We start from the raw sequence: 115343 nt of genomic DNA, 5'->3' as shown, positions 1-115343 counted from the left end.
GCCGAAGGTGGCCGAAGCCCCGACGACTCCTCAGCCGATGCGGAACCTCGCCCTCGGCGGCCTGGCCGGCCTGCTGGTCGGGGCCGGTGCGGCGATCGGCCGCGAGCGGCTCGACAACACGGTGAAGACCGCCGACGACGTGAGCCGGCTCGCCGGGGCGGGGCTCGTCGGTGCCCTGGTCGAGGACCCCGCGCTCAGCGAGCGGCACGTCGCCGAGGACGAGGACGGTTACTCGGAGACGGGAGAGGCATACCGGCAGATCCGGACAAACCTGCAGTTCCTCGACGTCGACGACCCGGCCCGCACCATCGTCATCACCAGCTCACTCCCAGGCGAGGGCAAGACGACCGTCGCAGTCAACCTCGCGGTCGTCCTCGCTCAGTCCGGCGCACGGGTAGCCCTCATCGAGGGCGACCTGCGTCGGCCGCGGGTCACCCGGTACCTCGGCATGATCAGTGGTGCTGGCCTGTCCAACGTGCTCGCCGGTAATGCGGATTACCACGAGCTCACCCAGCCCTTCCGGGACGGAAAGCTGACCGTCCTCGCGGCCGGTCCGATGCCACCCAATCCCAGTGAGATGCTGGGGTCGAAGCAGATGCGCATGCTGCTGGCGCAGGCGCGGCAGGAGAACGACTACGTCCTCGTCGACGCCCCTCCGCTGCTGCCGGTCACCGACGCCGCCGTGCTCTCCGTCGCCGCGGACGGGGCGATCATCGTCGCCCGGCACGGCGTCACCACCAAGGCGCAGCTGGAGCAGGCTGCGGCCAACCTGCACCGGATCGACGCCAAGCTGCTCGGCGTGGTGCTCAACCGGATTCCGCCGAAGGTGGCCGGGGGGTACGGGTATGGGTACGGCTACAGCTACGACGCCCGCCCCGAGCTGGGCGCCGAGGCGCGCGACAAGGACGGGCGGCAGAAACTCACCACCCACACCACCTCGATGCCGGCCGTCCGGGACGCCACGGCACCGCCGATGCGGGAGCGCCCAAAGCCTCCCGCGCCCAAGCACAGCCGCTGAAAGTTTCCGCCTGCGGGCACCTGCGCAACGGCCCACCGCCCTCTCGGCGGTGGGCCGTTCGGCTTGTGGGGCCGGTCTCGGCCCCAGGCGACCGCAGGTGACTCCGGCCGGACGGGCAGCGGATCAGGTCGTCGCCTCGAGGGCCTGCTCGACGGCCGGTGCGATGCGCTCAGCGAGGTACCGGTGGCCGGCGTCCGTGGGGGAGATGCCGTCGGCCGCGATGAGGCCGGACGGCGCGGCGAACCAGTCATCGGCCAACGGGTCGACGAACGTGGCGCCGGCAGCGATCGCGGCATCCTCCACGGCGTCGCGCAGCAGATAGAGGTCCGCCGGAACGGCAGCGCTGCTCCACGCCGGCCCGACGACCACCAGCTCCGTGTCCGCTGCGGCCGTGCGGATCGAGGCGAAGGCTTCGGCTGCACCGGCCCCGACGGCGGCCGAGGAGCTGCCCAGGTCGTTGCGGCTGCCGAAGACGACCGTCACGTCCGCCTCCGGCACCGGGCTGGCGGCCGCGATGTCGGCGAAATCCTGTCCCGTGACGCCGGCTCGTGCGAAGCCGGCCATCGACACGGCGTTGAGCTGCAGGTCCGCGCCGGACCGCTCGGCCACCAGTGCCGGCCAGCCGGCGGCACCCCGGCCACCCAGGTCGGACCCGGTGGAGTAGCCGTCGCCGTAGACGGCCAGAACCGGGGGCTCCTCGGTCGACGCAGGAGCAGGGGATGCCGCGCCATCCGACGGCGTGTCCGGTGAGACCTCGGACGCCTGCCCCGCAGGCGCCGACCGGCCGGCGAACGGGTCCTCGGGCGCCGGCCGCAGCGCCAGGTAGGTGAGCAGCGCCGCGTTCACCACGACGAGCGCTACGAGGGTGATGATGCCCCAGCGAGGGGGGCGCTCCAGACCCAGCACGTTCCGACTTTACGGTGCCGGAGCGACGCGCCCCGGTCAGCGACGAACCGGCCGGCGCATTCCGTGACCGGCTCGTTGCTCCCGGAGCCTTCGGGCTGCTCAGCGAGTGCGTGGGCGAGCCAGCTCTCGAAGGTCGGGGAGCTGCCGCATGGCGGGACGGGGCGACCACTGCTGACCGGCAGCGCCCTCGGCGAAGAGGATGTCGGCCAGCGGCCGGAGCTTGCGGGCGATGCGCGCGCCGACCTCCTTGTGCACGGAACCCGAGTGGCCGATCGGGTCGTTCACGTCGTCGGCCTCGATGCTCATGCGGTGCGCCCGGCCAGCGTTGAGTCGCACGGCCAGCTCCCGCGCCCGCGTGTGCAGCGGCAGCTCCGTCAGGCCGCGCAGGTCGGCCGTCTGGAGCAGATCGGCCGCCTCGGGCAGGGTGAAGGTGTGCCGGAGCGCGCGCGGTGCGTCGGCGAGCACCAGGCGACGCTGCCGACGCGTCATGGTGAGCACCAGGTCGGCGTGGGTGGCCATCTCCGGCACGAGCGTTCGCGCGGCGAAGCCGCTCGGGTCGCCACCGAGACCGGTGAGGGCTGCGGCGCTCCGCTTGTCCATGGCACGGCCGTCGAGCGCGTCGGTACCGGCGCTGGCGATGTAGACATTTGCCGCAACGGACCCGAGTCGCTGGTCAGCCCAGGCGGTGGCCAGCCGCTCCGCCAGCGGCGAACGGCAGATGTTGCCCGTGCAGACGAAGAGGAGGCGCATATCGCGACTGTATGGAGACAGAACGTGACAGTGGCGCAGGCGCGCGTCGACGCGCTTCTGGTGAGAAGGATGTGACGCCCGGAAGAGGTGAGGTCGTCGGTGTCGCCGCAGACTGGGCGGGTGCCCTCGGAGCATCCGCCGCCCCGCCCCTTCACCGTCCTCTTCGTCTGCACGGGGAACGTGTGCCGCTCTGCGCTGGCCGAGCAGCTGGGTCGCGCCTACCTGGACGACGCCCTGGGCGCGGAGGGTGTCACGGTCCGGCTGGTCAGCGCCGGCACGCAGGCCGTGGTGGGTGCGGGTATGCACCCCGACACCGGCCTGGTGCTGCGCGGCCTCGGTGGCGACCCGGCCGGCTTCCGGGCGCAGCAGTTGCACGGCGGGTTGGTCGCCGAGGCGGATCTCGTGCTGGTCATGACCCGCCGGCACCGGGACGCCGTCCTCGGGCTGGAGCCCCGGGTGCTGACCCGCACCTTCCTCCTCCGCGAGGCGGCCGGCCTGGTCGGCGGGCGCGACCCCGGAGAGGTGGCGTCGGGAGATGCGGTCGAGCGGCTCCGGACGTGGGTGGCGGCCATGGCGGCCGCGCGCGGCCGCCGGGCGACGCGCCGAGCTGACGACATCCCCGACCCGATCGGCCGATCGATCGAGGTGCACCAGGAGGTGGGGGAGCAGATCAGCGGAGCGCTGGTGCCGGTGCTGGCGCGCATCGCGGAGCTGGTCGCGACGGAGGCCGTCGGGGCGTCCGGAGCGTAAGACCTGCCCTCAGCGGGGGACGTCCGGCAGCGCCTGCTCGGCGAACTCGTCGGCGTTCGGCGCCAGGGAGTCCGTGCGGAGGTAGCCCCACAGGCGGTCGGCCGACGTGTGGTCGAGGTAGACGACGCTCGCCGCGCCCTCCTGCCCGGTCCCCAGCACGGGAACGGTGAAGAAGTCCACTGCCTCCGGGGTGATGCCCCGCAGGGAGTACGCCAGGTTCAGCAGCTCGGTGTTGCCGAGGCCGTCGTCGACGGCCACGGCGTCCGTGACGGTCAGCAGGGCGCTGTCGAGCTTGGCGGGATCGCCGAACGTGTTCGAGCTGAACAGTTGGCCGAACATCGACTTCAGGTACTGCTGCTGCCGGCGCACGCGGTCGAAGTCGCCGCCGGTCAGGCCGTAGCGCTGCCCGAGATACCAGCGCGCCTGGTCCCCGTCGAGGTGGTTGACGCCCGCCGTGAAGGTGTACGGGCCGTTCGTCGTCGTCTCGGCCACGACGACGTCCACCCCGCCCAGGTCGTCGGTGACCTGGATGAGGCCTTCGAAGTCGATCGCGGCGTAGTGGTCGATGCGCACGCCGGTCAACTGCTCGACGGTCTGGATCAGGAGCGTGGGGCCGCCGAAGGCATACGCGGCATTGATCTTGTTCATCCCGTGGTCGGGGATCTCCACCCAGCTGTCCCGGGGGATCGAGATGACCTGGGCGTGCGTCCGGTCACCGGTGAAGCGGGCGATCATGATCGCGTCGGCCCGGCCGCCCTCGGCGATGCCCTCGTCCGACGTCGCCCGGGTGTCCGAACCCATGAGCAGGAAGGTGACCGGCGTTCCCGCGGCGGTCTGAGCCGGCGCGGGGCGAGTTACCTCCTCGAGGTCGGCGAACACGTCGCCGACCCGGTCGATGTTGCCGCCGTACCGGCTGGTCAGGTACCAGAAGCCACCACCGATGAGGAGCGCGAGAACCAGGCCGAGCACGCCCAGGGAGATCAGCAGCCGGCGCAGTCGGCGGCGTGGGCGCTCGGGCCCCGACGGCGTCTCGTCACGGTCCGGACCCTCCTCGTCGACCTGGTCCCGGAGGAGCAACCGCTCGGCGCGGGCACGCGCCAGCTCGGCGTCGGTGCGCCCGTCGCCGATGCGGCGTGTGTCGTCGTCCACAAGGTCCCCCGTTGTCGTGCCCGGCCGAGGTTACGACCATCCGTGTCGACCACGGGCGGTGCAGGCGCCACGCCGGGCGGGCAGGCACATCGGGGCGCATGGGGCGGACGAGCAGACTTCCCCGCCCGGCGGGCCGGCCAGCGCCCCGCTCCCGGGCGGGAACACCACGTCGGCTCGCGCTCTGTCTGTGACCGGCTCCTGGGTGGTGGCTCTCCCGGCGGTGGCTGCAGCCGCCCCGGACCACGTAGCGTGCTCCCCCGGACAGCAGCGTTCGGCCGGCTGACCGACCTCGCACCTCTCGGGCTGGAGCACTGCATGAAGATCTCGGTCGTCGGTTGCGGCTATCTCGGTGCCGTCCACGCGGCCTCGATGGCCGAGCTGGGTCACGAGGTCGTCGGCATCGACGTCGACGAGCGCAAGATCGCCTCGCTGTCGGACGCGAAGGCGCCGTTCTACGAACCCGGCTTCGAGGAGTTGCTCGAGCGCACCCTCGCGACCGGACGGCTCCGCTTCAGCACGGACGTCGGTGATGCAGCCGGTGCCGTGGTGCACTTCCTGTGCGTGGGCACGCCGCAGAAGCGCGGCGAGTACGCCGCTGACCTGCGCTACGTCGAAGCGGCCACCGAGTCGCTGATCGGTGTGCTGGGCGTCGGGGAGCTGGTGGCGGGCAAGTCGACGGTTCCGGTGGGCACCGCCGCGCGGCTGGCCGAGCTGGTGGCGGGCAAGGTGCCGGGGGCGCTGCTGGCGTGGAACCCGGAGTTCCTCCGCGAGGGGTTCGCGGTGCAGGACACCCTGCACCCGGACCGGCTGGTCTACGGGCTGCCGGCCGGGCAGGACGGCGAGACGGCGCGGAGGCTGCTCGATGAGGTGTACGCGCCGATCGTGGCCCGGGGGACCCCGCAGGTGGTCAGCGACTACGCGACCGCGGAGATGGTGAAGACGGCGGCGAACTCGTTCCTGGCCACGAAGATCTCCTTCATCAACGCGATGGCCGAGCTGTGCGAGGCCACCGGTGCCGACGTCAAGCAGCTGGCCGACGCGATCGGCTACGACGACCGGATCGGCCGCAAGTTCCTCAACGCCGGCCTCGGCTTCGGCGGGGGGTGCCTGCCCAAGGACATCCGCGCGTTCATGGCCCGGGCCGGCGAGCTGGGCGCGGATCAGGCGCTGACGTTCCTCCGCGAGGTCGACAACATCAACATGCGGCGGCGGATCCGCATGGTGGAGCTGGCCCGGGAGGTCTGCGACGGGTCGCTGCTGGGCAAGCGGGTGGCGGTGCTGGGGGCGGCGTTCAAGCCCGACAGCGATGACATCCGCGATTCCCCGGCGCTGAACGTGGCCGCCCAGCTGCAGCTGCAGGGCGCCGTCGTGCGGGTTACCGATCCGGCCGCGGTGGAGAACAGCCGTCGGCTGTGGCCGCAGCTGGAGTACGCGGACACCGCCGAAGAGGCGGCGGAGCGGGCCGACGCCGTGCTGGTGCTGACCGAGTGGGCGCAGTACCGGGAGCTCGACCCGGTCGCCTTCGGCACGGTTGTCCGACAGAAGCGGGTGCTCGACGGGCGCAACGCGCTGGACCGGGAGCGGTGGACCGCCGCCGGCTGGACCTACCGCGCCCTCGGCCGCCGCGCCGGCTGAGTCCGCCGCCGAGCGGCGTGGCAGCTTCGCCGGGAGCGCGTCGCGGTCGAGGACGATCCGGCGGCGAGGTGAGCGCGGCCGTGACGCACCTTCCCTGAGCGCCTCGTGCGTCACTCCGCCACCACGGTCAACCCTGACCACACCCGTCCCCGTGGTCGCCTGGACCTGACGAGATCGGCCGCCGTGATTGTGGAGTCCTGTGGTCGAGACTCGTCGGTCCGCAAACCTAGGGTCGGGGCGTGCTCACCCACGTCGTCTGCCCGGGCACCGCGCGCCCCTCGCTGTCGCTGCCCGGCCGGCCGTGGTCCGCCCGATGAGCCGACCGGTGCAGGAGGAGGCAACGCCCGTCGTTCCCGCGCCTCGGGGGGCTCGCCAGCAGGGTCGTCCCCCGATCGGGCGACGGACGTCACATTCCGTGCCGGCATCCGCGTCGGTAACGTCCGGTACCGCAAGAGGATGGCGGAGCGGCGACGGCACCGAGCAGGGCGCCGCCGAGATCCATCTGGTCGGCGCCCGGCAGGCGGGTGTTCGTGGAGGGCGCCGACAGCGGGGGCTGGGGAACATGGTCTCGACGACCGAGGACGTCGTCCGCTCTCCGCGGAGTGACGGACGGGTCCGCCCCGCCCCGTCCCCGCTGCGGCCGGTCCGCGAGCACCACGGTGCGGACCGCCGCAGGTGGCGTTCCCGGTATGTCGTCTCGGTGGTCCTGGGCGACGCCGGCTGCGCCCTGGTGGGTGGCCTCATGGGTCTGTTCGCCCGCTTCGGCGGGGACGCGGTGGCGATCTCGAGCGCCGGCCCGGAGCAGGCGGTGGCCGTCGTCGCCGCCATGCCGTTCGTGTGGGTGCTGGCCATGTTCCTGGGCCGGGCCTACGAGCAGCGCTACCTGTGGGTGGGTGCGGACGAGTTCCGCCGGGTGGCGATGGCCGGCGTGGGCGTCATGGCCGCGTTCGGCACCACCAGCTGGGCGCTGAAGTGGGACGTCGCCCGCGGGTTCGTGGTGGTGGCCCTCCCGATGGCCGCGCTCCTCACCCTGCTCCAGCGCTACGCCCGCCGGCAGGCCCTGCACCGGCAGCGCGGCCGGGGCCGCTGCCAGCAGACGACGCTGGTCGTGGGGCACCGCAGTGGCGTGGCGGCCCTGCACGAGCTCGTCGACGCCAGCCGCTACCACGGCCTCCGCATCGTCGGGTGCTGCCTGCCCGCCGCGGCCGGGTCCCGGGAGCAGGACTTCGACGGACTGCCGGTGCTCGGCTCGCTGGACGACGTCATCGACGTCGTCCACCGGTACGGGATCGACACCGTGGCCGTGCTGCCCAGCCCCGAGCTGGAGGGGCCGGCGCTGCGGCGCCTGGGCTGGGACCTCGAGCAGACGGAGGCGGAGCTCCTGCTCGCCCCGGCCGTCACCGAGTTCGCCGGACCCCGGGTGGCGATCCGGCCCGTGGCGGGCCTGCCGCTCCTGCACGTCGAACGCCCCGAGCTCACCGGCCCCCGGCGGATGGCCAAGGCCACCTTCGACGTCACGGCGGCGGCGATCGGCCTGGTGCTGCTGCTCCCCGTTCTCCTGGGCATCGCCGCGGCGGTCGGCCTGACCAGCCGGGGGCCGGTCCTCTACAAGCAGGAGCGGGTGGGCCGGGACGGTCGGATTTTCCGGATGCTGAAGTTCCGATCCATGGTGGTCGATGCCGAGCAGCGCCTCGCCGAGCTGCAGGCGAACAGCGACGGCAACGGGGTGCTGTTCAAGATGAGGGACGATCCGCGGGTGACCCGGGTGGGACGCGTCCTCCGTCGCTACTCCCTGGACGAGTTGCCGCAGCTGGTCAACGTCCTGTGCGGGCAGATGTCCCTCGTCGGCCCGCGGCCCCCCCTGTCGCACGAGACCGACCGCTACGGCTTCGACATGCACCGCCGGTTCCTGGTGAAGCCGGGGATGACCGGGCTCTGGCAGATCAGCGGCCGGTCCGATCTCAGCTGGGACGACTCCGTGCGGATGGACGTCCGCTACGTGGAGAACTGGTCGTTCGGGATGGACCTGTTCATCCTCTGGAAGACCCTGGGTGCGGTCCGCGGCGGTTCCGGGGCGTACTGACCCGCACGGGAGCCCGACGGCGAGGCGGCGACAGCCGTCGGCCGGACGCGCGTTTCAGACAACCGCGCATCGGGGCAGTGTCCATCGGTGGTGTGGGTGCTCGGTGGACTGGTGGTCTGGGTGACGGTGGCGGCCGTGTTGGCGCTGACCATCGGCCGGGCCGTGGACCTCGCGGACCAGCGGTCGGTGCGCACCCACGTCTGGCTGGACGCCCCGGGCGAGGATCCGGCTGTGCTCCGGGTACCGGTATCCGCCGCTCCTCCGGCCCGCCCTGACTGGCCGGTGCGGATGCCGCAGCCACGGTCGGGCTGACGGCGTCGGTTCCTTCCGCACCCTGAGCCCCTGCCGCCACGAGCGACGCAGTGGATCGTGCTCGGTCGTAGGACGGGGTGCGACGTCGCCAGCATTCCCGAGCCAGGAAATCGCCGCTCCACCGCTCAAGACTCGGCACGGCCGTCCCGATGAACAGAAGGTGTGGTGGCTCTCGGTGCTGGCCGGACTGGTCGCGTGGCTGGTCCTCGCGTCGGTGCTGGCGGTGCTGATCGGCCGCGGGATCCGGTTGGCCGATGTGTCCGCCGCCCGGTCGCGGCACCGCACGGACGCGACGCCGGAGACCGCTGCGGCGCGGGCCGCCGGGCCTGAGCAGGCCCCGCCAGTACACCGGGTGGACAGGCGGCTGCGTCGCCGGCCGGTTCCGTTGCCGCGACTGGGCATCGCCCTGATGGCCGTCGCGGTGCTCCTGGAGACCACCGGCTACGTGCTGGAACTCGCCGGCGACGCCGGCGCCGTGGCGCAGCTGTTCTCCATGGACGATCGCTACTCGCTGCCGCGCCTCTACATCGCCGGGTTGTTCGCCGTTGCCGCCGTCGTGGCTTGGGTGGGGGCCGGTCGCATCCCCGGCCGGCGCACCTGGTGGCTGGCGGTCGGGCTGGTCGCTGCCGGGATGGCCACGGTCAAGGCCGGCAGCAACGTGCACAAGCGGGTGGTCGTCGGCCTCACCGACGCCGACGCCGTCGGCGTCGGCCTGGCCACGGCGATGAGCGCGGTCGCGGCCGGAGCCGTCGTCGGCGGCCTCTGGTGGCTCAGCCGCGACGAACGTCGCGACCGGCGCCGGATCCTGACCGTGCTGGCCTGCTACGCGGGGGCGTCCGTCGGCCTCTCGGCCGTCTCGAACGTGACGGCCGGCGCGTTCGGCGTCGCCAGCCGGTGGACCTACGCCGCCACCTTCGTCGAGGAATCAGGCGAGGCGCTGGCCGGGGTGGCGTTCCTCGTCGCCGTGCTCATTGGTGTGGCGCCGCGCCTGGCGCTGCCGGCCGAGTGGACCCTCCGCCGGGCCGCGGACGCGCACACCCTCGACCTCCCCGAGCAGCTGCCCGGCACGGTCCCGGAGCCCGGCGCTGCACGGAGCTGACGGCGCTGGGCGAGCCCACTCCGCGGTGCACGCGATCCTCGACCGCGGCCCCTCGGGGGAGACCTACCTCATCGGCGCGGACGGGGAGAGGAGCAACCGCGAGGTGCTCGGGCTCATCCTCGAGCTGACCGGCCAGCCGGCCGACGCCTTCGACTCGGTGACCGACCGGGCCGGGCACGACCTGCGCTACGCCATCGACGCCACCAAGCTGCGCACGGAGCTCGGGTGGACGCCGAAGTACACCGACTTCCGCGACGGCCTGGCCGCCACCGTCGAGTGGTACCGCACGAACGAGGCCTGGTGGCGCCCGCTCAAGGACGGCGTCGAGGCCGGCTACGCCGCCCGCGGGCAGTGAACACGGTCATCGTCGGCGCCGGCGGGCATCTCGGCCAGGCGTTGCGCCGCGAGTTCCCGGACGCCGTCGCCCTCGACCGGGCCGCGCCCGAAGTCACCGACGCCGCCGCCGTGGAGGCGTTCGACTGGACCGGCATCGACGTCGTCCTGAATGCCGCCGCGTGGACGGCGGTCGACGCGGCGGAGGACCCGGCGAACCCGCGGTCCTCCCGGGGCCGTCGGGGAGCGGGCGTACCGCGGTGCCGGCGAGGCGCCGGTGGGATCGACGAGGTGGTCGTGGCCTCGGGCGGTGGCAACGGCCGATCGGCACGCCGCTCGGCTTCCCGGTGGTCGGCGGTGCGGATCGTCCGACCCAGGGCCACCGCGAGGACCACGGCGAGCAGCGACCATCCCGCGAGTACCCGAACCCACGGCATGCCGCCTCCGAGAGGGGTGGTGCCACCTCCCCATTACCGGCGGCCCGGCGGACTGTGCAGGCCTTACCACCCCCGGACAAGCGGACTGCGCACGGAGGTGACCGGCAGCGGCCCGACGTCTCAGGTCCGGCCGTGGCAGTCGCGCACGGTGCCGGGGCGAGTGCCGGGCGGCACCGCTCCGGCCGGCTCCGGCGGGAAGCCGGTGGTCGGCCCCCGCACCGGTGGTCGATACTCGGGCCCGTGGATTGGGATCGGGCGGTGCTCGAGGCGCTGGCGGGCCACCGGGCCGACTGGGCCAACGCGTTCACCCGGGGCCTGATGGCGGCCGGGCAGCCGACGGCCACGTACCTCGCGGCGGTGGGGCTGGCCGTGGTGTTCGCCTGGGCCTTCCGGGCCTGGCGGGCGGTGGCAGCCGCCGCGCTCGCCTCGGTGGTCGCCACGGCGCTCGCGGAGTACGGCAAGGAGTTCATCGGACGGCCCCGTCCGCCTGCCCACCTCGCGCTGGTGCCCGCCGACGGGTTCGCCATGCCGTCGTCCATCGCCGCGCTGACCGCGGGCGCGGCCGTTCCGCTGACCCTGTGGGGGCTGCGCCGGGCCGACGTCATCGGGCGGCTGGTGGTCGCCGTCCTCGTCGGCGGCACGGTGCTGGTCGGCGTCAGCATGGTCTACCTGGGGGCGCACTGGGTCAGCGACGTCCTCGCCGGCTGGGCGCTCGGCGCGCTGCTCGGCATCGCGGCGTTCCGCCTGCTCCACCTGCTGCCGACCCGGCCGGCCAGGGTGGTCGGCTGACCGGACGGCGGCTACAGGTGCCGGTGCAGCGGTGACCGGCGCCGCGAGCCCGCCGGCGTGCGCGGCGTCCCGCCGCCCGGCTCCCCGGGTGCGGACGGAGGCTGCTGGTCCGGCGCCGGCGGCGCTCCGGGCGGGGCGCCGCCGGGCCCAGGCCCGCGTCGATTGCGGTCCGGACCCGCTGGGTGGATCGACTGCACGAGAATCCTGGACGGACCGGACCCGGTCCGGCGGCCGGTGGGTTGGGGGGGCGCCGAGGAGGTCAGCTGGGGTGGGTCCGCCGCACGCGGCTCGCCGACGCCGTCGGTGCACCAGAGGTGCGGGTCGTGGCGCCGGTCGGACCGACGAAGGTAGAGGCCGGTCAGCAGGGCGAGGGGAAGGGCGAGCGCCGTCCAGGCCAGGGCTGCGATCCACACCCAGTCCATAGGCCGCCCGTTTCTCCAGGGGCGTCCCGCGCCAGCGGCCAGAACGCCCTGCTTGAGGTCCCCGAGTCTGGTCCGCTCCGGTACCTGGCGCATGTCGTTGCGACACTCCGCCGGGCGCCGGGCGACCGGTGCGGAGCGTCGCGGGCACATCGTCGTCGGCCGGTCGCCCTCCGCCAGCACCGCAGGCCGATCTGGCCCGTCACCTGCCATGCGGGGCCGGCGCCCGCCGGGACCCGGTGCACAGGAACGGCAGGTCGCCCCGCACCGAGTCGAGCAGGCTGGGCAGCTCGTCGAGGGAGAGGGAGCGCAGCAGCCCTCCGACCCGGGTGGGACGGTCCTCGGGCGCCGAGGCCGTGCGCGCAATCCGGAACCGCAGCGCCGGGTACTGCGGGTCGCCGTCCGGGCGTGCCTGGCGGACCAGGATCGGCCCCGGGCCGGAGAACCGGACGGCCAGGGCGATCACCAGCAGCGCCGGGAGCAGGACCGTGCCGACCACCGCGGCCAGGACCCGGTCGGCCACCTGCCTCCGTTGCAGGAGGACGCCGGCCAGTGCCAGCCCCCCGCCGAGGAGGACGAAGCCGTGGGGCGTGGCCGACCCGGTGAGCAGGGAGACCGCCCCGGCTGCCTCGAGGACTCCGCCCGTGACGAGCACGACGGCACCCACGTCCGACAGCACGTCGCGGACGGCATCCGTCGCGCCGGCGGACACGGGTTCCCGGCGGGGCGCGGGCGGCCCGGCAACCGGGCCGGCCACGGGGGCGGCAGCGGTCGGGTGCGCGGGGGCGGCGACCCGTCTCCGGATCGTGTCCCCGGACGGGTGCGACAGCGCGCGGGAGAAAGACTTGGAACGCCTCATCGTGAACAGTCCTCGAACGTATGCGCCCGGAAGGGCGGAAGGAGGAGTCTCGGCGAGCGGCGTCGTCACTGTTGACGCGCCGCCGAAGTCGCGCGGACGGCTGACGTGGGCTGTGCGGCGGCCTGGGCGTGCGAGGTCGCCGGCAGGAGCCGTCGGCTAGTCGGGGCGGGCGCCGGGCTGGTCGGTGCTGCCGAGTGCCCGCGCGGGGAGGCGCGAGGTCAGCCGCGTCCAGGCGCGGCTCAGGGTGGCGGTCAAGGATTCCTCGACGATCGCCAACTGGTCGAGGGTGCTGCCGCCGCCGGAGCCGGTACCGGCCACCGACACCGTGGTGCAGGCCTGACCGGCGGGCGCCGGTCCGGGGTTGTGTGCGGGCGGCGAGGCGGGCGCGACCGGGGCCGGCTGGGGGGCCGGGGGCGGTACGGGCTTCGTCGGAGCGGGGGAGGTGTCCGGCGCCGGGCTGGCGGCAGCAGTGGGGGCCATGGTCGGGGCCGGCACCACCAGGGGTGACCGGGTCCCGGGGCCGGTCGCCGCGGGCCGGGCACCGCCGACGTCGCTCTTCCGCGTCGAGATGGCGCGTTGCCGATCAGCGGAGTCGACCCTCTGCGAGGAGGCGGTAGCGCCGCCAGGCGGACGGCAGGAGGCGTCGCCGTCGGTAGCAGGACGCTGGACGACGGTTGCGGTGGAGAGCTCCTGGGCCGCCTGGGGGGCGGCGGTCCCCGGCGCAGCGACGGCCGACGGCGGCACCGGGTCCTCCGTGGGCGGCGCCGGGCCCTCCGTGGGCGGCGCCGGCGCTTCCGTGGGCAACGCCGCGACCTCGGTGAGCGGCGGCACGGCAGGCTGCGCGACGGTCGCTGCCTCGGCGGGCGCGGTCGTCCCCGGCGCGCTGCCGGGATCAACCGGGACGGTGGCCTCGCCGTTCGTGGGGTCCAGGATCAACTCGGGCGTCGGGACCACCCCGGGCATCGGGAGCACCGTGCTCGTCGAGCCACCGGTGAGCGTCTCGTCCGCAACGGGGGCCGGAGGCTCGGACGGCGGTGCGGCGGTGTGCCCCGTGGCCGGGGGCGCGGGGGAGGGCGGCACGGGGAGCGGTGACGGAGCCGCCGGGGGCTCGGTCACGACGACGACCAGGTCGGGCGGTACGTCAACGGTGGGCGCGGGTGGCACCGGGTCGGGCTCCGGCACCGCAGCCGACTTGGGCTCCGGTTCCGGCTCAGGCTCCGCGACGAGCGTGGTGACCGGATCCGGGGCCTGCTGGGGGCGCGGCCCGCGCGCAGGCCGGTCGTGGCCGTGCGGCGTCCGGCCGGCGTGGTGGTCCGCACGGGGGGACGGGCCCCGGTCCTCCGTGGGGGCCACGGCGGGACCACCGGCCGGTTCCCCGGCCCCCGGGTGTCCGCCTGCCTCGTCCCCGAGCGCAGCATCCTCCGGCGCTGCGGAGGAGGGCGCCTCCTGGGACTCGTCATGGGCGCGCGCGGAGCCAGCGGCGACGACCAGCAGACCCCACCCGCAAACGAGGAACAGCAGGACCAACAGGGCGGCGCGGCCCAGCGGCCGCTTGCGCGGCTGCCCGTGCTCCGGGCTGGGGGAACCGAGAGCAGGCGCGGGCACGAGATCCGGGGACCCCGCGCCGCCACCGCCGATGACCGGAACCCCTCTCGTCGCGGGCGGCGCTGTCGCGCGCCCGGATCCGCCGTCCCCAGACGAGTCAACCTCCCGCCGGACGGGGAAGGGCGCAACCCGTCCGGCCCTGGTGAGCGGAACGCGCGGTCGAATCTCACCGTGCGTGAGGGGGCACAACCGATCACGTCTCGTCAGACGGAACAGCCGCGCGGGCCATGCCCAGGCTCCAGGGTCCGCTGGGCCACCCGATCCGCTCGTCGGTGAAGCGGTGCAACGGCCGGGGGTGCCCCCTGCGGGAGCGCCATGCCGAGCCAAACCTCCGCACATGCGGATTGTCACAGCCGTCGCGGTAGGCGACGGAGCGCATCGTTGCGGTCGTTGTCGGTTCGGACGGCAGAAGCGCGCGGAACCGCCGACGGGGATGTCCGGTGTCCTCCGTCACGCGACGTCACGTCGGGTGCTCCGCGTCGGTCAACAGCCTGTGGATGTGGGCCGCGCTGATCGCCTGCGCGATCTCGCCTGGCTGCAGGAGATCACCGGGATCGACCGCGACAACGGCCGCGGCCGGCGCACCGTGGCCCGGCCGCGCCGGGAACTGATCAACATCCCCACACGGGTGGTCCGCCGCGCCGGGGCCATCTGGCTGCGCCTCCCGTTACCTTCTTCCCGCCTCCGGCGAGGAGGTTCCTGGTCGCCAGGTCCGGCATGACTATTGCCCCTGTCGTTGACGATCCGGGGGGGTGTTGTCACCGGGCCTGGTGGCACTGGTGGACCGCTGATAGGGACATGACCGCCTGCGGGCTGGTCTCTTCGTAACGTGGCTGCCGGCATCTGCAGTGCTCGACCGACCAGGACGAGAACTGCAGATGCCGGGGAGCGCATGGATGAGTAAGAGGGGCTACGCGGTCTTCTGCGGCCTGGCCGTCGGCAAGATCGCCCACCACGCGAGCGCTGGACCCGGCCGGGCCCGACTGCATGATGCGGCGCTGCCTCAGGACGACGCTCGGCTGCGCCAGCTGTTCACCGACCTGCAGGCGCACGGGCCGGTGCTGGTGGTCGTGGACCAGCCGGCCACTATCGGGGCGCTGCCGGTCGCGGTCGCCCGCGCGGTCGGCTGCCAGGTGGCCTACCTGCCCGGGCTGGCGATGCGCCGGATCGCCGACCTGCACCCGGGATCGGCCAAGACCGACGCCCGCGACGCCTACGTCATCGCCGAGGCCGCCCGCACCATGCCGCACACGCTGCGCCGGGTCGATGTCGGCGAGGAGGTGCTCGCCGAGCTGGAGGTGCTGATCGGCTTCGACGACGACCAGGCCGCCGAGGCCACCCGGATCAGCAACCGCATCCGCGGCCTGCTCACCCAGATCCACCCCGCCGCCGAGCGAGTGCTCGGCCCGAGAGTGGCCACCACGGTGGTGCTGGAACTGCTCAAGCGGTTCGGTGGGCCGGCCGGGCTGCGCGCCGCAGGCCGCAAGAAGCTGCTCACCGTGGCCGGCAAGGCCGCCCCGCGGGCCGGCGAGCAGCTGGTCACCGACCTGCTGGCCGCCCTGGCCAAGCAGACCGTGGTGGTGCCCGGCTCCGCTGCGGCGGAGAAGGTGCTGCCCCGGCTGGCCACCGCCCTGGCCCAGGTCCTGGCGCAGCGGCGGGCCATCGCCGCCGAGGTGGAGGGGATCCTCGATGCCCACCCTCTTGCCAAGGTCCTGACCTCGATGCCCGGTGTTGGGGTAAGGACAGCAGCCCGCATCCTGCTCGAAATCGGCGACGGCAGCGCCTTCCCCACCGCCGGGCACCTGGCCGCCTACGCCGGCCTGGCATCCGAGACCCGCAGATCCGGGCTCTCCATCCGCGGCGAACGACCACCCCGCGGTGGCAACAAACAGCTCAAGCGGGCGCTGCTCCTCTCCGCCTTCGCCGCCCTGGCCGACCCCACCTCCCGGGCTACACGGCCTAGGGCCATCGCGGCCTCGGCCAGCTCGCGGATCGGGCTGCCGCCGTCGGACGAGTCCGAGTGCATCTGACTACGGACCAGAAGGTTGGGGGTCCGAAATCCTTCGGGTGCACGTCTGGTTGAGACGGCGCCGCAGCCCCGTTCCTCATCTTGAGGAGCGGGGCCGTGGTATGTCCTCGGCCGCGCAGTACGGGCAGGACGGTGTGCAGCCGGAGCTCGTCCGGGCAGCAGGTGGCTTGCGCGCCGCCGTGCACGGCTGTATATGTGTGTGGTTCTCACACGGCGGGCCGCGGTTCCGGCGCCTGCTAGCGGGCGCGACGCGTCAGTGCGCGCACAGGAAGGACTGGTTTGAGCGGGCACACCGTGGCACATCGTTGGTCGGCCCTCGGCGCCGGGCCTCTTCTCGCCGCCGTTCTGGCGGGATGCGGAGGTAGTGCCGAAGCAGCGCCCGAGGCGCAGGTGCCCAGTGGCGCCCTCGCCATCGTCGTGGGGGGACATGCCAACATGACTCCGCCCGAGCTGGCCGGAGCAGCGGCCAGCGCTGTGGACATGGCCGTCACCCAGGAGTCCTACTACTCCGTGGTGGTCGCCGACGGCGCGCCGTACGTCGCTGCTTCGGGAGTGCTGGAAGTGACTGGCGAGACCGTGTCCGCGCAGGAGGACCAGCGGGCCGCCAACCGGGAACGCATCGAGACCGCGACCGCGAACGCCAAGGCCAGGACGCCGGAGACGGACCTGCTCGCTGCCCTCAGGGTGGCCGCCGACAGCATCGCGGATCAGCCTGGGCACCACACCATCGTCGTCCTCGACTCGGGACTGTCGACCACGGGCGCGCTGGCCTTCACCCAGCCGGACATGCTCGACGCCGTTCCGGAGGAGGTCGCGGACACGCTCGGGGACGTCCAGCAGCTGCCGGCACTCACCGGCACTTCCGTGATCTTCGCGGGCCTCGGGGACACGGCCGCGCCGCAGGTCCCGCTGCACCGGACGCAGGAGGCCCGGCTGGCGGCCATCTGGGCCGCGGTCGCTAGCGAGGCCGGCGCGTCGGACGTCCAGGTCCAGGCTGCAGCCGAGCCGGCTGGCACGAGTCCGCCGGCGGATCTGCCCGCGGTCACCCCGGTGGCGGTTCCGCCGGGATACCAGTGCAGCGGCAACACGATGACCATCACGGGTGGCCCCTTCATCTACTGGCCCGACACCCCCGTCTTCGTCGATCCCGGCGCGGCCGAGGACGTGCTGCGGCCCGTGGCCGAGCAGATCAAGGACCGTGAGCTGGAGGTCATCCTCTTCGGCACCGCTGCCAACCTCGGGACCCCCGAGGGGCAGAAGCAGTTGAGCAACGACCAGGCGCAGGCGGTGGCCAATGTCTTCCTCCGCTTCGGTGTACCGGTGGAGCAGTTGGCCGTCGAAGGGCTCGGCACCGAGTTCCCGGGCTACCAGCCGGACCGGGACGCCCAGGGGTACCTCATCCCCGCCGCGGCAGCGGCCAACCGTTCGCTCCAGCTCCAGTTCTCGGGCCCGGTGACGTGCGACTGAGCCCCGGCGGCCGATCGGTACGGCGCCGTCCGGGGGGGGCGAAGGGTCGCATCCAGGAGTGGGCCGGCTACCCCCGTTTTAGTGATTTTCTGTAGTTGCTCGTGTTCATGGGGTAGTTTAGTGGTGGCCGCAGCGTGAGCCCACAGCTCCGGGCCCAGCTGTCCCCCATGACAAGGAGTCACCGATGAGCGGGGTTCTGATCGCCGCGGTCGTATGGTCGGTCCTCGTCCTCCCGGTGGCCCTCGTCATCGGGCGCGTGCTCTGCTGGGCGGATCGGCTCGACGCCACTCCGGCGAGGGTCCGGCCGGCGGCGGGTGCAGCGCTGCTGCGGACCGCGCGGCGGATCGGCGATCGGGTACGGCGGAGGCAAGCTCGACTGATCGGTGCTCGCGGCGCCTGACGGTCCCCTGTGGCACCAGGCCGGGTGAATCGACCCGGCCGGGGCTCGTGGGCCTCGTGCGCGCTTATACAGTGAGCGACGTGTCAGCTCGAGGATCCGTGACAGGGGGCGGCGCGCAGCTGGTCGTTGCTTCCTCCTACGGACCGGGAGGCGCCAGTAGCCGGGTGAGGGTCCTCGACTGGCTGCGCTTCCTCCATCTGGAGGCCGAGGTCTGGAACTACCTCGGCACGTCGAACGTCCGGCCCCGCACCCTTGCCCGCAACCCGCTGGCGGTCCTCCGTGCCGAAGCGCGCCTCCGGCGGATGGCGCGCCGGCCGCCGCCTGAGCGCCTGCTCGTCTCCCGCTCGATCGGTCCGCTCAGCGGAGGCCGCCTGGAGGCAGATCTGCTGCAGCGGGCAGGCTGGGGCGTCTACGACTTCGATGACGCCATCTACGCCGGGAACCGCACCGGCATCCACAGGTTCGTCGGCCAGTCCGCCGGATGGGCGCGGGCGGTCCGGAGTGCCGACCTCGTCATCGCAGGCAACTCTCACCTCGCCGAGGCAGCGGCAGCCCTCAATCCGAACGTGCAGGTCATCCCCAGTTGTGTGGATCCGACGAGCTACCCGCAGAAATCGGACTACACGGTGGGAGAGGTGCCACGGCTGATCTGGATGGGATCTCCGTCGACCGAGCCGTACCTGGAGACCATCGCCCCAGCGCTGCGGGAGGTCCACCGGCTCACCGGCGCGCGACTCACCGTGGTCAGCGCGGGGGAGCGCCCGCTGGGCGAGCTGACACCCATGACCGACCGGGTGGCGTGGGACGGTCCTCGGACCGACGTGCTGCTGGCGGACGCCGACTGCGGCATCATGCCGCTGCCTGACACTCCCTTCACCCGCGGCAAGTGCGCCTACAAGTTGCTGCAGTACGGTGCCGCCGGGCTGCCTGCCGTCGCCTCCCCGGTGGGCGTCAACGCGACCGTCCTCGCCCAGCTGGACGGGCACGCGGCGTCGGACACCGACTCCTGGGTGGACGCCGTCGTGGCTCTGCTGCAGGAACCCGAGCCGGCCCGCCGAGCGCGTGGCCGCACCGCCCGGCGGGCCGTGGAGGACCACTACAGCTTCGCCGCCTGGCGCCCCGCCTTCCTGGCCGCTCTGAAGTTGCCGGACGGGGCGGCCGGGCCGTCGGTGGCTCAGACCGACCCGGACGACCCGCGGACGTAGACAGCCTCCAGACCCGACCAGATGGTGGCCGGCTGGAAGTCCCGCAGTACGCGCTCACGGGCCGCGCGACCCGCGGACAGGACCTGGTCACGGTTCGTCGCGCATGTGCGGATCGCGTCCGCCAGCTGCCGGACGTCACCGGCGGTCACGAGCCAGCCCGTCACTCCGGGGACCACGGAGTCCCGGGCGCCGGTGGCCGTGGTGGTGATCGCCGGGACCCCGGCCAGGGCAGCCTCGAGGACGACGTTGGGAAAGCCCTCCTTCCGGGTGGGCAGGCACAGGACGTCGATCCCCGCGTAGATCTGGTCCAGGTCGGAGGTCCAGCCGTCCCGGCAGACCACCCGCTCGCCCAGCGCGGCGATCGCCGGACGGAGCGCTTCGTCCTCGACCGGGCCCACCAGCAGTCCGCGCACGGGCAGGTCGTCGAGCTCGCCCAGTGCCCCGAGAAGATCCTGCACACCCTTGGCGAATGCGATCCGTCCGACGAAGCCCACCACCAGTTCGTCCGGAGTCACTCCCCACTCGGCCCGCGCGGCGGCCGGATCGGCCTCCTCGAAGTGCCACCTCGCGGGGTTGACGCCATTGCTGCTGCCGTGACCGATCACGACCGGCTGGTCGGACGGCCGGAACAGCCTCAGCGCCCGGGCCTCGTCCCGCAGGCTGTGGCTGACGCAGACGACGTCGGTGGCGAGGAGGATGGTCAGCCGCTCGGCCAGCCACAGGATCCTGCGCTGCAGGCCGTGGGTCTCTTCCAGGCGCAGCCCCCGCAGGATGTAGACCCGGCGGGGAACCCGGGTCAGCCACCCGGCGACCGCCCCGAGCAGGCCGGCCTTCGGCGTCCCGACGTTGATGACGTCGGGACGCACCCGGAGCAGCAGGACGACCCACCGGAGGAGCGCGACGAGATCGCGCACCGGACTGACCTCGCGCTGCATCGGCAAGGAGTGGGCGACGACCTTCTCCCGCTCGACCACCACGTCCAGCAGGGGCCCCGGCGAGGTCGCCAGGTGCACTTCCCAGCCTTGCTCCCGGAACCAGCCGAGCTGGCCACGCAGCAGTGTCGCCGCCGACTCGGGGACCGTGATGCCGTACAGGATGCGCCCGGGGCCCCCGGCCGCGGACCGTGGACCGGACTTGAGTCGATTTCTCATGGCACCTTCCATCGCTGTGCGCGGGCCGTGTGGGGAGCGCCGTCGGGTCCGGAGCGCGCAGGCCGGCCCCTTCTCCGGCAGGCCGACAGCCGGGGCGGGCGACGTGAAACCCGAATCGGCAGCCTCGACCCGCTCATCCTGCCGCGGCCGGGTGCCCGGGCAGCTCCCGGTGGCTCGGTCTCCTCATCGGACAGCCCTAGGAGGTCGGGAAGCCGACCAGCTCGTTGTCGTGCACGTGGACGTCGTCGACCCCCGTCATCCGCACGCCTACCGGGTCCCCGCACGTTGGCTCGACGAGCTCCGCCTCGTTGTCACGGACGATCACTGAGGAGGCGCGTTTGACCGCCACCGCATCCGTGTGGGAGAGCAGGCTGTTGTTCTCGATCGTCACGTCCCGGGCGTGGATCTTGCTGGACACGAAGCTGATGGCCGGCAGGCATTTGTCCCCGATCTCGCCGGCGTCGGTCATGGTGTTCCCGGCGATGTAGAGGTCGGAGATGTCGTTGTCGAAGGTCTGGTAAGGCGTTCCGACGGAGAAGAAGGCCCAGCCGTGCTCACCGATGGTGTTGTTGGTGTACCGGATGTTCCGACCGGGCCAGTCGTCCCCTTGGACCTCCAGATCGAAGACGTGGTAGGCGATGTTGTTGAAGACGCTGTTGTCGACCGACACGCCGTCACAGGCCACGCAGGAGATGCCCATGCGCCCGACGGTATCCGCGGAGACGTCGCGGATGGTGATGTCACGAGGGATGGTGACCTGGTCCGGCGCCTGCGCGATGGCGATGAAATCCCCGTACGTGTTCCTGCCGTGAACGTTCTCTATGGTCACGGTGTCCGTTCCCCGGATGAACACGTTGTGATCCCACTCGTTCGCCTCGTCGAACTGCGCCACCGGGTTCACCCCGGTCAACCTCATGTCCCTGAGGGTGATGTTGCTGCCGTACTGCAGCCACCACTGGGCCCGGTTGGGGTCGTCCTCGGGCATCTTGTTCTTGGCCCTGAAGGTCGTGCCGTTCCCGGCGATGACCAGGTCGTGGCGACCTTCGAGCATGAGAGAGCCGTCGATCCAGTAGCAGGCGTCACGGGGGAAGTCGATGTGGCTGCCGTCCGGGACCGTGTCCAGCCAGCCCTGCAGGTCCTCCGTGACCTCGTCGGAGCAGTCCGCCGTGATGGCGGCGGGGACCTCGTGCCGGGGGAGTGCCTGGTCGCTCGGCTCAGGCTCTCCGTCGGTCTGCGGGCCCGTGGTCGGGACGATCAGCAGGGAGTCGTCCTCCGCTCGGTCCGCACCGGTGCCCCCGTCCTCCGTGTTGTCGGCCCTGACGTCGAGCATCGACTGGCTGCTGACCGCATCGGACTCGGCGGTCACCCGGACGTTGCCGGTGAAGCCTGCAGGCGGGCGGAAGGCCACGACGAAGTCCCCCGCGTCATCCGCCCGCAGGGCAGCGGAACCACTGCCGCCGTCGAAGTCGGCCGACACCTGCACGAGGGCTGACTGCGGGAAGTCGCTACCGGCGGCGATGACCAGACCGTCGTCATGCTCCAGCTCGAGAGAGGGCTCCGCCGCCGGCGCACCCGGGTCCGGTAGCCAGGCGAACGCCAGGACGAGCCCGACGACGAGGACGAGAACGGCCCCCAGGGCGGTCATCAGGCGGCGACGGGAGCGAGGCCGACGCCGGGCGTCAGAGTGCTTCACGGCGCCTCGCTTCCGGATGTCGGGACACGGCGGTCCATGCGTTCACTGACCGTCGCCGGCTCTCCCGTCCGTGGTGGTACCGCTCCGCGCGAGCCGGGAGTCCCCGGGTGCGGTCCCGTCGCCCCGGTGTCCTCAGGTCGGCTTCGCCGTCGCTGCCGGCCAACGTACAACGTAGTGATCCTGCGCCGTCCGCGCCCGGTGGGCCCTCGCCGTGCCGTCGTCGCCGAGGGCCCGTGCTGCCGGCCACGCTGGCACACTTCGGCCCCGTGTGGAGATGGGTCGTGGTGGGGCTCGCCGCACTGGGGCTCGCCGTCATCCTGGCAGTCCGTCTCATCGTCCATCCGTCGACCGGGCCCACGGTGCCGTCCGATGCAGTCGTCCTGCTCGCCGGCGACGCGCACTCGCGACTCCCGGTTGCGCTCCGCCTGGCCGAGAGCGGGCCGGAGGTTCTCGTCGTCTCGGCGGCCGAGGGGGAGGACAACGCGCCGGCACGGGCCCTGTGCCGCGACCCCGGGGACCTGACCGTGCACTGCTTCGTCCCTGAGCGCTCGGACACCCGGGCCGAGGCCCGGGAGCTGGGCCGGCTCGTCGCCGACCACGGCTGGGACCGGATCACCGTGGTGACGAGCGCGTACCACCTCCCCCGGGCGGGGATGCTGGTCCGCCGGTGTACCGATGCCTCCGTGGAACTGGCCGCGCCTGGAGAGCGCATGCCGGTACGGCGGTGGATCAACGCGATCGCCCACGAGTCCGCCGGCCTGACGGTGGCAGTGATCGACCGGTCGTGCTGATCTGCCCCGCGCCGGCCTTCGGAACCGGGATCCGCTGCGGTCCGGCCGTGCCCGCTCCGGGGGTCATGCGCTGCGGCGCCACGGCGGGAAGAATCCGCTCGTCGATGCGGTGCCGGCGAGCGTGCGGTAGCGATCAGGGTCGTGGACCAGTTTCGCGATGTGGAAGGGCAGCGGCCTGCTCGCGAGGTCGTAGCGGTGCTTGAAGACGAACAGCGACGAGTCTGCGCTGCCGCCGAGCCCTCCGCCGAGATGGAAGGTGGACATCTGCCGGGACTGGGCCCACTGCGCCGCGGCCAGGAAGCATCGGTTGGAGGCGCCGATGTTCCGCGCGAGGTCGTCGGAGCCGCCCAGGTGGTAGTGCAACCACGGCCCCTTCGCGAAACACAGGAGTGCGGCCACGAGCCGGCCGTCGAGCCGACCTTCGACGAGCACGGGCTCGAGTGTGGCGCTGTGGGTCAGCAGCTCGTCCCAGTACTCGTCGGGGAAGTAGAAGAACGATTCGGCCTCCAGCCGGCGCATGGTGACCTCGTACAACCTGCGGAATTCGTCCAGCGAGGTGGGGGCGGCCAGGACCGAGACCTCCAGGCCCGCGCGGTCGGCTCGTCGCGCTGCCCGGCGGTGGTGCTGGTGCATGTGGCTCACCAGATCGCGGCCGGGGGTGACGTCCCACGCCACGGTCGCTCCTACGTCCACGACATCAGCGGTCGGCGGTACCAGCCCGGCATTGCCGAACAGGGGATGCAGTCGCAGGAATGTCGACACCACCCCGTTCTCCTGGCCCCACCGGTCGAGGGCCCGGCCGAACGCGGCGATGCCACGGTCCGTGCGTGCCACCGGGCCGCCGTAGCCGTAGGCACTGATCGCGTCCCAGCCGTCCCCGTCCGGAAGCGGACGCAGCAGCAGGGGCAGCGCCACGTCACCGTCCGGGGAGAGGAAGTGCAGCAGCACCGGCCTGGAGCCGGGCGGTTCCAGCAGCGCCGACACGGCGTGGTAGGCGGCCGAGGTGTAGGTGTCCAGCGCTCCCAGGCCGGCCAGGACGCTGTCCCACTGCGCCGGGGGGACCACGCGCACATCCCCCACCGACACCACCGGGGCGGCGGGCGGTGGATCGGGGTGCGGCTGGAGATCGGAGGCCATGATCGTTCTACGCTTCACGTGGGCGGGAGGTGCCGGTCATGCTCCGCGCCATGCGCAGCCGCGCTGTCCCGGCCATCACGACGTAGGTGACGACGACCCCGCTGGCGATCCCCACGGTGCCGATGACGTGGTACCCCGCCGCCGCGGCCAGCACCAGAGCGACACAACCCACGAGTGCGCCGATGGCACCCGTGCGCAGGTCGCGGAGCCCGGCGCAGGCTGCCGAGTCGACGTGGTAGCTGGCGTAGGGCAGGGCCGCGACGCAGAGGATCGGCAGTACCTCGCGCGCCGGCAGGAACTCCTCGCCGAGGAGGATCGGGATGGCGAACCAGCCCAGGAAGGCGACGGCCAGGGCGAGGGCACCGGTGAGAGCGAGCATCCTCAGGCGCATGCGTCGCCACGCCTCGAGGTCTCCTGCCGCCGCGACCCGCCGCGTCAGCAGGGGGGTCAGGGCCACGGGTGCGACCCAGGCGATCTGGGCGAGGGACGACGCGACGGCGTAGATCCCCACCTGTGCCGATGATCCGGTGGCGCCGAGGACGAGCCGGTCGCCGTTGACGACGAACGACTGCCCGAGTGCGGCGACCATCGCGAACCTGCTGATGCTCACGAAGCCCTTGGCTTCCCGCAACCACTCCCTGGTCGTCACCGACCGCTGTTCCTTGGCCCAGGTGTCCGCGCGCCGTCCCACGGCGATACGGGCAGCGATCGCGCCGAAGTAGCAGAACGCCCCGATGTACAGGGCCGTCACCGGGGTGAGCACTCCCAGCCCGAATGCTGCCGTGATGAGCAGCAGCTGGAAACCCGCGCTGCCCACGTCGACGGCGATGGTCGTCCGGTGCCGACCGAGCCCGTGCAGGCCTTCGCGCAGCAGGTGGGCACTGAGCGCAGTGGCCGAGTAGACGACGAAGGCGATCGCGAGGTCGGCGCCGCCCGAGGTGAGGGCGAAGAGAACGGCCAGGCCGACCGTCGCGCTGAGGAGGAGGTGTGGCCCGGTCAGCAGCGCTGACAACGCCAGGAAACGTGGCCAGGTCCACCATCGGCCGACCTCGGCCAGGATCACCCGGGATGCCTGACCGGCACCGAGACTGCTGACGAGCAGCATCAGCGTGGCGATGGTCGTGGCCAGTACGAGGTCGCCCCGGTCCTCGGGGCCCAGGAGGCGGGCCGAGAGCAGGGCCACGCTCATCTGCACGGCCATCTGCGCGACCGACCAGAGCGGCAGTTGGAGGCCCCGCACCAACGGCCGCAGCCGGCCGCCACGCGGCGGCCCGGGCTGCGCTGCCACCTCCGCCCGAGTGCCGGCGGACACCGTCGTCACGGCGTCATCCGTCTGATGCGCTGAGGTCATGCAGCATCGTTCCGGTCGGCGCCGACTGATCGCCGGTCGGCGTCCGCCCGGTGCCCGGCGGGGTCGCGACCATGCCGGCCCTCGCTCGCAGTGCCCTCGCTCCCGGTGAACAGTTGCATGGTGGCCAGACCCGGCGCGGAGATGCCCTGGCGGCGGAGCACCGTGACGAGCGTGGCCATCAGGATGCGGGCGTCGAGCCGCGGCCCGAGGTTGTCGACGTACTCGACGTCGGCGGCGAACTTTTCGTCCCAGCTCAGCGCGTTGCGTCCTCGGACCTGGGCCAGCCCGGTGACACCAGGTCGTACCTCGTGCCGGCGAAACTGCTCGGGGCTGTACCTGTCGAGGTATTCCATGAGCAAGGGCCTGGGCCCGACGAGGCTCATGTCCCCCCGGAGCACGTTCCACAACGTGGGCAACTCGTCGAGGCTGGTGCTCCGGAGCCAGCGGCCGAAGCGGGTGAGGCGCTGAGCGTCGGTGTCGACCGTGTCGGAATCGCCGAGGGACCGCATGGTCCGGAACTTGACCAGTTCGAACGGTCGGCCGTCCCGGCCGGGGCGCATCTGACGGAAGAGGACGGGGGACCCGACGTCGCACCGCACGGCGACGGCGACGACTGCCATCACCGGCGCCGAGACCACGAGCCCGGCGCCCGATACGACCAGGTCGATGCCCCGCTTGACGCCGAGGTAGGCGCGACGGCGCGCGGTCACCGCTGGCGCCCGAGGAACGAGCGCGTGCTGGACAGGACGTGGTCGACCTGCTCGGTGGTCAGCGCAGACCCGCTCGGCAGCGTGAGCCCGCTGCCGAACAGGAGGTCGGCCGAGCCGTTGAGATAGGAGCGGGCACCGGTGAACACGGGCTGGCGGTGCATCGGCTTCCACAGCGGACGGGATTCGATGTCGGCGACATCCAGCGCGACCCTCAGATCGTCCGCCGACCAGCCGGCCTCCCGGGGATCGACCAGGATCGCGGTCAGCCAGCAGTTGTCCGCCCGGTCGCCCGCACGCTGGAAGATCCGGACCCCGGGAACGCCGGTGAACAGCCGGGTGTACTCCTCACGCAGTCGCCGGCGGCGTCCGATCATCTGGTCCAGCCGCTCGAGCTGGGCCAGGCCCAGGGCGGCCAGGACGTTGCTGAGCCGGTAGTTGTAACCGATCTCCGTGTGCTCGTAGTGCACAGCCGGCTGCCGTGCCTGCGTGCTCAGATAACGCGCTCGGGCCGCGACCGAGGCGTCGTCGGACAGCAGCATGCCCCCGCCACTGGTCGTCATGATCTTGTTGCCGTTGAACGACAGGGCCGCCATGAGGCCGAAGGACCCCGCCGGCCGGCCGTCGTGGCTCGCCCCGAGCGCCTCCGCCGCGTCGGACACGATCGGCACACCGAAGTGCTCGCAGACAGGGATCAACCGGGTGTAGTCGGCACATCGGCCCAGGAGGTCCACCGGGACGACCGCGGCGACCCGGACGCCGTCGGCCCGGAGCGACGTCAACGCCTGCTCGAGCAGCACCGGATCCAGGGTTCCCGACTCGGCATCGCAGTCGACGAAGACCGGTTCGGCACCGGTGTACACAGCGGCGTTGGCCGTGGCGGCGAACGTCAACGTCGGCACGATCACCGCGGTCCCACGACCTGCCCCCAGCTGGAGCAGAGCCAGATGGAGGGCGGCAGTGCCGGAGGACAGGGCGACCGCGTACCGCCGCCCGCACCTGGCGGCGACCTGTTCCTCGAAGGCGTCGACCATGGGGCCCAGCGGGGCGATCCAGCCGGACCGGATCGCCGCTGCGACCCGTTCCTCCTCCAGGTCGCCCACGTCCGGGGTGGAGAGGAGGACGCGCTCTCGCGCCTGCGTGCTCGGTGCGGTCATCGTGCGACCGTCCGGACCGGCTGCCACCGGTCGTGGGCCAGCGGCTGTCCCGTCGTCCCGTGACGAGGCACCAGGGCTCCGTCGAGGAAGTGCGCCGCCTCGAGGTCGGTCACGGCATCGGGGTCCAGCGGGGGAACCGGGACATGGCTGATCATCGGGTGGACGGGGCGGTCACCATGTTCACCGGCGCCGAGGAGATCTTCGTGCAGCTTCTCCCCCGGACGCAGTCCGGTGAAGAGGATGTTGATCGGCCGAGCCTCCCTGTTGATGAGCTGCGCGGCCACATCGGCGATCCGCACCGGCGTCCCCATGTCGAGGACGAGTGCTTCACCGGCGTTGCCGATGGCCCCCGCCTGGATCACCAGCTGCACGGCCTCGGGGATGGTCATGAAGTAGCGCGTGACGTCCGGATGGGTGACCGTCACCGGCCCGCCCCGTGCGATCTGTGCGGCGAAGGTCTCCAGGACCGACCCGCGGCTGCCGAGCACGTTCCCGAACCGGACGGACAGGTACCGTCCGCTGCTGGTCTGGGCATACGTGGCCGTCAGTCTCTCGGCCATGCGCTTCGTCCGGCCGAGGACGTTCACCGGGTCGGCAGCCTTGTCGGTGGAGACGTTGATGAAGTGGCTGACCTCGACTGAGGTCGCTGCTGCGAGGACGTTCCGCGTGCCGAGCACGTTCGTCTTCCACCCCTCGGCCGGGTACTGCTCGAGCATGTTGACGTGCTTGAGCGCGGCCGCGTGGAAGACGACGTCGGGGCGCCGCTGCCCGAAGAGCTCTCGCAGGGCTTCGGCGTCCCGGATGTCGGCCAGGATCGCCTGCGGGAGGTCGAGCCTGGCCTCCCCGAACATGGTGAGCTGGAGGGCGTGCAGAGCGGACTCGTCCCGGTCGAGCATCATGAGCTCCTCGGGACCGAACGTGGCGATCTGGCGGCACAGCTCCGACCCGATCGAGCCGCCGGCTCCGGTCACCAGCACCCGCTTCCCCGTCAGGTAACCGGCGATCTCGTCGACGTTCGTGTCGATCTGACGGCGGCCCAGCAGGTCGGCGACGTCGATGTCCCGCACGTCCCGGATGCCGACCCGGCCGTCGAGGAGGTCGGCGAATCGCGGCAGCACCTTGATCGTCAGCCCGGCCTCGGTGGCCGGCTTGGACAGCTCCCGGACGAGTGCGGAATCGGCCGAGGGCAGGGCGATGATCAGGACCTCCGCTCCGGTGGCCGCCACTGCCGCGGCGATCCGCTCGCGGCCGCCGAGCATGCGGACCCCGCGGATGCGCACGTGCCGCTTGTCCGGGTCGTCATCCAGCAGCCCGACCGGCAGGTACGGGCTCTGCGGGTCGCTGAGCATCGACCGGATGAGTTGGTCACCTGCGTCGCCCGCGCCGAAGACGAGGGTGGGGAGGCCTGTCCGCGGCCGGACGGCCCCCTCCCGCTGGCTCCGGATCACCAGCCGCACCGCCATCATGAGGACGAACGAGAGCGCGGCACCGATGGGGGGGACGCTCAGCGGCAGCAGCCGGGGTGTTCCGGCGGCGGCGTCGAGCACCAGGACGACGAACGCGGTCACCGCGATGGCCGCCGCCAGGGCCTTGAGCTCTTCGGCCCTGCCCACGCCGTAGCGCCCCTGGTGCAGGCGCAGCAGCACAGAGGCGGTGCAGAAGACGACGGTCGACACGATCATCCCGGCCAACAGCCCCTGGGCGTTCGCATTCCCCAGCGACCCCTCGTACCGGGCTGCCGTGGCGAGCACGAGGCCCGCCTGCAGCGAGAGCACGTCCACCACCAGGATCAGGTAGCGGATGACCTTCCACCGGGACGGCCAACTCTGCGTCGTCACGCCGACATCCCTTCATCCGAGGGTCCATGGCTCTCGTACGGGCAGCTGCATCGATCGGGGCGGGGCCACACGTCGGCGGCGGACAGCGGGGAGCACCTCCGAGTCCCGGCGGGCATCGCCGGCCGGGTCATTCCTGGACCCGCGACGGCACGGGGACGGGTGGGTGGGCCTGGCGACTGCCCGCACGCTCCTCATCGGACGTGCTGAGGGGCGAGGGGGCACGCCGGCGCCCGGAGTCCGCCGCGTACCTGCGCCTGCCGCCCGGCGCCGCGATCGCCTTCTTGGGCACCCGATTGAGCACCACCCCCAGCAGGTCCGCGCGGACGCGGGTGACCGCGGATGCGGCTTCGACCAGGTGCTCCCGCTTGGTCGAGGCGAACTCGGCGACGAGCACGCAACCGTCGGCCAGCACGCTGAGGGCGGCCGCGTCGACCACCGGCAGGAGGGGAGGAGCGTCGATGATCACGAAGTCGTAGGCCTCACGCAGTTGCGAGAGCAGGCGGCGCATCTGCGGGGAGCCGAGGATCTCGTCGCTGTCGACGGACAGGGGGCCGGCGTCGAGGACGCTGAGCCGGCTGTCCGTCCACCGCTGCGTCGCCTGGTGCAGGTCGGCCGTGTCCGCCAGGACGTCGGTGAGTCCCGCCCCGTCCTCGGTCAGCCCGAGATAACGGGCGACTCGCGGTCGCCGGAGGTTCGCGTCCACCAGCATCACACGACTGCCCGACCGGGCCAGCGAGACCGACAGGTTGACGGCGACCGTCGAGGTGCCCTCGCCGCTGTTCGAAGCAGTGACCACGACCACGCGCGGCGGAACGGTGGGATCGCCGTGCTGCAGCTTCAGCCGCAACGCACGGAAAGCCTCCGCTGCCGGTGAGTGGTCCCCGGCACCGTAGGCCACGTGGTGCTTGGCCAGGCTCCGGTCCGCGGCCACTCTCCCGAGGACCTCGGTGCCCGCGGCGGCACGGATCTCCTCGTCGGTGCGGACGGACCGGTCCAGCCGGCCGCGGAGAAGGGCGAGAGCTAGTCCCAGGACGAGGCCCAGGGCCGCGCCCACCGCAAGATTCCGGACGATGTCGGGGCTGACCGGCTCGGGGTTGAAGTCCGCAGCCTGGATCGTGCGCACGTCGACGGCCGGGATCGCCGCCCCGGCTCTGGTCTCCAGATCGGTCACCTGCTGGACGAACTCGCGGGCCACGGCGGCGGCGATCTGCTGGGCCCGCTCGGGGGACGTGTCGGTGACCCGCACCTCCAGGACCACCGTGCCGGGCAGGGGAACGACCTCGATCTGCTGGAGCAGGTCCTCGGCACCCGTTTCGAGCCCGAGCTCGTCCACCACCGCGCCGGCCAGTTCCTCGCCGGTCAGGATCTGGACGTACGAGACGGCGCGCTGCTGCGAGAAGAGATCGTTGTTGTACGGGTTCGTCGTCGTTCCTGGGGTGTCGACCGCAGAGACGAACAGCTGTGTCTCGGACGCGTACGTGCGTGGAGTGAGCGCGCTGATCAGGCCGGCTGCGGCGAGTCCCACGAGCAGTCCGGCGACGATCAGGCCGACTCCCTTGCGGATGGCTCCGAGCGCGTCGTTCAGTTCCAAGTGCTCCCCGTTTCGACACCTGGGAGCCCTGGCCGGGCCCCGTTGCTCCATCGTCCTGCCGCTCCTTGATCGGCGAATACGCACCGTAGTGCCAGTCCGGTCGAACTTGGCGGGTGCGCTGCGCGCCGCGTCGAAAAGCATGCCACGCCGGCTGGGGGTCGAAGCCGAAAAGCGCTGGTCATCAGGGCATCCCCCGGCGGTCCGGGGGATCTCACTGAGCGTAACTGCGGCTTGTCGTTTCGGAAACGACCCGGTGTAGTTGCAGAGCGTGATAACTCCTCGTCACCCGTCCGGGGGACAGCCGCCCACCGTGATCGCGTCCACCGGGTCCCCGTCACCTCTGCGGACCCGCGAGGGGGGACCCGCGGCGCGCGCCGCGGAGTCGCCGCGCACGAGCCGGGGGTTCCCGGCGGGGCGGAGCGTCGGGGGTCAACCGATCCGGTGGTGCCGATTCCGGCCGTACTGCAAGCGGGGCGATGTCGTTAGTGTGACCCGTCGTGAGGCGAGGCGGTGTGGATGCGTGGCGCTGGGTGGCGCTGCTGCTCTTCGGGTATGTCCTGGCCCGGCCGGTCTCGACGAACTACATCCTCGTCCCTGTCCTGGCGGGGCTGGGCGCCCTGGCCTTCGGTGCGATGCTCATCGCTCGTCGCCGGCTGGCCGGACCGTTGGTTCCGGCTGTCCTGACGACATTCGTGTTCGCCCTGGTGGGGCTCGCCGTGGGCACCACGAATCCGGGCTTCATGGGCGGACTCCTCGTCTTCGTCGCGGCGCCGTTGCTCTACTGGATGATCGTTGCAGCCGTCGACGAGCGGATGCTGCGGATGGCCTTCTCGGTGGCAGCCGTCGTCACCGTCTTCATCGGGGCGACGATCACCATCTACGTCGCCCAGCAGACGGGCAGCTTCCCGGCCGTGGTGCCGGACTGGATCCTCGAGCAGTACGGCGCCGGCTTCGGCGACGGCGATTACACCCAGGTCCGCTTCTACGGTCTCTCCACGCTCATCGCGACGGGACCCATGTGGATCGCCTCCCTGCTCGTCCACCGGGATCGTCTCCTTCCGCCGTGGTGGCTCCGGACAGCGGCCGCGGCGGCTGCGACCGCCGGCACGCTGGCCGGTGGGCGCAGGGCTCTCGCCGTCGTCCTCGTCCTGGCCCCGGCGCTCGCATGGCTGCTCAAGTTTCTCCTCACGCCGCGGGGGACCCCACGGTCACGGGCGGAGAGGGCCGGAGTCCTCGTGGTGGGTGGCCCAGCCGTGGCCTTGCTGGCGCTCGCCCCCGGCAGTCCGTTCAGCGGGATCCTCGGTGCCGCCTGGGGAAGTCTGCTGAGCTATGTGACCGGCGACTCCGTCGCCGGCTACAGCGCGTCCGAGGACCGGCTGCGGACGTTGCAGGCGGACAAGCTCCTGGACGCGTGGGCGCAGTCCCCGGTGTTCGGCCATGGCTTCGGTGCCACCATCCAGGGGTTCTGGCGAAGTCAAGAGGAACCGTGGCGGTGGGAGCTGCAGTACCACGCACTGCTCTTCCAGACGGGGGTCGTCGGGGCGCTGCTCGTCGTCGCGGGCGCCCTCTTCACGCTCAATGCGGTGGTCCGCGCGGCACGGGCCCGACCCGACCTCCTGCCGAGCCTGGTCGTGGCGTGCATCGCCGCGGCGGGCATGCTGCTCGCCAACGCCTCCAACCCCTATCTGCAGGCGCCGGGCTACGTGTGGGCGATCTTCCTGCCCGTCGCGGTCGCCAACGTGATGCTGATCAGGGGTGGGCACCAGCAGGCTCCGGCGCCCTCCGGGCACCCGTCGCAGGTCCGGCCGGCCGGGCGCAGCCGTGGAGCCGGCAGCTCGGTGAGCGAGCCGCGCAGTGGCCAGCTCGGGTCGACCCTGGTCACGGAAGCGCCGGCAGAGTCAATCGCAGACACGAGGAGGAACCCGACGTGAGCACGCTCATCACCGGAGTAGCCGGGTTCGTGGGCAGCGCCCTCGCCCGGCGCCTCCTGGCCGCAGGGGAACAGGTGATCGGGGTGGACTCCCTCACCGACTACTACGACCCTGCCTTGAAGAAGGAGAACCTCGCCACGATCCCGTCGGAGGGCTTCTCGTTCGTCGGCGAGGATCTGAACGCGGCGGACCTGGACTCCCTCCTCGAGGGGGTCAGGTTCGTGTTCCACGAGGCCGGCCAGCCGGGGGTGCGCAAGTCGTGGGGTGACGACTTCGGGACGTACGTCGACGCCAACGTCCTCGCCACGCAGCGTCTGCTCGAGGCCGCCCGCCGGTCCCCGGATCTCCAGCGGCTGGTCTACGCCTCCTCGTCGTCCGTGTACGGCAACGCGCTGGCGTACCCGACGACGGAGGACGACGTCCCGCGACCGCACAGTCCCTACGGCGTGACCAAGCTGGCGGCTGAGCACCTGTGCAGCCTCTACGCCGGCAACTTCGACGTGCCGACCGTCTCGCTCAGGTACTTCACCGTCTACGGCCCCGGCCAACGACCGGACATGGCGTTCAACCGGTTCATCCGGGCGGCCCTCGCCGGGGACCGGATCGAGGTCTTCGGTACCGGTGAACAGGTCCGTGATTTCACGTTCGTCGACGATGTCGTGGAAGCCAACCTCAGGGCTGCCCGGCAGGACGTCCGCCCCGGATCGGTGTTCAACGTCTCGGGCGGGACCAGCATCAGCGTCAACGAGGTGCTCGAGGTCCTGTCCGGCATGGCCGGGGGGCGGCTGCACGTGGACCGCAAGGAGGCCGTGGCCGGGGACGTCCGCCGGACCGGTGGCTCGGCCGACAGGATCCGGGAGCAGCTGGGCTGGGAGCCCAGCGTGGACATCGTCTCAGGGCTCCGTGCTCAGTGGCGGTCCCTGGGCGGCGACGCCTGAGCCTGCGGGCAGCCAGCCCTTCAGCCGGCGCTGGTGACCAGCGTGCGCGCGAGGTCGGCGCCGAGAGCAGCACCGAACGCACTGATCCGGCCACAGTGCTCCATGTGCCACACCGGCGCGCCGTTGACCACGTTCCCTGCGACGAGGGGACCCATGACGAACAGGCCCGGCGCCGCGGCCAGGGACGTGTCCACCGCGACACCACCGCCCGACGGGGTCAGGCGGCAGAGCCCGTTGATGATGAGCTGCGTCAGCAGCGGCGGCGCGGTCTGCTGGAGGCTCCGCCCCGGGCCGCCGCAGTTGACGACCGCATCGGCGGGCGGCTCGAGCCGGTGGAGGACACCGTCCACGTGGTACCGGGCGCGCACCTGGTGTGGCTCGTCGGCGACCACGTCCACGAACGAGCCCGCCACCACCCGGAGTCGACCTTCCGCGGCGAGGTGATCCACGACCTCGCAGTACTCCCAGCCGGCCCGGCGTTGACGCTTGCCGAGTTCCACCCCCCAGCGGTCGGCGAACTCACCCGTCTGGGCATCGGACAACCGGGGCAGGAGGTGCACTACGGCCTGTGAGATCGGCGCGAGCGTGTCGGTCACCGACAGGCCCGCGGCCTGGCCTCGCTCGATGTCGTCGACAGCGGCCAGGTAGATGGACTGCGCGTCGACGACGTCGGCGTCCTGCAAGGCCTCGAGTCGTTGGGCGGTGAACGGTCGCGGGGTGGCGAGGTCGTCGATCCGCTCGGGCAGCTGGCCGCTGGGTGCGATGACTGTGAACGTCACCGGTTCCGCCACGCCGTCGGCCATGTTGTTCAACTGGTAGAGCATGTCCATCGTGCCGGCGTTGGCGCCGATCATGACCACGTGCGGCGGGCGGTCCTCAGGTCGCCGTGCCACCGCCGCACGGACCCGCTCGACCGCCGTGCTCATGCTGCTGAACGGGTCGTCCACCAGCACGGCACCCAGCCGTCCGACGAGGTCGGACTCCAGCCGCGGGAGTACCGGGGCGGAACCCGTTGCCAGGACGACGCGCCGGGCGCGGAGAGTCCGCCCGCGACAGCTGATCAGGTAACCGCCCTCCGCCGGATCGATCGAGACGACCTCGTCGTGCACCACCTCGGTACTCGCCACGCCGACTGTCTCTGCCCGGGCGACCGACTCCCGGGTGCGCCGCGCCAGGTACTCGCCGAACACGTACCGGGGTAGGAAGAGGGCGTCGAACCGGTCGTTGCGGATCTCGTCTTCGTGGCGCTCCCACCACCGGGCCGAGAAGGGGCCGGCCGCCGAGAGGAACTCGTCGAAGGCCCAGTCCTTGTTCGCGCTCAGCCATTCGGTGAACCGGGCCCGCTCCGCAGCCGGAAGGAAGTCCCGGAGTGCCGTGATGAGCAGCGAGGTGCGCGCGGCGCGGGATCCGTAGGGCACTCCGGTGAACGGGTCCGGGGCCCGTTCCACGACGCCGATGCGGAGCGGCGGGGCGGTGGGGACGTCGAGAAGCGTGTCCAGGAGGGACATCAGGACGTACGACGTCGAGGCACCGGCGCCGACGAACACCAGGTCGTGCTCGCGCGGCTCCATGGTCTCGCTCTCACCCACTGCACTTCTCCTTTGCCGTTCGGCCATGACGACTCACGTGATCGACCAGGCGACTGCTCTCCGGCGATCCCGAACGGAACAGGGCCCAGTCCGGGACGGGCTCTCCGGTTCGGTCGGGCAGGATGCGAGCCGGGTTGCCGACCGCCGTGCAGTGGTCGGGGAGGTCGCGGACCACCACGGTCCCGGCCCCGACCCGGCACCAGCGACCCACTCTGATCTTGGGGATCAGCACCGCGCCGGCCCCGATGTGGGTGCCCTCGCCGATGTGCACGTGCCCGCTCAAGGTGGCGTGCGGGCTGATGTGTGCGTAATCCTCGACGACGCAGTCGTGGTCGATGCTGGCCGCCGTGTTGACGAGGACGTGCCGCCCCACACGGGCATTGGGCTGGATGATGGCGCCGTGCAGCACCACGGTGCCCTCACCGATCTCCGCCGTGGGCGCCACGATCGCCGACGGGTGCACGGCTTGCCCGAAGTGGGCGTCGAGCATCCCGGCGAGCTCGGCGCGCTCCCCGTTGATGCCGACGGCCAGGACGACAGGCAGGTCCATCGCCGGGAACTGGTCGGGGCCGACCCTTCGGATGCCCGGGGTGGCGTTGATCGTCGCCGGGTGCTGGTTGTGCGGCCTGTCGTTGTACTGCCGCCTGACGCGGACCCCCTGAGCCCGTAGGACGTCGATCACGACCTGCGCGTGTCCGCCGGCGCCGTAGACGTCGTACACCGGTCTCTGGCCGAAGGTCATCACTGCCTCATTCTGCTCGCCGGCCGGTGGGGGCCACTCAGCCGCGCATCGTGGGGGCGCGGCCAGGACATCGGTGCGGACCCTATTCGATCGTCGGCCCTGGGCGATCGCCCCGACCACGGGACTTCGGATCGCCTGCCGCGGAATGGGGTCGACTCGGCCGGGTCCTACGGTGGGTCATTTCTTGATCACGAAGAGAAGTCCCTGTCCGTGCCGACCGTCACGAACGAGTGACCGTCTTCGCCAGGGGTGACCGTCCTTCCACACTCCGGTCAGGATCCCTTACCGTGCCGGGTGGCAGTTGTCGCTCGGTCTCCTCCGATGCGGGCGGCCCTGAGCGGAGGAAACGATGCGGATCTCGGTCATCGGCTGCGGTTATCTGGGTGCGGTGCACGCCGCCTCGATGGCCGAGCTCGGCCATGACGTCGTCGGTCTGGACGTGGACCGGGATAAGGTCCGCTCGCTGTCCGAGGCGAAGGCTCCCTTCTACGAGCCTGGGTTCGAGGAACTGCTGGGACGGTCGCTCAGCTCCGGTCGTCTTCGGTTCAGCTCGGAGTTTGACGACGCCGCCGGCTCGCAGGTGCACTTCCTGTGCGTGGGAACGCCGCAGAAGCGCGGGGAGTACGCCGCCGACATGCGGTACGTGGAAGCGGCGACCGAGTCTCTTCTCGACGTCCTCGCTCCGGGGGAGCTGGTGGCCGGGAAGTCGACGGTTCCGGTGGGGACGGCGGCGCGGCTGGCCGAGCTGGTGGAGGGCAAGGTGCCGGGGGCGCTGCTGGCGTGGAACCCGGAGTTCCTCCGCGAGGGGTTCGCGGTGCAGGACACCCTGCACCCGGACCGGCTGGTCTACGGGCTGCCGGCAGGGGAGGACGGCGAGACGGCGCGGAGGCTGCTCGATGAGGTGTACGCGCCGATCGTCGAGCGGGGCACGCCGCAGGTGGTCACCGACTACGCCACGGCGGAGATGGTGAAGACGGCGGCGAACTCGTTCCTGGCCACGAAGATCTCGTTCATCAACGCGATGGCCGAGCTGTGCGAGGCCACCGGTGCCGACGTCAAGCAGTTGGCCGACGCGATCGGCTACGACGACCGGATCGGCCGGAAGTTCCTGAACGCCGGGCTGGGGTTCGGTGGCGGCTGCCTGCCCAAGGACATCCGCGCGTTCATGTCCCGGGCGGGGGAGCTGGGTGCGGACCAGGCGCTGACGTTCCTGCGCGAGGTCGACAACATCAACATGCGGCGGCGGATCCGCATGGTGGAGCTGGCCCGCGAGGTCTGCGACGGGTCGCTGCTGGGCAAGCGGGTCGCGGTGCTGGGGGCGGCGTTCAAGCCCGACAGCGATGACATCCGTGATTCCCCGGCGCTGAACGTCGCCGCCCAGCTGCAGCTGCAGGGCGCCGTCGTGCGGGTGACCGATCCGGCCGCGGTGGAGAACAGCCGCCGGTTGTGGCCGCAGCTGGACTACGCCGACACCGCCGAAGAGGCGGCCGACCGCGCCGACGCCGTCCTGGTGCTCACTGAGTGGAAGCAGTACCGGCAGCTGGACCCGGTCGCCTTCGGCAAGGTCGTCAAGCAGAAGCGGGTGCTCGACGGGCGCAACGCCCTCGATCGCGACGCGTGGACCGCTGCGGGCTGGACCTACCGGGCACTCGGGCGACGGGCGGGGTAGGCGCCAGGCCACCCTCTGTCGATGGTGGAGGCCCGAGGGATGCAGCGTCCCGCCGACTACCGTCCATACCTGCATGGAGACCCGTCTCACGGCGGGCTGAGCGGAGCTCCGCTCCGGGTATCGAGCGGCACTGGCTGGTGCGCACCACCTGGGTGGTGGGAGAGGGGCGCAACTTCGTGCGCACCATGGCCGGGCTCGCCGACCGGGGGATCTCCCCGTCCGTGGTCGACGACCAGACCGGCCGGCTCGCGCTCGCCGCCGATCTGGCCGCCGGCATCGGGCACGTGGTCGGGACCGGCGCCCCCTACGGCACCTACAACCTGACCAACGACGGCGACCCCGCATCCTGGGCCGACGTCGCGGCACTGGTCTTCACCGCCCGCGGCCGCTCCGCCGAGGACGTCACCCAGGTGAGCACCGCCGACTACTTCGCCGGGAGGACCGGCATCGCCCCCGGACCGCTCAACAGCGTCCTCGACCTGAGCAAGAGCGCGGCGGCCGGCGTCCGGATCGGGGACTGGCGCACGCGGCTCACCGAGTACCTGCAGACGCGGGACTGAGCAGGTCACACCCGGTCGGGTGACGTCACCTCGGTAGCGGTCAAGTGCCGGGCCGGTGGGGTCGATGGTCCCGGCGTGACGTGGCTGTGGATTCTCGTCGGGCTGGCTCTGTGGCTGGTGCTCGCGACCCTGCTCGCGCTGGTCATCGGCCGCGGCGTCGGGCTGGCCGATCGCAGCACCGCCGCCGGCTCCCCCACGCTGACCACCGCGGAGGTGCCCAGTTCCTTCGTCGCCGCCACCACGCCGGCTCGCCGCACCCGGCGGCGCGCCGTACCGCTCCCCCCGGTCGGCATGGCCCTCGCCGGGCTCGCCGTCGCGCTCATGACCACCGGCTACGCACTCCGGCTGGCCGGCGCCACCGGTCCCGTCGCTCAGCTGTTCTCGATGGACGCCCCGTCGTCGCTGCCGCGTCTGTACGTGACCGCGCTCTTCGGCGCCGCGGCGCTCGTCGCCATCGCCGGAGCGGCCACCACCCGCCGCAGCTGGTGGCTGGCTGTCGGCCTGGTGGCCGCCGGGATCGCCGCGGTGAAGGCCGGCAGCGCCGTGCACGTCGACGCCGGCACCGCGTTGACCGACGCTGTCGGGGCCACCGGCGCGCTGGTCATCAGTGCCGCGATCGCCACCGCCGTCGTCTCGGCCCTCTGGTTTCTCAGCCGTACCGACCGCCGTGACCGCCGCCGCGTGCTGGGTTCACTCACCGGCTACGCGGTCGCCGCCGTCGGGCTGTCCGCCCTCGCCTCGGTCGTCCCCGGCAGCTGGGTGGTGACCGCCACCTTCGTCGAGGAGGCCGGCGAGGCGCTGGCCGGGGTCGCTTTCCTCATGGCCGCGCTCATCGGGGTCGCTCCGCGGCTGGTGCTGCCGGCCGACTGGGCGCTGCGCCGTACGGCGGATGCCCACAGCCTCGAGGTGGCCGACGTCCTGCCCGGCCGCCCAGCGGCCGGCGGTACCGCGCGGGGCTGACCGCCCGTCGCGATCAGATGCCGGGCCGCACCACGCCGCAGCGGCAGGCGTACGGGCTCGATCCGCCGAACGCGTCAGGGCCGGCCCAGCGGTACCAGCGCACGTGCCAGGCAGTGGTGGAGGGGCGATGTCGCCGATCCGCGTCGGGCACGGTGACCGCCTCCGGACGGGGGTGCATGCAGGGGGGTGTGCCACCCCGTCGCCGTACGGCATGAGCCGTGCCAGCGCGTTTCAGGGGAGAACCTCCAGGGGTGCGATGCAGCACCCGTCGCAGGGGTGGGCCGCGGAGACCCCACCGACCGACTGGAGGTGGACGACGTCGTCCGGGTCGGGGTGCCCGACGCCGTGCGAGCACATCCGGTCGTGGAAGCCGTAATACTCGCGCCAAACCTTCGGCCAGGCCCGCATGTGGTGGTTGCTCGGATGGTGCCGGGAGCAGCTCCGTCCGGCGCACAGGGCGGGGTCGTGCGTGGTGGTGAGGTTCACGACTCCGGCGCCTGCCGCACGCATCGGGACGGACGCCTTCTCCGCGTAGGTGGCCGCCAGGCGCAATCTGTCCGCGACGCCGGGGCGCGGGTGCTGCGGCGGAGCTGCGGTGACGGACGTCGGCTCATCAAGACTCACCGTCGTGATGTTCATGCTGAACAGCGTGGACAGGGCGCCTGCGCTTCCCTGGTGACCTGCCTGTGTACTCCCTGTGCACGGTCGGCTTGCTGGACACCAGTGTGACGCCGACGGTTGCGGTGCTACTAGGACGAGGTGGGCGATGACCTCCGGCGGGAGAGCAGGTGCGCGGCGAGGAGGACGACCGCGACCCCGGCGACGAGCAGAACGGTGGTGGTGGCCGACCACGGAGCGGCTTCGGCTGCGGCTTCCTCTTCGGCCTGGGTGTCCGCTGCCGCCTCGGTCTCCGCCAGGCGCTGCAGCTCGGAGGCCAGGGTGACGACGGCGGCGGACCGGTCGCCTTCTCCCAGGCGCGGCTCCACCTCGCTGGTCATGATCTCCTCGACGCCGCCCTCCGTCAGCGGAAAGGCCTCGTCGACCCACCAGCTGTACTCGTAGGAGGCCTCGCCCTCGGCGACGGCGAGCAGGAGGTCTCTCTCGTCGAGCTCGGACATCTCCGCAGTCCTCTCCGCCCACGCGCTGGGCTCCGCGGAGTCGAACGATGACACGAACACGACGTAGAGGCCGAGGTCATCCTCCGCCGCCAGCTCCCTCACGGCCTCCTCGGCTGCCGCCGTTCCGTCGCCGAGCACGCCGGCCGCGTCGGTGATCTGACCGGTCACTTCCACGGGCGGTTCGGCCGCTGCCGACCCGGTGGCGGACAAGAGGAACGCGAGTGCGCCGAGGACGACGACGGGCCTGCTCAATACAACCTCCGAGGGAACCGGGCGGATCTCACCCGGGGGAGAACTTTACGCACCGGACTGCGTCAATCCAGTGCCGATGGCCGGAACGCATCGCCGACCGGCGGCGGGGGGTCACTCGATCGGTCACCCGTCGAGTGATGTGCTTCTCCCGTTCTCGGAATTGTCCCACTCGCTCTCCCGGCCATTGCGTCCACCGTTGCCGATGAGATGGCGAAATGGGCCGGCTCGGCGGGGATGTGCGGGATGTGACAGCGACGTGCCGATGAGCGGCTCCCACCGATCGCGGCCCCTCCCGGGCCTGCCGCCATTCCTGCGCCGATCGCTCCCGCGGGGCCGGGGTGGACGCCGGCTGTCACGGCCTCCCCCGACGGCCGGTGACGGGGAAGGCGGCCACGGCCGGCGGTTCTGCGGCGGCTGCCGCGATCGCCACGCCCAGTGACCGGTCGAACCAGTCCAGCAGGTGCAGGGAGCCGAAGCGGCTCGACGTGCGTCCCCCGCCGGCGTTCCGCTCGGTGGCGGGGTCGAGCTCCACGCGGGTCAGCCCGTCCAGGCTGACGACCCCGACCTTCACGAGGCACTCCTTGCGCACCCAGTGGCGAAGGAACGCGGTCGGCGGGTCCTCCGCCGACCGGACCCGCGCCAGCTCGGCGGAGGTGAGCGCGTAGTCCATGGCGGCCGGGGTGGCGTCGTAGGTGTTCGCGCCCTCCACGTCGACGCCGATGGGCCGCCGGTCGGCACCGGCGGCCACCGCCCCGCGGGTGTGCGCGAGACTGACGTGCAGGTCGGGCAGGCCGGCGATGGACGGCCGGCCGTGCTCCGTCGACCCGCAGTCCGGACACCGCTGCACGAGCTCCAGCGTGGCCACGGGCCGCCCCGTCAGCGCCGCGGCGCAGTATCGGGCGAGCAGATGTGCGGCGGCATGGGCCTCGCGGTCGGCCGGAAGCCGCAGTGCGGCGCCACGCCGTCGCTCGCTCTCCGCGAGGAGGTGTTGATCCCCCGCCTCCAGCACCGCGGCGGGCCGGGCGACGAAGACCAGTGGTCGGCGAAGTGGTGCCCCCGCTACGCCTGTGCGGTCCATGCGCTCCTCCGGTCCTCGTCGTCGACAGCCGTGTGCACCCGGGCTCATGAGCAATGCGTGAGCATTCAAAAATAAAAGGTGGTATTGCGCTGAACTCCCGTCCAGCCATATGACCGACAGCAATGATGCGGTGATTCTAAGTGACGAAACGGCCGATTGGTGGCGCAAAGCAGTTGGCGATCTCGCGCCGTGTGGAGACATTGTGCAAATGATCGGATCGGGTCGTAATCTCGGGTGGTTCGGTGATCAAGAGGGCTGCAGAGAGTGAATGAATGACGACGCGTAGCGACGAGTGGGACTTTTTCTCGACATTCCCGGGAGATGTTGAGCAGGACACCAGGACTACCGCTCCCTCCGACACCGCCGTCTCGTACCGGCTGCACGACAACTTCGCGGCCGAGATGTCCGGCCAGCGCTCCGGTTGCACCCGGTTGAGCCGGTACTTCGAGCGCGCCTGCGACAACCATCCGTCGGCCACCGCGCTCGAGGTCGAGGGCGAGCGCCTCTCCTACGCCGAGCTCGACCAGCGCGCGAACCGGCTGGCGAACCTCCTGATGGCCCGGGGTGCGCACGTCGGTGTCCGGGTGGGCATCCTCCTCCACCGCTCGGTGGACACCTACGTCGCCCTGCTCGCGGTCACGAAGACCGAGGCGACGTTCGTCCCCATCGACCCCGAGACGCCCGCCGACCGGCTGCAGTACATCACCGAGGACTCCTCGGTGAGCCTGCTGGTGACGCACACGTCGTTCGCCGCGTCCTGTGCCGCGCTGCCCAGCGAGAGTCTCTACCTCGACGAGCTGGGGCCCGAGCTCGCGGTCCAGTCGAGCTCCCGGCCCGGCGTCGAGTCCGACGGCGACCCGGTCTGCTACATCATCTACACGTCGGGCTCGAGCGGTCGCCCCAAGGGTGTGGAGATCACCCAGTCGAGCATCTGCAACTTCATCGGCATCGTCCCGGTCCTGTACGGGGTCGAGTCCACCGACCGGGTCTACCAGGGCATGACCATCGCCTTCGACTTCTCCATCGAGGAGATCTGGCCCACCTGGGCCGTCGGGGCGACGCTCGTGGCCGGCCCCACGGACGGCCGGCGGATCGGGTCGGGGCTGGCCGACTTCCTCGAGGACAACGAGATCACGATGATCTACTGCGTCCCCACCGTGCTCGCGACACTCGACCGCGTCCTCCCGCTGATCCGCACGGTCAACGTCGGCGGCGAGGCCTGCCCCCGTGAGCTGGTCGACCGCTGGGGCCCCGGCCGCCGGATCCTGAACACCTACGGGCCCACCGAGACGACCGTGACGTGCACGATGGCCGAACTCCGGCCGGGCAAGCCGGTCACCATCGGCCGCCCGCTACCGACCTACCGGGTCACCCTGCTCGACGACGACCGCCAGCCGGTCCCTGCGGGAGCCGTCGGCGAGATCTGCGTCGGCGGTCCTGGCGTGGCGCGCGGCTACGTCAACCGCCCTGATCTCACCGCGGACCGTTTCATCCCCGACCCGCGGGGGATCCCGGGCGAGCGCATCTACCGCACCGGCGACCTGGGCCGCTTCCTCCCCGACGGGGAGCTGGAGTACCTGGGCCGCGCGGACAGCGAGGTCAAGGTGCGGGGCCACCGTGTGGACCTGCAGGAGATCGAGAGCGTCCTGCTGGAGCACCCCCAGGTGACCGGTGCCGTCGTCACCCTGCTGGCCTCGGCGGACACCGGCGGGGATCTCGCCGGGTACGTCATCCTGCGGGATGCGGGGGTGGCCGACGAGCTCCTCCCCGAGCTGCACGAGCAGCTGGCGGCCCAGATGCCGCCCTACATGGTGCCGTCGTACCTCGACGCGGTCGCCTCGATCCCGATGCTGCCCAGCGGCAAGGCAGACCGCGGCCGGCTGCCGGCGCCCACCCGGCCCCGGCTCATCCGCACCGCCGGCGAGCACCAGTCCCCGGAGACGCCGGCGGAGGCCTGGATCGCCGGTCTGTGGGAGGAGACGTTGGGCCTGCCGGCCGGTGCGGTCTCCGTGGAGGCCAACTTCTTCGAGGCGCTGGGCGGGCACTCGCTCGTCGCGGCGAACGTCGTCTCCGCCATGCGGGAGAGCGACCTGGGCTCGGGGTTGTCCATCCTCGACTTCTACCGCCACCCCACCGTCCGCGCCCTGGCCACCTTCCTCGAGGACGGTGACCGGGACCAGGCCGGCGGGACCGTGACCCTCGAGCCGCGGGAGCCCCGGCCGGAGCCGCCCTCCCGGCAGCGGGTTCTCGGTTTCGGGACGGCGCAGTTCTCGGTCCTCTACGCGATCATCCTGCTGTTCCTGCTCCCCGTCGGCGTCCTGTACGGCCTCAGCGACGGGCAGCCCTCACTCGGCCTGATCATCCAGCTGGCGATCGCTCTGCCGGTGTTCTACCTGCTGTTCCGCTGGGTCCTCCCGGTCGTCGGCTCGCGGGTGCTCTCCCGTGGCCTGCGCGCCGGTGACCACCCGCTCTGGAGCGGCATGCACCTGAGGGTGTGGACCGTGCAGAAGCTGATGTCGATCTCTCCGCTCACCATCCTGAGCGGATCTCCGTGGGCGGTGACCTACCTGCGGCTGGCCGGCGCGCAGATCGACGACGAGAGCCACATCGGGACGGCGAACATCTCGCTCCCGTCGTTCCTTCGGGTGGGCCGCGGCGCGACGATCGGGTACGGGGCGCAGCTGCACGCGCACCGCGTCGCCGAGGGCATCGTGACCATCGGCCCGGTCACCGTCGGTGCCGGCGCCGTCATCGGGTCCGAGAGCGTGCTGGAGTGCGACTCGGAGGTCGGCGAGAACGCCATCCTCAGCGACCAGTCGCTGCTGACGTCCCGGCGGAGCGTTCCCGCGGGCGAGACCTGGGCCGGGTCTCCGGCGAAGCCGGCGCCCGACACCATGGACCCGGTGGTCGAGCTGATGGCCGGCTGTGCGGACGCACCCCGGACGTGGTCCAGCCGGCTGCTGGCCGGCTTCGCCGGAGGCGTCCTGTTCCTCGAGGCGATGCCGTTCCTCATCATGCTGCCGATCGTGGCGGTCGTGTGGTGGACCCTGCTCTCCTTCGGCACGCTGGCAGCTCTCCTGGTCACCGCGCTCTCCGGCCCGCTGTTCGTGGCCGCCTCCTGCGCCCTGATCCTGGGCAGCCGCCGCCTCGTGCAGCCGGAGACCCCGGAGGGTGTGCACCACCTGCGGTCCCAGCTGGGCCTGGAGAAGTGGCTGGGCGACAAGCTGCTCGAGCAGAGCCTGCTGTTCAACAACACGATGTACGCGACGCTCTACACGCCGCTGTGGCTGCGGGCGATGGGGACGAAGGTCGGCAAGGGCGCCGAGGTGTCCACGATCGCCAACATCGACCCGGACCTGCTCACCCTCGGCGAGGGCAGCTTCGTGGCCGACATGGCCAGTGTCGGGAGCGCGACCTACGCCAACGGTCACGTCGCCTTCCGTCGGACCGAGATCGGGTCCCGCGCCTTCGTCGGGAACGCCGCCTTCATCCCGTCGGGCTCGCACCTGGGCGACGACTCACTGGTGGGGGTCCGCACCGTTCCCCCGACCGGCCGGACCGAGCCCGGCACGGCCTGGCTGGGATCGCCGGCGTTCTACCTGCCCCGTCGGGAGATGTTCGACGAGTTCACCGAGGCCGAGACCTTCGCGCCGCCGAAGGGGAAGGTCCGGGCCCGGTACGCGATCGAGGGTCTGCGGATCGTGCTGCCGAGCTCCCTGCTCGCCGTCGCGATGTTCGCGACCCTGTACGGGCTCTCCTCGCTGGCGGCCTCATGGAGCACGGTGGCCACGGTCCTGCTCGCGCCGCTGGTGGCCCTGGCCTCCAGCGTCCTGGTCGTGTTCCTGGTGGCTGCCCTCAAGTGGGCTCTCGTCGGCCGCTACCGGCCGCGGGTGCGGCCGCTGTGGAGCGGCTTCGTCCGCCGGACGGAGTTCGTGACCGGCATCTACGAGGCCGCGGCGGTGCCGGCGCTGCTCACCTTCCTGACCGGAACCCCGCTGCTCGGCCCCGCACTCCGGCTGTTCGGTTGCCGGGTCGGCCGGCGGACGTTGATCGACACGACGTACGTCACCGAGTTCGACCTCGTGACCATCGGGGACGACGTCTCGGTGGGCACGAACGCGTCGCTGCAGACCCACCTGTTCGAGGACCGCGTCATGAAGATGGACCACGTGATCCTGCGTGACCGCGCCACGGTCGGTGACAAGGCCGTCGTCCTGTACGGCTCCGTCGTGGAGGAGGACGCCACGCTGGCCGCCCTGTCGCTCGCGATGAAGGGGGAGGTGCTGCCGAGGGAGACCACCTGGTGCGGCATCCCGGCGCAGAAGGTCGGTCGGGCGCCGACGGTTCCGCCGGCGCGCCAGCGGCGCCGCGCGTCGGCCGGGGCGACGGCGGCCCGGCGATGACGTCGAGCACGCAGTCCTCGCTGCCGCACGCCTGTGAGCCGGCCCCGTCCGGCGACGTCTCCGGGACCCCGTCGAGCACCGCGCCGGCCCAGCGGTCGAGCGCCCGCCTGGTCGGCATCGACGCCGCCCGCGGTATCGCGCTGTTCGGCATGATGGCCGTGCACAACATCGTGGCCGTCGAGGACGACGGGGAGGCCTCGCTGGCCTGGACGCTGGCCGCGGGCAAGTCCGCGGCGCTGTTCGCGCTGCTGGCCGGCGTCGGCGTGGCGTTCGCCACCGGCCGGCGGCGGCGGCCGACCGCGCGGACCTGGCCCGGCTACGCGGCCGCGCTCCTGGTCCGGGGGCTCCTCATCGGTGCCGTCGGGCTGCTCCTGGGCTCCGTGGTGCCCGCTGACTTCGCCGCGGTGATCCTGCCGTACTACGCGCTGCTCTTCCTGCTCGCGATCCCGCTGCTCGCTCTGTCCGGCCGCGCACTCGTGGCGCTGGCCGTCGCGATCGCAGTGGTCATGCCGGTCCTCAGCCACCTGCTGCGGGCGGGGACGGAAGTGCGGCGCACCGTGCCGAACCTGACGTTCGGCGATCTGGTCGGTGACCCGGGCCAGGTGCTGCGGGAGCTCGCGCTGACCGGCGTGTACCCGGCGCTGCCCTGGATGGCCTACCTCTGCGCCGGGCTGGCCGTCGGGCGTGCACTGCTGTCCTCGCGGCGCACGGTCGCGCTCATCACGCTGACCGGGGCCGGGCTCGTCGTGGCTGCCCAGACGATCTCGTGGTTCTTCCTCGACGTCCTCGGCGGCCGTGCCGACCTCGAGGCGGTCGCGAGCCGGTCGATGACTCCTGACGATCTGGCCGTGGTCATGGCGGTCGGGTGGACCGGGACGACGCCGACGGACACCGGCTGGTGGCTGGCGACAACGCTGCCGCACTCCACCACACCGCTGGATCTGGCCTTCACCATCGGTCTGGGGCTGGTCGTCCTCGGCTGCGCCATCCTCGTCGGCCGCGCCACCAGCGCCCTCCTGCGACCGCTGGCCGCGGCGGGCAGCATGACGCTCACGCTCTACTCCCTGCACCTGCTGCTGCTCAGCTGGTCGGGGATGCCGGGTGGGCCGGAGGGGCTGCTCATCCAGACGGCCCTCGTGCTGGCGTTCGCGCTGCTGTGGAGCCGGTCCCACGCGCGGGGGCCACTGGAGGAGATCGTGGCCCAGGCCACCGGTGCCGTGCGTCGGAGGGTGCAGTCGCGCACGGACTGGAAGCGGGCGGCGATGGCCGGCACCCCGCACGGCGGCGTCGGTGGGCCCTGACCTCCGTGGACCCGCGTCCAGCGGCAGGAGCCTGGCGCTGGTCTACCGCGGTCCGGCGACGACACCGGGCTGTCCCGAGGCCGTCGCCGCCGCACTGCGCCGGAGCCGGTGGGACCTCGACGTCCGGTTCGTCGGGCCTCGGGAGGAGCTGCCGCTGGAGCCGGGCGTGCTCGCCACCGCCCGGCTCTACGCCCAGCCCGGCGGGGGCGAACTGCGGCGGGCGTACCGGAAGATGCGGGGCTCGGCGGAGGCCATCCGGGAGTTCGTCCGCTCCGGCGGTGGCTACCTCGGGTTCTGCCTGGGCGGGTACCTCGCGGGCGAGACCCCGGGCTTCGGGCTGCTTCCTGGGGACACCGACCAGTTCATCTCCTCGCCCGGGGCCCGGCCGGACCACGACGGCGACAGCGTGGTCTCCCTGACCTGGGAAGGACGCCGTCGCCACGTCTACTTCCAGGACGGGCCCTGGTTCGACCTGGACCCCGCACGAGGACCGGCGGAGGTGCTGGCGACCTACGACAACGGGTTGCCCGCGGCGGTCGTCGCACCGTTCGGCCGGGGCGCGGTGGGCGTTGTGGGTCCGCATCCCGAGGCCTCGCCCGACTGGTACGCCGACAGCGGACTCCCGGTGCCGGACGACGTCCGTGCCGACCTCACCCAGGACCTGGTCGACCGGGTGCTGCAGGCCGGCCGGATCGCGCGGCGCGTGGACTGACCGGGGGTGGGGGAGCGGTATCCCCCCGAGATGACGGTGGGCGCTCCCCCGCGGGGAAGCGCCCACCGTCGTAGTCCCTAGGAGGCGTCCATCAGCTGGCCCACCGTCCGGCCGAGCCGGCCGTCGAGCGCGTGGCCGACACCGTTCGGGTAGTCGCCCGACGTGACGACGCCGCGGCCGGCGTAGAACCGCTCCCCGGCCTGCGCCCCCCAGGAGGCGGTCAGCGGGACGGCGGTGTCGGCGGTGCCGGTGAACCAGTGGCCGCGGACGCCGGTCATGCTGGCGGCGGTCAGGCCGGACGCGTTGCCGGCCGGTGGGCCACCGCCGCCGAACACCACCCAGCCCCCGCCGAGGCGCATCAGCTCCGGGTGCTGCGGCACCAGGAACCTGGTGATCTCCTGCGCACCGGAGGAGAAGCCGCTCAGCCACACCTCGGTGACCGGGTAGCCGGCGAGCTGCCTCTCGATCAGCTCGGCGAGGAAGTCGGCGTAGCCGCTGGTGTCACCGGTGTGCCAGCACTTGCAGGACTGGTTGGGGCTCTGCACCGCGAGCGTGATCGCGTTGCGCGCCTTGGCGTTCGCGACCAGCCCGGACGAGCCGCCCAGCGCGTAGGAGGAGCTCGGGTTGTTGATGCCGTACTCGCCGGTGCCGTCGAGGTAGACGACCAGGCTGACGGGCTTCGCGGGGTCGATGCCGCCGGCGTAGAGCAGGTAGCGCCCGGTGTGCCCGTTGCGGGCGGTGAACGACTGCCGCGGCTGGTCGGCGAACGAACCGCCCGCGCCGCCGGAGGAGCTGCCCGCGGCGGCCGGTGCGGCGGCGGCCGGTGCCACAGCGGGGGCGGGGGCGGGGGCCGGGGCCGGCCGGCCCGACGAGCTCCGCTTCCGGCGCACCGGCTCGGCGGTCGCGACCGCCTGCGACGTTGCGGGCGCCACCTCGGCGGGGGCGGCTACCGCCGCCTGCTCACCGGCGTCCTCGGCCTGCTCACCGGCGTCCTCGGCCTGCGGCTCGGTGGTCTCGGCTACCTGGGCCTCGGGCTGTTCCTGTGCCGGAATCTGGACCGGCGCCGTGGCCGACTGCACCTCCGAGGGGACGGCATCGCTCGGAGCGGTCGCCGCGTCCCCGAGTGAGAGCGCTTGGCCGACCTCCGGCCGGCTGGTCACATCGGTGCTCCCAGCCGTACCAGCGGCATCGAGACCGAAGTCGGCCGGGCCGCAGGCCGTGGTCAGGGAGACGAGGGCGGCGGCCGCGAGCAAGCGGGCACGGCGGCCGACCACGGAATGGGAAGTGCGCACGAGTGATTCCTCCGGACGTCCGATCGCCTGTAGCAACGGACTGTGATTGCGCTGTGACTCATCGAGGCTGACACATACCGTCCGCATCTGCTAGGTAACAGCGAGGTCACATTCGTCCCATCTGCGCCATCCGTCCCGCGTGCATCACAACCCCTGCCGATAACCGATGGCCGAACTGTCGTCACCTGCCGACCGTGCACCGGCCGGGCAGGCAGAATGGAAGTTCCGGCCGGAGCCCCCGGCCGCCCAGTACTCGAGGACAGGGATGCGCACAGGTCGACGGTGGTCCACGGCTGCCCTGGCGTCTCTGGTGCTGGCGCTCAGTGGCTGCACCACCGGGGCGCGGGACGACGCCGGGCCAGGACGCGGCGAGTCGGTGCCGGACGACGACGGCCCGAGACCCGGAGAGGCGGCGGTGGACGTCGCCGAGCCGTGGCCCGACCGGCCCGTGGTGGACCTGCGCTTCGAGGTCGCCGCGGACCTCGAGTCAGTGGCCGGTCGTGAGGTCGTCGAGTTCACACCGGACCTGGACACCTGCGAACTGGTGTTCCGGTCCTGGCCGAACAAGCCGGCCACCGCGAGTGCAGGTAGCTCTCTGACCGTGTCGCGGGTGCAGGTCGACGGCCGCGATGCGGCGTTCCTCGACATCGTCGCCGGCGCGCCGGAGGACGCACCGGCCGGGACCCTGGTGGAGGTCCCGCTGGCCGACTGTCTGCGAGCGGGGGAGGCCGTCACCGTCGACATCACCTTCGACCTCGAGCTGGGGGAGGAGGTCAACGAGCGGGTCGGGATGTCCTCCGACGCGGAGATCGCCTGGTTCGCCACGGCCTTCCCCCTCCTGGCGTGGGAGCGGGGCCGCGGCTGGGAGCGCGGCCCCGCGGTCCCGGTCAACGGCGAGACGGCCGTGAGCGAGGACTTCCTGCTCGACTCCCTCGAGGTGGTCGCATCCTCCGGCTACGAGGTCCTCGGCACCGGGGAGGCGCTCGGCACGGACGAGGGGCCGGACGGGACGACCGTCCACCGCTTCGCCGCCCCGGCGGTCCGGGACGTGGCCGTCGCGGTCGGGGACCTCGACGTGGCCGAGCGGACGATCGACGGGCTTCGCGTGCACGTGGGGCTGGACCAGGAAGTCGGCGAGGCGGACGCCGACGACTGGCTGGATCAGATCGAGGAGTCCACCGGCGACCTCGTCGACCTGCTCGGCCCCTTCCCCTACGACGACCTGTGGGTCGTGGTGCTCTCCAGCCAGACGAGCGGCATCGAGTTCCCCGGCGCGATCCAGTTCGGCGACGTCGACCCGGACGAGCGACGTGGTCTCGTGACGCACGAGCTCGCGCACATGTGGTTCTACGGCTTGGTGGGCAACGACCAGGGCGAGCATCCGTGGCTGGACGAGTCGTTCGCGACGTTCGCCCAGTCGGTGGCCGACGGCGACGACACGCCCTTCGCCCACGGGTCGGGGGAGGACGCCCCGCCGGTGGGCGGGTCCATGACGTACTGGGCGGCAGAGTTCCGATGGCCCAGCAGGGCTTACTACGACACCGTCTACACCCTCGGCGGGGCCGCGCTCGTGCAGGCGCGGGAGCAGGCCGGTGACGACGTGTTCGACGCCGCATTGGCCGACTACCTGGCGGCGAACGCCTACTCCATCGCCACCCCGGACGACGTCCGCGAGGCGTTCGCCGACCTGCCGGAGGTTCTCCGGGTGCTGCGCGAGGTCGGGGCCCTGTCATGACATCCCCGGCCTGACCCCGGCCGACCGAGCGGGGAGGAGGCGCTCGCACCCGGGGCGACCCGGGTGGGGCGCGGATCCCCAGCGGCGGGCAGGCACCACGAAATTACTCACGGTAACCGCGCGTAGGGAATGGTGAAATTCACCCGTTCGGGTGTTCGACGCCGCACACGATGAGCGCGATCCGTGTGGACGGCGCGCTCACCAGCAGAAAGGGTCATTGCGTGCGGAATTCCCGAATGAAGACCTTCAGGATCGGCAGTTTCCTGTTCGAACCCGCACATGGACAGCGTACATCCGAGTACTGTGACTCAGCGTGAGCGCAGGGCGGACGGTCGGGGTCTTCACCACCAACCGTTGTCCGGCTGCGCCCGTGCTGTGGAGCCGGCCGGTGCTGGCCGGGCAGCGGGCTCGCGCGCTCGTGCTCAACTCCGGCGGCGCGAAGCCTGCACCGGGCCGGAGGGTTTCGCCGACACCGGGATGCTCGCGCCGGCCCCGGCGACGATGCTCCTCCTCACCACCGACGCGATCGGCGACCCCCGTGCGGGTGTCGACCTCACTGGCCCGGAGAACACCATCGACGTCGGCCTGAGGGCCGGCGGCGAGCAGGCCACGATCTGGACCGACGACCTGTCCATCGCCTACGTGCACGAGAACTCGGCCTCCTCCACATGAGCATCCATCACGCGCAGGACCCGACCCTGTCCGACGTCCGGGCCGACCAAGCCCTGCCCGGGGCGCCGTCCGGCTTCCGCGCGGACGTGCCGCCGTCCGACGCCGGTCCCGACGAGCAACCGACCCGGCCGGTGCGCCGCCGGGTCGGTAGCACCCGCGTCATGCGCACCCACGATCCCGAAGGGGATCGGCTCAAGGCCGCCGTCCTCACCGGGGCGCTGCCGTGGCTCAGGGAGTTCCACGGCCGTGTGATCGTCGTCAAGTACGGCGGCCATGCCATGGTCGACGAGGAGTGCCGCCGGGCCTTCACCGAGGACATGGTGTTCCTGCGGACCTGCGGCATCCTCCCGGTCGTCGTGCACGGCGGCGGTCCGCAGATCACCGAGATGCTCGGCCGGCTGGGCATCCTCAGCGAGTTCCGTGGCGGTCTGCGGGTCACCACCCCGGAGACGATCGACGTCGTCCGCATGGTGCTCACCGGCCAGGTCGGCCCCGACATCGTCGGCCTGATCAACCAGCACGGCCCGATGGCCGTGCACCTCTCCGGCGAGGACGGCCGTCTGTTCACCGCGCAGCGGACGGCAGTGGTCGTGGACGGCGAGCCGGTCGACGTCGGGCTGGTCGGCGACGTGGTCGCGGTCGACACCACCCCGGTCACCGCGCTCCTCCAGGCCGGCCACATCCCCGTCGTCGCCAGCGTCGCCCCGGACGCCGACGGCGTCGTGCACAACGTCAACGCCGACACCGCAGCAGCCGCGCTGGCCGCGGCGCTGGGCGCGGCGAAGCTCGTGGTGCTCACCGACGTCGAAGGCCTCTACGCGAACTGGCCGGACCGGGAGTCCCTGGTGCAGAAGATCGACACCCGCGAGCTCGCCGAGATCATTCCGGACCTGCACTCGGGGATGATCCCGAAGATGGCTGCCTGCCTGCGGGCGGTCGAGGGCGGGGTCTCCCGGGCGACCGTCATCGACGGGCGGGTGCCGCACGCGCTCCTGCTGGAGACCTTCACGACCGAAGGAACCGGCACGATGGTCCTCCCGAGGGTCGACTCCGCGAGCCCGGCCCCGGCCGGCAACGGGGAGGTCGTGCGGTGAGCCGCACGGAGGTGCTGGCCGGCCGCTGGTCGGCGGTCCGCGTGAACGACTGCTTGGTGATGGCCTCGACGCCCCCCGGGGTGCGCGTGTCTCCTACGGGCCCTACGGGGACACCGGGGCAGACGCCCAGGTCGACGCTGTCCTCCTGGCCGCCCTCGACGCCCGCGCGGTAGCAACCGGCCGTCCGGTCGAGAAGCTCGCCGGCGGTCCGGGTGTGCGTGGCGGGCGGACGTCCGTGCTCCACGCCGAGATCGTCGCCGACGACGTCCGGGTCGGCTGACCAGCTGGTGGAAGCCGGGAACGGGGTGGCGGTGACCTCCGGAACGAGGTGATCGTCGTGGAGCTGCTGTCCATCGGTGTGTCAGGACGGCCGCCCCCGGGGTAGGTGCCCGCCAGCCGAGTCCGGGCCGCCCCCCGGGAGAGGCGGACGGCGCCGGACTTCTTCCCAGATGAGGCACTGATGCATGACGACCGCGGCATCGCATCGCCGGCGCGCGACCGCGCCGCCCGACGTTTCGTCGTGACCGACAACCGTGTCACTGGCCCCGGGGAGAACACCGCCGCCGTCGAGCGCGTCCCCGCCGCGTTCGACACCACGGTCATCGTCCCGACGTACAACGAGGGCGCCAACATCGGCCCGCTCGTCGATCGGCTGGCCGCGGCCCTCCGCGGGCGCAGTGCCGAGGTCCTGATCGTCGATGACAGCACGGACGACACCCCGATCCAGGTCGCCCGGGTCGCTGCCGACGCCGACCTGCCGGTGCGCCTGATCCACCGGGAGGGCGAGGACCGGGTCGGTGGGCTGGCCGGTGCGGTGACGGCCGGCATCCTCGCCTCGGACAGCGACTTCGTCCTGGTCATGGACGGCGACCTCCAGCACCCGCCGGAGATGGTGCCCGACCTGCGCGACGCGGCCGACGACGTGGACCTCTCCGTCGCGTCCCGCTACGGCGGCGACGGCGACTCCTCCGGCCTGAGCAGCAGCTACCGCCGCCTGGTCTCCAGCGGCAGCACCGTCATCGCCCAGGCGTGCTTCCCCCGCCGCGTCGGCCGGGTCTGCTCCGACCCCATGACCGGGTTCTTCTGCTTCCGTCGGGCCGCGGTCGACATGGGCCGCCTCCGGCCGCGCGGATTCAAGATCCTCTTGGAAATCCTGGCCCGGCACGACCTGCGGGTGCGCGAGCTGCCCTTCACCTTCGGCGACCGGCTGGCCGGCGACAGCAAGGCGTCGTGGCGCAACGGCGCCCAGTTCGCCTACCAGATGGCGAGCCTGCGGATGGGCCGGCTGAGCCGGTTCGCCGCCGTCGGTGCCCTCGGGACGCTGGTGAACCTCGCCGTCATGGCGCTGCTGGTCCGCGGGCCGGTGGAACTCAACTACGTCGTGGCCGCCGTTCTCGCTGCCGAGGTGTCGATGCTGCACAACTTCGTCCTGCAGGAGCGGTTCGTGTTCCGGGATCTGCGCGACGGCGTGCGCCGCCGGGGACGCCGGCTGGCCCAGCACTTCGCGTTCAACAACGCCGAGGCCTTGCTGCGGCTGCCGTTGCTCGTCCTGCTGGTCGAGACGATGCACCTCTACGCGCTGCTGGCGCAGGCGGTCACGCTCGCCGTGGCCTTCGTCGCCCGGTTCCTGTTCGTCAGCCGGGTGATCTACCGGCCGCACCGGTCGGTCCTCGGGTCGGTGCGCGCCCGGGAGACGGTCGGGGCCTGACCCGTTCCGGCGGTCCAGGCCAGCAGCTCGTCGGCGGGCCGGGTGTTGATGACCCGGTGCAGTGCCCGAGGACGTCGGTGTGCGGGTTGGCGACGGCGGCGAGCATGCGGGCCGTCATGGCCGTGGCGTCCGCCCGCAGGTCGGAGTGCACGCTGGCCAGACCACGTCGAGCGTTCGCGACCGTCAGCCGGGGGGAGCGATCGGTCAGCGCCAGGTACTCATGGCCCAGGGCCATGGCGGCCTGGCCATCTCCCGGATCGGGCTGCCACCGTCGGACCAGTCGGAGTGCGCGTGCAGGTCGCCCCGGAGCGCGGCGCGGAAGGCGGCGACCTCCTCGGCGGCCGGGAGCTCACCGGCACAGGCCTCCTCGAGCTCGGCCAGGTACTCGGGCACCTCGCCCGCGTGCGCTGCACGGTGGCGGTCAACCCGCCAGCCGTCATCGTCTCGGTCCTGTGCCGCACGCGCTGGGCGCAGTGGTCGCAGATGCGCCCGCGCCGGCTACCGCGTCGGTGACTGCCGCAGCGTCGCGGCAGTGGTTGATACTGCCCAGATCGACCGCCGCGACCGCACGAATACCCTTGAAGACCTCAAGGGAGTCGGCTACGAGTCGCCGTCCGCCTGACACATCCTGCTGGCCAATGGTGGGTCGACGAGTGATCCAACCACCCGTGGTCGAGCCGCCGGGCATGGTCGACCCTCGTCGTGCCGCTGGGTGAAGTGCTGGGCCTGAGTCCCGTGGCTGCGACCTCGGTGGCTGGGGGAAGGCGGTCCAGCCCGCCAGTCCGATGATGACAGGACACGCCGGCCAGTGAGAGAGAGATCATACTTCGATCATGTGGCGACTTGCCGCACCCGCCCGGCTACGTCGCGTTCCAACGCGCGCGACACGCCGGACCGCGCCGGCGCGAAGCCCGCGGTCCCCGTGACTGTCCGTCACGTCCCTCATCGGCGTCACCCATTCCCGGGCGCCGCCATGTGGCATGTCCGTCTGGGGACGACGAGTGTGTGGCACGACCGCAACGGAGCGGCGTGTGCTCGAACAACTCCACCGCCTGCCGCCTGTCGCCTGTGTCACCGATCCGGATCCCTTCTCGCGCCGCCACGGCGGGCGTGTGGGCGGTGAGTCCGACCGCCCTGCTCTGAATGAGGATCCCCATGCGTCCGCTGCTTCCCCCGCACGTGCCCGATGGGCTCCAGCGACCGGATCGAACGGTCGTCATGGTCGGCAACGTCGTCGCCGACCACCGAGAGCGTGTGGGGCAGCCCTGCCGGTACCGGTCCGCCCGGGCCGGCTTCGACACGACCGTCGTCGTTCCCACGGTCAACGAGGGCGCGAACGCCGCACCGCTGGTCGAGCGCCTCGCGGCGGCCATGCGCGGGCGCAGGGCCGAGATCCTGTTCGTCGACGACAGCACCGACGACACGCCCCAGCAGATCGCCCGCCTCGCCGCGCACGCCGATCTGCCCGTGCGGATGATCCACCGGGACGCCGAGGAGCGGGTCGGTGGCCTGGCCGGTGCGGTCGTCGCCGGCATCTCCGCGTCGCGCAGCGACTTCGTCGTCGTCATGGACGGCGACCTGCAGCACCCGCCGGAGATGGTGCCCGCGCTGCGCGACGCCGCCGAGGACGTGGATCTGTCCGTCGCGTCCCGCTACGGCGGCGGGGATTCCTCCGGGCTGGGCAGTACCTACCGCCGCTGGGTGTCCACCGGCAGCACGGCCATCGCCCAGGCATGCTTCCCGCGCCGGGTCGGCCGGGTCTGCAGCGACCCGATGACCGGCTTCTTCTGCGTTCGCCGCTCGGCGATCGACCCGTCGGCTCTCCGGCCGCGCGGCTTCAAGATCCTGCTCGAGATCCTCGCGCGCCACGACCTGCGGGTCCGGGAACTGCCGTTCACGTTCGGCGAGCGCGCGGCAGGGGAGAGCAAGGCGTCCTGGCGCACCGGTCTCCGGTTCCTCCGCCAGCTGGCGAGCCTGCGGCTGGGCCGGCTGAGCCGCTTCGCAGCCGTGGGGGCGCTCGGCACGATCGTGAACCTCGCGGTGATGGCGCTGCTGCTCGCCGGCCCCCTGTCGGTGAACTACGTCGTCGCCGCGATCGTCGCCGCCGAGGTCTCGATCCTGCACAACTTCGTGCTCCAGGAGCGGTTCGTCTTCCCGGACCTGCGCGACGGCGCACACCGCCGGACGCGCCGGCTGGCCCAGCACCTGGTGTTCAACAGCGTCGAGGCCGGGATCCGTCTCCCGTTGCTCGTCCTGCTCGTGGAGACCGTGGGCGTCTGGCCGCTCCTGGCGCAGGCGGCCACCCTCGCCGCCGCCTTCGTCATCCGGTTCCTCTTCGTGTCCCGCGTGGTCTACCGCCCGCGTCGGCGGCGTTCGGCCCCGGCCCCCCTTCGAGAGACCGTGGAGGTCTGACCATGGCGATCCTCTCCGGACTCCTCGTCCTCATCGCCCTTGCCCTGCTCGTCATCGCCAGCACGACCCTGTGGTGGCAGATGCACGCCTGGATGTCCCCGCGGTCCTTCGAGTCCGTCGGCTTCCGCGTGCCCGGGCGCGCGAAGTACTCCTTCAGCCTGATCGTGCCCTGCCGCGAGGAGAGCGAGGAGGTCATGCGGTCCACGGTCGAGCGCCTGCTGGCCCAGGATCACCCCGACTTCGAGGTCATCTTCTCGGTCGGGCACGACGACGCCAAGCCGATGAGCGATGGCCTGAACACCGTCCAGATCGCGGAGAAGCTGGCCCGGCGGTGGCCGACCCGGGTTCGGGTCTCGATCAACTACGACACGGTCAAGAACAAGCCGCGGCAGCTCAACACGTCGCTGCTGGACTGCACCAAGGACGTCGTCGGCATCATCGACGCCGAGTCGCTCACCCAGCCGGGCCTGCTCCGGCACGTCGACGCGACCTTCCAGGACACCGACGCCGACGTCGTCCAGGGCGCGGTGCACCTGATGAACTACCGGGACTCCTGGTTCAGTCTCCGCAACTGCATGGAGTACCGGATCTGGTTCCGCTCCCGGCTGCACGGCCACGCCCTCTCCGGCTTCATCCCGCTGGGTGGCAACACCGTCTTCGTGAAGCGCGAACTGATCGAGCAGGTCGGTGGCTGGGACGGCGACTGCCTCGCCGAGGACTGCGAGATCGGCGTCCGGCTCTCGGCCCTGGGCAAGAAGATCGTGGTCGGCTACGACCCGGCGCTGGCCACCCAGGAGGAGACGCCGGAGCGCATCCCGCAGCTGATCAAGCAGCGGACCCGGTGGGCGCTGGGCTTCATGCAGGTCCTGGCCAAGGGGGAGTGGAAGCGGCTGCCCACCCGGTCGCAGCGGTTCCACGCCTGGTGGACGCTGGTCCAGCAGCACGCGGTGGCCTTCTCGGGCGTCGTCCTGCCGCTGGCCATCCTGACCGGGGTCCTCGCCAGCGTTCCCCCGCTGGTGGTGCTGATCACCCTCCTGCCCTTGGCGCCGACGGTGACCATGCTCGGCTTCGAGATGCTCATCCTGCGCGAGTGGAGCCAGGAGATGGGGCTCGAGGTCCGGTTCCGCGACTATCTCCGGCTGCTCGTCTCGCTGCCCTTCTACCAGCTGCTGCTGGCCATCGCGGTCCTCCGGGCGATCTGGAAGTACGTGACCGGCGACTTCGCCTGGGAGAAGACCGCCCACGCGGGCTCCCACATCACCCCCCAGCTGTCCGTCGTCCCGAACGAGGAGCGCGCCGCATGACCACCGTCCTCGAACGCCCCGACGTCGTCGAGACCGACCGGACCCCGGCGCCGCCACGCCCGCGCGGCGCGCTGGGGCTCCGTTCGGAGCGCCTGCTGGTCGCCCTCGGGCTCCTGGTCGTGGGGGTGGCCCACTCGCTGAACCTGGCCGGCTGGCCGCGCTACTGGGACGACGAGGGGACGTACTACTCCCAGGCGTGGTCGGTCGCCAACCTCGGCGCGCTGTCGCCCTACACCTACTGGTACGACCACCCGCCGGCGGGTTGGCTCCAGATGGCGCTGTTCACCTGGATCCCCGACGCGATCCTCGACGGCACCAACTCCTCGGTGCTGGCCGGCCGGATCGTCATGGTCGGCTACACGCTGGCGACGGCGCTGCTCACCTATCTGCTGGCCAAGCGCGTCGGCATGGCCCGGGGCTGGGCGCTGGCCGCGATGCTGCTCTGGGCGGTCAACCCGCTGGTCCTCTACGAGGGCCGCCAGGTGTTCCTGGACAACGTCGCCCTGCCGTGGCTGATCGGTGCCTTCCTGCTGGTGCTGAGCAAGGACCGACACCTGGGCCACCACATGGCCGCCGGCCTCTGCTTCGGCGTCGCGGTGCTCAGCAAGGAGACCACCCTGGTGTTCCTGCCGGCGCTGCTGGTCGGCCTCTGGCAGTCCGCGTACCGCCCGACGCGGCCGTTCGCGGTCATGGGGTTCTCCGCCATCACGGTGATCTCGGGCTCGATGTACCTGCTGTTCGCGCTCATCCGCAACGAGCTCTTCCCGGGCCCGGACCACGTCTCGGTCTGGGACGCGCTGGCCTTCCAGCTCGGCGGCCGGGAGGGCTCCGGCTGGCTCCTGGACCCGAACGGCCCGAGCGACGGCGCCTACGACTCCTTCACCGGCTGGCTCCAGCTCGACAGCGGTGTGCTGGTGGTGGGTGGCGTCGCGGCGTCGCTGGCCGCCCTCGCCGTCCGCCGGCTCCGGCCGCTGGCCATCGGGGTGCTGGTCGCCGCGCTCGTGGCCCTGCGCCCGGCCGGCTACCTCCCGCAGATGTACGTCGTCGCGGTCCTGCCCTTCGCCGCTCTCGTCCTCGTCGGCCTCCTCGACGTGACCTGGAAGTGGCTCATGCGGGCCCGGAGTGTGCCGGCGCGGGCCGTCTCGGGCGCGGCACTGCTGCTCGTGCTGGCGGCGGCCGCGCTGCCGCTCGCGAACTGGCGGTACAACTACGAGGCGGCCTGGACGGCAGACACCAACGACGTCCGCGCCGACGCCCTCGAGTTCGCCGAGGCGAACCTGCCGCGCGAGTCGACGGTCGTCACGGACAACGCGTTCTGGAACGATCTGGTGGACGCCGGCTGGGACTCCGAGGACGTCCTGTGGTTCTACAAGGTGGACTCCGACGGCGCGGTCACCGAGCAGGTGGGCGGCGACTACACCGGCATCGACTACCTCGTGTGGTCTGCGGCCGCCGCCAAGAACGCGGGCCCGATCGTGGTGGAGGCCTACGAGCACAGCGAACTGCTCTGGACCGACGGCACGGGCGAGGCCCAGGTAGAGGTCCGCCGCGTCCGCTCACTCGCCGAGCAGGCAAAGATCCAGGCTGCGGAGGCCGAGGCCGAGCGTCAGCAGCTCGAGGCCTTCATGGCCGCACCCAGCGCGGAGTTCCCCGAGCTGACCAATGGTCAGATCGAGGGTATTCGCGTCGATCGCGCCACCATGTCCGTGGCGCAACTGGCGGACAAGTACGCCACCGCCGAGGAGACGATCACGTCGATCCTGGCGACGGACGACTGACCAGTTCCGGCCCGGCGCGATCCTGCGCCCGGCCGGCGTCCCGCCCCGTGCCCCCGTCCGCGTCCAGCGGACGGGGGCACGGTGCTGTCCGGCGGCCGACCGATGGGTGGGGAGGGACGGTGCCAGCGCTCGTCGGAGGTAAGAGTTCGACCCGCCCGGTGACATTGCGGATTTGTTCCGTTACGGTTCGCAGGTGCCCTCGCCACTACGCCACGTAGTCGAATCGTCGCTCGAACAGGCTGACCCGCCGACTGGCGACCTGTCCGTCCGGACGTCCTCGTCAGGGGTCCCGGCGACGTCGCACCGGGCCGCTTCCGCACGGGCCCCGATCCCCCGGCGGCCGTGGCGGTCACTGCTGGCCGCCGCCGTCGTCGTTCCCGGGCTGGTCGCCTGCACCCCCCTGGTGGGTCCGACCCAGCAGGCGGCCGACGACGCGCCGGTGGCACAGGCTGCGGCGGCGGACGCCCCACCTGCGGGCACGGGCGCACCCGGGCCCGCAGCGCCGCTGGAGCCGGAAGGGCCGGTCGTCGGCGAGAAGGCGCCGACCGAGACCTACGTGGCCGATCCGGCACTGCCCTCCTCCGGAGTGGGAACTGACACCGGGCTCGGCGCCGGAGCGGACGTCCAGATCCTGCCGGCGCGCGACGCCGGGACGCCCGGCTCCGCCGCGGGCGGTCCGGAGGTCAATCCGCTCGCCGGGGACACGTTCTACGGCCCGAACGGCGAAGCGGCCGCGGCTGCGGCGAAGCTGCAGACCAGCGATCCCGCGGGCGCGGCCCTGCTCGCGGAGCTCGCCGGCGTATCGAGCGCGACCTGGCTGGGAGCCTGGAGCGGGGACGTCGCCTCCGCGGTCCGGCAGCGGGTCGAGGCTGCCCGGGCGGCCGGCGCGGTGCCGGTCTTCGTCGCCTACAACGCGCCCGGCCGCGACTGCGGCGGGCACTCGGCCGGGGGTGTGTCGTCCCCGGCGGCGTACGCCGCCTGGGTGCAGGGAATCGCGGACGGGATCGGCTCCGCGGAGGCCGTGGTCATCGTGGAGCCGGACACCCTGGCGCTGCTCTGCGGCGACCCGGCGGAGCGGTACCGGATGCTCGCGTCGGCGGTCGACGTGCTCGAGGGCAACTCCGGCACCCGCACCTATCTCGACGCCGGGCACTCCAACTGGATCGGCCCGCAGGAGATGTCCCAGCGGCTGCGCGCCGCGGGTGTGGACCGGGCGGACGGCTTCGCCCTCAACGTCTCCAACTTCGAGACCACCGCGGACAACGTGGCCTACGGCAACGCGCTCTCCACCGAGCTCGGGGGCGCCCGCTTCGTCGTCGACACCAGCCGCAACGGCAACGGTCCCGGGACGGACTGGTGCAACCCGTCCGGACGTGCGATGGGGGAGCGCCCGACCAGTTCCACCGGCCACCCCCTCGTCGACGCCTACCTGTGGGTCAAGACCCCCGGCGAGTCCGACGGCACCTGCAACGGTGGCCCGCAGGCCGGCGTCTTCTGGCCGCAGTACGCCCTCGCGCTCGCGCGCGGGTGACGTTCGCGCGCCGGGGCGGGTGACGAGCCGCCGGCCCGGCGCTCAGGATCCCAGGGGCGGGCAGCCGCCGAGCGTGTCGTCGGTCAGCACCAGCCGGCCCAGTGCATTCCAGGCGGCGCCGTAGTAGGTGTCGGTGACCTCGTCGATCTGCGCGGCGTCGGCCAGCTCCCGCGCGGCGCGGTCCTGGTCGCCCTGAACCGCGGCGACCGCGGCCTGGGCCATGGCTGAGACGACCGAGTCGTAGTCGACGATCGGCTGCCCACCCAGGTCCAGCCGCGCCGTGTCGCCACCCCGGCTCAGCGGATCGGCCAGCGCGGCGACCAGGGCTCGGTCGCCCGGTCGGCAGGACTCGGCGAACCGCACGGGCATGCGCGCGGCGTCGTAGCCGTACAGGACCCGCTCGCCGCGGCCCAGGGGCCCGGGGGTGGCCTCGACGCTGCCGTCCTCCCACACCTGCGCCCAGTCGGGCGGCAGCGCCCCCAGCTGCAGCAACGACGCGGTCACCGTCCGGGTGCCGGCGTCCAGCTCGGCCCAGCGCGGGTCGCCCGACGCCGCGGCCAGCACGGCGCTCGCCGCAGGGGACGGGTAGCTGGGGTTGTAGGCGTACGGCGCACTGGTCGCCCAGTTGCCGGCCACCATAACCCGGCCCGCACCGGTCTCCACCGTCTCCAGATCGAGCACGGCCTCTCCGAGCGCGACCCCCTCGGCAGTGAGCTGCGGGTCGTCGAAGGTGGCACCCGCGATCACCAGGGCCCGGGCGGCGTCCAGGTCGGAGTCCGACGCCGAGGACGGATCGGCGACGGTGCCATCGGCCCACCGCCAGCTGAGCAGCCCGTCGGGGCGGCGGAGGTTGTCCTCGGTCCACGACCACACCGCGTCGAAGGTCTCGCGGTCACCGATCGCCGCGGCGACGAGCATGGCGTAAGCCTGGCCCTCGCTCACGGTGTCCCCGCCCTCGTCCCGGCGGACGACCCGACCTTCTCCGGTGACGTAGTCGGCGAGGAACGCCTGGCCGGCGTCCTCGGCGCTCAGTGCGGAGGGGACGGCCGGCGCGCTCCTCACGACGGCCGCGCCATCGCCCGAAGGGGAGGACGTGCAAGCCGCGACGGATGACACGGACAGCAGGACGGCGGCGGCCACGGTCCGCGCGGACGACATCACGAATGGTCCCTCACTTCCGTGCCCCGGCCCGGACGGGACCATGACTGCTCCAGGTGATGCGCCGCTCGGACGAGCGGTCGAGGCTGCTCACATCATCGTCCCGCCCGTGCCCGGCATGGCTCAGCGCAGTAACCATGGCCCCGAGGTGCGTGACTCCGGAGGGTGAGGATCGCAGTGGTCCTGGTTGCCCTCGTCGGTGTGTTGCGCGGAATGGCGGCGCACGGGAGCGCGAACTGCAACCGCTCCTGCCATCCGGCGTGGCGCATATCTCCCTGTGGCCGGACCAGGGCCCGTCGAGTTGGCTCGTCAGGTCCAGGCCAGCAGGTCGTCGGCGCTCCGCGTGTTGATGACCCGCTCGACCGGCACGCCGCACTCGATCGCCCGTTCGCAGCCGTTGTACTGCCAGTCGAGCTGGCCGGGCGCGTGGGCGTCGGTGTCGATGGCGAACTCGCAGCCCAGTTCCACGGCGAGGGTGAGCAGCCGGCGGGGCGGGTCCAGCCGCTCGGGACGGGAGTTGATCTCGACCGCGGTGCCGTGCTCGACGCAGGCGGAGAAGACGGCCTCGGCGTCGAACTGGCTCTCCGGGCGCGGTTTCTGCGTGCCGTTGCGCTGCTTGCGGCCGATCACCAGCCGGCCGGTGCAGTGCCCGAGGACGTCGGTGTGCGGGTTGGCGACGGCGGCGAGCATCCGCTCGGTCATCTGCGCCGCGGGTGCCCGCAGGTCGGAGTGCACGCTGGCCACGACCACGTCGAGCCGGCCGAGCAGCTCGTCGGTCTGGTCCAGCGTGCCGTCGACGTTGATGTCGCACTCGATGCCGGTGAGGATCCGGAACGGGGCGAGCTCGGCGTTCAGCTCGGCGACGACGTCGAGCTGCCGCTCCAGGCGCTCGGAACTGAGCCCGTTGGCGACCGTCAGCCGGGGGGAGTGGTCGGTCAGCGCGAGGTAGTCATGGCCCAGGGCCATCGCGGCCTCGGCCATCTCCCGGATCGGGCTGCCGCCGTCGGACCAGTCGGAGTGCGCGTGCAGGTCACCGCGCAGCGCGGCCCGGAACGCGGCGACGTCGTCGGCCGCGGGCAGCTCGGCGGCGTACGCCTCCTCCAGCGTCGTCAGGTACTCGGGCACCTGGCCCTCGTGCGCCTGCACGATCGCGGTCGCCGTCTTGGGGCCGATGCCCTTGAGGTCGGTCAGCGTCTTGGTGCGGATACGGCGGTCGAGTTCGGCGTCGTCGAGGCCGTCGACCACCGCCGCGGCGCTGCGGTAGGCCGCGACGCGGTAGCTGGCCTCGCGGGCGCGCTCCAGGAGGAAGGCGATCCTCCGGAGCGCGGCCGCGGGCGGCAGCATGGTGCTCAGCTGAACACCTTCAGGGCTCCCTTGCCAGTCCTCTTGCCGGCCTTGCGGGAAGTCTTCTTCTGGGCCTTCAGCGCGCGCTTCTGGGCCTTCTCGTAGTTCTTCTCCGTGGCATCGGCGGCCCGCTTCGCCGCCCGGCGCGTGCGGTAGCCCACCGACGGCTTGCCCTCGGTGTCGACGGCGGCGAGCAGCAGCCCGCCCAGCAGACCGGTGTTCTTCAGGAAGTTCGAAATCTGCCCGAACTGCTCCGTCGGGTCGTCGTGCTCCCAGAACCGGTGGCCGGCCAGGGTGGTGGGCACGATCGATGCTGACAGCACGATGGCGGTCAGCCGCGGGAACTTGTTCAACGCGAACAGCGAGCCGGCGGCGACCTTGATCGCGGCGTCGACCTTCACCCACTGCTCGACGTCGCGGGGCACCTCCACGGGGAGCTGCTTGTCGGCGGTGTCGGCGATCTTCTCCACCACGGGGGCGGCACCCGGCACGCGGTCCTGCGGCTTGCGCAGCGTGCTGACCCCTCCGTAGACGAAGGGAGCGGCGAGCAGGGGCCGGGCGATCCGGCGAACGAGCATGGTGACCTCTTTCCTCGATGCCACTGGGCAGTCGCGTCGTGCACTGCCCCGAAGATCGATTCCGCAATCACCGAGGTCGCGAGCCGTCGTCCCGGGCCGTTCGCCAGCGGTGCCGGCCGGCCGCGGCCACCGCGCCGCCCACCGCGAACCCGGCCAGCACGTCACCGGGGTAGTGGACGCCGACGTGCACCCGCGAGTAGCCGACGCCCAGGGCGACCGGCGCGAGCACGGCCCCGGCCACGGGGCTCTCCAGCGCCAGGCCGGTGACGAAGGCCGCGGCCGAGCCGGCGTGCCCGCTCGGAAAGGAGAGGCTGCCCGGTTCGCGCCGCAGCCGGCGCTCGGTGCGCAGGTTGGCCAGGTCCGGCCGCACCCGTCCGAACGCCCGCTTGAGGGCGGCGTTGACCACCGCGCTGGTCAGCGCCATCGAGCCGACCCCGCGCAGGGCGCCCCGCCGCAGCGGCCCCGGCCGGGCGCTCAGGACGAGGGCGATCAGGATCCAGAGCGTGCCGTGGTCGGCGGCGGTGGACAGCCGGCGCAGCCAGCGGTCGGCAGGGCTGGTGGGCAGCGACCCGACGAAGGAGTGCAGGCGCGCGTCGAGGTTCCGGGCGGAGCGCACGCAGTCGGACGCTAGCCCTGTCAGCCGGGGTTCGCGCACAGGGCGCCCCGGTCCGCACCGTGGTCCGGCCACCCTCGCCGTCGACCGCGTGTCCCGCCGCCGCACCGCGAGATTGGGGTCCCTAGGACTTCCGGCGCGCGCGGTAGGCGGCCACCGTCGAGCGGCTGGCGCAGGTGTTGGAGCAGTAGCGGCGGCTGGCGTTGCGCGAGGTGTCCACGTAGACGTCGTCGCAGCCCTCGGCCGAGCAGACGCCGAGGCGCTGCCAGCCGTGCTGCACGACCACCTGCGACAGGCCCATCGCGACCGTCGTCGTCAGCTGCTCGAGGGCGGGAGCGTCGGGGCGGGCGTAGTGCAGGTGCAGCTCGCCGTCGTGGTCGGTGGCGTAGGGGCGCGGCCGGGCGAGCGCCAGCAGCTCGTTGAGCCGGGCGAGGACGTCGGGCTGCGACTCGGCCAGCGCGACGGCGCGCACCAGCGTCGCCGTGGCGGTCGCCTTCGCGGCGTCCGTGGGGGCCAGGTCCAGCGACGTCCCGTGCGTGAACCACTCGTCGTGCGCCGCCAGGAAGCGCGCCACGGCGTCGTCGGCTCCGAGGTCGGCGTTGGCCAGGGCGATGGCCAGCTCGACCGCGGTCGACCCGTAGGTGTCGTAGTCCAATTGACTCCCTACTTCCGAGCCCCTACTCTCGGGACTGCGTAGGCGGTCAACGGTCTTTGACCGCCTACTGTTCCTTCCCCTGCCGTGCGAAACGAGTGCAAGCGTGCGTGCCTACCTCACCGTCTGGCGACTCCCCTCCGCCAAGACGCTCCTCCTCGCCGGCTTCGCCGGCCGGCTGCCGTCGGCCATGGTGCCGCTCGCGCTGCTGCTCATGGTGCAGCGACAGACCGGTTCCTACGCGGTCGCGGGCCTCGCCGCGGCCACGCTCGGGATCGCTTCGGCCGGAATGGCGCCGGTCCTCGGCCGCCTCGCCGACCGGAAGGGCCCCCGCCGCATCCTGCTCGCGCAGTCGGCGCTCTACCCGCTGCTGCTCGGCCTGCTGGTCGCCGTCACCCTCGGCGGCGCCCCGGAGCCGGCGGTCATCGCCGCCTCGGCCCTCGCCGGCGCCAGCACGCCGCTGGTCTCCGGCACCGTCCGAGCCCTGTGGTCCCGCACCGACCCGCGCTCCCGCTCCACCGCCTACGCGCTGGACGCCACCGCCACCGAGCTGGTCTTCGTCGTCGGCCCCACGCTGGTCGCCACCCTCGCCGTGCTCGCCGCGCCGGCGTGGGCGATGGCCGTCGCGGGTGCGCTGGCCGTCACGGGTGCGCTCGGGATCGCCCGGGCCGCCCGTTCGTGGGTGCCCGAGCCGGCCCCTTCTGCGGGCCTGTTCAGCACCGTGCTGGCGCCGGGCATCCCCCGCGTCCTGATCAGCGGCTCGGCCGTGATGCTCGGCTTCGGGGCGCTCGAGGTGGCCATTCCGGCCTTTGCCGACTCCAGCGGCTCGCCGGGCCTCTCCGGCCTGCTGCTGGCGGTGTGGTCGCTGGGCTCGGTGGCCGGCGGCCTGTGGTTCGGCGCCCGCGTGATGAGCGCATCGCTGCCCCGCCAGTACCGGTGGCTGCTGTTCGGCGTCACCATCGGCCTCGCGCCGCTGGCCTGGGTGTCCAGCCCGTGGGCGCTGGGCGTGCTGCTCTTCCTGGGCGGCACCGTGATCGCCCCGACCCTCACCGTGCAGAGCTCGCTGGTCGGCTCGCTCGCCCCGGTGCACGCCACCACCGAGGCGTTCACCTGGCTGTCCACCATCACCGTCGGCGCCTCGGCCGTCGGTGCCGCCCTCGGTGGTGCGCTGATCGAGACCTCCGCGGGGGTGCCCGGCGCGCTGGTGCTGGCCTGTGCCGGTGCGGCGGCGGCCGTCGTCGTCACCCTGGTGCCCGGCCGCCGTCCGGCGACGCGGCCGGCCGGCGCCCGCGAGCCCGTCGCCGCGTGAGCCGCCTCCCCGGACCCGGGCTGGGGAGGCCGGGGGAGCGCTGGTAGTCTCTCTCCTCGGTGGTTACGAGGCGACTCGGACCCCGGGAGGCTTCGCCTAGTCCGGTCTATGGCGCCGCACTGCTAATGCGGTTTGGGTTAATCCCCATCCCGGGTTCAAATCCCGGAGCCTCCGCGCACGACAACTGAACACACGCACCCGTAGCTCAACGGATAGAGCATCTGACTACGGATCAGAAGGTTAGGGGTTCGAATCCCTTCGGGTGCACGTCTGGTTGAGACACCGAGCGGCCCCGCACTTCGACGGAAGTGCGGGGCCGCTTCGTCGTTTCTGGAGCCGTGGCCCGCTCTGCACCTTCGCCCGCTCTGGGGGCGTCGTTCCCGCCCGGGGAGCCCTGCGGGGCCCACCGAGCGCGAGGACGACTCCCAGAGGGCCCCCGCACCACCCGGCGACCACGACCAGCGACGACCTCAGGGGCTGCCCCCAGAGCCGTTCCGGAGGTCGCGGTAACTTTGCGATCGCGTGACGAAACCCGGCATCCGGCAGCGGGATCGCGGCACGGGGGGTAACGAGGAGCCGGGTCCGCCGCGTGTGGGCGCCGCCGTTGCCGCCTGCGCCGAGGAGTTCCGTGTCGTCCCGTCCCACCGCCGAGGGACTGCTGCTGCCCGGGGTCGAGGAGGCACCCGTCTCCCGGCCCCGCAGGCGCGGGGTGGTGCTCCAGCTGGCGCTGGCACTGGTCCTGGCAGGGGCGCTGCTCGCCGCACTGGCGCTGCCGGTGGTCGGTGGGGTCTCGGTCGCCACCCGCTCCGGCGCCGGGCTCCTGCAGCCGGTCTCCGACGAGCTGCTCCACCGCACCCCACCCGGCAACACCCGCGTGCTGGCCGACGACGGCTCGCTGATAGCGGAGTTCTACCGGCGCAACCGCACCGTGGTGCCCAGCGAGGCGATCGCCCCGGTGATGAAGGACGCGCTGGTCGCCATCGAGGACAGCCGCTTCTTCTCACACGGCGGCGTCGACGGCAGGGGCCTGGCGCGGGCGCTGCTGCGCAACCTCTCGGCCGGTGAGGTGGTCGAGGGCGGCTCCACGCTCACCCAGCAGCTGGTCAAGCAGATCCGGCTGCAGTCGGCCGCCGATCCCGACGCCCGCGAGGCCGCCACCGACGAGAGCATCGGCCGCAAGCTCCGCGAGGCGCAGCTGGCGCTCGCGATGGAGCAGCAGTACAGCAAGGACGAGATCCTCACCCGCTACCTGAACCGGGTCTACTTCGGGGCCGGCGCCTACGGCGTGGCAGCGGCCGCGGAGACCTACTTCGGGGTGACACCGGACGCGCTCACGCTCGCGCAGGCCGCCACCCTCGCCGGGCTGGTGCAGAGCCCCACCCAGTACGACCCCTTCACGGCCCCCGAACGCGCCACCGAGCGGCGCGACGTCGTCCTCGCCCGGATGGCCGAGCTCGGCCTGGCCGACCCCGCCGCCGTGGTGGAGGCCCGCAGCGCGCCGGTGACCCTCACGCCCGGCGAGGGCCCGCCGCGCGGCTGCCGCGAGGCCCGGATCGGCGGCTTCTTCTGCGACTACGCGCTGAGCTACCTGACCGACACCCTCGGCGTCGCCCGCGAGCGGATCGAGACCGGGGGCCTCACCGTCGAGACGACGCTCGACCCGGCGATGCAGCAGGCCGGGGACGCCGCCGTCCGGCAGACGCTGGCGCTGGAGGACCCCCGCGCCGGCATCTACACCGCCGTGGAGCCGGGCACCGGCCGGGTGCTCGCCATGTCGGTCAACCGCATCTTCGGTGCGGCGCAGGGTGACCGGACGAGGACGACGGTGAACCTCCCCGTCGTCGCCGGCCAGGGAGCCGGCTCGACGTACAAGGTGTTCACCGCGGCCGCCGCGCTCGAGCAGGGCTTCGGGCTCGGCCACGTGATCAGCACGCCGGATCCGTACGTCTCCACGGTCTACCGGGACGGTGACGGGCCCTACGACGTCGAGAACGCCGGCCGCTATCGCCAGCGGCTGGACATGGAGCAGGCGCTCTACATGTCCTCGAACACCTACTTCCTCGCGCTGGAGGACCAACTCGGCAGCGTCGAGGCGCCGGTGCGCATGGCCCAGCGGCTGGGGCTGGCCTCCCTGGATCCCGTCGCCGACCAGATCGTCGCCGAGAACCGCGGCTCGTTCACCTTCGGCGCCGAGGCCACCAGCCCGCTGCACCTGGCGAACGCCTACGCCACGCTCGCCGCCGGCGGTACCCGGTGCGCGCCGAACCCGATCGCCCGCGTCCTCGACCGCGACGGCCAGCCGCTGCTCGGTGAGGACGGCCAGCCGCTCGGCGGGCCGCGGTGCGAGGGCGAGGTGGTGCCCCCGGGGCTGGCGCACACCCTCAACCAGGCGCTGCGCAAGGACGTCGAGCCCGGCCACCCCGGGCAGACCGGCCGCCGCGCGTACATCCCGGGGCACCAGATCGCCGGGAAGACCGGGACCACCCAGAACAACTACTCGATCGCGTTCGTCGGCTACACCCCCCAGATCGCGGCCAGCGTCATGGTCTACGACCCCGTGGAGAACCGGGACGTCGGTGGCTTCGGTGGTGGCAAGGGTGCGCAGATCTGGCACGACGCCCTCCAGCCGATCCTCGTCGCACGCCAGCCGGTTCCCTTTCCGCCGGCCGACCCGTTCTTCGTGCAGGGCACCCGGGCGACCGTGCCCCAAGGCTGCATCGGCCGGTCGGCCGACCGGTGCCGCGGGCTGCTGGGCTCCCGGAACCTGGGCGCCGTCCTCATCGCGGTCGACAGCGCCCGCCCGCCGGGCGTCGTGGTAGGCATCGACCCAGGCCCGGGGACGGTCGTCGACCAGAGCCGCGCTGTGTCGGTGCTGGTCAGCAACGGCGCGCGGTGGGTCCCCCCGCCGCCGCCCCCGCCGACGCCCGAGCCGACGCCCGAGCCGACGCCCGAGCCGACGCCCGAGTCGACGCCCGAGTCGACGCCCGAGTCGACGCCCGAGTCGACGCCCGAGCCGACGCCCGAGCCGACGCCTACGCCGCCGCCCTCTCCGGCACCGACGGAGCCGGCGCCGACCGAGCCGACGCCACCCCCTCCGGCACCGACGGTTCCGGCGCCGACCGAGCGGACGCCACTTCCGGCGCCGGCTGAACCGACGACTCCGCCGCCGCCGCCGACGGAGCCGCCGACCGAACCGACGCCACCTCCGGCGCCGACTGAACCGACGCCTCCGCCGCCGGCCGAACCGACAGCGGGCACGCCTGAGCCGCCCCCGGAGACGACCGCGCCATCGCCGAGTGCGGCGGAGGAGTAGTGGGGGCGGGGGGCCGGTTCTGACGGTCTGGCCGCGTTGGTCGGTCTACCCAGCAGTGGGTAGCCACTCGGTCCCGGCTACCCCCACCCACCCCCTACTGTGAGGCCGATCACACCCCGGGTCAAGCCGGGGCGGGATGTGCGGCGGACGCCGGATCAGGGGACGCGGCGGAGGATCTCCGGGTTCAGCTGGTCGACGGCGGTGTGCCCGGTCAGCCCGAGGGTGAGGTCGAACTCGCCCAGCACGTCGGAGACGACCTGCCGGACGCCCTCCTCGCCGGCGAGCGCGAGGCCCCAGGCGAACGGCCGGCCCAGCAGCACGGCGCGGGCGCCCAGCGCCACGGCGGTGAACACGTCGGCGCCGGTGCGGATGCCGCTGTCGAGCAGCACCGGCGCCCGGTCGCCGATCGCCGCGACGACGTCGGGCAGTGCGTCCAGCGCCGGGATCGAGCGGTCCACCTGCCGCCCGCCGTGGGTGCTGACGACGACGCCGTCCATGCCCTCGTCCAGCGCGCGCCGGGCGTCGTCCGGGTGCAGCACGCCCTTGAGCAGGATCGGCAGCTTCGTGCGGGAGCGCAGCCAGGCCAGGTCCGTCCAGCTGATCGACGGGCGGGAGTAGAGGGAGAGGAACGTGTCGACGGCGGCGCGGGGAAGCGGCGAGCGCAGGTTCTCGCGGAAGGAGCCCGGCCACGCCCGCGCCATGCTCACCAGCGCCTTGATCGCGGCCGGCGTCGGGCGCGGCTGGGGCTCGTTCGGCCCGCCGGCGGCCGCGCGCTCCTCGACCAGCCGGCGGAAGACCGGGTCGGAAGTGTACTGCGCGATCCCCTTGCCGAGCGCGAACGGCAGGTGCCCGAGGTCGAGGTCGCGCGGCCGCCAGCCGAGCATCGTGGTGTCGAGGGTGACCACGAGGGCCTCCCAGCCGGCGGCCTCGGCCCGCCCGATGAGGCTCTCCACCAGCTCGTCGGAGCTGGACCAGTACAGCTGGAACCAGCGCGGCGCGTCGCCCATCGCCTCCGCGCACACCTCCATCGCCACCGAGCCCTGGTTGGAGAACACCATCGGCACCCCGGTGGCGGCGGCCGCCCGGGCCACGGCCAGGTCGGCCTCGTCGTGCACCAGCTCCAGAGCGCCGACCGGACCCAGCAGCAGGGGGGCCGGCAGCCGGCGACCGAAGAGCTCCACCGACGTGTCGCGGACGCTGGCGTCGCGCAGGACGCGCGGCACGACCGCCCACCGGTCGAAGGCGGCCCGATTGGCGCGCTGGGTGACCTCGTCACCGGCGCCGCCGGCGACATAGGCGTAGGCGCGCGCGTCGAGGACCCGCTCGGCGCGTTCTTGCAGCCGGCGGAGGCCGATCGGCACGCGCGGGGAGTGGCCGAAGACCCCGGCCCGGTACACCTCGTTCTGTCGCCGCCGCCCCACACCCGCTGTGTCCACCCGGCCACCGTAGTGACTCGCCTCTCATCGGCGGTGCGAGGCCGGTCGGGTGGGTTGCCCGGTGGCGCTCCGGGGAACGAATCGTCGACACGCCGCACGACACGCGCGGCAGGCGCGTAACGGGCTAGCAACGAAGCGTCACGTCAGGCATGATCTGAAACTCGAGTGCACCGGAACAGGGAGGACGGCCTGATCAGCAGGTTCGCGCGAGCTGCCGAGCCGACGCGGACGACGTCGCCCCGGGTGGCCCGCACCGCCCTCTCCACCGGTGTCGTGACCGGTCTGCTCGTCCTCCTGCTCGGCGCGGCCGTCTCCGGTGCCGCCCCGGCGCTCGCCATCGACGACCCCACCCGCCCCGACGCCCGGGTCACCCACGGCCCCAGCTGCCGGCCGGGCGGAATCGTGGTCGAGGTGGTCGCGGGCACCGCTCCCTACACCGTCCGGCTGGCCACCGCCCGGCGGCCCGGCGGCGAGGACGAGGCCGTGCTGGTCGCCCAGGGCAGCGCGGTGCTGCGCACCGGCGACGTCGCCTCCGGCGAGACGATCGACCCGCGGCTGGAGTTCACCGCCCGGGACGGCTCCGGTCTCACCTACGTCGACGAGCTCGACGAGTACACCCTCACCCGTCCCACGGTGGAGGACTGCGAGGCGGCCCTCTCCCCGCCACCGCCCCCACCGGCGCCGCCGATCGCCACGGTCGAGCCGACCAGCCCCAGCCCCTCGCCGACGGGCGGCACGACGACCGGAACCCGGCCCAGCCCGTCCCGCACTCCCAACGGGACGACGACGCCGGCCACCCCGCCGGGCACGACCACCAGCAGCAGGACGACGACCACCGGCGGGGCCACCCCGGTGGGCAGCGCGTCGCCCTCCGACACCGACGCCGCCGTGGCACCGGGCGCGGGCGGGTCGGGCACGGGCAGCGCCGCGCAGGTCCGGCCCGGGGGCACGGTGACCCTACGGGGGGCCGGCTTCCTGCCCGGCGAGCAGGTCCGCATCGTGCTCCACGGCACCGACACCGTCCTCGCCACCGCGACCGCGGGCCCCGACGGTGCGGTGCGCCTCGACCTGCGCATCCCGGAGGAGGCGCCGGCGGGCCCGGCGACCCTCGACCTCGTCGGCGCCGACTCCGCCGTGAGCGCCGGCGTCGACCTCCAGGTGGCCTCGGCCGCCGAGCCGGTCGGCCCTCCCCGCGGTGTCCTCTCGCTGGCTTCGCTCGTCGCCGCAGCGGTGGCCCTCGTGGCCGCGGCCGGCGGGCTGGTGACGGTCGCCGGGCGGCAGTACGCCGACCGGCGCGCCCACGGTCCGATCCGCACCACCTGATCGGTTTCACCGGTCCCCGATGCGGGGACCCAGAGCGGGTGCCACGGTCCGAGGACGCGATCGCGCGCGGTGTCCCCCGGGATGCCGCCGCTCTCCCCGGAGCAGCTCCCCGCCCCGCCGAGACGTGGTTGCGCATCGTGCAGGTGCACGACCGCATCACCCGGCGGGTCGACTCGGCGCTCCACCGCCACCACGACCTCTCCCTCACCGGTTTCGAGGCCCTCCGCCGGGTCGCCGAGTCGCCGGGGGAGCGGGCCTCGATGGGGGAGGTCGCCGACGCCGTCGGCCTGTCCCGGCCCGGGGTCACCAGCACGATCAACCGGCTGGTGGCGCAGGGGCTCGTGATCAGGGAGCGCGGGGCGGGTGACAGGCGGCTGCTGCACGCCCGGCTCACGCCGGCCGGGCGGGAGCGGGTGGAGGCGGCGCGCGTCACGCACGACGACCTGGTCGCGCACCTGCTGGGCCTGCTCGGTGACGACGCCGCCGTCGTCACCGACGCCCTGGCCCGCGTCTCGGCCGCCACCAAGACCCGTTGCTGACCTCGGCGCCCGCGCGGTGGCGGGTGGCTCGCGCCATGTCCTGCGGCCCCGCGTACGGTGCCCCCATGGGTGCGCAGCGTGATCCCGACCACGTCCGGTCCGGGCGGTCGGGGGTGGCGGCGTGAACGGGGCGCAGGCCCTCATCCGGACGATGGTCGACGGCGGCGTCGACGTCTGCTTCAGCAACCCGGGCACCTCGGAGATGCACTTCGTCGCCGCGCTCGACGCCGTTCCGGAGATGCGGGGCGTGCTGTGCCTGTTCGAGGGCGTGGCGACCGGTGCGGCGGACGGCTACGGCCGGATGACCGACCGGCCGGCCGGCGTCCTGCTCCACCTGGGGCCGGGTCTGGCCAACGGCCTGGCCAACCTGCACAACGCGCGCCGCGCCGCGACGCCGATGGTCACCGTCGTCGGTGACCACGCCGGCTACCACAAGGAGTACGACTCCCCGCTGGAGTCCGACATCGACGCCCTCGCCGGCACGGTGTCGGGCTGGGTGCGCCGCTCCGGCCGCGCCGCCGACGTCGCCGGCGACGCGGCAGAGGCGATCGCCGCGGCCCGCACGGCCCCCGGGCGGATCGCCACGCTCATCCTGCCCGCCGACGTCTCGTGGTCCGAGGGTGCCGAACCCGCGGCGCCGCTGGCGCCCGGAGCGGCGAGGACCGTGCCGGACGACGTCGTCGCCCGGGTCGCCGGGCTCCTGACCTCCGGCGAGCCCTGCGCGATCCTCGTGGGCGGGGCGGCGACGCGGGCGCCGGGGCTGCAGGCGGCCAGCCGGGTGGCGCGGGCGGCCGGCGCACGGCTGCACTGCGAGACCTTCCCGGCGCGGCTGGAGCGCGGCGAGGGCCTGCCGCCCGTCGAGCGCCTGCCGCGGGCCGGCCAGCAGGTCGCCCAGCGGCTGGCCGGGGTCCGCCACCTCGTCCTCGCCGGAGCGCGGCCACCGGTGGAGTTCTTCGCCTACCCCGACCGGCCCAGCAGCCTGGTTCCCGACGGGTGCGAGGTGCACGTGCTCGCCGGCGCAGGGGAGGACGTGGTGGGTGCGCTCGACTCCTTGGCCGACCTCGTCGGCCCGGCCGATCCCGAACGGCAGCCCCTGCTGCGGCCCGACCTCCCCACCGGCGCGCTCACCCCCGACACGGTGGGCGCGGCGCTCGGCGCCCTGCTGCCGGAGGGGGCGGTCGTGGTCGACGAGGGGGTCACGTCCAGCCGGCAGATGCCCGTCCCGACCGCCGGTGCGCCGCGCCACGACTGGCTGACGCTCACCGGCGGGGCGATCGGCCAGGGGCTCCCGGTCGCCACCGGGGCGGCCGTCGCCCGCCCCGGGCAGCGCGTCGTCTGCCTGGAGGGCGACGGCAGCGCCATGTACACCATCTCGGCGCTGTGGACCCAGGCGCGCGAGTCGCTCGACGTCACCACCGTCGTGTTCAGCAACCGGTCCTACCGCATCCTCGAGGGCGAGCTCCGCAACGTCGGGGCGGAGGCGTCCGGGCCGCGGTCGAGGGACCTGCTGGAGCTGGCCCGGCCGGACCTCGACTTCGTCTCGCTGGCCGCCGGGATGGGCGTCCCGGGCAGTCGGGCGACGACCGCGGAGGAGTTCGCCGAGCAGTTCCGCCGGGCGAACGCGGAGCCGGGACCGCACGTGATCGACGTCGTGTTGTCGGTGCCCTGACCGAGTCCGGATCGTTGCCTTCCCCGGTGAGCCGCAGTCCCACCCCTGTGCTTGTATCCAGGCATCCACAGCACCGACCGGAGGCATCCGGCGGCGGCGACCGGTCAACGGTGACCGACGGAGGGGGAAGCATGCGCATCTCGTCAGGCCTCGCGGGTGTGGCCCTGATCAGCCTGCTCGCCGCGTGCGGCGGGGACGGCGGCGGCACCACGGACGCCGGCGGCGGTGGCGGTGACGCGGCGTCCTACCCGACCGAGTCGATCCGGATGCTGGTGCCCTACGGCGCCGGCGGGCCCACCGACCTGACCACCCGCACCGTGGGCGCCTGCGTCGAGGAGGAGCTGGGGCAGACCGTGGTGGTCGAGAACATGCCGGGCGGTTCCGGTGCACTCGCGACGACGGAGCTGATCGGCGCCGAGCCCGACGGGCACACGCTGTCGCTGGTCACCGCGGGCACCATGGTGCTGACCCCGCTGGCCAACGAGGTGGGCTACACCAAGGACGACATCACGCCGGTCGGCGTCATGACCGAGGTGCCCTCCGTCCTCGCGGTCGGCGAGAACTCGCCGTACGCCTCCGCGGAGGACTTCTTCGCGGCGGTCGAGGCCCAGCCGGGAATCGTCACCGTGGGCACGCCCGGTGCCTCCACCCCCCAGGCCATCGAGCTGCAGCGGCTGGCCGAGGAGCACGGTGTGCAGGTCACCGCCGTCCCGTTCAACGGCAACGCCGAGATGACGACCGCCCTCCTCGGCGGCAACGTGGACGCCGTGCTGATCAACGCCTCGAGCGACGTGGTCCAGAACATCGAGTCGGGCGCCTTCGTCCCGCTCGTCGCGTCGCCCGAGGAGCGGCTGTCCTGGCTGCCCGACACGCCCACCTTCACCGAGCTCGGCTACGACGGCCTGACCCTCTCCGGCTCGACCTTCGGCCTCGCCGGACCGGCCGGGCTGCCCGACGACGTCGTCTCGACGCTGGAGGACACGCTGCAGACCTGCCTGGACAAGCCGGAGGTGCAGGAGCAGCTCGGCGAGGAGTACGTCCTGGAGGAGTTCGCCGGTAGCGAGGAGCTCGCCGAGATCCTCGACCGGACGCAGGAGGTCTACGAACCGATCCTCGGCTGACCCGGTCCCCGCACACACCCCGCCCCCGACCTCCGGAGGAACCCATGCGCCGTACCCGCTCCACCTGGCCCGCGCTCATCGCCGCGTCCGTGCTCACCCTCGCCGCCTGCGGCGGTGCGGAGGACGCCGGCGAGCCGGCCTCGGGCGACGACGCCGCCGCTGCCGGCTACCCGACCGAGAGCATCAACCTGATCGTCCCCTACGCCCCCGGTGGCCCGACCGACCTGGCGGCGCGCACCATCGGCAGCTGCATCGAGGACGAGCTGGGCCAGACCGTCGTCGTGGAGAACCGCGAGGGCGCCTCGGGGTCGGTCGGCATGCAGGCCATGCTCGCCGGGGGGAACGACGGGTACTCCCTGTCGCTGATCGCGGTGCCGGCCTCGGCCACCAACCCGCTGCAGGACGACGTCGGCTACACCAACGAGGACTACGTCCCGATCGCCGCGGTCACCGAGATCCCGTCGGCGCTCATCGTCGGGGCGGACTCGCAGTTCACCACCGCGGAGGAATTCTTCTCCTACGCCGAGGAGAACCCCGGCGAGCTCAACGTCGGCGTCCCCGGCACCACGACGTCGCAGGCCATGGAGCTGCGCCGGCTGGCCGAGGAGTACGGCGTCGAGGTCACGGCGGTGCCGTTCACCGGCAACGCCGAGATGACCACGGCGATCCTCGGTGGCAACGTCGACGCGATCTTCATCAACTCCTCGCAGGACGTGCTGGAGAACATCGACGCCGGCAGCTTCGTCCCGCTGGCGATCAGCCCGGCCGAGCCGGTGGACTACATCGATGCGCCGACCCTGGCGGAGTCCGGCTTCCCCGAGCTCACCAACAGCGTGTCGGTCTTCGGTCTCGCCGCCCCGGCGGGCGTCCCCGACGAGGTCGTCTCCACGCTGGAGGAGACGGTGGACACGTGCCTGCAGAAGGACGAGGTCCGCGAGCAGCTGGGCGAGCAGTACGTGCCCGACGAGTTCATCGACAGCGAGGCCCTCTCGACCCGGATCGACGAGATCGTCGAGGCCTACGGGCCGATCCTGCAGGAGTGAGTCGTCCTGCAACGCGGGGGCCGGTGCCGCACCGGCCCCCCGCGACGCAGGACCCAGCCCCGTCCGCGCGTTCCCCGGAGACCTGGATGTCGAAGCAGCTGCACCGGATCGGCCCGTTGGTCCTGGTGCTCCTCGGCGTGGCCGCTCTGCTGAGCGCCCGCGGTCTGGGGCTCGGGGAACTGAGCACCCCGGGCCCGGGCCTGTGGCCGTTCATCGTGTCGATCCTGCTGACCGGAACCGGCTTGGTCCTGCTGTTCGTCGACGACCCCGAGGACTACGAGCCGTGGACCCGCGGCACCCTCGGGATCGCCATGGGCCTGGTCAGCCTCGGGGTGTTCATCGTGCTCTTCCAGACGATCGGGTTCCTGGTGTCGGCCGTGCTCATGCTGCTGTTCTGGCTGCGGATCTTCGCCCGGGAGCCGTGGCGCTGGGCCGTTCCCCTCGCGGTGATCGGGGCGCTGGTCTTCCACCTGCTGTTCGTGGAGGCGCTGGCCGTACCCTTCCCCGACGGCATCGTCTTCGCACCGTTCGGGGGCTGACGTGGGAATCCTCGAGGGCATCGGCCAGGGCTTCTCGGTCGCCCTGGACCCGACCAACCTGCTCTACGTCTTCATCGGCGTCCTGATCGGCACGGTCATCGGTGTGCTGCCGGGCCTCGGCCCGACGGCGACCATCGCGCTGCTGCTGCCGCTGACCTACGAGATCGAGCCCGTCACCGCGGTCATCCTGCTGGCGGGCATCTACTACGGGTCGATGTACGGCGGCACGATCACCTCGGTGCTGCTGCAGCTGCCCGGTGAGGCCGCGTCGGTGGTCACCACCTTCGACGGCTACCAGATGGCCAAGCAGGGGCGGGCCGGCCCGGCGCTGGGTATCGCCGCGATCGGCTCCTGGGTCGGCGGCACGGTCGCCGTCATCGGGCTGACGCTGCTCGCGCCGCCGCTGGCCGACCTCGCCGTCTCCTTCGGCCCGCCCGAGTACGTGGCCCTCACCGCGCTCGGCATCCTGCTGGTCACCTACCTGGGCACCCGGCACCCGATCAAGAGCCTGTCGATGGCCGCTCTCGGCCTGCTGCTGGCGACGATCGGGCAGGACGCGATCACCGGCACCACCCGCTTCACCTTCGGCCAGATCTCGCTCTTCGACGGGCTGGACTTCGTCGCCGTGGCGATGGGCCTCTTCGGCGTCGGCGAGATCCTCTACAACGTCGAGCAGACCGAGAAGGCGCAGGCGGTCATCGGCAAGGTCAAGAACATCTGGCCCAGCCGCAAGGACCTGAAGGACTCCTCCGGTGCGATCGCCCGCGGCTCGGTGGTCGGTTTCTTCATCGGGGTGCTGCCCGGCGGTGGTGGCGTCATCTCCTCGCTGGCCTCGTACGCGATGGAGAAGCGGCGGGCCAAGGACCCGACCCGGTTCGGAAAGGGCGCCATCGAGGGGGTCGCCGGGCCGGAGACGGCGAACAACGCGTCGTCCACGTCGGCGTTCATCCCGCTGCTGACCCTGGGCATCCCGGCCAACGTCGTGCTCGCCCTGATCTTCGGAGCCCTGCTCATCCAGGGCGTCACGCCCGGCCCGCAGCTCATCTCGCAGAACCCGGAGATCTTCTGGGGCGTCATCGCCTCGATGTACATCGGGAACCTGATGCTGCTGATCCTGAACGTCCCGCTGGTCGGGTTCTTCGTGCAGCTGCTGCGGGTCCGCTCCGGCATCCTCGCCTCGTTCGCCCTGCTCGTCACGATGGCCGGGGTGTTCTCGGTGAACAACGACCCGTTCGACATGTGGGTCGTGCTCGTCTTCGGGATCGTCGGCTGGCTGATGAAGAAGACCGGCTTCGAACCCGGTCCGCTGGTGCTCGCCTTCGTCCTCGGCGCGATCCTCGAGCGGGCGTTCCGCCAGTCGATGCTGCTCTCCGGCGGCGAGTTCTCGATCTTCGTCACCCGGCCGATGTCGGGCACCCTCTTCGCCGCGATGGCCCTGGTCGTCGTCGTCAGCACGGTGGCCGGCATCCGTCGCCGGCGGCGCAGCCGCCCGGCCACGCCGGGCGAGGACGACCTCGCGGCGACCGGGATGACCGCCGAACCCGAGGGCACGCCCGGTGCGGAGAACACCGATGAGACCGCGCCCCCCACAGGGCGCGGTGTGGGGAGCGACCGACCCTGAGCGAGCGGACCGGATCCCGACCGGGTCTGCGGGGCGCGCCTGCGCGCCCCGCAGACCCCAGGTGGCAGCGATGATCGACAAGCGGGTGGCGTCCCTGACCGACGCCGTCGAGGGCATCGCGGACGGCGCGACCGTCCTGGTGGGCGGGTTCGGCGCCGCCGGTGTACCCGTGGAGCTCGTGCACGCGCTCCTCGACCAGGGGGCGACGGACCTGACGATCGTCACCAACAACGCGGGCAGCGGGGAGACCGACGTCGCCGCGCTCATCCGGGAGGGGCGGGTGCGGAAGATCATCTGCTCGTACCCGCGGTCGGTCGGCTCGATCTGGTTCGAGGAGTTCTATCGGGCCGGGAACATCGAGCTGGAGCTGGTCCCGCAGGGAACGCTCAGCGAGCGCATGCGCGCGGCGGGCGCCGGCCTGGGCGGGTTCTTCACCCCGGCCGGCGCGGACTCGCTGCTGTCCCGGGGCAAGGAGGTACGCATGATCGCCGGACGGCGGCACGTCTTCGAGGAGCCCCTCCGGGGCGACGTCGCCCTGGTCCAGGCCTCGCGGGCGGACCGCTGGGGCAACCTCGTCTACAACAAGGCCGCCCGGAACTTCGGGCCGACCATGGCCACCGCGGCCGATCTCACCGTCGTCCAGGTGCGCGAGTTCGTGGAGCTCGGCGACCTGGACCCCGAGGCCGTGGTCACCCCGGGGATCTTCGTCGACCGGGTCGTGGAGGTGGCGGCGTGACCGTCTCCCCGCTGTCCCACACCGACATGGCCGCCCGGGTGGCCCGCGACATCCCCGACGGCTCCTACGTCAACCTGGGCATCGGCATGCCCACCCTCGTCGGCGACATCGTCTCCGCCGGCAAGGAGGTCATCTTCCACAGCGAGAACGGCATCCTCGGCATGGGCCCCGCGCCGGCGCCCGGCGAGGAGGACTGGGAGCTGATCAACGCCGGCAAGTCCCCGGTCACCCTGCTGCCCGGCGGCTCGTTCTTCCACCACACCGACTCGTTCATGATGATGCGCGGCGGGCACATCGACGTGACGGTGCTGGGCGCCTTCCAGGTCTCCGAGCAGGGGGACCTCGCCAACTGGGCGACCGACGACGCGCACCTGCCGCCGGCGGTCGGCGGGGCCATGGACCTCGCGGTCGGTGCCAAACGGGTGCTCGTGCTGATGATGCACAACACGCCCGACGGCCGGCCCAAGCTGCTCCCCGAGTGCACCTACCCGCTGACGGCCGCCCAGGTCGTGCACCGCGTCTACACCGAACTGGCGGTCATCGACGTCGGCCCGGGTGGGTTCGTCGTCCGCGAGATGGTCGCCGGCCTCTCCCGGGACGAGCTCCAGGAGCGCACCGCCGCCCGGCTCGAGTTCGCCGACGACGTGCTGGTCCTGGCGCCCCCCGGCCGCTGATCTCCCTCGCCGTCACGTGGGTCTCTGCCAGTGGAGCGGGCAGAGACCGACGTCCCCCCCGAGCACCCTCGACCGGCTTCGGTCCGGCACGGGCCGCAGCGGCCTCCCGACCGCCCGGCGCGGTCACCCGATCGGCGGGTCCGCAGAACACTTCAAGCCCGTAGTGTTTCGCCCGATGGAGAAGGGGCACGACGTGATCATGCTCGCGCAGTGCACCGTCGTCGTGCCGACGATCGGGCGCCCCTCGCTCGACGTCCTGCTCGACGCGCTCGCCACGGCGCCGGGCCCGCGACCGGCGGAGCTGATCGTCGTCGACGACCGGCCCACCGGCGAGCCGCTGCTCCCCGAGCGCCCCGGTCTTCCGCCGGTCCGCGTCGTCCGCACCGGGGGCGGCGGGCCCGCGCGCGCCCGCAACCTGGGCTGGCGCACCGCCCGCACCGAGTGGATCGCCTTCCTCGACGACGACGTGGTGACCGGCCCGGACTGGTACCAGCGCCTGGACGCCGACCTCAGCGGACTGCCGTCCGACGTCGCCGGCAGCCAGGGGCGCGTGCGCGTCCCGTTGCCGGAGCACCGCCGGCCCACCGACTGGGAGCGGGGCACCGCCGGGCTGGCCACCTCCAGCTGGATCACCGCCGACCTCGCCTACCGCCGCAGCGCCCTGGCCGCGGTCGGCGGCTTCGACGAGCGCTTCCCGCGCGCCTTCCGCGAGGACTCCGACCTCGCGCTGCGGATCATGGACACCGGCGCCCGGCTGGTGCGCGGCGAACGCTGGATCACCCACCCCGTCCGGCCGGCCGACCGCTGGGTGAGCGTCCGGGTGCAGGCCGGCAACGCCGACGACGTGCTCATGCGCCGCCTGCACGGGCCGGACTGGCGCGCTCCGCACCGCGCCGACGCCCCGCTGGGCCGCCGTCCGCAGCACACGGCGGTCGCCGTCGCCGCGCTCGCCGCCGTGGGGCTCGCCGCCGTCCGGCGGCCTCGCGCCGCGCTGGTCGCGGCGGCGGCCTGGGCCGCCGGTACCGCCGAGTTCGCCTGGCTGCGGATCGCGCCCGGCCCCCGCGACCGCGCCGAGGTGACGACGATGCTCGCCACCAGCGTGCTCATCCCGCCACTGGCCACGTGGCACTGGCTCAAGGGCATCGTGGGCCACCGGCGGGTGCAGAGGTGGCGCGGCCTGCCCGACCTGGTGCTGTTCGACCGCGACGGCACGCTCGTCCACGACTTCCCCTACAACGGCGACCCGGAGTGGGTGCGTCCGGTCGAGGGGGCGAAGGAGGCCCTCGACCGGCTGCGCGCCCGCGGCGTGCGGGTGGGCGTGGTCAGCAACCAGTCCGGTGTCGCCCGTGGGCTCATCACCCGCGAGCAGGTCGACGCCTGCATGGCGCGGCTCGACGAGCTGCTCGGCCCGTTCGAGACGGTGCAGGTGTGCCAGCACGGCCCCGAGGACGGGTGCAGCTGCCGCAAGCCCGCTCCCGGCATGGTGAAGGCCGCCTGCGCCGAGCTGGGCGTGGAGCCGGCCCGCTGCGTCGTCATCGGTGACATCGGCGCCGACGTCGAGGCCGCGGCCGCCGCCGGCGCCACGGGGATCATGGTGCCCACGCCGGTCACGCGCTCCGCCGAGGTCGACGCCGCGCCGCACGTGGCGGCGACCCTGACCGGAGCGGTGGACGACGTGCTGGCGGGTGCGTGGTGACGCGCACCGTCCTGGTCGCCCGCCTCGACAACGCCGGCGACGTCCTCCTGCAGGGCCCGCTGGTGCGCGCCGTCGCCGCGGGCGCCGACCGGGTCGTGTTCCTCGCCGGGCCGGCGGGCGCCGCGGCCGCCGAGCTGCTGCCCGGGGTCGACGAGGTCTGGACCTGGTCGTGCCCGTGGATCCTCGGCGATCCGCCGGCGGTCGACCCCGCCGATCTCGCCGCGCTCAGCGACCGCGTCCGGGCGCTGGCGCCGGACGAGGCGGTCCTCTCGACGTCGTTCCACCAGTCGCCCCTGCCCCTGGCGCTGGTGCTGCGCACGGCGGGCGTGCCGCGCATCTCCGCGATCAGCGTCGACTACCCCGGCACGCTGCTCGACGTCCGCCACCGCGTCGACGACGACCTCCCCGAGCCCGAGCGGGCGCTCTCGCTCGCCCGGGCGGCGGGGTTCGGCCTGCCGGCCGGCGACGACGGCCGGCTCTCCGTGCGGCGGCCCCTGCCCCCGGTCGCGCACGAACCCGGTTATGTCGTCGTGCACCCCGGCGCCTCGGTGCCGGCCCGTGCCTGGCCGGCGCAGCGGTGCGCCGAGGCCGTCGAGGCGCTGGCCGACGCCGGGCACCGCGTGCTGGTGACCGGCGGGCCGGGCGAGCGGGATCTGACCGCGGCCGTCGCAGGCACCCGTGGCGTCGACCTCGGCGGGGAGACGTCGCTGGCCGAGATGGCCGCGCTGCTCGACGGTGCCGCCGCGGTGGTCGTCGGCAACACCGGCCCGGCGCACCTGGCCGCCGCCGTCGGCACGCCGGTGGTCTCGCTGTTCGCGCCGGTCGTCCCGGCCGAGCGGTGGGCGCCCTACGGCGTGCCCACGGTGCTCCTGGGCGACCAGACCGCACCGTGCCGGGGCACGCGGGCCCGCGAGTGCCCCGTCCCCGGCCACCCCTGCCTGACCTCGGTGACGGCGCAGGACGTCGTGGCCGCCGTCGAGAAGTTGGGAAGCGCGTGAACATCCTGCTCTGGCACGTGCACGGCTCCTGGACGACCGCGTTCGTCCAGGGCCGGCACCGGTACCTGCTGCCGGTGACCCCCGATCGGGGCCGCGACGGCCTTGGTCGCGCCCGCACCTGGGACTGGCCGGCGTCGGCCCGCGAGGTGACGCCCGCGCAGCTGCGCGACGAGCAGGTCGACGTCGTGGTCCTCCAGCGCATGCGCGACCTGGAGCTGGTGCGGGAGTGGCTCGGCCGGAAGCCCGGCCGCGACCTGCCCGCCGTCTTCCTGGAGCACAACGCGCCCGGGCTGGAGCCCGGTGACGGGCCGGTCCCGCACACCCGGCACCCGATGGCCGACCAGGCGGAGATCCCGATCGCGCACGTCACCTTCTTCAACGAGCTCTTTTACGACAACGGCCGGGCGCCGACGACGGTGATCGAGCACGGCATCGTCGACCCCGGGGAGCGGTACACCGGCGAGCTGGCCCGCGCGGCCGTCGTGACCAACGAGCCGGTGCGCCGCGGCCGCACCGTGGGCGCGGACCTGCTGCCCGGCCTGGCCGAGGTCGCCCCGGTCGACGTCTTCGGCATGGGGCTGGCCGGCCTGCACGAGCGGTACGGCCTGGATCCCGACCGGGTGGCGCTGCACGACGACCCACCGCAGGCCGCCATGCACGCCGAGCTGGCCCGCCGCCGGGTCTACGTCCACCCGGTGCGCTGGACATCGCTCGGGCTCTCCCTGCTGGAGGCCATGCACCTGGGGCTGCCCGTGGTGGGCCTGGCCACCACCGAGGCGACGGAGGCCGTTCCGGCCGAGGCCGGCGTGCTCTCGACCCGCCCCGACCGGCTGTGGGCCGCCGTCCGCGAGTTCGTGCACGACGAGGACGCCGCCCGGCTCGCCGGGAAGGCCGCTCGCGCGGCGGCCCTGGAACGCTACGGGCTGGACCGCTTCCTGCGGAACTGGGACGCGCTCCTGGAGGAGGTGACCAGGTGATGTGCCTGGTAGTACGGCGCAGCCGTTCCGCGGCGACACCGGAGGTGGGTCGATGAGGATCGATCTGGTCAGCGAGCACGCCAGCCCGCTCGCCGCGATCGGCGGCGTCGACGCCGGCGGGCAGAACGTGCACGTCGCCGCGCTGGCCGCCGGGCTCGCCCGGCGCGGCCACGAGGTCACCGTGCACACCCGCCGGGACAACGCCGCGCTGCCCGACCGGGTGACCACCGACGACGGCTACGACGTCGTCCACGTCACCGCGGGCCCGGCCGAGGCGCTGCCCAAGGACGAGCTCCTGCCGCACATGCCGGCCTTCGCCCGGGTGCTCCGGCACGGCTGGGCGGCGCAGGCCCCCGATGTCGTGCACGCGCACTTCTGGATGAGCGGCCTGGCGTCGGTGGAGGCCTCGGCCAGTCTGTTCACCCCGGTCCCGGTGCTGCAGACCTTCCACGCCCTGGGCTCGGTCAAGCGCCGCCACCAGGGCGACGCGGACACCTCGCCGGCCGAGCGGGTCGACCTCGAGCGCGGGCTGTGCCGCGACGTCAGCCACGTCGTGGCCACCTGCTCCGACGAGGTCTTCGAGCTGCGCCGCCTGGGCCTGCCCAGCGACCGGGTCTCGATCGTGCCCTGCGGGGTCGACACCTCGGTGTTCACGCCCCGCGGCCCGGTGGCGCCGCGCGGCGATCGGAAACGGCTGCTCGTCCTGGGCCGGATCGTCGAGCGCAAGGGCCAGGACGACGCCGTCCGGGCGCTGCGCGCGGTGCCCGACGCCGAGCTGGTCGTCGTCGGCGGGCCCCCGGCCGGCGAGCTGGCCGCCGATCCGGAGGTGCAGCGGCTGCGCGCCGTCGCCGCCGACGCCGGGGTCGCCGACCGGCTGGTGTTCACCGGCGCCGTCGCGCGGACCGACGTCCCCGCGTGGGTGCGCTCGGCCGACGTCGTCCTCGCCGTCCCCTGGTACGAGCCGTTCGGCATCACGCCGCTGGAGGCCATGGCCTGTGGGCGGCCGGTCGTCGCCACCGCCGTCGGCGGGCTCCAGGACACCGTCGTCGACGGCGTCACCGGGGACCTCGTCCCCGCGCGCGACCCGGAGCGGCTCGGTGAGGTCATCGCCGCGCTGCTCGCCGACGACGAACGCCGCGCCGCCTACGGCGCCGCAGGGGTGAAGCGGGCGCGGGCCCGCTACCGCTGGGCCCGCGTCGTCGCCGACACCGAAACCGTCTACCGCCAGGTGCTCACCCGGCGCCGTCCCGTGGAGGTCGCCCGATGAGCGTCTCACCGCACTCGTTCTTCGAGAACGTCGCCACCCAGGTGCCGCAGCCGGAGACCTGCACCCACCTGACCGGGGCCGACCACGTCGCCTCGCTCATGGGCGCGCTGCGCTCGGTCGACGCCCAGGTGGACGTGCTCGACCGCTGGGGCCGGCTGCTCGCCGACGTGCTGTGCGGCGAGTCCCGCGGACGCCTGCTGGCCGCGGGCAACGGGGGGAGCGCCGCCCAGGCCCAGCACCTCACCGCCGAGCTGGTGGGCCGCTACCGCGCCGACCGGCCGCCCTTCTCGGCCATCTGCCTCACGGCGGAGACGTCGTCGCTGACCGCCATCGCCAACGACTACCCGGCCGACGAGCTGTTCGCCCGCCAGGTGGAGGCGCACGGGCGCGCCGGCGACGTCCTCGTCCTGCTGTCCACGTCGGGTCGTTCGCCCAACGCCGTCGCCGCCGCCCGCCGGGCCCGCGAGTGCGGCATCACCACGCTGGCGATCACCGGCCCGGCGCCCAACCCGCTGGCCGCCGCCGCCGACGAGGCCGTCTGCATCGACTCGCCGTGGACGGCGACCGTGCAGGAGTGCCACCTGGTCGCCCTGCACCTGGTCTGCGCGGCGTTCGACGCCGCGGTGCTCGCCGAGCCGCCGCGGGTGCCCTCCGGCCCGTCCTTCGAGGCCGCGCAGTGAGCCGGCCGCTCGTCGTCGTCGGTGACGCGCTGCTCGACGTCGACCTGGTCGGCACCGCCTCGCGGCTGACCCCCGATGCGCCGGTGCCGGTGGTCGAGGACATCGAGCGCCGCGAGCGCCCGGGCGGGGCGGCGCTGGCCGCCGTCATCGCCGCCGCCGCGGGCCCGCGCGAGGTCGTGCTGGTCGCGCCGATGGACACCGACGAGGGCGCGGCCCGGTTGCGGACGCTGCTCGAGGGCCGAGTCCGGCTGGTCGCGATCCCGGCCGGCGGCGGCACCGCTGTCAAGCAGCGGGTGCGCGTGGGCGATCACTCGGTCGCCCGGCTCGACAGCGGCGCACCGGTGGCCGAACTCGGCGAGCTCCCGGCCGAGGCCGCCGCGCTCATCCGCGACGCCGCCGCCGTGCTCGTCGCCGACTACGGCCGGGGGACGACGGCGGACCCGGCCGTCCGGGCCGCGCTGGGCGCCGCTCGGGGCCCGGTGGTCTGGGACCCGCACCCCCGCGGCGCCGACCCCGTGCGGAACGCCCGGCTGGTCACCCCCAACGGAGCCGAGGCCGCCCGCGTCGCGGCCTCGGCCGGCCTCGCAGCCGACGGCACCGGCCTGGCCGCCGTGGGAGCACGCGCCGAGGCCCTCATCCGGCACTGGGGCGTCGGGGCGGTCGCCGTCACCCTCGGCGCCCGCGGCGCCCTCCTCTCGTACGGCTCCGGAGCGCCCATGGTCGTGCCCGCGGCGGCCGTCACCGGCGGCGACCCCTGCGGCGCCGGTGACTCCTTCGCCGCCGCTGCCGCGCTGGCACTGGCCGACGGCGCGGTGACCGGGGAGGCAGTGGCCACCGCGGTCGCCTCCGCGTCGGCGTTCGTGGCGCGGGGCGGGGCCTCCGCCTGGGACGCCGCGGACCGGCCCGGGCCCGGCGTCGTCGCCGAGCCCGGCGCCGAGTCGGTCATCGCCCGGGTGCGCGCGGCGGGGGGCACCGTCGTCGCCACCGGCGGCTGCTTCGACCTGCTGCACCCCGGCCACGTCGCCACGCTGCGGGCCGCCCGAGGCCTGGGCGACTGCCTCGTCGTGTGCATCAACTCCGACGACTCGGTCCGCCGGCTCAAGGGCCCCTCCCGGCCGCTCGTGACGGCGGAGGACCGGGCCCGGGTGCTGGAGGCGCTGGAGTTCGTCGACGCGGTCGTGGTCTTCGGCGAGGACACCCCGGCGCAGGTGCTCGACCGGCTGCGGCCGGACGTGTGGGCGAAGGGTGGCGACTACGCCGGGGCGGACCTGCCCGAGGCCGCGGTGCTGCGCAGCTGGGGCGGCCAGGCCGTCGTGCTGCCCTACCTCGACGGCCACTCGACCACGGCCCTGGTCGAGCGCTCGAGAGTGTGAGGCCCGTCGCGGTCGTCCTCCGGCCGCTCGGGCTGGGGGACCTGCTCACCGGCGTGCCGGCCATCCGGGCGGTGCGGGCCGCCGTTCCCGGCCACCGGCTGGTCCTGGCGACGACGACGGCGCTGGAACCCCTCGCCCGGCTGATCGACGCGGTCGACGAGGTGCTGCCCGCCCGTGAGCTGGAGCCGCTGGACTGGGCCGGCTCGCGGCCGGAGCTCGCCGTCGACCTGCACGGAAAGGGCCCGGCCTCGCACGTGGTCGTCGCGGACCTCCGGCCGGATCGGCTGCTCACCTTCGACAGCCCCGGCTATCCCGGGCCCACCTGGTACCCCGACGAGCACGAGGTCCGGCGCTGGTGCCGGCTGGTCTCCGAGGGGCTGGGCGTCGCCGCCGACCCCGATGCCCTCGACATCGCGGTCCCGGCCGTCGCCCCGCCGGTGCGCGGCGCCACGGTGATCCACCCGGGCGCGGCGTTCCCCGGGCGGCGCTGGCCGCCGGACCGGTTCGCCGCCGTCGCAAGCCACCTCGCCGGCGCCGGTCACGACGTGCGGATCACCGGCGGCCCGGCCGAGGTCGAGCTGGCCCGCTCGGTGGCCGAGCAGGCCGGGCTGGGGGAGTCCGCGGTCCTCGCCGGGCGGACCACGTCGATGGAGCTCGCGGCCGTGGTCGCCGCAGCCCGCCTGGTCGTCTGCGGTGACACGGGCGTCGCACACCTGGCCACCGCCTACCGGCGGCCCTCGGTGGTGCTGTTCGGCCCGGTGTCCCCGGCGCTGTGGGGCCCGCCGCCGCGCCCGCAGCACATCGTCCTGTGGCACGGCGACGGCACCGGCGACCCCTGGGGCGCCGACCTCGACCCCGCCCTGGAGAAGATCACGGTCACCGAGGTGCTCGATGCCCTCGACCGCCTCCTCGAGGTGGCCTCGCCCGGAGGCTCCCCCCGAGAGGGGTGAGGGAACGGGGTCCTCCTACCGGCCGCGGTGCCATCGGCGAGGACCGCGGTGTCATCGCGTCAGGCGCGCTGGCGGAGCGCGTCGAAGAGGACGGTCTGGAGGTCGTTCTCGTCGACGGCCGAGTACGCCGCTCCACCGGTCGCGTCGGCGATCCGCTCGAGGGCGCTGATGTCGGCGTCCGGCCCCAGGGCGACACCGATCACCTTGATCGGCCGCTGGGGGTCGGCCTCCTCGGCCAGGGTGCTCAGCAGGGCGTCCAGGGTGAGCCCGGCGGCGTCGTCCTCGTTGGTGCCGTCGGTGACCATCAGCACGCTGTTGACGGCGGTGGGGTCGTAGTTCTCCCGCGCCGCCCGCACCGCGGCCAGCGTGGTGTCGTACAGGCCGGTGCCGCCGGGGGCCAGCCGCTCGGGGATCGTGTCGAGCTGGTCGTCGAGGACCTCGCGCTGCGTGCGGCCGTCGACGGCCGCGTCGACCTCCCGGGTGGGCACCAGCTCGGTCCAGTCGCGCTCGCCGTCGAGCTCGTAGGCGAACGCCCAGAGCCCCAGCGCGAAGTCGCCGGGTACGAGGGAGAGCGTGCTCTTGGCGGCGTCGCGGGCGAGGGTGGCGCGGGTGCCGTCGCCGACCGGTGCCTCCATGGACGTCGAGACGTCGAAGACGGTCAGCACCCGGGACGGCGTGGCCAGGCTGGACAGCCGGGTCAGGAGGGCCTGGAGCTGCGCGGCCTCGAACGGCACCACCGCGGGGCTCGCCTCCGCGATGCCGGTCGCGTCGCCGGCGCCCTCGGGCGCGGCGCCCTCGGGGCCGCGGAAGCCGGCGTCGCGCACGGCGGCCTGCGCGTCCTCGGAGAGCAGCCGGCGGACCACGACGTAGACGGCCTGCTGCTGGGCCCCGCTGGGAGCGCCGACCCGGAGCACCGGGTAGTCGAGCACGGGCGACCCCTCGGCGGGGTAGACGGCGACGAGGTTGGCCTCCGCGGCCTCGGTGTTGAGCGCGTAGACCTCCTGCTCGCTCACCGGCACGAGCGGTGCGTCCTCGCTGCCCTCGCTCCCGGCGGACAGGGCCTCGCCGGGCGAGAGGGCCGTGCTCCGTGCCGCGGACAGCACGGCCTGCACCACGGCGTTGTCCGCATCGGCGTCCCCGCCCAGCGCGGTGCGCACGGCGGCCAGCGCGGAGAGGGCCTCGGCGCTCGCGGCGAGGTCCGGTACCGCGAGCGGCCGACCGGTACCCAGGGCCTCGGCCCAACCCGGGGCGGCGTCGGACCACCCCAGGTCGTCGACGACGGCCCGGCTCGTGCCGATGACGACGGGGGAGACCGCCATCGAGCCGGCCTGCTCGAGCTGGGCGGCGCTGACCCGGGCCGCCCACAGGCGGGAGTCGGGCACCCACACGTCGGGGAGGGCGTCCTCCGCCAGTGCGCCGAGGGCGCCGGCGACCTGCAGCGGCTCCTGGGCGGTCACCTCGGCGGTGACGCACACCGCGCCGTCGGGCGATCCGAGGTCGGTGAGCAGCCCCTGGGACAGCTCACCCAGTTCGGGGGCGACGGCGACCTCGACCGTCACGTTCTCGTCACAGCCACCGCCCGCGGTGAGCCACCAGCCGAGGCCACCGAGGACCAGCACCACCGCGAGACCTGCGGCGATGAGGACGGGCGGCGCCGGACGGCGCTGGGTCGTGGGATCTGCGTGGCGGCCCATGCTCGCTCTCTAGGGTCGACTCGGGGTGATGCGGCTCCCCCCGAGCGCGCTGCTCAAGAGTAGATGTGTCCTGTGTCGCTCCACGGTGACTCTCGTCGCACGCGCCGCAACGGACGGTCAGACAGCGTGGGTCTACGTCGCACTGCGCCGGGCGGCGAACCAGTCGACGGTGCGCCGGAGACCCTCCTCCGACGTCACCCGGGGCCGCCAGCCGAGCAGTTGCTCGGCGCGGGTGGTGTCGGGGCGGCGCACCCTGGGATCGTCGACCGGCAGGTCGATGTAGTCGATGGGGGAGTCGGAGCCGGTCAGCTCGACGATCCAGCGGGCCAGCCGCAGCATCGACAGCTCGTCGGGGTTGCCGATGTTCACCGGGCCGGCGTGGCCGGAGAAGGCCAACTCGAGGATCCCGGCGACGGTGTCGTCGACGTAGCAGATCGAGCGGGTCTGCGACCCGTCGCCGGCGACGGTGAGCGGCCGGCCTTCGAGGGCCTGGTTGACGAAGGCGGGGATGGCGCGGCCGTCGTCGGCGCGCATCCGGGGGCCGTAGGTGTTGAAGATCCGCACGATGCCGGTGTCGGTGCCCTTCGACGTCCGGTAGGCGGTGGCCAGCGCCTCGCTGAAGCGCTTGGCCTCGTCGTAGACGCCCCGCGGGCCCACGGGGTTGACGTTGCCCCAGTATTCCTCGGTCTGCGGGTGCTGCAGCGGGTCGCCGTAGACCTCCGACGTCGAGGCGAGGACGTACCGGGCTCCCTTGTCGTGGGCGAGGCCCAGGGTGTGCAGCGTACCCAGGCTGCCGACCTTCAGCGTCTCGATCGGCATCTTGAGGTAGTCGATGGGGCTGGCGGGTGAGGCGAAGTGCAGGACCAGGTCGACCGGGCCGGGGACGTGCACGTAGTCGGTCACGTCGCAGCGGACCAGCCGGAAGCCGGGGTGCTCCAGCAGGTGCACGACGTTCTCGGGTGAGCCGGTGAGGAAGTTGTCGAGGCAGACCACCTCGACCCCTCGCTCGAGCAGCTGCTCGCACAGGTGGGAGCCGAGGAACCCGGCTCCTCCGGTGACGACCGCCCGGCGGATCGTCCGGGCCTCACGTACCGGCTGCTGCACCATGGCTGTCCTCCTCGACCGCTCGCGCGGATCGCGCGTTCCCCGCGCCCTACCCGAAGATCAACAACGCACACACTTCGACGCCGAAGTGTTTCCGCACCGGAACGCGGACGGGCCGCCGGCCTCCCGAAGGAGACCGGCGTCCCGCCGTGATCGCGAGGAGGCCTTAGTTCACGGCCTCTTCGTCCGGGATGGCGTTCGTCGGCGGGGTCGCCGGCTCGCCCTCGAACTCCTCGATCGGGGCGTCACCGATGTCGGTGGTCCGCACGCCCTGGACCTCCTCGGAGCCGTTGCCGACGATGCGCTCGATCGTCATGCCGCTGGTGCCCATGTGGCTCTCCTCGGAGTAGCGGAAGGGCGCGAAGACCGGGCCCTCCCACTCTCCACCGGCCTGCTCGACCGCCTCGATCAGACCCTCGCGGGTCGGGTTCTGGCCGGCTGCCTGCAGGGCCTGCGTCATGGTGTAGGCCTGCGACATGCCGTAGACGCGGTAGTTGGTGAGCTCCCCCTCGCCACCGCACTCGTCCCAGATCCGCTGGAACTCCTGGATCCAGGGGTTGTCGGCCATGTCCACCGTCGGCAGGTAGCCGGTGGTCAGCGCGCCGTCGAGCAGGCTGGCGTCGGAGACCTGGCCCTCGCTGAAGCGGTTCAGCAGCGAGCCGACGAGCGTCGGGTCCGAACCCACGTTCGAGTAGAACCACTGCGGCTGGTAGCCGAGCTGCAGCGCGGTCAGCTGCGAGAGCGCGGTGTAGCTGGGCACGTTGAACCCGACCACGAAGTCGGCCCCGGCCTGCTGCAGCGCCGCGATCTGCGGGCCGACGTTGGTGTTGCCCGGGGTGTACCGCTCGGCCGCGACGATCTGGTCGTCGATGTACTGGCGGATGCCGGCCTCGCCGTCCTCGCCGAAGTCGTCGTCCTGGAGGAAGAGCCCGACCTGCGCGTCGGGGAAGTTCTCGGCGATGTACTCGCCGATGATCTTGCCCTCGCTCATGTAGTCGGTCTGCCACCCGAACGACATCGGGTAGGTCTCCGGGTCGTCGCCCCACATCAGCGAGCCCGAGGAGACGAACAGGTCGGGCACGCCCTCGTCGTTGAGGAAGTCGATCACGGCGCTGTGGGTCGGCGTACCCAGGCCGCTCATCATCGCGAAGATCTCGTCCTCGAGGACGAGCTCGTTGGTGACCTGGCTGGTCTGGGTGGGGTTGTAGGCGTCGTCCCGGTAGATGAACTCGATCTCGCGACCGTTGACCCCGCCCTCCTGGTTCAGGCACTCGAAGTAGGCCTGCACGCCGGTGGGGATCTCGCTGTAGCCGGGGGCGGCCACACCGGTCAGTGGGTAGTGGGCGCCGAGCTTGATCGAGGTCTCGGTGACGCCGATGTCGGAGGCCTCGTTCTCGCCCCCACCACCACCACCGCTGGCGCCGCCACCGCTGTCATCGCTGCCGCCGCAGGCGGCGAGGGTGGAGGCGACGGTGGCCGCGGCGACCGCGGTCATGAGTCGACGGGAGGATCTGGACAACAGTTCTCCTCTGGTGCGGCCCGGGCGTCGGTGCCCGGGAGTATGGATGGGGTGGAGCGGCCGGATCAGGCGGGTCGAGGGGGTCGCCCTCACCCCCTGCTGCTCGCGCCGGCGGCGCCGGCCTGAGCCATCGCCCGCTTGGCCTTGCGGGTCATCCACCGGAGGCGGATGGTCCCGACGAAGCCGGCCGGAGCGGCGATCATCACCACGATGAGCACGACGCCGTAGACGAACGGCGCCAGCTGTGCGGCCTCGGTCTGGTTGAGCCCGAAGTCGACGCCGAGGTTGGTGACGAACGGCGGGAGGAAGACCAGCAGCGCCGAGCCGAGCAGGGCGCCGATCAGGCTCCCCAGGCCGCCGATGACGATCGCGGTGAGCAGGGCGATGGAGAGCACGAGCGTGAAGCCGCTGGGGGCCGCGAGGCGGACGACGATGGCCAGCACGCCACCGGCCAGCCCGGCCGCGGCCGCGCTGACGACGAACGCCAGCACCCGCCAGGCGCCGAGGTTGATGCCGGCCAGCTCCGCGGCGACCTCCTGGTCACGCACCGCCCGCCAGGTGCGCCCGATCCGGCTGCGGATCAGGTTGGCCAGGAAGAAGTACGTGATCAGCAGGCAGACCGCGCCGACGTAGGCCAGCCACTTGGTGCTCGACGCCGCGTTGCCCGACACCGCCTCGATGAAGCCGTCGAACCACTCCGGGGCCTGCGGGGCGCGCACCCGCATGCCCTGCTCGCCGCCGAAGATGTCGTGGAAGTAGATCGCCAGACCGGGCAGGCCGACGGCGAGCGCGAGCGTCGCACCGGCCAGGTACGGGCCGTGCAGCCGGGCGGCGGCCACCCCGACGAGGGCGCCGATCGCCGTGGCCACCACGACCGCGGCGAGCAGGATCACCGGCAGGGGCAGCGGCTCCTCGGCGTCGAGGAACAACGCCGTGGTGTAGGCGCCGGCCGCCATGAGCGCACCGTGGCCGAGCGAGATCTGCCCGTTCATCCCGGTGAGCACGGTGAGGCCACCGGCAGCGATGGCGTAATAGGTGAGGGTCGCCAGCTGCGAGTTCTGGAACGGGCTGGTGATCTCGAGGATCACCACCGCCAGCACGGCGCAGACGGCGAGCACCAGCAGGTGGCGCAGCAGCGTGGACCCGGGCAGGAAGGAACGGCCGGCCTTGGCCGGTGCCGAGGGGGTGTCCCCGCCGGCGGTGGCCTTGACGGGCGCCTCGGAGGAGGCCTTGCCGGCCGTGCCGGGGGTGGAGGCGGGGCTCTGCAGGTCGCTCATGGTCATGCCCTCCGAGCCGTGGTGCTGCTGAACAGGCCGCCCGGACGCACCAGCAGCACGACGATGAGGATGACCAGGGCGGAGATGTTGACCAGCGCGCTCCCGCGCGGGGCGTAGCCGCTCACGTAGCTCAGCGCCAGGCCCAGGATCAGCCCACCGACGATGGCACCGACCGGCGAGTCGAGGCCGCCGATGATCGCGGCGACGAACCCGAACACGATCAGCGCGTCCATGTAGGCCGGCCAGACGAACGTGCCCCCGGCGATCAGCAGGCCCGAGAGCGAGCCGACGACGGCGGCCAGCCCCCACCCGAGAGTGAGCATGCTGCCGACCTTGACGCCGAGCAGTCGGGCGACCTCCTGGCTGAACGCCGAGGCGCGCATGGCCAGGCCGACGCGGGTGAACCTGAACAGCGCGACCAGCAGCGCCATGACGATCAGCACCGAGCCGATGATGTAGAGGCTGGTCGGCGTCAGCGGGATCGTCGTGTCACCGACCTCGAACCCACGCACGCCGAACGGCGTGGGGAACGACTGGAACGACGAGCCGAAAATGATCGCGATGCTCGCCTGGATGGCGACGAAGAGGCCGAGCGTCACGATGACCGCGTTGAGCTCGGGGCCACCCTCGACCGGGCGGATGATCACCCGCTCCACGATGGCGCCGAGGACGAAGCCCGAGGCCAGGGCGACGATCAGCGCCACCCAGTAGGAGGCGCCGGCCTGGACGAGGGCGAGGGCGATGAACGTGGTGGCCGCGGCCATCGAGCCCTGGGCGAAGTTGACGATGCGGGTCGATCGCCAGATGAGCACCAGGGCCAGGGCGAAGGCCGAGTAGATCATGCCCTGGGTGAACCCGGTGAGGGTCACGTTGACGAAGTAGTCCACGGAGGAGGAAGCCTTCCTGGCAGTGCGGGGAGGGTCAGAAACCGAGGTAGGCGTGCCGGAGGTCCTCGTCGGCCATCAGCGTGCGGGCGGAGTCGGTGACCACCACCCGGCCGAGGTTGAGGACGACGCCGACGTCGGCGACCGACAGGGCGCTGCGGGCGTTCTGCTCGACCAGCAGCACCGACAGGTTCTCGGAGTCCACCAGCTGGCGGAGCAGTCCGAAGATCTGCGCGACGATGCGCGGGGCGAGTCCCAGCGACGGCTCGTCGAGCAGCAGGACGCGCGGCTGGGCCAGCAGCGCCCGGCCGATGACGAGCATCTGCCGCTCACCGCCGGACAGGGTGTGGGCCGCGTTGTTCTTGCGCTCGGCGATGCGTGGGAACAGGTCGTAGACCCGGTCGAACTCCTCCTTGCCGACCTTGCCGCGGAAGAGCGCACCGACCCGCAGGTTCTCGTCGACGGTGAGCTCGGAGATCACGCCGCGGCCCTCGGGGACGTGCGCCATGCCCTTGCTGACCATCGCCTCGACCGGTGCCTTGGTGATGTCCTCGCCGTCGAGGAGCACTCGTCCGGCGACCGGGCGGACCAGGCCGCTGATGGTGCGCAGCAGCGTCGTCTTGCCCGCTCCGTTGGCTCCCAGGACGGCGGTGATCCGCCCGGCCTCAGCCGAGAGGGAGACGCCGTCGAGGGCGCGGACCGGCCCGTAGGTGGAGGTGAGCCCCTCCACCTCGAGCAGGCGGGTCGTAGTGGCGGTACCGCCGGTCGCGCTGCCGCCGGTGGCGGACAGCGCCGTGCTGCCGTGGATCTCAGGCATGGGTCCGTCCTCCGTCGGCGTGGGTCAGCTCGTCGGCGTCGGCCATCGGGTCGACGGCGTCGCCGAGGTAGGCCTCGGTGACCGCCGGGTCGGCCTGGACCTGCGCCGGGGTGCCGGCGGCGATCTGCTTGCCCGAGTCGAGGACGGTGATCCGGTCGCAGACCCGCATGACCAGGTCCATGTGGTGCTCGACCAGGAGCACGCTCATCCGGCCGACGACCGAGCGGATCAGGTCGCCGAGCTCGTTCATCTCGTCCTCGGAGAGGCCGCTGGCGGGCTCGTCGAGCAGCAGCAGCTCGGGCTCGGCGACCAGCGCCCGGGCCAGCGCGACCCGCTTCTGCACCGGGTAGGGCAGCGAGCCGGGGTAGCGGCCGGCGTACTCCCCGGCGTTCAGCTCGATCAGTGCCCGCATCGCCCGCTCGCGCAGCAGCCGCTCGTCCTTGTCCGACGTGGGCAGCGCCAGCAGTGCCGGGAAGAAGCCGGCGCGGGCGTGCCGGTGGGCGCCGACCATGACGTTCTCCAGCACGGTCATGCCGGGGAACAGGCCGACCCCCTGCAGGGTGCGGGCGATGCCCAGGGAGGTGAGCTTGCTGGGCTTGAGCCGGCGCATCTCCTCCCCACGCCAGGTGATCCGGCCCGACGTCGGGCGGACCAGGCCGCACGCGACGTTGAACAGGGTCGTCTTGCCGGCCCCGTTCGGGCCGATCAGTCCGTGCACCTGGCCCGGCTCGACGGTCACCGACACGTCGGTGAGGGCCAGCACGCCGCCGAAGGCGACGTTGATCCCGGTCATCTCGAGCCGGGCCGTGGGCGGTGATTCGTGCGTTCGCTGGCTGCCAGGCGGCTGCGCCAAGGGGCCCACTGCTCCTCTGCATCGGCGGGATCGCCGCCCCGTGAGCGGGGCGGCGAGTCGGGTCGCGGGTACGTCCCGCTGAGCGTGCACGGCGGTGTCGCCGGTCACAATGGGCGCACCGCACAGCGATCACGAGATCGGGTTGTGCTGTGTGTCCCGGGGTCTCGGTGAGGTGGGGATCATGGGGCGCACGGGGCCGCTGGGGAACGGGTGGACCGGAGGTCGGTGACGGGTCGCCGACGACCGCCGGGTCGCGGGGGCCGGCGTCGATTGGGTCACGACTGTGCTGTGCCGAGCCTGCCCGGCTGTGTCCGCACTCACAATGGGCTGATCGCACAGTCATGCGCGTCTCGTGTTGTGCTTTCAGCGGCGCCGTCGGAGGAGGTGATCGCGTGCAGCCCTTCCGTCCGGAGGTGGCGACCAGGCTCGGGCAGCTGGCGCCCCGGCTGATGGACCAGCTCGACGCGATGACCGACCGGATGCTCGACGTGCTGGTCCGCACGGAGCCGGCCTACCGCGAGCTGGTCGAGCAGTCCGAGCCGGACGTGCGGATGTCCACGCGGTCGAACCTCGAGAACGGGCTCCGGTCGCTGATGTCCGCGGCGGCCGGCACCGGGACCCCCCGCCTGACGTCGGCGCGGGAGGTCGGCCGGCGGCGGGCGGCGCAGGGCCTGCCGCTCGAGGCGGTGCTGCGGGCCTACCGGCTCGGGGGGCAGGTCACCTGGGAGGCGCTGCTCCTGGTCTCCCGAAGCGGCACGGGCCAGCACGACACCCTGCTGTTGGAGGTCGCCGGCTCGGTCTGGCGCACGAACGACGCGGAGTGCGCGGCGGTCGCCGAGGGCTACCGGCAGGAGCAGCGGCGGCTCGACGGCGTCGACGAGCAGGCCCGGCAGCAGGCGCTCGACGGCCTGCTGGAGGGCCGGGGGAGCGATCCGGCGTTCGTGCGCAGTGCCGCGGAGACGCTGGCCATGCCGCTCGACGGTCGGCTCATGGCGGTCGTGGCGCTGCCGGGTTCCGGTGGGGTTCCGGCGCTCGACGCCCCGGGCGAGGCGTTGCTCAAGCGCGGCGTCCGGTCGGTGTGGGGGGCTCGCGGTGACGCCCAGGTGGGTGTCGTGGTGCTCGCGGCGATCCGCCCGGGCGATCTCCTGAGCCTGCTGCGGGAGGCCGCGAACGGCCCGGTCGGGGTGTCCGACGTCGTCGAGGGCGCCGCCGCGGTCGGTGCGGCCTACCGCCTGGCCGAGACGGCGGTGCGCACGCTGCCCGCAGGGGTGCGCCGCGTGGTCAGCATCGACGACCGGCTGCCCGAGGCGCTGCTGAGCAACTCACCCGAGATCAGCTCCCGCCTGGTGGGCCAGTCCCTCGGCGGGCTGCTCGAGCTGCCCGACGACGAGCGCGGGGTGCTGCTGGACACGCTCGCGGCGTTCCTCGCCGCCGACGGGTCACCGACCCGCGCCGCCGACGCGCTGTACTGCCACCGGAACACCGTGATGCACCGGCTCCGGCGGATCGAGTCGGTGACCGGCCGGAAGGTGACCGACCCGCGGTCGCGGCTGCTCTGGCAGCTGGCCCTGCTGGGCACCGAGCACGGTGAGCCTGCCCGGCGCTCCGCCTAGCGGGAGGGCTCCGCTCCCTGACCCCTGGTAGGCCGGGGGAGCCTCCGGACGGCACCGCTACTGCAGGTAGCTCTCCACCTGCTGCTCGGGGCGGGCCTGCGCCTCGTCCGGGTTCTCGTCGTACTGCCGCTTCGCCCGGCGCTGTCGCAGCAGGTCCCAGCACTGGTCGAGGTCGGCCTCGAGCTTGCTCATGCGGGCCCGCGTCTCGTCGGTGTGCTCGCTGCTGTCGCGCAGCGCGTGCTCCTCGTCGACCAGGGTGTGGATGCGCTTCAGGATGTCTTCCTCGTCCATGCTCCGGTCCGTGCCCGGGGACGCGGGCGCGAAACGGCGAGGGCGGTCAACCCTGGCCGGGGACCCAGCCCTCCACGAACGCGGCCAGCCGGCGGTGCACGCCCCCGCCGGCGCGGCCGAGGGCCAGCAGGGCGGCGCGGTCCAGCGGTACCCGGACGGTGCGCCGGTCGCCGGCCCGGGTGCTGACGGCGTGACCCGCGGCGACGAGCTCGGGCCAGGGCCGGGAGAGCTGGGCGCGGACCCGATCCAGCGCCGCGGTCGTCGGGCCCGCGTTGCCCTCGACCATCGCCGTCACGAGACCGGGGTCGCTGCCGATCACCCGGGTCCCGTCGCGGAAGCTGCCGGCGGCGAGCGCCAGCGCGAGCGGTCCGGCATCGGCGGCCGCGGCGGCGAGGGCGGCGGCCAGCAGGTGCGGGACGTGGCTGATGGCGGCGACGGCGTCGTCGTGCTCGGCGGCGGTGACCGGCACGACCTCCGCGCCCACCGCGAGCGCCACCTCGGCCACCCGGAGCCATCGCGGCAGCTCCGTCTCCGGCTCCAGGCAGAGCGCCCAGCGGGCGCCGGTGAACAGCCCGGGGTCGGTGGCTCCGTGGCCCGAGCGCTCGGTGCCGCACATGGGGTGCCCGCCGACGAAACGCCGTCCCAGCGCGCCGCCGACGGCGTCGAGCACCGGGACCTTCACCGAGCCCAGGTCGGTCACCGTCGCGTCGGGGTCGATGGTCAGCCCGTCGAGGGCCGTCGCCATCACCGGGAGCGGCACGGCGAGCACGACCACGCCGGAGAGCTCGCGGGTGATCCGGACGCCTCGTGCGGCCGCCGCCTCCCGGGCGGCCGGGTCCACGTCCCAGCCGGACACCGGGTGCCCCGCGGCCGCCAGCGCGGCGGCCAGCGAGCCACCGAGCTGGCCCAGCCCCACCACACCGACCGGGGGAGCGGGCATGGTCGGGACCGGGAACGACGGCGCCCCACCGGTGGGTGGGCCCCCAGGGCGTGCGGCTTCGGCCATGATCAGAGGCTATGACGTCGACCTGCCCGCTCCTGCCGCCCTCCGCGCCATGACGCCCCGCTCGCTCCCGCTCACCCCGGAGCTCGCCGAGTGCGTCCGCGTCTCCTCCGACGCGGTCGACGACGTGATGGCCCTCCTGCGGAACCTGCCGGCGGAGGAGACCCCCGGCCCGACCCTGCTGCGCGAGCGATGAGCGAAGGCGCAGGAATGGGCCCGGCCAGCTACGCGGTGCGGGTCGCCCGCATCGGCTCCCGCTGGAAGGTGGACCTGCTCGCCGCCGACGCCGGTGACGAGCTCCCGGTGCTCGAGCGGGCGCTGGGGGAACCCGGCGCCGGGGGCTGGCCGCCGCCGTTCGTGCTCGTCGTCGACTCGCGGCTGTACTTCGTGGCGCTGCGGCACGGCCCCGGCGGCATGGTGCGGGCGCTGATCTCCGACGCGACGATGCTCGAGTGGGTGCTCGCCGCCGAGGTGGTGGAGCGCTACGGCATCGGCGTCGACACCGAGGGCGCCTTCGACGACGACGAGACCGGCTGGCCCGGCGGCGACCTCGACCTGTTCGCCGACGACGGGCTGCCGGCCGAGGAGCTGAGGCCGATCGTGACCGCTGACGACCTGTGGGCCAACGAGATGGTGGCCCGGATCGCCACCCGGCTGGGCTTCGCCGACGAGCTGGCCGCGGCGGTGACCCCGTGACGGTCTCGGCGGTGGTGTTCGACCTGGGCGGCGTGATCACCGAGAGCCCGATGCATGCTTTTGCCGCCTACGAGCGGGAGGCCGGGCTGCCCGAGGGGCTCATCCGGCAGCTGAACTCGACCGATCCCGACACGAACGCCTGGGCGCGGTACGAGCGCAACGAGCTCGACGTCGCCGGGTTCTCCGCCGCGTTCGAGGCCGAGGCCGCCGCGCTGGGCCACCGGATCGACGCCTCCCGCGTGCTCGCCGGCCTGCGGGGTGAGCTGCGCCCGGCGATGGTCGAGGCGGTGCGCCGGCTGCGGGAGGCCGGGCTGCCCGTGGGCCTGCTGTCGAACAACGTGGCGCCGATGGAGCGGACCGGACCGCTGGGCGACCTGCTCGGCCTGTTCGACACGGTCGTCGAGTCGTCGGTCGAGGGCGTGCGGAAGCCGGAGCCGGAGATCTACCGGCGGGCGCTGGACCGGCTGTCGGACGCCGTGGGCCGCCGGATCGAGGCGACCGACTGCGCCTACCTCGACGACCTGGGCATCAACCTCAAGCCGGCCCGGGCCCTGGGCTTCGCGACCATCAAGGTCGTCGACCCGGCCGCTGCACTGTCCGAGCTCTCCGAGCTGGTCGGCTTCCCCCTGGATGGGGCCGCGTGAGCCGGGCCGGGGAGTCGTCCCCGGCCCGGTCGGTCTCTGCTTCCCCTGGGAAGCAGAGACCGACCGCCCGCGGAGGTACCCGGTGACCCCCGACCTCGACGTCACCATGGGGCGGGCGCTCGAGCTGGCGGCCGCCGCGGCGGAGTGGGGCGACACGCCCATCGGCGCCGTCGTCCTCGGGCCCGGCGGCGCGGTGCTCGCCGAGGCGGCCAACGAGCGGGAGAAGCGGGGCGACCCGACGGCGCACGCCGAGGTGCTCGCGCTGCGCGCCGCGGCGGCCGTGCACGGCGACGGCTGGCGGCTCGCCGGCTGCACGCTGGTGGTTACGCTCGAGCCCTGCACGATGTGCGCCGGGGCGAGCGTGCTGTCGCGGGTCGACCGGGTGGTCTACGGCGCCGACGACCCCAAGGCCGGGGCGGCCGGATCGCTGTGGGACGTGGTCCGCGACCGGCGGCTGAACCACCGGCCCGAGGTCACCGGCGGTGTCCGCGCCGAGGAGTGCGGCGCGCTGCTACGTGCCTTCTTCCGCCGTCAGCGGGGCCTGTAGTCTCTTCGGCGGTGGCGTGTCCGAGCGGCCGAAGGAGCACGCCTCGAAAGCGTGTGAGGTGCAAGCCTCCGTGGGTTCAAATCCCACCGCCACCGCCAGCCAGTAGTTCCGACGGCGGCGTCCGCACGGGTCCCCGGACCCGGCGGGCGCCGCCGTCGTCGTCCCGGCGGTCCGCTCAGGCGGGGAAGTCGCTGTCGAGGACCAACTGCCCGTCCCGGACCAGGAACGTGAACACGTGCGGCCCGGTCTCGCGGCGGCCGTCGGCGAAGCGGAGCTCCATGGTGGCCGTCGCCGTCGTCTGCCCGTCCGCCGCCCGGATGTCGCTCAGGCGCACGTCCTCGAACTGGTTCCAGTAGCGGATGTAGCCGTCCCGGCTGATGTTCGCCCGCAGCGTCGGGCCGGTGAGCTCCCACGCCTGCGCCGGATCACGGATGACCAGCCGGTGGTACTCCCGCACGAAGTTCCGGATGTTCCGCTCGGACAGCGGGTCGCCGCGGTCCTCACCGTCGCCGTCGCCCGCCTCGTCCCCGTTCTCCTCCTCGTTCCCGTTCCCCTCGTCGTCGCCACCGTCGCCGTCCTCCGTGTCCTCGTCCGGCGGGGGGACGACGGGGGCCGCGGGTTCGTCCTGCACCGGTTGCGTGGGCGCCGGCTCCTCGCTGGAGGCGGGCGCCTCGGACGTCCCCGTCGTGGAGGGCGCCGCCGTGTCGTCGGGGCCGCGGCCGCCCGAGGTGCCCAGCCACAGTCCGAGCACGCCCAGCAGCACGACGGCGACGACCCCGCCGGTGACCCACGCACCCCGGCGTCGGCGCCCGGTCGGTGCGGAGGTGGGAGCGGAGGCAGATGCCGGGGGAGCCTCCGCGGCAGCGGCAGCGGCAGCGGCAGCGGCCTCGGCCGCGGGCGGGACCGGGGCGGGCGTGGGTGGGCCGGCGGATCCCTGCGGAGGGGTGGCGGCGAACACCGCCGTGCCGGCGGGCCCGGACGACGGCCGCAGGTCCGTGCGGGCCAGCAGCACCGTCGTCGGGTCGCCGTCCCGGCCGGCGGCCAGCCGGGCCAGCTCGTCGCGCACCTCGGTCATCGGTGGCCGCGCGGTGGGGGCCTCGGCGAGCATCCGCAGCAGTGGCTCGGTGAGCGCCCCGGCGCGGAGCGGGGGCGTGATCCGCCCCGCGGCGACCCGGTGCAGCATGCCGAGCGCGTTGTCCTCCATGCCGAACGGGGGCGTGCCCTCGAGGCAGGTGTAGAGCGTGGCCCCGAGGGAGAAGACGTCGCTGGCCTCGGTCATCTCGTGACCCTGGGCCACCTCGGGGGCGAGGAACGCCGGGGTGCCGGTGATCTGGCCGGTCTGGGTGAGGGTGACGTCGCCGCGGGCGTGCGAGATGCCGAAGTCGGTGATCTTGACCAGACCGGCGACACGGCCGCCCTGCCCGATGAGGATGTTGGCCGGCTTCACGTCCCGGTGGACGATCCCGGCCGCGTGCGTGGCCGCCAGCGCGTCGGCGACCTGCGCCCCGATCTGCGCGACCAGGCCTGCCTGCAGGACGCCCTCGGTGCCGAGCACCTCCGCGAGGCTGCGCGAGGGCAGGTACTCCATCACCAGCCAGGGCGCCCCGCCCTCCAGGGCGACGTCGTACACCGAGATCGCGTGCGGGTGGCTCAGCCGGGCGGCGATGCGACCCTCGCGCAGCGCCCGCCGGCGCTGCTCGTCGATCTGCTTGTCGTCGGCTCCCAGCGGCGAGAGCACCTGCTTGACCGCGACCTGCCTGCCCAGCAGCTCGTCGCGCGCGAGCCAGACGGTACCCATCCCACCGCCGCCGATCTGGGACTCCAGCCGGTAGCGGCCGGCGACGAGCCGGCCGGGCCCGGTGACGGGACGGGTCATCGGCGGGCGGGTGGCGGGCTCAGACGGTGGAGGGCACGCCGTACCGGCGTGCGTACTCCTCGCGCGCACCCTCGGGCAGGGCGTCGTAGAGCTCGCCGAGCTCGGTGTGCGCCCCGGGGTCGAGGTCGTCGAAGATCCGCTGCCACGTGGGCGGGTCGTCGTAGCTGCGTGTCAGCAGCAGTTCCCAGGCCTGCGCCTGGCGGTCGCGCTTGCTGCGCTCGGCGACGAACTCGGACAGGTACCGGTCCTTCGCCGCCGTCTTCTCCGCGGCGGTGGCGCCGGCCGGCAGCTCGCCGGCGTCGCCCCCCTTGAGCACGCCGACGATCGCATCGACGACGTCCGGCCGCACCTCGCCGTGCTCACCCATGTCCTGCGCCTCCTCGTCTCGGCCCGCAGTTCCGAGCTCTTCCCCGCCGGACGTCCGGCGAACCGCTCTCGGGTGCAGGATGCCGCACGACGCGTCGGACGGCCCGTCCGGTGGTGTCCCGGCGACCGCCGCACGGGCGCCCGGTAGGATCGCTGCCGTACCTGGAGGATTCGCCTAGTGGCCTATGGCGCTCGCTTGGAAAGCGGGTTGGGGGCAACCCCTCGGGAGTTCGAATCTCCCATCCTCCGCAGTACGGGCGGGCCCCCGGCAGCACGCCGGGGGCCCGACGCATCCGTGGGCCCGCTCGGTCAGGCGCCGGCAGTCGGCGGGACTGGGGCCGGACGCTGCAGGCGGCGGAGGTACAGGCCCGCGACGGCGGCCAGGACGAGCAGGCCGCCGGCCAGTGCCGCCGGCGCCAGTCGCTCCCCCAGCAGCAGGGCGGCCAGTGCGGTCGCCGTCAGCGGCTCCAGCAAGGTGACGATGGACGCCACCGCCCCCGGCACCGTGCGCAGCCCCGCGAAGAACATCGCGTAGGCAGCTGCGCTGGGGACGACGCCCAGGTACAGCAGCACGCCGAGGGCGACCGGGTCGGTGGTGAACCGCAGGCCGGCGGCCAGCGCCACGGGGGTGAGCAGCAGCGCCCCGCCGGCGAAGCCGACGAGGGTCACCGGGACCCCGGCGGGCACGCCGGCGCCGGCGAGCGTGACGACGGTGTAGCCGAGGGCCGAGCCGACCGCCAGGAGGGCGCCGAGCACGACGGCGGAGCCGGTGTCGGCGCCGGCCGAGACGCCGACGAGCAGCACCAGCCCGACGAGGGCCACGACCAGCGCGACGGCGGTGGTCCGGTCGGGCCGGCCGTGACCCAGCAGGGCGGCGCCTACGGCGATCAGGAGCGGCGCGAGGCCCAGCGCCACGAGAGTGGCGATGCTGACCCCGCTCGTCGCGACCGCGGCGAAGTAGGCCAGCTGGTAGACGGCCAGCCCGGCGCCGACCATGAGCAGGCGGACGACGGTGCCGCGGGTGACCGCCGGAGCGGGCCGGGACCGGCGCCGTGTGGACGCCCGGACGGTGAGGAGGACCACCGCGCCGATGGCCATCCGGTGCCAGGCGATGTCGAGCGGGCCGAGATCGCTGTGCCGGGCGACCACCGCGCCGCTGAGGCCGGAGGTGCCCCAGCAGAGGGCGGCGACCACGACGAGGGGAAAGCCCCGGCGGGCGGCGGCGGGCACGGCGTGCGTCCGCTCGCCGTTCGCGGTGAGGTCGGGCGTGGACATGACGCTCCAGGTGCCGGATCCGGTCGGGGGGCTCGTCACGGAGCGCGGCGCACGGCCCCCGCCGGTCGGGGGGTGCACGGATCGCTCCGGGTCAGGACCGGGGCGGGGGGAGCACGAGACGGAGGCGGGGCGTCACGGGCAGGAGCCTAGCGGGGCGCGGCGCTCCGGCCGAGCCGCGTGGTCTACAGTGGCTGTCGACCCCTCGTGTGGCGTCACCCTGTGAACCTCCCCAGGGCCGGAAGGCAGCAAGGATAAGCGGGCTCTGGCGGGTGCGCGAGGGGTCCTTTGCATGCTTCCCACGGTGCCTCGGACCGCACCGCGGGCCAGGTGCCGTTCCCCTGGTGTGCGGAGCCGCTGCCCATGTCCGGTGGGGAGCCCTCCGGGCGCCGCGACCCGGTCCACGACCGTGGTCACCTGCGTGCGCCGCCCTGTCGGCGTCGGGACGTAACCTGCCCACGTGGCTCTGGCGCTCTACCGCAAGTACCGCCCGGCGACCTTCGCCGAGGTGGTCGGGCAGGAGCACGTCACGACGCCGCTGATGAACGCGGTCGACGGCGGGCGGATCAACCACGCCTACCTGTTCAGCGGCCCCCGCGGCTGCGGCAAGACGTCGTCGGCGCGCATCCTGGCCCGCTCGTTGAACTGCGTGCAGGGGCCGACGTCCACGCCGTGCGGGGTCTGCGAGTCCTGCGTCGCGCTGGCGCCCGACGGTCCCGGCTCGCTGGACGTCATGGAGATCGACGCGGCCAGTCACGGTGGCGTCGACGACGCCCGCGACCTCCGCGAGCGCGCGTTCTTCGCCCCGGTGAACAGCCGCTACAAGGTCTACATCGTCGACGAGGCGCACATGGTCACCACGCAGGGCTTCAACGCCCTGCTCAAGGTGGTCGAAGAGCCGCCGGACTTCCTGGTCTTCGTCTTCGCGACGACCGAGCCGGAGAAGGTCCTCCCGACCATCCGCTCCCGCACCCACCACTACCCGTTCCGGCTGGTGCCGCCGACCACGCTGCGCGGCCTGCTGGAGAGGACCTGCGCGGCCGAGGGGGTGACGGTCGAGCCGACCGTCTACCCGCTGGTGGTCCGCGCCGGCGGCGGCTCGGTCCGCGACTCGCTGTCCATCCTCGACCAGCTCCTGGCCGGCGCCGGTCCCGAGGGCGTGACCTACCGGACCGCGGTCGGCCTGCTCGGCGTCACCGACGACGCACTGCTCGACGAGACGATCGACGCCCTCGCCGCCTCCGACGCGCCCGGTGTCTTCCGCGCCGTCGACCGCGTGGTCGAGGCCGGGCACGACCCGCGCCGCTTCGCCACCGACCTGCTCGACCGGCTGCGCGACCTGATCGTCCTCGACGCCGTGCCCGACGCCGGTGGCAACGGGCTGCTCGACTGCCCGCCCGACCGGCTGGACCTGATGAACCAGCAGGCCCAGGCGCTCGGCTCGGCCACCTTGTCCCGCATGGCGGACACGGTGCACGAGGGCCTGGCCGAGATGCGCGGGACGACGGCGCCGCGGCTGCTGCTGGAGCTGGTGTGCGCCCGCATGCTGCTGCCGGCCACCGACGGCTCGGCCGCCGCGACCCTGCAGCGCCTCGAGCGGCTCGAGCGCCGGATGTCGATCGCCGGCGAGCACGCCGGCCGCCCCGCCGCGGAGGTCGGGCACCGGGAGACCGCAGTTCCCGAGGCGCCCCGCGAGTCGGTGCCCGCCGCCACCGGCCCGGCCCCGGACGGCCCGGCCTCCGGGCACCGGCGGGAGTTCGTCCGCAGGTCGCAGGCCCAGCAGCAGCCCGCGGCCCAGCCGGTCACCCCCGCCACGCCCCGGCCGCCGAGCGCCGACCAGCCGCCGGCCCCGGCCGCAGTTGCGGCGACCGCACCCGCGCCGGCCGCACCCCGGCCCGCGCCGGAGCCCACCGCGCCCGCGCCTGGACCGGAGCGCAGCACACCCGCGCCGGCTGCACCTGCGCCCGCGGCCGCTCCCGCGCCGGCCGCGTCGGGGGACGGCTGGCCGGAGACCGCACGGCCGGGGAGCCGGCCCCGTTCCGCAGCCGCCGCCCCCGTGGGCGACGACTGGCCGGAGACGGCCCAGCCGGGCAGCCGGCCGCGCAGCGGGGCGCCGGCCGCTCCGGCAGCGCGCGCCACCGAGCCGGCTCCGGCCCGGCGCGCCCGGGTGGCGGCGGAGGAGCCGGACATCCCGCTGCCGCCCGAGCCCACCGACGACGAGGACTGGCCGCACCCGGCGCAGCCCGCCGCCGTGCAGGCCGCGGCTGCGCGGGTCGAGCAGCCGCGCCCGCCGGCATCCCCGCCGCGCGCCGCCGCCGAGTCCTCGCCCGCACCGCGGGGTGGGGAGCCGACGCCGGTCGTGTCGGCCAACCCGCCGGAGACCGCGTCCGACGGCGAGTTGACCACCACCGACGTCCGCCGGGTGTGGCCGGAGCTGCTCGCCGTGGTGAAGAAGCACAAGCGGACCACCGAGGCGCTGCTGAAGAACGCCCAGGTGCACCAGCTGGCCAACGGCGTCCTCACGCTCTCCACGTCCTCGCCGGCGCTGGCGCGGCGGCTGGGTGACGACCTGAACAAGGACGTCCTCCGCGAGGCGCTCAACGAGCTGCTGGGGGTGCGCTGGCGGGTCGACGCCGTCGTCGAGGGCGCCGGCCCGGCGGCCGGTGCGGCACGGAACGCGGCTCCGGAGGCGGCGCGCGAGGCGGCGCGGGCGGCCGAGGCCGCCGAGGCGCGGGAGCTGATGGCCGAGCGCGCGGCGGAGACCTCCACCGGCGGCGATCGCGAGCCCGAGCCGGCCGTCGACCAGGAGCAGGCGGCGCTGCAGCTGCTGCGCGCCCAGCTCGGTGCCCGTCCGGTCGACAGCTGACCGGCGGGGCGGCGCGCCCTCACCTGTCGCACTCGCGGCCTACTCTCGTGGCATGTTCCCCGGAGGCCAGCAGCCCGACCTGTCGCAGCTCATGAAGCAGGCGCAGCAGATGCAGCAGCAGCTCGCCGCCGCCCAGCAGGAGCTGGCGGCCACCGAGGTCACCGGCACCGCCGGCGGCGGCCTGGTCTCGGCGACGATGACCGGCGACGGCGACCTGACCGCGCTCACCATCGCGCCCGACGCCGTCGACCCCGACGACCTCGAGACGCTGCAGGACCTCGTCGTCGCCGCCGTCCGGGACGCCAAGCGGGCTGCCGACGAGCTGACCGCCAACCGCATGGGCCCGCTGGCCGGTGGGCTCGGCGGCGGCCTGGGGCTGCCCGGCCTCTGATCGGGCGCGCCCGCCCGATCCACTTCACAACCCGAGGAGCACCGTGTACGAGGGTGCCGTCCAGGACCTGATCGACGAGCTCGGTCGCCTGCCCGGCGTGGGGCCGAAGAGCGCCCAGCGCATCGCCTTCCACCTGCTGTCGTCCGAGTCGGCCGACGTCAGCCGGCTGGTGGCGGCCCTGACCCGGGTCCAGGAGTCGGTCCGGTTCTGCGTGACCTGCTACAACGTGGCCGAGGCCGAGCAGTGCCGCATCTGCCGCGATCCGCGCCGCTCCGACGACGTCCTCTGCGTCGTCGAGGAGCCCAAGGACGTCGTCGCCATCGAGCGAACCCGTGAGTTCCGCGGTCGCTACCACGTGCTCGGCGGCGCGATCAGCCCCATCGACGGGGTCGGCCCCGACGACCTGCGGGTCAAGGAGCTGATGTCCCGGCTGATGAACGGCGCCGTCACCGAGCTGATCATCGCCACCGACCCGAACCTCGAGGGTGAGGCGACCGCGGCCTACCTGGCCCGGCTGGTCGGTCCGATGGGGCTCGCGGTCTCCCGGCTGGCCAGCGGTCTGCCGGTGGGCGGCGACCTGGAGTACGCCGACGAGGTCACGCTCGGCCGGGCCTTCGAGGGTCGCCGCCGCATCGACGCCTGAAGCCGACCGCCTCCGCCTGCCTGTTCACCAGCCACGACCCCCCGTCGTCGACCTGCTGGCCGACCGGATCTCGGTGCTCCACCGGGGCTTGCTGGTCGAGAGGGCACCGCGGCGCCGGTCGGTCCGGGAACAGCTCCAGTGGAAGGATTCCCGTGCCCCCCGCCGCTCGGGAGCTGGCGCCCGGGCCCTGCACGAGGGCCCTACTCCAGGACGACGTCGTCGTCGGTGCGGACCGCCCGGCGCACCCGCAGCCTCGCCAGCTGCCCGAGCGCCCGCACCAGCTGCGAGTAGACAGGCGTCGGCCCGTGGTAGCCGAGGAATCCGCGCGGACCCTCGACCATCTCGCCGGTGCGCACGTCGTAGCGGCTCTGGTGCCAGGGGCAGACCAGGCACCCGTCGGCGTCGACGCTGCCCCCGGCGAGGTCGGCCAGCTGGTGGCGGCAGCGCCGGGAGACGGCGAAGTACCGGTCGCCGCCGTCCGGGCCGGGGCCGCGGTTGCCCACGGCCCAGTCGCCGACGCGGCGGACCGTCCCCGGCGGCAGCTCGGCGGCGGGGACGGAGTCGTGCTCGGGCACGCGGATCTCCTCGGTGCGGTGGACGGCGGTGGCCGGCGCCCTACCCACCGCGACCGGGCCGGACCCCTCGCCCGTCGGTAGGGTCGTCCCGGATCGACTTCGCCCTTCCAGGAGGTATCCGTGCGCCGGCTGTGCGTCGTCCTGGGAGTGCTCGCCGCCCTCCTGCTCGCCGGGGGGCCCGCCTACGCGGTGCCGCCGTTCCGGCTGGCGGAGCAGGTGGTCGACGAGGTCGGCGCGCTCGACGGCAGCACCGCCCAGGTCCAGGACGCGATCGACGACCTGCGCTCGGCCACCGGCACCGACCTGTTCGTGGTCTTCGTGTCCAGCTTCGACGGGGCGGACAGCTCCGAGTGGGCGCAGGCGACCGCCGAGCTGAGCCAGCTCTCCGAGGAGGATGCGCTGCTCGCCGTCGCCGTGGGCGACCAGCAGTACGGGTTCCTGCGCCCGGCGGACTCCCCGCTCTCGCGGGAGGAGCTCGAGGTCCTGGCGGACGAGCAGGTGGCGCCGCAGTTCGGGGCCGAGGACTGGGCGGGGGGCGTGGCCACCTTCGCCGAGCTGCTGCAGTCGGGCGGAACGGCTCCGGGGCAGCCGGCGGGGTCCGATGCCGACAGCGGCTCCGGCGGCGCGGGCGCCCTGCTGGCGCTCGGCGCCATCGCGGTCATCGGCGGCGGGGCCTACCTGGTGAGCCGCTCGCGCCGGAACCGCGCCGGTGGCGCGCTGCCCGCGGGCCGGCAGCGGCCGGCGCCCGACCCCTATGAGGGCGTTCCCACCGACCAGCTGCAGGGCCGCGCCAGCGAGGCGCTGCTGGAGATGGACGAGGCCGTGAAGACCTCGCAGCTGGACCTGGACTTCGCGCGTTCCCAGTACGGGGAGGAGGCCGTCGCCGGGTTCGGCGCCGCGCTCGCGCAGTCCAAGGCCGATGTCGCCCGCGCCTTCGCCGTCCGGCAGCAACTGGACGACGACGTCCCCGGAGACGAGCCGACGACGCGCCGGATGCTGGCCGAGATCTTGTCCCTGACGCAGGCCGCCGACGCCCGCCTCGACGAGCAGAGCGCGGCGTTCGAGAGGCTCCGCGACCTCGAGCGGACCGCTCCGGAGGTGCTCGCCGGCCTCGAACCGCGCATCGCGGCGCTGCGTGCGCGGCTGCCGCAGGAGGAGCAGCGGCTCGCCGGCATCCGGCAGCGGTTCTCCGGCTCGGCGGTGGCCGCCGTCGCCGACAACGTGCGCGAGGCCGGGGCCCGGCTCGACGCCGCCGACCAGGAGGTGCGCGAGGCCCGCGAGGCGCTGGCCGCCGGCCGCACGGGGGACGCCGTCGGCGACATCCGCGCGGCCGAGGACGCGGTGGCGCAGACGGGCACCCTCCTCGACGCGGTCGGCCGCCTGGCCGCCGACCTCGACGCTGCCGCCGGCCGGGTCGCGGCCGCGCGGGCGGAGACGGAGAAGGACCTCGCCGAGGCCCGTGCCCTGGTGGCCGGTGGCGACCGCAGCGGCCTGCAGCCGCAGATCGCCCGCGCCGAGGCGGCGCTGGCCGCGGCGGACGCGGCGCTGCGGCCGGCCGACGGCACGCCGGGAGACCCGCTCGCCGCGCTCCGCCAGCTCGAGGACGCCGGCGTCGCGCTGGAGGAGACCCTCTCGGTGGCCCGCGACGCGCAGACCCAGGCCCGTCGGGCCGCCGCGGCGCTGGACCAGGCGCTGCTCACCGCCCGCTCGGCGGTGGCCGCGGCCGCGGACTTCATCGACACCCGGCGCGGCGCGGTGGGTCCCGAGGCGCGCACCCGGCTGGCCGAGGCCCAGCGGCACCTGGAGGCCGCGGTCGAGCTGGGCCGCAGCGAGCCGGTGAGCGCTCTGCGGGAGGCGCAGCAGGCCGGGATGCTGGCGCAGCACGCGCTCGACCTGGCGCAGGACGACGTCGACCGGTGGAACTCCGGCTACGGCGGCTACGGGCCCGGCGGCATGGGCGGTGGCCACGGCGGCGGGTACCGCCGCGGCGGGGTGGACCTGGGCAGCCTGGTGCTCGGCGGCATCCTGCTGGGCGGCGGCCGGCGCGGCGGTTTCGGCGGGGGCTTCTCCGGCGGTGGCCTCGGTGGCGGCTTCGGAGGCGGTGGCTTCGGTGGCCGGTCCGGGGGCGGCTCGTTCGGCGGCGGCGGCCGGGCCGGCGGCGGCTCGTTCGGCGGCGGCGGCCGGGCCGGCGGCGGGCGGTTCTGACCGCCGCGCCGCGGGCCGCCCGAACTGTCGGCCGGTCTCGGTCCGCAGCTGGACCCGGACGACCCGCACCGCTGGACCACGTACTTCGCGACGGACGACGCGGCCGCCACGGTGACCCGGATCCGGGAGGCAGGCGGCACGGTGGTGGTGGAGCCGATGGAGGTCGGGCCGATGGGCACGATGGTCATCGCGCTCGACCCGTAGGGGCATCCGTTCCGGACTGTGGCAGGCCGGCGAGCACACCGGTGTGCAGCGGTACAACGAGCCGGGCTCGCTGGTCCGGAACGAGGCGGCGGCCGACGACCAGGAGGCGGCCCGGGCGTTCTACTCCGCCGTCTTCGGGTTCCGGTTCGAGGAGATCCCCGGCGGGGAGGGCTACACGACCTTCTCCACCGGCCAGAACCCGCTGGGTGGGCTGGGTGGCGCCGTCCCCGGGGGGCCCAAGGGCTGGTCCACCTGCTTCGCGGTGGCCTCCACCGACGGAGCCGTCGCCACGGTGACCTCCGCGGGCGGGAAGGCGCTCCTCCCGGCCGAGGACACCGAGTTCGGTCGCTTCGCGGTCGTCGCGGACCCGTGAGGCGCGTCGTTCTCGGTCATGGAGGTCCGGGCCGGCTGAGTAGCCGCCCGGCGGCCGGTGCGAGCGGGGCGCACCGGCGGTCCCCGGCTCAGCCCGGGAGCTGGCCGTAGGCGTGCTCGGGCCGGAACCGGACGACCAGACGGCCCTCGGCCACCATCGCCGCCCGGTACTCGTCCCAGTCCTCGTGCTCGCCGGAGATCCCGCGGTAGTAGGCGACCAGCTCCTCGACCGCGGCGTCGTGGGGCTCCTGCGCGACCGGGGTGAGCTCGGCGGTCCCCTCGACGGCGACCCAGGTCCAGAAGTCCCGCGACGCCACGTGCAGCGTCACCCGGGGGTCGCGCCGCAGATTGCGGGTCTTCGCACGGTCGGCGGTCACCGAGACGCGGATCAGGCCGTCGTCCCAGGCGTAGCCGACATTGGACAGCTGCGGCCGGCCGTCGCGCTTGACGGTGGCGAGCACGCCCCAGCGCTGTTCGGCGACGAAGGCCAGCAGTCGCGGATCCGGGCCGGGAGAGGTGGTCATGGTCGCAGCCTGCCTCAGCGGACCCGGCCGCGCGGCCGGAGGGCGACCGGCGGCAGGGGCGGGGCTTCCAGCCGGTCGCCGTCGTAGCCGACGACCGCCCCGAAGCGCCGCGACTCGGCGTTCCACTGCTCGGCGTAGCCGGCGATCTCCTCGCCCGACCGGCCGATGAAGTTCCACCACATCACCAGGCGCTCCTCGAACGGCTCTCCGCCGAGCAGCAACAGCCGGGAGCCCGTCCCGGCGCGCAGCCGCAGCGCCCGGCGCCCGGTACCGAGGTACAGCATCGCGCCGGGCTCGAGGACGACGTCGTCCACCGTGGCCGACCCCGCCGAGGCCAGCAGCCCGTACTCGAAGTCGGGCTCGAGCGGCATCTCGACGTCCGCGCCGGCGGCGAGGTCCAGGTCCACCCCGACCAGTGGGGTGTAGGCCCGTCCCGGCGACGTCGCCCCGCCGAAGCTGCCCATGAGCACCGTGGCGGCGAGCCCGTCGGAGCTGAAACCGGGCAGCACCGCGTGGTGCTCGAAGTGCGGAGCCGCCTCGCGGTCGGCCTCCGGCAGCGCCACCCAGAGCTGGGCGCCGTGCAGGTACCTCGGGTGGCTGGCCGGGGACTGCTCGGAGTGCGCGATCCCGTGCCCCGCCGTCATCAGCGCCAGCTCCCCGGGGCGGAACCGCACGTCGCTGCCGAGCGAGTCGCGGTGGTGCACCTCGCCGTCGAGCAGCCACGACACCGTCTGCAGCCCGGTGTGCGGGTGAGGCGGCACCTGCATGCCCGGCCCCGTGGCGATGTCGTCGGGGCCGTAGTGGTCGACGAACACCCAGGCGCCGACCATTCGCCGGCCGAGCGTGGGCAGCAGCCGGCGCACCCGGGTGCTCTCGCCGAGCAGCACCTCCTTGCCCGGCAGCAGGTCCAGCGCCGGACCGGCGGTGGTGCCCTCCAGCGCGCCCAGGTCACGCGTGGGTGGCCGGCGGTCCAGGTTGCTCATCGCGTGTCCTCTCTCGCGGCCGGGCGTCAGGCCGGCGTCTGCCCAGTCTCGCCCCGGACGTCGGCGTGGGGAACCGGCCCCTCGACGCGCTGCGCGGGGATCGAGCCCAGCCGGCCGGCGGAGAAGTCGGTGAACGCGTCGGTCACCTCCTGCCGGGTGTTCATCACGAACGGCCCGTACATGGCGATCGGCTCGTTGATCGGCTTCCCGCCGAGGACGACCACGTCGAGGGCCGGCGTGCGCGACTCCTGGTGGACCGCACCGCGCACGGTGACCGTGTCGCCGGGGCCGAGCACCGCGAGCTGGCCGGTGCGCACCGGGGCGCCGTCGATGCCGACCGAGCCGGCGCCGGAGAGCACGTAGACCAGCGCGTTGAAGTCCGGCCGCCACGGCAGGTCGAGCGTCGCGCCGGGAGAGACGGTCGCGTGCACCATCGCCATCGGGGTGTAGGTCGACCCCGGGCCGGTGTGCCCCGCGACGCTCCCGGCGATGACGCGCAGGAACGCTCCGGCATCGGGGCTGGCGAGCAGCACCGAGGAGTCGGCGCGCAGGTCCTGGTAGCGCGGCTCGACCCACTTCTGGGCGCGGGGGAGGTTCACCCACAGCTGGAGCCCGTGGAACAGGCCGCCGCTCACCACCAGGTGCTCCGGCGGGCGCTCGATGTGCAGGACGCCGCCGCCGGCGGTCATCCACTGGGTGTCGCCGTTGCTGATCGTGCCGCCGCCCCCGTGGGAGTCGGCGTGCTCGAAGGTGCCGTCGATGATGTAGGTGACGGTCTCGAAGCCGCGGTGGGGGTGCCAGCTGGTGCCCTTGGGCTCGCCCGGGGCGTACTCGACCTCGCCCATCTGGTCCATGTGGATGAACGGGTCCAGCGCGCGCAGGTCGACGCCGGCGAAGGCGCGGCGCACGGGGAAGCCCTCGCCCTCGAAGCCCGACGGCGCCGTCGTCACCGTGCGGGTGCGGCGGCGCACCGTGCGGGGGGCAGGGAGCGGGACCCGCGGCAGGGTGGTGGTGTCCTCGACGGTCACGGCAGGCATGCCGGCCTCCTTTGTTGAGTACTCAACTATCGGCGACT

General features: G+C 73.3%; 101 protein-coding genes, 4 tRNA genes, 1 other RNA gene and 2 pseudogenes (1 of these 108 running past the window's edge). 66 read left to right on the top strand and 42 right to left on the bottom strand.

Going from position 1 to position 115343, the window contains the following annotated elements; translation table 11 throughout:
• Positions 1-1018 carry the 3' portion of a polysaccharide biosynthesis tyrosine autokinase gene (locus ACI791_RS05985; RefSeq protein ID WP_456585204.1) on the top strand. Its footprint begins 482 nt before the window's first position, so the window shows 1018 of its 1500 coding nt (coding positions 483-1500); the start codon falls outside the window, past its left edge; its stop codon occupies positions 1016-1018.
• A 123-nt stretch (positions 1019-1141) separates the two neighbouring features.
• Here the strand turns inward: ACI791_RS05985 and ACI791_RS05980 are convergent, their stop codons facing one another.
• Both ACI791_RS05980 and ACI791_RS05975 read right to left on the bottom strand, forming a co-directional pair.
• The gene (locus ACI791_RS05980) at positions 1142-1924 is read right to left on the bottom strand and encodes an SGNH/GDSL hydrolase family protein (protein WP_456585203.1); all 783 of its coding nucleotides are present in this window, start codon (positions 1922-1924) and stop codon (positions 1142-1144) included.
• Positions 1925-2023: 99 nt separating this feature from the next.
• A complete protein-coding gene (locus ACI791_RS05975; protein ID WP_456585202.1) occupies positions 2024-2674 on the bottom strand; it encodes an arsenate reductase/protein-tyrosine-phosphatase family protein in 651 nt (216 codons plus the stop codon).
• Positions 2675-2794: 120 nt separating this feature from the next.
• On the opposite strand from ACI791_RS05975, the gene ACI791_RS05970 reads away from it, so the two are divergent.
• Entirely contained in the window at positions 2795-3424 is a 630-nt protein-coding gene (locus ACI791_RS05970; protein WP_456585201.1) for an arsenate reductase/protein-tyrosine-phosphatase family protein, read from the top strand.
• 9 nt (positions 3425-3433) lie between these two features.
• On the opposite strand, the gene ACI791_RS05965 is transcribed toward ACI791_RS05970, so the two are convergent.
• Positions 3434-4573, bottom strand: coding sequence for an LCP family protein (locus ACI791_RS05965; RefSeq protein WP_456585200.1), 1140 nt, complete (start codon positions 4571-4573; stop codon positions 3434-3436).
• A 315-nt stretch (positions 4574-4888) separates the two neighbouring features.
• Between ACI791_RS05965 and ACI791_RS05960 the strand changes: the two genes are divergently transcribed.
• From ACI791_RS05960 to ACI791_RS05930, 7 genes are all read left to right on the top strand, one after another.
• Positions 4889-6208, top strand: coding sequence for a UDP-glucose dehydrogenase family protein (locus tag ACI791_RS05960; protein ID WP_456585199.1), 1320 nt, complete (start codon positions 4889-4891; stop codon positions 6206-6208).
• 700 nt (positions 6209-6908) lie between these two features.
• On the top strand, positions 6909-8291 hold the full coding sequence (locus tag ACI791_RS05955; protein WP_456585198.1) for a sugar transferase: 1383 nt from the start codon (positions 6909-6911) through the stop codon (positions 8289-8291).
• An 87-nt stretch (positions 8292-8378) separates the two neighbouring features.
• On the top strand, positions 8379-8603 hold the full coding sequence (locus ACI791_RS05950) for a hypothetical protein (protein ID WP_456585197.1): 225 nt from the start codon (positions 8379-8381) through the stop codon (positions 8601-8603).
• Positions 8604-8763: 160 nt separating this feature from the next.
• The gene (locus tag ACI791_RS05945; protein WP_456585196.1) at positions 8764-9702 is read left to right on the top strand and encodes a hypothetical protein; all 939 of its coding nucleotides are present in this window, start codon (positions 8764-8766) and stop codon (positions 9700-9702) included.
• Between the two features lie 25 nt (positions 9703-9727).
• Positions 9728-10057: a hypothetical protein gene (locus ACI791_RS05940; RefSeq protein ID WP_456585195.1), complete on the top strand. Its 330-nt coding sequence runs from the start codon at positions 9728-9730 to the stop codon at positions 10055-10057.
• The gene (locus ACI791_RS05935; RefSeq protein WP_456585194.1) at positions 9979-10791 is read left to right on the top strand and encodes a sugar nucleotide-binding protein; all 813 of its coding nucleotides are present in this window, start codon (positions 9979-9981) and stop codon (positions 10789-10791) included. Before ACI791_RS05940 ends, ACI791_RS05935 begins: the two co-directional genes overlap by 79 nt.
• On the top strand, positions 10713-11261 hold the full coding sequence (locus ACI791_RS05930; protein ID WP_456585193.1) for a phosphatase PAP2 family protein: 549 nt from the start codon (positions 10713-10715) through the stop codon (positions 11259-11261). The genes ACI791_RS05935 and ACI791_RS05930 overlap by 79 nt, the downstream gene beginning before the upstream one ends.
• Before the next feature lie 621 nt (positions 11262-11882).
• On the opposite strand, the gene ACI791_RS05925 is transcribed toward ACI791_RS05930, so the two are convergent.
• Together ACI791_RS05925 and ACI791_RS05920 are read right to left on the bottom strand one after the other, a co-directional pair.
• Positions 11883-12539 (bottom strand): sugar transferase, encoded by a 657-nt coding sequence (locus ACI791_RS05925; protein WP_456585192.1) that lies wholly within the window; start codon positions 12537-12539, stop codon positions 11883-11885.
• Positions 12540-12695: 156 nt separating this feature from the next.
• Positions 12696-13502, bottom strand: coding sequence for a hypothetical protein (locus ACI791_RS05920; protein WP_456585191.1), 807 nt, complete (start codon positions 13500-13502; stop codon positions 12696-12698).
• Between the two features lie 1141 nt (positions 13503-14643).
• Between ACI791_RS05920 and ACI791_RS05915 the strand changes: the two genes are divergently transcribed.
• The 5 genes and pseudogenes from ACI791_RS05915 to ACI791_RS05895 all read left to right on the top strand — a co-directional run bounded on the left by ACI791_RS05915 (position 14644) and on the right by ACI791_RS05895 (position 19245).
• Entirely contained in the window at positions 14644-14865 is a 222-nt protein-coding gene (locus tag ACI791_RS05915) for a hypothetical protein (RefSeq protein WP_456585190.1), read from the top strand.
• Between the two features lie 175 nt (positions 14866-15040).
• Positions 15041-16096, top strand: a pseudogene (locus tag ACI791_RS05910) (IS110 family RNA-guided transposase); the annotation flags it as partial.
• Between the two features lie 512 nt (positions 16097-16608).
• Complete coding sequence (locus ACI791_RS05905) at positions 16609-17640, top strand: OmpA family protein (RefSeq protein ID WP_456585189.1); 1032 nt, start codon at positions 16609-16611, stop codon at positions 17638-17640.
• A 184-nt stretch (positions 17641-17824) separates the two neighbouring features.
• A complete protein-coding gene (locus tag ACI791_RS05900) occupies positions 17825-18040 on the top strand; it encodes a hypothetical protein (RefSeq protein ID WP_456585188.1) in 216 nt (71 codons plus the stop codon).
• 164 nt (positions 18041-18204) lie between these two features.
• On the top strand, positions 18205-19245 hold the full coding sequence (locus ACI791_RS05895) for a glycosyltransferase (protein ID WP_456585187.1): 1041 nt from the start codon (positions 18205-18207) through the stop codon (positions 19243-19245).
• On the opposite strand, the gene ACI791_RS05890 is transcribed toward ACI791_RS05895, so the two are convergent.
• Both ACI791_RS05890 and ACI791_RS05885 read right to left on the bottom strand, forming a co-directional pair.
• Entirely contained in the window at positions 19215-20396 is a 1182-nt protein-coding gene (locus ACI791_RS05890; RefSeq protein ID WP_456585186.1) for a glycosyltransferase family 4 protein, read from the bottom strand. The genes ACI791_RS05895 and ACI791_RS05890 overlap by 31 nt on opposite strands.
• Before the next feature lie 196 nt (positions 20397-20592).
• A complete protein-coding gene (locus tag ACI791_RS05885) occupies positions 20593-22041 on the bottom strand; it encodes a hypothetical protein (RefSeq protein ID WP_456585185.1) in 1449 nt (482 codons plus the stop codon).
• 314 nt (positions 22042-22355) lie between these two features.
• On the opposite strand from ACI791_RS05885, the gene ACI791_RS05880 reads away from it, so the two are divergent.
• Positions 22356-22880: a YdcF family protein gene (locus ACI791_RS05880; RefSeq protein ID WP_456585184.1), complete on the top strand. Its 525-nt coding sequence runs from the start codon at positions 22356-22358 to the stop codon at positions 22878-22880.
• Between the two features lie 63 nt (positions 22881-22943).
• On the opposite strand, the gene ACI791_RS05875 is transcribed toward ACI791_RS05880, so the two are convergent.
• The 6 genes from ACI791_RS05875 to ACI791_RS05850 all read right to left on the bottom strand — a co-directional run bounded on the left by ACI791_RS05875 (position 22944) and on the right by ACI791_RS05850 (position 30661).
• The gene (locus tag ACI791_RS05875) at positions 22944-23945 is read right to left on the bottom strand and encodes a GNAT family N-acetyltransferase (RefSeq protein ID WP_456585183.1); all 1002 of its coding nucleotides are present in this window, start codon (positions 23943-23945) and stop codon (positions 22944-22946) included.
• A 79-nt stretch (positions 23946-24024) separates the two neighbouring features.
• Positions 24025-25338 (bottom strand): lipopolysaccharide biosynthesis protein, encoded by a 1314-nt coding sequence (locus ACI791_RS05870; RefSeq protein ID WP_456585182.1) that lies wholly within the window; start codon positions 25336-25338, stop codon positions 24025-24027.
• A gap of 26 nt (positions 25339-25364) precedes the next feature.
• Entirely contained in the window at positions 25365-26078 is a 714-nt protein-coding gene (locus tag ACI791_RS05865) for a sugar transferase (protein WP_456585181.1), read from the bottom strand.
• The gene (locus tag ACI791_RS05860; protein ID WP_456585180.1) at positions 26075-27232 is read right to left on the bottom strand and encodes a DegT/DnrJ/EryC1/StrS family aminotransferase; all 1158 of its coding nucleotides are present in this window, start codon (positions 27230-27232) and stop codon (positions 26075-26077) included. The genes ACI791_RS05865 and ACI791_RS05860 overlap by 4 nt, the downstream gene beginning before the upstream one ends.
• The gene (locus tag ACI791_RS05855; protein ID WP_456585179.1) at positions 27229-29070 is read right to left on the bottom strand and encodes a polysaccharide biosynthesis protein; all 1842 of its coding nucleotides are present in this window, start codon (positions 29068-29070) and stop codon (positions 27229-27231) included. The genes ACI791_RS05860 and ACI791_RS05855 overlap by 4 nt, the downstream gene beginning before the upstream one ends.
• A 127-nt stretch (positions 29071-29197) precedes the next feature.
• A complete protein-coding gene (locus ACI791_RS05850; protein ID WP_456585178.1) occupies positions 29198-30661 on the bottom strand; it encodes a polysaccharide biosynthesis tyrosine autokinase in 1464 nt (487 codons plus the stop codon).
• A 497-nt stretch (positions 30662-31158) separates the two neighbouring features.
• Between ACI791_RS05850 and ACI791_RS05845 the strand changes: the two genes are divergently transcribed.
• Both ACI791_RS05845 and ACI791_RS05840 read left to right on the top strand, forming a co-directional pair.
• The gene (locus ACI791_RS05845) at positions 31159-32592 is read left to right on the top strand and encodes a hypothetical protein (protein WP_456585177.1); all 1434 of its coding nucleotides are present in this window, start codon (positions 31159-31161) and stop codon (positions 32590-32592) included.
• Positions 32589-33530, top strand: coding sequence for an NAD-dependent epimerase/dehydratase family protein (locus tag ACI791_RS05840; protein ID WP_456585176.1), 942 nt, complete (start codon positions 32589-32591; stop codon positions 33528-33530). The genes ACI791_RS05845 and ACI791_RS05840 overlap by 4 nt, the downstream gene beginning before the upstream one ends.
• Before the next feature lie 20 nt (positions 33531-33550).
• On the opposite strand, the gene ACI791_RS05835 is transcribed toward ACI791_RS05840, so the two are convergent.
• Both ACI791_RS05835 and ACI791_RS05830 read right to left on the bottom strand, forming a co-directional pair.
• Positions 33551-35119, bottom strand: coding sequence for an FAD/NAD(P)-binding protein (locus ACI791_RS05835; protein ID WP_456585175.1), 1569 nt, complete (start codon positions 35117-35119; stop codon positions 33551-33553).
• Positions 35112-35861, bottom strand: coding sequence for an acetyltransferase (locus ACI791_RS05830; RefSeq protein ID WP_456585174.1), 750 nt, complete (start codon positions 35859-35861; stop codon positions 35112-35114). Before ACI791_RS05830 ends, ACI791_RS05835 begins: the two co-directional genes overlap by 8 nt.
• A 349-nt stretch (positions 35862-36210) precedes the next feature.
• On the opposite strand from ACI791_RS05830, the gene ACI791_RS05825 reads away from it, so the two are divergent.
• From ACI791_RS05825 to ACI791_RS05815, 3 genes are all read left to right on the top strand, one after another.
• Positions 36211-37530: a UDP-glucose dehydrogenase family protein gene (locus tag ACI791_RS05825; protein ID WP_456585173.1), complete on the top strand. Its 1320-nt coding sequence runs from the start codon at positions 36211-36213 to the stop codon at positions 37528-37530.
• Complete coding sequence (locus ACI791_RS05820) at positions 37479-38090, top strand: sugar nucleotide-binding protein (RefSeq protein WP_456585172.1); 612 nt, start codon at positions 37479-37481, stop codon at positions 38088-38090. The genes ACI791_RS05825 and ACI791_RS05820 overlap by 52 nt, the downstream gene beginning before the upstream one ends.
• Before the next feature lie 75 nt (positions 38091-38165).
• Entirely contained in the window at positions 38166-39050 is an 885-nt protein-coding gene (locus tag ACI791_RS05815; RefSeq protein WP_456585171.1) for a hypothetical protein, read from the top strand.
• A 231-nt stretch (positions 39051-39281) separates the two neighbouring features.
• On the opposite strand, the gene ACI791_RS05810 is transcribed toward ACI791_RS05815, so the two are convergent.
• From ACI791_RS05810 to ACI791_RS05800, 3 genes are all read right to left on the bottom strand, one after another.
• Positions 39282-39689 (bottom strand): hypothetical protein, encoded by a 408-nt coding sequence (locus ACI791_RS05810; protein WP_456585170.1) that lies wholly within the window; start codon positions 39687-39689, stop codon positions 39282-39284.
• A 110-nt stretch (positions 39690-39799) separates the two neighbouring features.
• Complete coding sequence (locus ACI791_RS05805) at positions 39800-40420, bottom strand: TPM domain-containing protein (protein ID WP_456585169.1); 621 nt, start codon at positions 40418-40420, stop codon at positions 39800-39802.
• Positions 40421-40772: 352 nt separating this feature from the next.
• On the bottom strand, positions 40773-41498 hold the full coding sequence (locus ACI791_RS05800; RefSeq protein ID WP_456585168.1) for a 4'-phosphopantetheinyl transferase family protein: 726 nt from the start codon (positions 41496-41498) through the stop codon (positions 40773-40775).
• 272 nt (positions 41499-41770) lie between these two features.
• Here ACI791_RS05800 and ACI791_RS05795 point away from each other — a divergent pair, with 272 nt between their 5' ends.
• From ACI791_RS05795 to ACI791_RS05785, 3 genes are read left to right on the top strand one after another with little or no spacing between them, the layout of a single operon-like run.
• Positions 41771-45901 (top strand): Pls/PosA family non-ribosomal peptide synthetase, encoded by a 4131-nt coding sequence (locus ACI791_RS05795; protein WP_456585167.1) that lies wholly within the window; start codon positions 41771-41773, stop codon positions 45899-45901.
• Positions 45898-47202, top strand: a complete 1305-nt coding sequence (locus tag ACI791_RS05790; protein WP_456585166.1) for a heparan-alpha-glucosaminide N-acetyltransferase domain-containing protein — start codon at positions 45898-45900, stop codon at positions 47200-47202. Before ACI791_RS05795 ends, ACI791_RS05790 begins: the two co-directional genes overlap by 4 nt.
• Positions 47192-47914 carry a BPL-N domain-containing protein gene (locus tag ACI791_RS05785; protein WP_456585165.1) on the top strand — a complete coding sequence of 241 codons (723 nt, stop codon included), beginning with the start codon at positions 47192-47194 and terminating at the stop codon, positions 47912-47914. The genes ACI791_RS05790 and ACI791_RS05785 overlap by 11 nt, the downstream gene beginning before the upstream one ends.
• Positions 47915-47991: 77 nt before the next feature.
• Here the strand turns inward: ACI791_RS05785 and ACI791_RS05780 are convergent, their stop codons facing one another.
• Positions 47992-49206 carry a hypothetical protein gene (locus tag ACI791_RS05780; RefSeq protein ID WP_456585164.1) on the bottom strand — a complete coding sequence of 405 codons (1215 nt, stop codon included), beginning with the start codon at positions 49204-49206 and terminating at the stop codon, positions 47992-47994.
• Positions 49207-49471: 265 nt separating this feature from the next.
• Between ACI791_RS05780 and ACI791_RS05775 the strand changes: the two genes are divergently transcribed.
• The 5 genes and pseudogenes from ACI791_RS05775 to ACI791_RS05755 all read left to right on the top strand — a co-directional run bounded on the left by ACI791_RS05775 (position 49472) and on the right by ACI791_RS05755 (position 54415).
• Positions 49472-50941 (top strand): M1 family aminopeptidase, encoded by a 1470-nt coding sequence (locus ACI791_RS05775; RefSeq protein ID WP_456585163.1) that lies wholly within the window; start codon positions 49472-49474, stop codon positions 50939-50941.
• Positions 50942-51254: 313 nt separating this feature from the next.
• A pseudogene (locus ACI791_RS05770) lies at positions 51255-51335 on the top strand (hypothetical protein); the annotation flags it as partial.
• Positions 51336-51418: 83 nt separating this feature from the next.
• Positions 51419-51613 (top strand): hypothetical protein, encoded by a 195-nt coding sequence (locus ACI791_RS05765; protein WP_456585335.1) that lies wholly within the window; start codon positions 51419-51421, stop codon positions 51611-51613.
• Entirely contained in the window at positions 51610-52707 is a 1098-nt protein-coding gene (argB, locus tag ACI791_RS05760) for an acetylglutamate kinase (RefSeq protein WP_456585162.1), read from the top strand. Before ACI791_RS05765 ends, argB begins: the two co-directional genes overlap by 4 nt.
• A gap of 520 nt (positions 52708-53227) precedes the next feature.
• A complete protein-coding gene (locus ACI791_RS05755; protein ID WP_456585161.1) occupies positions 53228-54415 on the top strand; it encodes a glycosyltransferase in 1188 nt (395 codons plus the stop codon).
• A gap of 204 nt (positions 54416-54619) precedes the next feature.
• Here the strand turns inward: ACI791_RS05755 and ACI791_RS05750 are convergent, their stop codons facing one another.
• Positions 54620-54808 carry a hypothetical protein gene (locus ACI791_RS05750; RefSeq protein ID WP_456585160.1) on the bottom strand — a complete coding sequence of 63 codons (189 nt, stop codon included), beginning with the start codon at positions 54806-54808 and terminating at the stop codon, positions 54620-54622.
• A 762-nt stretch (positions 54809-55570) separates the two neighbouring features.
• On the opposite strand from ACI791_RS05750, the gene ACI791_RS05745 reads away from it, so the two are divergent.
• From ACI791_RS05745 to ACI791_RS05730, 4 genes are all read left to right on the top strand, one after another.
• A complete protein-coding gene (locus ACI791_RS05745; RefSeq protein ID WP_456585159.1) occupies positions 55571-56827 on the top strand; it encodes a glycosyltransferase in 1257 nt (418 codons plus the stop codon).
• A 2-nt stretch (positions 56828-56829) separates the two neighbouring features.
• Positions 56830-58131: a glycosyltransferase gene (locus tag ACI791_RS05740; protein WP_456585158.1), complete on the top strand. Its 1302-nt coding sequence runs from the start codon at positions 56830-56832 to the stop codon at positions 58129-58131.
• Positions 58128-59909 (top strand): hypothetical protein, encoded by a 1782-nt coding sequence (locus tag ACI791_RS05735; protein WP_456585157.1) that lies wholly within the window; start codon positions 58128-58130, stop codon positions 59907-59909. The genes ACI791_RS05740 and ACI791_RS05735 overlap by 4 nt, the downstream gene beginning before the upstream one ends.
• A 403-nt stretch (positions 59910-60312) precedes the next feature.
• Positions 60313-61440, top strand: a complete 1128-nt coding sequence (locus ACI791_RS05730; RefSeq protein WP_456585156.1) for a glycoside hydrolase family 6 protein — start codon at positions 60313-60315, stop codon at positions 61438-61440.
• A 42-nt stretch (positions 61441-61482) separates the two neighbouring features.
• On the opposite strand, the gene ACI791_RS05725 is transcribed toward ACI791_RS05730, so the two are convergent.
• From ACI791_RS05725 to ACI791_RS05705, 5 genes are all read right to left on the bottom strand, one after another.
• Positions 61483-62502 (bottom strand): glycosyl hydrolase family 8, encoded by a 1020-nt coding sequence (locus tag ACI791_RS05725; protein ID WP_456585155.1) that lies wholly within the window; start codon positions 62500-62502, stop codon positions 61483-61485.
• A gap of 405 nt (positions 62503-62907) precedes the next feature.
• Positions 62908-63942: a PHP domain-containing protein gene (locus tag ACI791_RS05720; RefSeq protein WP_456585154.1), complete on the bottom strand. Its 1035-nt coding sequence runs from the start codon at positions 63940-63942 to the stop codon at positions 62908-62910.
• A 5-nt stretch (positions 63943-63947) separates the two neighbouring features.
• Positions 63948-64520, bottom strand: coding sequence for a hypothetical protein (locus tag ACI791_RS05715; RefSeq protein WP_456585153.1), 573 nt, complete (start codon positions 64518-64520; stop codon positions 63948-63950).
• Between the two features lie 67 nt (positions 64521-64587).
• Complete coding sequence (locus ACI791_RS05710) at positions 64588-65136, bottom strand: phosphatase PAP2 family protein (RefSeq protein WP_456585152.1); 549 nt, start codon at positions 65134-65136, stop codon at positions 64588-64590.
• Between the two features lie 121 nt (positions 65137-65257).
• The gene (locus tag ACI791_RS05705; protein ID WP_456585151.1) at positions 65258-65788 is read right to left on the bottom strand and encodes a CGNR zinc finger domain-containing protein; all 531 of its coding nucleotides are present in this window, start codon (positions 65786-65788) and stop codon (positions 65258-65260) included.
• A 103-nt stretch (positions 65789-65891) separates the two neighbouring features.
• On the opposite strand from ACI791_RS05705, the gene ACI791_RS05700 reads away from it, so the two are divergent.
• From ACI791_RS05700 to ACI791_RS05685, 4 genes are all read left to right on the top strand, one after another.
• Positions 65892-67094, top strand: a complete 1203-nt coding sequence (locus ACI791_RS05700; protein ID WP_456585150.1) for an MFS transporter — start codon at positions 65892-65894, stop codon at positions 67092-67094.
• An 85-nt stretch (positions 67095-67179) separates the two neighbouring features.
• Positions 67180-67268, top strand: a tRNA-Ser gene (locus ACI791_RS05695).
• 20 nt (positions 67269-67288) lie between these two features.
• A tRNA-Arg gene (locus tag ACI791_RS05690) sits at positions 67289-67361 on the top strand.
• A gap of 361 nt (positions 67362-67722) precedes the next feature.
• Positions 67723-70407: a transglycosylase domain-containing protein gene (locus ACI791_RS05685; RefSeq protein WP_456585149.1), complete on the top strand. Its 2685-nt coding sequence runs from the start codon at positions 67723-67725 to the stop codon at positions 70405-70407.
• Positions 70408-70562: 155 nt separating this feature from the next.
• Here the strand turns inward: ACI791_RS05685 and ACI791_RS05680 are convergent, their stop codons facing one another.
• On the bottom strand, positions 70563-71843 hold the full coding sequence (locus ACI791_RS05680; RefSeq protein WP_456585148.1) for an alpha-hydroxy-acid oxidizing protein: 1281 nt from the start codon (positions 71841-71843) through the stop codon (positions 70563-70565).
• 243 nt (positions 71844-72086) lie between these two features.
• On the opposite strand from ACI791_RS05680, the gene ACI791_RS05675 reads away from it, so the two are divergent.
• From ACI791_RS05675 to ACI791_RS05600, 16 genes are all read left to right on the top strand, one after another.
• Positions 72087-73166, top strand: a complete 1080-nt coding sequence (locus ACI791_RS05675; protein WP_456585147.1) for a hypothetical protein — start codon at positions 72087-72089, stop codon at positions 73164-73166.
• Positions 73167-73303: 137 nt separating this feature from the next.
• The gene (locus tag ACI791_RS05670; protein WP_456585328.1) at positions 73304-73705 is read left to right on the top strand and encodes a MarR family winged helix-turn-helix transcriptional regulator; all 402 of its coding nucleotides are present in this window, start codon (positions 73304-73306) and stop codon (positions 73703-73705) included.
• A 121-nt stretch (positions 73706-73826) separates the two neighbouring features.
• Positions 73827-75374, top strand: coding sequence for an acetolactate synthase large subunit (locus tag ACI791_RS05665; RefSeq protein ID WP_456585146.1), 1548 nt, complete (start codon positions 73827-73829; stop codon positions 75372-75374).
• A gap of 131 nt (positions 75375-75505) precedes the next feature.
• Entirely contained in the window at positions 75506-76495 is a 990-nt protein-coding gene (locus tag ACI791_RS05660; RefSeq protein WP_456585145.1) for a tripartite tricarboxylate transporter substrate binding protein, read from the top strand.
• Positions 76496-76539: 44 nt separating this feature from the next.
• Positions 76540-77538, top strand: coding sequence for a Bug family tripartite tricarboxylate transporter substrate binding protein (locus ACI791_RS05655; RefSeq protein ID WP_456585144.1), 999 nt, complete (start codon positions 76540-76542; stop codon positions 77536-77538).
• Between the two features lie 86 nt (positions 77539-77624).
• Positions 77625-78077: a tripartite tricarboxylate transporter TctB family protein gene (locus ACI791_RS05650; RefSeq protein ID WP_456585143.1), complete on the top strand. Its 453-nt coding sequence runs from the start codon at positions 77625-77627 to the stop codon at positions 78075-78077.
• A 1-nt stretch (position 78078) separates the two neighbouring features.
• On the top strand, positions 78079-79698 hold the full coding sequence (locus tag ACI791_RS05645; protein WP_456585142.1) for a tripartite tricarboxylate transporter permease: 1620 nt from the start codon (positions 78079-78081) through the stop codon (positions 79696-79698).
• 70 nt (positions 79699-79768) lie between these two features.
• Positions 79769-80434, top strand: a complete 666-nt coding sequence (locus tag ACI791_RS05640; RefSeq protein ID WP_456585141.1) for a 3-oxoacid CoA-transferase subunit A — start codon at positions 79769-79771, stop codon at positions 80432-80434.
• On the top strand, positions 80431-81108 hold the full coding sequence (locus ACI791_RS05635; RefSeq protein WP_456585140.1) for a 3-oxoacid CoA-transferase subunit B: 678 nt from the start codon (positions 80431-80433) through the stop codon (positions 81106-81108). Before ACI791_RS05640 ends, ACI791_RS05635 begins: the two co-directional genes overlap by 4 nt.
• A gap of 175 nt (positions 81109-81283) precedes the next feature.
• Positions 81284-82804, top strand: a complete 1521-nt coding sequence (locus tag ACI791_RS05630) for an HAD-IIIA family hydrolase (protein ID WP_456585139.1) — start codon at positions 81284-81286, stop codon at positions 82802-82804.
• Entirely contained in the window at positions 82801-83802 is a 1002-nt protein-coding gene (locus tag ACI791_RS05625; protein WP_456585138.1) for a glycosyltransferase family 9 protein, read from the top strand. The genes ACI791_RS05630 and ACI791_RS05625 overlap by 4 nt, the downstream gene beginning before the upstream one ends.
• Positions 83799-84779 (top strand): glycosyltransferase, encoded by a 981-nt coding sequence (locus ACI791_RS05620; RefSeq protein ID WP_456585137.1) that lies wholly within the window; start codon positions 83799-83801, stop codon positions 84777-84779. Before ACI791_RS05625 ends, ACI791_RS05620 begins: the two co-directional genes overlap by 4 nt.
• A gap of 52 nt (positions 84780-84831) precedes the next feature.
• Complete coding sequence (locus ACI791_RS05615; RefSeq protein ID WP_456585136.1) at positions 84832-86046, top strand: glycosyltransferase; 1215 nt, start codon at positions 84832-84834, stop codon at positions 86044-86046.
• Positions 86043-86726, top strand: coding sequence for a D-sedoheptulose-7-phosphate isomerase (locus ACI791_RS05610; RefSeq protein WP_456585135.1), 684 nt, complete (start codon positions 86043-86045; stop codon positions 86724-86726). Before ACI791_RS05615 ends, ACI791_RS05610 begins: the two co-directional genes overlap by 4 nt.
• The gene (gene rfaE2 / locus ACI791_RS05605; protein WP_456585134.1) at positions 86723-88099 is read left to right on the top strand and encodes a D-glycero-beta-D-manno-heptose 1-phosphate adenylyltransferase; all 1377 of its coding nucleotides are present in this window, start codon (positions 86723-86725) and stop codon (positions 88097-88099) included. Before ACI791_RS05610 ends, rfaE2 begins: the two co-directional genes overlap by 4 nt.
• Positions 88096-89049, top strand: coding sequence for a glycosyltransferase family 9 protein (locus ACI791_RS05600; protein WP_456585133.1), 954 nt, complete (start codon positions 88096-88098; stop codon positions 89047-89049). Before rfaE2 ends, ACI791_RS05600 begins: the two co-directional genes overlap by 4 nt.
• A gap of 59 nt (positions 89050-89108) precedes the next feature.
• On the opposite strand, the gene ACI791_RS05595 is transcribed toward ACI791_RS05600, so the two are convergent.
• The 7 genes from ACI791_RS05595 to ACI791_RS05565 form a co-directional block, all read right to left on the bottom strand.
• Complete coding sequence (locus ACI791_RS05595; RefSeq protein WP_456585132.1) at positions 89109-90743, bottom strand: VWA domain-containing protein; 1635 nt, start codon at positions 90741-90743, stop codon at positions 89109-89111.
• A 132-nt stretch (positions 90744-90875) separates the two neighbouring features.
• On the bottom strand, positions 90876-91850 hold the full coding sequence (locus ACI791_RS05590) for a UDP-glucuronic acid decarboxylase family protein (RefSeq protein WP_456585131.1): 975 nt from the start codon (positions 91848-91850) through the stop codon (positions 90876-90878).
• Positions 91851-92013: 163 nt separating this feature from the next.
• Positions 92014-93342 carry an ABC transporter substrate-binding protein gene (locus ACI791_RS05585; protein WP_456585130.1) on the bottom strand — a complete coding sequence of 443 codons (1329 nt, stop codon included), beginning with the start codon at positions 93340-93342 and terminating at the stop codon, positions 92014-92016.
• A 113-nt stretch (positions 93343-93455) separates the two neighbouring features.
• Positions 93456-94643, bottom strand: a complete 1188-nt coding sequence (locus ACI791_RS05580; protein ID WP_456585129.1) for a branched-chain amino acid ABC transporter permease — start codon at positions 94641-94643, stop codon at positions 93456-93458.
• 2 nt (positions 94644-94645) lie between these two features.
• Positions 94646-95530: a branched-chain amino acid ABC transporter permease gene (locus ACI791_RS05575; protein WP_456585128.1), complete on the bottom strand. Its 885-nt coding sequence runs from the start codon at positions 95528-95530 to the stop codon at positions 94646-94648.
• Positions 95531-95564: 34 nt separating this feature from the next.
• Positions 95565-96344 (bottom strand): ABC transporter ATP-binding protein, encoded by a 780-nt coding sequence (locus tag ACI791_RS05570; protein ID WP_456585127.1) that lies wholly within the window; start codon positions 96342-96344, stop codon positions 95565-95567.
• Positions 96337-97206 (bottom strand): ABC transporter ATP-binding protein, encoded by an 870-nt coding sequence (locus tag ACI791_RS05565; protein WP_456585126.1) that lies wholly within the window; start codon positions 97204-97206, stop codon positions 96337-96339. Before ACI791_RS05565 ends, ACI791_RS05570 begins: the two co-directional genes overlap by 8 nt.
• Before the next feature lie 383 nt (positions 97207-97589).
• On the opposite strand from ACI791_RS05565, the gene ACI791_RS05560 reads away from it, so the two are divergent.
• A complete protein-coding gene (locus tag ACI791_RS05560; RefSeq protein ID WP_456585125.1) occupies positions 97590-98810 on the top strand; it encodes a PucR family transcriptional regulator in 1221 nt (406 codons plus the stop codon).
• A gap of 57 nt (positions 98811-98867) precedes the next feature.
• Here ACI791_RS05560 and ACI791_RS05555 read toward each other — a convergent pair whose 3' ends face one another.
• Positions 98868-99101 (bottom strand): DUF2630 family protein, encoded by a 234-nt coding sequence (locus tag ACI791_RS05555; protein ID WP_347059083.1) that lies wholly within the window; start codon positions 99099-99101, stop codon positions 98868-98870.
• Between the two features lie 46 nt (positions 99102-99147).
• Positions 99148-100041 (bottom strand): prephenate dehydrogenase/arogenate dehydrogenase family protein, encoded by an 894-nt coding sequence (locus ACI791_RS05550; RefSeq protein WP_456585124.1) that lies wholly within the window; start codon positions 100039-100041, stop codon positions 99148-99150.
• Positions 100042-100105: 64 nt separating this feature from the next.
• Between ACI791_RS05550 and ACI791_RS05545 the strand changes: the two genes are divergently transcribed.
• From ACI791_RS05545 to ACI791_RS05525, 5 genes are all read left to right on the top strand, one after another.
• Positions 100106-100300 carry a hypothetical protein gene (locus tag ACI791_RS05545; RefSeq protein ID WP_456585123.1) on the top strand — a complete coding sequence of 65 codons (195 nt, stop codon included), beginning with the start codon at positions 100106-100108 and terminating at the stop codon, positions 100298-100300.
• The gene (locus ACI791_RS05540) at positions 100297-100800 is read left to right on the top strand and encodes a tRNA adenosine deaminase-associated protein (RefSeq protein WP_456585122.1); all 504 of its coding nucleotides are present in this window, start codon (positions 100297-100299) and stop codon (positions 100798-100800) included. Before ACI791_RS05545 ends, ACI791_RS05540 begins: the two co-directional genes overlap by 4 nt.
• Complete coding sequence (locus ACI791_RS05535) at positions 100797-101444, top strand: HAD-IA family hydrolase (protein ID WP_347059090.1); 648 nt, start codon at positions 100797-100799, stop codon at positions 101442-101444. Before ACI791_RS05540 ends, ACI791_RS05535 begins: the two co-directional genes overlap by 4 nt.
• Positions 101445-101526: 82 nt before the next feature.
• Positions 101527-101991 (top strand): nucleoside deaminase, encoded by a 465-nt coding sequence (locus ACI791_RS05530; protein ID WP_456585121.1) that lies wholly within the window; start codon positions 101527-101529, stop codon positions 101989-101991.
• A gap of 10 nt (positions 101992-102001) precedes the next feature.
• Positions 102002-102089 (top strand) — tRNA-Ser (locus ACI791_RS05525).
• Between the two features lie 77 nt (positions 102090-102166).
• On the opposite strand, the gene ACI791_RS05520 is transcribed toward ACI791_RS05525, so the two are convergent.
• Both ACI791_RS05520 and ACI791_RS05515 read right to left on the bottom strand, forming a co-directional pair.
• Positions 102167-103867 (bottom strand): serine/threonine-protein kinase, encoded by a 1701-nt coding sequence (locus ACI791_RS05520; protein WP_456585120.1) that lies wholly within the window; start codon positions 103865-103867, stop codon positions 102167-102169.
• Positions 103868-103886: 19 nt separating this feature from the next.
• Positions 103887-104234, bottom strand: coding sequence for a hypothetical protein (locus ACI791_RS05515; protein WP_347059095.1), 348 nt, complete (start codon positions 104232-104234; stop codon positions 103887-103889).
• A 163-nt stretch (positions 104235-104397) separates the two neighbouring features.
• On the opposite strand from ACI791_RS05515, the gene ACI791_RS05510 reads away from it, so the two are divergent.
• Positions 104398-104482, top strand: a tRNA-Ser gene (locus tag ACI791_RS05510).
• Positions 104483-104542: 60 nt separating this feature from the next.
• Here ACI791_RS05510 and ACI791_RS05505 read toward each other — a convergent pair.
• On the bottom strand, positions 104543-105508 hold the full coding sequence (locus ACI791_RS05505) for a DMT family transporter (protein WP_456585119.1): 966 nt from the start codon (positions 105506-105508) through the stop codon (positions 104543-104545).
• A gap of 193 nt (positions 105509-105701) precedes the next feature.
• Between ACI791_RS05505 and ffs the strand changes: the two genes are divergently transcribed.
• The 4 genes from ffs (at position 105702) to recR (ending at position 109405) form a co-directional block, all read left to right on the top strand.
• Positions 105702-105797: signal recognition particle sRNA small type (ffs, locus tag ACI791_RS05500), an RNA gene on the top strand.
• A gap of 168 nt (positions 105798-105965) precedes the next feature.
• Positions 105966-108371 carry a DNA polymerase III subunit gamma and tau gene (locus ACI791_RS05495; protein WP_456585118.1) on the top strand — a complete coding sequence of 802 codons (2406 nt, stop codon included), beginning with the start codon at positions 105966-105968 and terminating at the stop codon, positions 108369-108371.
• A 52-nt stretch (positions 108372-108423) separates the two neighbouring features.
• Positions 108424-108762: a YbaB/EbfC family nucleoid-associated protein gene (locus ACI791_RS05490; RefSeq protein ID WP_456585117.1), complete on the top strand. Its 339-nt coding sequence runs from the start codon at positions 108424-108426 to the stop codon at positions 108760-108762.
• A gap of 43 nt (positions 108763-108805) precedes the next feature.
• Entirely contained in the window at positions 108806-109405 is a 600-nt protein-coding gene (recR, locus tag ACI791_RS05485) for a recombination mediator RecR (protein ID WP_456585116.1), read from the top strand.
• A 200-nt stretch (positions 109406-109605) separates the two neighbouring features.
• Here recR and ACI791_RS05480 read toward each other — a convergent pair whose 3' ends face one another.
• Positions 109606-109980 (bottom strand): Rieske (2Fe-2S) protein, encoded by a 375-nt coding sequence (locus ACI791_RS05480; RefSeq protein WP_456585115.1) that lies wholly within the window; start codon positions 109978-109980, stop codon positions 109606-109608.
• Between the two features lie 120 nt (positions 109981-110100).
• On the opposite strand from ACI791_RS05480, the gene ACI791_RS05475 reads away from it, so the two are divergent.
• From ACI791_RS05475 to ACI791_RS05465, 3 genes are all read left to right on the top strand, one after another.
• Positions 110101-112185, top strand: coding sequence for a TPM domain-containing protein (locus ACI791_RS05475; RefSeq protein WP_456585114.1), 2085 nt, complete (start codon positions 110101-110103; stop codon positions 112183-112185).
• Between the two features lie 111 nt (positions 112186-112296).
• A complete protein-coding gene (locus tag ACI791_RS05470; protein WP_456585113.1) occupies positions 112297-112389 on the top strand; it encodes a hypothetical protein in 93 nt (30 codons plus the stop codon).
• A gap of 43 nt (positions 112390-112432) precedes the next feature.
• Positions 112433-112762, top strand: a complete 330-nt coding sequence (locus ACI791_RS05465) for a VOC family protein (RefSeq protein WP_456585112.1) — start codon at positions 112433-112435, stop codon at positions 112760-112762.
• Positions 112763-112850: 88 nt separating this feature from the next.
• Here the strand turns inward: ACI791_RS05465 and ACI791_RS05460 are convergent, their stop codons facing one another.
• The 3 genes from ACI791_RS05460 to ACI791_RS05450 are packed head-to-tail and all read right to left on the bottom strand — an operon-like array spanning position 112851 to position 115305.
• Positions 112851-113285, bottom strand: coding sequence for a PPOX class F420-dependent oxidoreductase (locus ACI791_RS05460; protein WP_456585111.1), 435 nt, complete (start codon positions 113283-113285; stop codon positions 112851-112853).
• Between the two features lie 14 nt (positions 113286-113299).
• Positions 113300-114268: a pirin family protein gene (locus tag ACI791_RS05455; RefSeq protein ID WP_456585110.1), complete on the bottom strand. Its 969-nt coding sequence runs from the start codon at positions 114266-114268 to the stop codon at positions 113300-113302.
• A 26-nt stretch (positions 114269-114294) separates the two neighbouring features.
• The gene (locus tag ACI791_RS05450; protein ID WP_456585109.1) at positions 114295-115305 is read right to left on the bottom strand and encodes a pirin family protein; all 1011 of its coding nucleotides are present in this window, start codon (positions 115303-115305) and stop codon (positions 114295-114297) included.
• Between the last annotated feature and the right edge of the window lie 38 nt (positions 115306-115343).

Source organism: Blastococcus sp. SYSU DS0973, from assembly GCF_054051055.1.
This window is presented reverse-complemented; position numbering and strand designations above follow the sequence as displayed.

Excerpts from the sequence above, each read along its gene's own strand:
- ACI791_RS05540 (WP_456585122.1), top strand. The coding sequence starts at position 100,297 with ATGAGCGAAGGCGCAGGAATGGGCCCGGCCAGCTACGCGGTGCGGGTC.
- ACI791_RS05885 (WP_456585185.1), bottom strand. The coding sequence starts at position 22,041 with ATGACCGCCCTGGGGGCCGTTCTCGTCCTCGTCGTCGGGCTCGTCCTG.
- ACI791_RS05905 (WP_456585189.1), top strand. The coding sequence starts at position 16,609 with ATGACTCCGCCCGAGCTGGCCGGAGCAGCGGCCAGCGCTGTGGACATG.
- ACI791_RS05775 (WP_456585163.1), top strand. The coding sequence starts at position 49,472 with ATGCGCACAGGTCGACGGTGGTCCACGGCTGCCCTGGCGTCTCTGGTG.
- ACI791_RS05545 (WP_456585123.1), top strand. The coding sequence starts at position 100,106 with ATGATCAGAGGCTATGACGTCGACCTGCCCGCTCCTGCCGCCCTCCGC.
- ACI791_RS05655 (WP_456585144.1), top strand. The coding sequence starts at position 76,540 with ATGCGCCGTACCCGCTCCACCTGGCCCGCGCTCATCGCCGCGTCCGTG.
- argB (WP_456585162.1), top strand. The coding sequence starts at position 51,610 with ATGAGCATCCATCACGCGCAGGACCCGACCCTGTCCGACGTCCGGGCC.
- ACI791_RS05960 (WP_456585199.1), top strand. The coding sequence starts at position 4,889 with ATGAAGATCTCGGTCGTCGGTTGCGGCTATCTCGGTGCCGTCCACGCG.
- ACI791_RS05900 (WP_456585188.1), top strand. The coding sequence starts at position 17,825 with ATGAGCGGGGTTCTGATCGCCGCGGTCGTATGGTCGGTCCTCGTCCTC.
- ACI791_RS05555 (WP_347059083.1), bottom strand. The coding sequence starts at position 99,101 with ATGGACGAGGAAGACATCCTGAAGCGCATCCACACCCTGGTCGACGAG.
- ACI791_RS05810 (WP_456585170.1), bottom strand. The coding sequence starts at position 39,689 with ATGAACATCACGACGGTGAGTCTTGATGAGCCGACGTCCGTCACCGCA.
- ACI791_RS05610 (WP_456585135.1), top strand. The coding sequence starts at position 86,043 with ATGAGCGTCTCACCGCACTCGTTCTTCGAGAACGTCGCCACCCAGGTG.
- ACI791_RS05765 (WP_456585335.1), top strand. The coding sequence starts at position 51,419 with ATGCTCGCGCCGGCCCCGGCGACGATGCTCCTCCTCACCACCGACGCG.
- ACI791_RS05590 (WP_456585131.1), bottom strand. The coding sequence starts at position 91,850 with ATGGTGCAGCAGCCGGTACGTGAGGCCCGGACGATCCGCCGGGCGGTC.
- ACI791_RS05615 (WP_456585136.1), top strand. The coding sequence starts at position 84,832 with ATGAGGATCGATCTGGTCAGCGAGCACGCCAGCCCGCTCGCCGCGATC.
- ACI791_RS05825 (WP_456585173.1), top strand. The coding sequence starts at position 36,211 with ATGCGGATCTCGGTCATCGGCTGCGGTTATCTGGGTGCGGTGCACGCC.
- ACI791_RS05450 (WP_456585109.1), bottom strand. The coding sequence starts at position 115,305 with ATGCCTGCCGTGACCGTCGAGGACACCACCACCCTGCCGCGGGTCCCG.
- ACI791_RS05585 (WP_456585130.1), bottom strand. The coding sequence starts at position 93,342 with ATGACCGCGGTCGCCGCGGCCACCGTCGCCTCCACCCTCGCCGCCTGC.
- ACI791_RS05975 (WP_456585202.1), bottom strand. The coding sequence starts at position 2,674 with ATGCGCCTCCTCTTCGTCTGCACGGGCAACATCTGCCGTTCGCCGCTG.
- ACI791_RS05720 (WP_456585154.1), bottom strand. The coding sequence starts at position 63,942 with ATGCTGCCGCCCGCGGCCGCGCTCCGGAGGATCGCCTTCCTCCTGGAG.
- ACI791_RS05515 (WP_347059095.1), bottom strand. The coding sequence starts at position 104,234 with ATGGGTGAGCACGGCGAGGTGCGGCCGGACGTCGTCGATGCGATCGTC.
- ACI791_RS05830 (WP_456585174.1), bottom strand. The coding sequence starts at position 35,861 with ATGACCTTCGGCCAGAGACCGGTGTACGACGTCTACGGCGCCGGCGGA.
- ACI791_RS05640 (WP_456585141.1), top strand. The coding sequence starts at position 79,769 with ATGATCGACAAGCGGGTGGCGTCCCTGACCGACGCCGTCGAGGGCATC.
- ACI791_RS05520 (WP_456585120.1), bottom strand. The coding sequence starts at position 103,867 with ATGACCCGTCCCGTCACCGGGCCCGGCCGGCTCGTCGCCGGCCGCTAC.
- ACI791_RS05595 (WP_456585132.1), bottom strand. The coding sequence starts at position 90,743 with ATGGGCCGCCACGCAGATCCCACGACCCAGCGCCGTCCGGCGCCGCCC.
- ACI791_RS05570 (WP_456585127.1), bottom strand. The coding sequence starts at position 96,344 with ATGCCTGAGATCCACGGCAGCACGGCGCTGTCCGCCACCGGCGGCAGC.
- ACI791_RS05490 (WP_456585117.1), top strand. The coding sequence starts at position 108,424 with ATGTTCCCCGGAGGCCAGCAGCCCGACCTGTCGCAGCTCATGAAGCAG.
- ACI791_RS05890 (WP_456585186.1), bottom strand. The coding sequence starts at position 20,396 with ATGAGAAATCGACTCAAGTCCGGTCCACGGTCCGCGGCCGGGGGCCCC.
- ACI791_RS05460 (WP_456585111.1), bottom strand. The coding sequence starts at position 113,285 with ATGACCACCTCTCCCGGCCCGGATCCGCGACTGCTGGCCTTCGTCGCC.
- ACI791_RS05790 (WP_456585166.1), top strand. The coding sequence starts at position 45,898 with ATGACGTCGAGCACGCAGTCCTCGCTGCCGCACGCCTGTGAGCCGGCC.
- ACI791_RS05505 (WP_456585119.1), bottom strand. The coding sequence starts at position 105,508 with ATGTCCACGCCCGACCTCACCGCGAACGGCGAGCGGACGCACGCCGTG.
- ACI791_RS05660 (WP_456585145.1), top strand. The coding sequence starts at position 75,506 with ATGCGCATCTCGTCAGGCCTCGCGGGTGTGGCCCTGATCAGCCTGCTC.
- ACI791_RS05650 (WP_456585143.1), top strand. The coding sequence starts at position 77,625 with ATGTCGAAGCAGCTGCACCGGATCGGCCCGTTGGTCCTGGTGCTCCTC.
- ACI791_RS05715 (WP_456585153.1), bottom strand. The coding sequence starts at position 64,520 with ATGCTCGTTCGCCGGATCGCCCGGCCCCTGCTCGCCGCTCCCTTCGTC.
- ACI791_RS05925 (WP_456585192.1), bottom strand. The coding sequence starts at position 12,539 with ATGAGGCGTTCCAAGTCTTTCTCCCGCGCGCTGTCGCACCCGTCCGGG.
- ACI791_RS05795 (WP_456585167.1), top strand. The coding sequence starts at position 41,771 with ATGACGACGCGTAGCGACGAGTGGGACTTTTTCTCGACATTCCCGGGA.
- ACI791_RS05550 (WP_456585124.1), bottom strand. The coding sequence starts at position 100,041 with ATGCCCGCTCCCCCGGTCGGTGTGGTGGGGCTGGGCCAGCTCGGTGGC.
- ACI791_RS05455 (WP_456585110.1), bottom strand. The coding sequence starts at position 114,268 with ATGAGCAACCTGGACCGCCGGCCACCCACGCGTGACCTGGGCGCGCTG.
- ACI791_RS05630 (WP_456585139.1), top strand. The coding sequence starts at position 81,284 with ATGGAGAAGGGGCACGACGTGATCATGCTCGCGCAGTGCACCGTCGTC.
- ACI791_RS05735 (WP_456585157.1), top strand. The coding sequence starts at position 58,128 with ATGACCACCGTCCTCGAACGCCCCGACGTCGTCGAGACCGACCGGACC.
- ACI791_RS05745 (WP_456585159.1), top strand. The coding sequence starts at position 55,571 with ATGCGTCCGCTGCTTCCCCCGCACGTGCCCGATGGGCTCCAGCGACCG.
- ACI791_RS05860 (WP_456585180.1), bottom strand. The coding sequence starts at position 27,232 with ATGACCGCACCGAGCACGCAGGCGCGAGAGCGCGTCCTCCTCTCCACC.
- ACI791_RS05740 (WP_456585158.1), top strand. The coding sequence starts at position 56,830 with ATGGCGATCCTCTCCGGACTCCTCGTCCTCATCGCCCTTGCCCTGCTC.
- ACI791_RS05800 (WP_456585168.1), bottom strand. The coding sequence starts at position 41,498 with ATGGACCGCACAGGCGTAGCGGGGGCACCACTTCGCCGACCACTGGTC.
- ACI791_RS05920 (WP_456585191.1), bottom strand. The coding sequence starts at position 13,502 with ATGCCCGGGGTGGTCCCGACGCCCGAGTTGATCCTGGACCCCACGAAC.
- ACI791_RS05580 (WP_456585129.1), bottom strand. The coding sequence starts at position 94,643 with ATGAGCGACCTGCAGAGCCCCGCCTCCACCCCCGGCACGGCCGGCAAG.